This is a genomic window from Escherichia sp. E14V7, from assembly GCF_004212225.1.
Lineage (GTDB): Bacteria > Pseudomonadota > Gammaproteobacteria > Enterobacterales > Enterobacteriaceae > Escherichia.
This window is the reverse complement of record NZ_RHJJ01000005.1, coordinates 173,015-255,695: the sequence shown is the minus strand read 5'-3', so window position 1 is coordinate 255,695 and position 82,681 is coordinate 173,015. Positions and strand designations below refer to the sequence as shown.

The following is an 82,681-nucleotide window of genomic DNA, read 5'->3' as shown; positions in this document are numbered from 1 at the left end:
GGAGTGGCAGCCCCAGGGTTGATAGAAATATCGTCCTGGGGCTTCATCTTTCCAGACCTCAGAGTAAACCTGAAACCGGAAAGCTTCAGGCACCCGCCGTTATCTTACCCTTCCTTAGCAAAATAGCTGTTTATTTATACAGTTAATCCTGTTTCGGACTTCTCACTCCCCATTTGATCAACCGAAGCTGAACCCGTTTTTTTCTGCATGCCTCAATCGTCAAAATTCTTCGCCGCCAGCCAGCTATGACGCAACTGGTCACATTGCAAAAGTAGCCAAATTGCTTCAGTCACAATCAGTTCACCATCACCAAAGAAAGAAACATTCCAGAACTTCCGCATCTCGCCCAGCCGCTCCGACTTCTATACTGAATAGAAAACGCCAACATAAGAGAAACCTATGCCATTACCCGATTTTCATGTTTCTGAACCTTTTACCCTCGGTATTGAACTGGAAATGCAGGTGGTTAATCCGCCGGGCTATGACTTAAGCCAGGACTCTTCAATGCTGATTGACGCGGTTAAAAATAAGATCACGGCCGGAGAGGTAAAGCACGATATCACCGAAAGTATGCTGGAGCTGGCGACGGATGTTTGCCGTGATATCAACCAGGCTGCCGGGCAATTTTCAGCGATGCAGAAAGTCGTATTGCAGGCAGCCGCAGACCATCATCTGGAAATTTGCGGCGGTGGCACGCACCCGTTTCAGAAATGGCAGCGTCAGGAGGTATGCGATAACGAACGCTATCAACGAACGCTGGAAAACTTTGGCTATCTCATCCAGCAGGCGACCGTTTTTGGTCAGCATGTCCATGTTGGCTGCGCCAGTGGCGATGACGCCATTTATTTGCTGCACGGCCTGTCACGGTTTGTGCCACACTTCATCGCCCTTTCCGCCGCGTCGCCATATATGCAGGGAACGGATACGCGTTTTGCCTCCTCACGGCCCAATATTTTTTCCGCCTTTCCCGATAATGGCCCGATGCCGTGGGTCAGTAACTGGCAACAATTTGAAGCCCTGTTTCGCTGCCTGAGTTACACCACGATGATCGACAGCATTAAAGATCTGCACTGGGATATTCGCCCCAGTCCTCATTTTGGCACGGTGGAGGTTCGGGTGATGGATACCCCGTTAACCCTTAGCCACGCGGTAAATATGGCGGGATTAATTCAGGCCACCGCCCACTGGTTACTGACGGAACGCTCGTTTAAACATCAGGAGAAAGATTACCTGCTGTATAAATTCAACCGTTTCCAGGCCTGTCGCTATGGGCTGGAAGGCGTCATTACCGATCCGCACACTGGCGATCGTCGACCGCTAACGGAAGACACCTTGCGATTACTGGAAAAAATCGCCCCTTCTGCACATAAAATTGGCGCATCGAGCGCAATTGAAGCACTGCATCGCCAGGTCGTCAGCGGTCTGAATGAAGCGCAGCTGATGCGCGATTTCGTCGCCGATGGCGGCTCGCTGATTGGGCTGGTGAAAAAGCATTGTGAGATCTGGGCCGGTGACTAAGTCGGGAATTGCCTTACAGAAGAATATCCCTGACAATGGTGTTTTAACTTACATTTAACAATGTTATGAAACACCCTTTAGAAACCTTGACCACCGCAGCAGGCATCTTGCTGATGGCTTTCCTCTCTTGCCTGCTGCTGCCCGCCCCCGCACTGGGGCTGACGCTGGCACAAAAACTGGTGACCACGTTCCATTTGATGGATCTTAGCCAGCTTTACACTTTATTGTTTTGCCTGTGGTTTTTAGTGCTGGGCGCTATTGAGTATTTTGTTCTGCGCTTTATCTGGCGACGCTGGTTCTCGCTGGCGGATTAAACGTCGATTATCGCCGTACTTCGCGGCATACTTTGCTTATTCTCCTTCGCCTAAAGGAACGTTTATGGATAAGCAATCACTGCACGAAACGGCGAAACGCCTGGCCCTTGAGTTACCCTTTGTCGAGCTTTGCTGGCCTTTTGGCCCGGAGTTCGATGTGTTTAAAATTGGCGGCAAGATTTTTATATTGTCGTCAGAACTGCGCGGCGTCCCCTTTATCAATCTGAAGTCCGATCCACAAAAATCCCTGTTAAATCAGCAAATATACCCAAGCATTAAGCCAGGGTATCACATGAATAAAAAGCACTGGATTTCGGTGTATCCCGGCGAAGAAATCTCCGAAGCGTTACTTTGCGATCTGATCAACGATTCGTGGAATCTGGTGGTTGATGGCTTAGCTAAACGCGATCAAAAAAGGCTGCGCCCTGGCTAAAGTGGAAATCTATAGCGCATTTTTCTCGCTTACCATTTCTCGTTGAACCTTGTAATCTGCTGGCACGCAAAATTACTTACACATGGAGTCTTTATGGATATCATTTCTGTCGCCTTAAAGCGTCATTCCACTAAGGCATTTGATGCCAGCAAAAAACTTACCCCGGAACAGGCCGAGCAGATTAAAACCCTGCTGCAATACAGCCCATCCAGCACCAACTCCCAGCCGTGGCATTTTATTGTTGCCAGCACGGAAGAAGGTAAAGCGCGTGTTGCCAAATCCGCTGCCGGTAATTACGTGTTCAACGAGCGTAAAATGCTTGATGCCTCGCACGTCGTGGTGTTCTGTGCAAAAACTGCGATGGACGATGCCTGGCTGAAGCTGGTTGTTGACCAGGAAGATGCCGATGGCCGCTTTGCCACGCCGGAAGCGAAAGCCGCGAACGATAAAGGTCGCAAGTTCTTCGCCGATATGCACCGTAAAGATCTGCATGATGATGCAGAGTGGATGGCAAAACAGGTTTATCTCAACGTCGGTAACTTCCTGCTCGGCGTTGCAGCGCTGGGTCTGGACGCGGTACCCATCGAAGGTTTTGACGCCGCCATCCTCGATGAAGAATTTGGTCTGAAAGAGAAAGGCTATACCAGTCTGGTGGTTGTTCCTGTAGGTCATCACAGCGTTGAAGATTTTAACGCGACGCTGCCGAAATCTCGTCTGCCGCAAAGTATCACCTTAACCGAAGTGTAATTATCCTGACAGCCGGGACCCTATCCCGGCTCAGATTGCTGACAAAGTGCGCTTTGTTTATGCCGGATGCGGCGTGACCGCCTTATCCTGCCTACAAGTTCGTGCCAATTCATTCAAGGTAGGCATGATAAGCGTAGCGCATCAGGCAATTTTATATTTGCCATCAGCCCTCGCAGGAAATTCTCCCATCAGATTCTCCTGATTTGCATAACCCTGTTTCTGCCGTCATCATAGGCCGCTGTTGTATAAAGGAGACGTTATGCAGGATTTAATATCCCAGGTTGAAGATTTAGCGGGTATTGAGTTTGATCACACCACCTCGATGGTAATGATTTTCGGTATTATTTTTCTGACCGCCGTTGTAGTGCATATTATTTTGCACTGGGTGGTACTACGTACCTTCGAAAAACGTGCCATCGCCAGCTCACGGCTGTGGCTGCAAATCATTACCCAGAATAAACTCTTCCACCGTTTAGCTTTTACCCTGCAGGGGATTATCGTCAATATTCAGGCGGTATTCTGGCTGCAAAAAGGCACCGAAGCGGCTGATATTCTGACCACCTGCGCGCAGTTGTGGATCATGATGTATGCGCTGCTTTCTGTCTTCTCTCTGCTGGATGTTATTTTGAATCTGGCACAGAAATTCCCGGCGGCAAAACAGTTGCCGTTAAAAGGGATATTTCAGGGGATTAAACTGATCGGCGCGATTCTGGTCGGCATTTTGATGATCTCACTGCTGATTGGTCAGTCGCCAGCAATTCTGATCAGTGGTCTTGGCGCGATGGCCGCCGTGCTGATGTTGGTGTTTAAAGATCCGATTCTTGGTCTGGTTGCAGGTATTCAGCTTTCCGCAAACGATATGCTGAAACTGGGCGACTGGCTGGAAATGCCAAAATACGGCGCGGATGGCGCGGTGATCGATATCGGCTTAACCACCGTCAAAGTGCGCAACTGGGACAATACTATTACCACTATTCCCACCTGGTCGCTGGTATCTGACTCCTTTAAAAACTGGAGCGGGATGTCAGCCTCTGGCGGGCGGCGTATTAAGCGCAGTATCAGTATTGATGTCACCAGTATTCGTTTTCTTGATGAAACTGAAATGCAGCGGCTGAATAAAGCGCATCTGTTAAAGCCTTATTTAACCAGTCGCCATCAGGAAATTAATGAGTGGAACCGCCTGCAAGGTTCTACGGAGTCAGTATTAAACCTGCGCCGAATGACCAATGTTGGAACCTTTCGTGCCTATCTGAATGAATATCTGCGCAATCATCCGCGGATTCGCAAAGATATGACCTTAATGGTACGCCAGTTAGCTCCGGGCGATAACGGTTTACCGCTTGAGATCTACGCATTTACTAATACCGTGGTGTGGCTGGAATATGAAAGCATTCAGGCTGATATATTCGACCACATATTTGCGATCGTCGAAGAGTTTGGTCTGCGACTTCATCAGTCGCCAACCAGCAATGATATTCGCTCCCTGGCAGAAGCATTTAAGCAGTAATTAAAAAACCGCTCTCATCGAATGGATGAGAGCGGCTTCAGATTGTTGTCATCGTGTTGTCGGATGCAGCGTGAATGCCTTATCCAACCTGCACTATTATTTCGCTTTCCGACGCAGCGTTTTAAACGCCACAAACAGGAATACAATCCACACCGGCAGCAGAATTGCCGACAAGCGCATATCATCCATCGTGCACATCAGCAGCAAAATCATGCCGAGGAAGGCAATGCAGAGATAGTTGCCGAACGGATAAAGCAGCGCCTTAAACTGTGTTTCACGCCCCTGACGTCGCATCGCTGCACGAAAACGCAGATGTGCCAGGCAGATCATAATCCAGTTCAACAGCAGCGTTGCCACCACCAGCGCCATCAGCAGACCAAACGCTTTTTGCGGCAGCAGATAGTTGATTAACACCACCAGCGAAGTGATCGCTCCGGAAAGCATCAGCGAGTTGATCGGCACGCCGCGATGGCTAACACGGGTAAGAAACTTCGGCGCATTCCCCTGCACAGAAAGACCAAACAGCATTCGGCTGTTAGAATAAACCCCGCTGTTGTACACCGATAATGATGCCACCAGAATAACGAAGTTCAGCGCAGAAGCCACCACGTTGCTGTCGAGATTATGGAAAATCATCACAAACGGGCTACTGTTGGATTTCACTTCCACCCACGGATAGAGTGCCAGTAAAACCACCAGTGAACCGATATAAAACAGCAGGATGCGATACACCACCTGATTCACTGCTTTAGGGATGCTTTTTTCCGGATCGCGTGCTTCAGCGGCAGTAATCCCAATCAGCTCCAGACCGCCGAAGGAGAACATAATCACCGCCAGCGACAAAATCAGCCCATTCCAGCCGGTGGCAAAAAAACCACCGTAGCGCCAGAGGTTATCGATACTGGCTTTCTCGCCGCCGTGACCAGAAAACAGCAGCCACAGGCCAAAGCCGATCATACCGATAATCGCCAGCACTTTAATCAGCGCAAACCAGAACTCGGTTTCGCCATATAAGCGCACGTTCACCAGGTTAACGGCGTTGATGATAATAAAGAAGGCGGCAGCCCAAATCCACGTTGGAACATCCGGGAACCAGTACTGCATATAGATGCCCGCAGCGGTCAGCTCTGCCATTCCCACCAGCACGAACATCACCCAGTAGTTCCAGCCAGAGAGGAAGCCCGCAAACGGTCCCCAGTATTTATAGGCAAAGTGGGCAAATGAACCGGATACCGGCTCTTCGACCACCATCTCGCCGAGCTGGCGCATAATCAGGAAAGCGATGATCCCGGCGACGCCGTAGCCCAGCAATACAGCCGGACCCGCCATCTGAATCGCCGGGCCAATGCCAAGAAACAGACCAGTACCAATTGCGCCACCCAGCGCAATCAGTTGAATATGACGGTTATGTAATCCGCGATGAAGCGTCGGCTCTTGATTCGACGCAGTATCTTCCGATACGGTTGACGCGTTTTTCACGCCTTTCCCCTGTGTGTCTTTTTTGTTGAGGGGCACCTTTTAACATTTAGTGCCCATCGTCGCAAGACACAATCCACACGGTTAAACGGGGTATCCTGCTTTTATTTCCGTACCCGACGTCGGTGCAGCCACATCAGCTTATACGCTGCCGGGATAATAAACAGCGACAGCAAAGGTGCGGTGATCATGCCGCCAATCATCGGCGCGGCGATGCGACTCATCACCTCTGAACCTGCTCCCGTTCCCCACAGAATCGGCAGCAGACCAGCGATAATCACCGCCACCGTCATCGCTTTCGGGCGCACGCGCAGGACCGCGCCGTGATATAACGCCTCATCCAGCTTCTGCTCGCTGAATGTTTGCGGATTATTCAACGACGGCTCGGCCTCTATGGCGTGACGTAAATACATCAGCATCACCACGCCAAATTCGGCGGCGACCCCGGCAAGGGCGATAAATCCAGTACCCGTTGCCACGGAAAGATGAAAGCCCATCCACCACAGCAACCAGATGCCGCCCACCAGTGCAAACGGTACGCTGCTGATAATCAGCAACGCTTCGCCCACGCGACGGAACGCCAGGTACAACAGCACGAAGATGATCATCAGCGTCATCGGCACCATGAGTTTCAGCTTATGGTTGGCGCGCTCCAGCAACTCGAACTGCCCGGAAAACGCCACGCTGGTGCCTGGTTTCAACTGCACTTTCTCAGCAATCGCTTTTTGCAGATCGTGAACCACCGACACCATGTCACGATCGCGGGCATCGATATAAATCCAGCTCGTCGGGCGCGCATTCTCGGTTTTCAGCATCGACGGTCCGGTAGAGACTTTAACGTCGGCTACGTCTGCCAGGGTAATTTGCTGCTTCATCGGCGTCAGGATCGGTAGCTGGCGCAGCGCCTGCGGACTATCGCGCCAGCTTTGCGGATAACGCAGATTAATTGGATAACGGGCAATCCCTTCCACCGTTTCGCCAACCATCGCCCCGCCCACCGCAGAGGTCACAAACAACTGCACATCCGCCACCGTCATACCGTAACGCGCGGCTTTTTCACGGTTAATCTCAACGTTGATATAGCGCCCACCTTCCAGACGCTCGGCAAGGGCAGAAGCCACGCCTGGCACCGTTCGCGCCACGTCTTCAATTTGCTCTGCCATCGCGTCGATATCCGCCAGCACAGTGCCGGAAACTTTAATGCCGATGGGGCTTTTAATGCCAGTTGAGAGCATATCGATACGGTTACGAATTGGCGGCACCCACAGATTCGCCAGCCCCGGCAGACGCACGGTGTTATCCAGCTCTTCGATGATTTTGTCCATCGTCATGCCAGGCCGCCACTGATCCTGCGGCTTAAGCTGGATGGTCGTTTCTACCATCTCCAGTGGAGCAGAATCGGTGGCGGTTTCCGCTTTCCCGGTTTTGCCAAATACCCGCGCCACTTCAGGTACGCTCATAATTAGCTTGTCGGTTTTTTGCAGCATACTCGCCGCCTCTGCTGCGGAAATCCCCGGCAGCGTCGATGGCATATACAACAAGTCGCCTTCATTGATCTGCGGTAAAAATTCCCCGCCAACTTTATTGAGCGGCCAGAGAACCGTCAGCACCGAAAGCGCCGCCACCAGCAGCGTGGTTTTCGGCCTGTGCAGTACTTTCAGCAACAGCGGATGATAAACACGAATCAAAAAGCGATTGAGCGGGTTACTGCTTTCTGGCGGAATTTTGCCACGGATCCAGTAACCCATCAGGATAGGGATCACTACGATCGCCAACAGAGCCGCACCCGCCATCGCATAGGTTTTAGTGAACGCCAGCGGGCCAAACAGACGCCCTTCCTGCCCTTCCAGGGTGAAGATCGGGATAAACGACAGCGTGATAATCAGCAGACTGATAAACAGCGCCGGACCCACTTCAACAGACGCATCGGTGATCACCTGCCAGCGCGTTTTATTATCCAGCGTGGCGTCAGGATGCTGGTGCTGCCACTCTTCCAGCCGTTTATGCGCATTCTCGATCATGACGATAGCAGCATCGACCATCGCCCCGACGGCAATCGCAATGCCGCCCAGCGACATAATATTGGCGTTCAGTCCCTGGAAGTGCATGACAATAAAAGCAATACACAACCCCAGCGGCAACGAAATAATCGCCACCAGCGCCGAGCGCACATGCCAGAGAAACAGCGCGCAGACTACCGCCACCACAATAAACTCTTCCAGCAACTTGCCGCTGAGGTTGTCAATGGCGCGGTCAATGAGCTGACTGCGATCGTATGTTGTAACTATCTCCACGCCTTCCGGCAGACTGCTTTTCAGCGTTTCCAGTTTGTCCTTCACGGCGGCGATCACTTCACGGGCGTTTTTGCCGGAACGCAGGATCACCACCCCGCCCGCCACTTCGCCTTCGCCGTTCAGTTCGGCAATGCCCCGGCGCATCTCCGGGCCAACCTGGACCTTCGCAACATCACGCAGATAAACGGGCACGCCATTTTCACTGGCTTTTAAAACGATGTGATTAAAGTCGTCGAGCGTTTGCAGATAGCCGCTGGCGCGCACCATATATTCCGCTTCCGCCAGTTCGATCGACGAACCGCCCGCTTCCTGGTTTGAAACATCCAGCGCGCTTTTTACTTCGGCGAGACTGATGCCATACTGCGCCAGGCGCTGAGGATCGATAACCACCTGATACTCTTTCACCACACCGCCCACCGACGCCACTTCCGCAACGTCAGGGATGGTTTTTAGCTCATATTTGAGAAACCAGTCCTGCAATGAGCGTAAATCGGCCAGATCGTGCTTACCGCTGCGATCCACCAGTGCATATTCATAGATCCAGCCAACACCCGTGGCATCTGGCCCCAGCTCGGCGCTGACTCCCGCAGGCAGTTTACCCTGTACCTGGTTGAGGTACTCCAGCACCCGCGAGCGCGCCCAGTACGGATCGGTGCCATCTTCGAAAATGACATACACATAAGAGTCGCCAAACTGCGAGAAACCGCGCACAGTCTTCGCGCCAGGCACCGACAACATGGTGGTGGTTAGCGGATAAGTCACCTGATTTTCAACGATTTGCGGTGCCTGACCGGGATAGCTGGTTTTAATAATCACCTGCACATCGGAGAGATCCGGCAGCGCATCCACTGGCGTGTTAATGATAGTCCAGGTACCCCAGATACTTAGAAACAACGCGCCCATCAGCACCAGAAAACGGTTCGCCACCGAGCGACGAATAATCCATTCAATCATTGGTTATTCCCTCAATGCGCATGGGTAGCACTTTCAGAGCGCATCCGCTCCAGTGCGCCAGAAATATTGGCTTCGGAATCAATCAGGAACAGGCCGCTGGAAACCACCTTTTCACCTTCCGCCAGACCAGAGCGTAACGCGGTGACGCCTTGCGATGCCTGGAAAACAGCAACGCGTTTCGGTACAAAGCGCCCGTCGGCATCAACGGTAATCACCCGCTGTTCGCTGCCGGTATCAATCAGCGCTTGTGACGGAATGAGCAGCATCGGTTCGCTGGCGGTATTGAGTTGCAACCAGGCGTTCATGCCCGGTTTTAGCGCCTCGTCGGCGTTGTCGACTTCCAGACGCAGCTGCAGCGTGCGGGTCGCGGCATCCACGCCGGGTAGCAGCGTCCATTTGCGGATGGTGAGTGTTTTATCCGGTCGTGCCGGAACGGTGAGCGTAAACTGCGAGGCATCTTTCACCAGCCAGGCGATAGACTCCGGGATCGCAGCAGTGACCCACACCGGGTCCATACCCTGAATTTTCGCTACCACGTTATCTTTGGCGATATTCATTCCCGCGCGCAGATCAAACGCGGTGATCACGCCATCAATGGGTGCTTTGAGCGTAAAGCGAGTCTGGATTTTTTGCGTGGCGATCAGGCGGCGAATATCCACCTCCGGCATTCCCGCCAGTCGCAGCCGCTCAAGAATGCCTTCAGTCTGGGTCGCCGTACCGCCAGTTTCGCGCAGCAGTAAATACTCACTCTGCGCTTCCACCCAGTCAGGAATGGTCAGGTCGAGAAGCGGTGTGCCCTTTTGTACTTTATCGCCCACGGTAAGCGGATAAACCTTATCGATAAACCCGGCAGCGCGAGCCTGCACAATGGCATACTGATACTCGTTGTAACTGACATTCGCCGGGAAACTCTGGGCAAAAGTCAGCGGTCCGCGCGTGACGGTAGCCGTTTTCACCCCCAGATTCTGCGTCTGAGTCGGGTCAATGCGCACACCAGACGCAGAACTCTCTTCATCGGCATATTTCGGCACCAGATCCATATCCATAAACGGCGATTTACCTGGTTTATCGAACCGCGTATTGGGATACATCGGGTCGTACCAGAATAAGACTTTACGTTCTGCGGTCGGCGTTTTTTCTGCGGGCGGTTCAGCCTTTGCAAACCAGGTAAAACCTGCCGCAGAAATAATACCGCCCGCGATCATGCTACCGATAATAAGCGCGATTTTTTTCATCTCATTAAACCTGGGTTACTGGCTGACTTTAATATCCTGTAATAAAGAAAGGTTGCCCTGCTGGACAAAATTAAACGCCACTTTGTCGCCGGTTTTAATTTCACTCATTTTCGTCTGCGGGGTGATGGTAAAGCGCATGGTCATCTCCGGCCAGTTCACGGCAGCAATCGGATCGTGATGGATGGTGATTTTTTTGCTTTCCAGATCAACACCTTTTACCACGCCAGTGGCGCTAATAACCTGTGGTTGTGCTTCGCTCATGGTTTCATGATGATGTTCGTTAGCCTGGGCATTAAAGCCAATAACGGTAAACAGACTGAACATTGCGACTTGCAGTGCTTTTTTCATTTATTCTCTCCTGGAGTTAAAAATTACTACTGCCAACCGCCACCAAGTGCGGTATATAAAGAAATTTCGTTAACCTGACGGGCATAATTCAGGTCGAGTAAAGTTTGTCGGGTTGCAAATAAAGAACGCTCGGCATCCAGCACTTCCAGATAACTTACTGCGCCGTGCTGATATAATGCCCGCGCCCGTTGCAAAGTAATTTGCAGCGACGCCAGATAACGCTGCTGGGCGCTGATTTGATCATTCAGGCTTTGACGTAATGCCAGCGCATCTGCCACATCTTTAAAGGCGTTCTGGATTTTCTGTTCATAATTCACCACCGACTGCTGCTGGCGAATTTCGGCGATATCCAGATTGGCCTGGTTGCGTCCGGCATTAAAAATGGGGATCTCAATTTTAGGAATAAAATTCCACATCCCGCTGCTGGCGTTAAATAATGACGACAGATCGCTGCTGGCGGTTGATATTCCGCTGGTCAGGCTTATAGATGGGAAAAATGCCGCACGCGCAGCACCAATATTGGCATTAGCCGCCATTAACGCGTGTTCAGCTTCCATAATATCCGGGCGCTGCAATAAGATTTGCGACGACAAGCCCGCCGGTAATTTAACGCTTTGCAGGCTGTCGCTGTTTACTGTCTGCGCTTGCGGCAGCTTGCCGTAGCTTCCCAATAACAGTTGCAATGCATTATTCGCCTGCGCCAGTTCCCCCTGACGTTTAGCGATGTCGCTGCGGGTACTTTCTATCACTCCGCGAGCCTGTTCCAGCGCCAGAACATTGCTGCTACCGGTCAACAGTTGTTTTTCGACAAACGCATATGACTGCTGATAATTACGCAGCGTTTCTTCGGCTATTTGCAATTGCGCATACGCCAGCTGTTGATTGAAATAGCTTTGCGCGACATTAGAAACCAGCAGAATATGCACCGCGCGCTGAGCTTCCTCAGTGGCTAAATAATTTTGGCGCTCGGCTTCGCTCATGTTCTTTAAGCGCCCGAAAAAATCGAGATCAAAGCTGGCGTTAAGGCCAGTCGAGAACTCCCGCGTCGTGGCTGAATCGCCTTTAAGATTGCCGCTCCAGCTGCCGCTGCCCTCGCCATTGAGCTGTGGATAGCGGTCAGCATCGGTCAGACGATATTGCGCCCGCGCTTCCTGCACTTTCAGCGTCGCCATGCGCAAATCCCGGTTATTCACCAGCGCCTCGCTAATCAGCGTCTTCACCTGATTATCAACAAAAAAGGTGCGCCAGCCCGCGTTCTGGTAGTTATCCGCTGCGTTAACCAGGCCGTTCTGGCTGAGTGAGAACTGCTGCGGCACGGGCATTGCTGGACGCTGATAATCCGGTGCCAGTGAACAGCCAGTTAGCGCAAGGGCCACACAAAATGGCAGAAGTTTACAAGGAGACATAGGCTCATAATTTCTGGTAATTTTATGTCGCCAACTTTACTCGCCAGGCTCTGATTTTCCGGTGACAGGAAAATGACAAAATTGTCATTTTGCCAATAAGCGATTGCCATCTGATCCCGCTACTCTAGAATTGCCCGGGCAACATGCGGAGGAAATATGAAACTGTTGATTGTCGAAGATGAAAAGAAAACCGGAGAATACTTGACCAAAGGGTTAACCGAAGCCGGTTTTGTGGTCGATTTGGCCGACAACGGGCTGAATGGCTACCATCTGGCGATGACCGGTGATTATGACCTGATAATCCTCGATATTATGCTGCCGGACGTGAACGGCTGGGATATCGTGCGCATGTTGCGTTCCGCCAATAAGGGGATGCCGATTCTGTTGCTTACCGCGCTTGGCACCATTGAACATCGCGTCAAGGGGCTGGAGTTGGGGGCGGATGACTATCTGGTGAAGCCGTTCGCGTTTGCTGAACTGCTGGCGCGGGTGCGCACTCTACTGCGGCGCGGGGCGGCGGTAATTATCGAAAGTCAGTTTCAGGTTGCCGATTTGATGGTCGATCTCGTCAGCCGCAAAGTCACCCGCAGCGGCACGCGCATCACTCTGACCAGTAAAGAATTTACTCTGCTGGAGTTTTTCCTCCGCCATCAGGGCGAAGTGCTGCCCCGCTCGCTTATCGCCTCGCAGGTATGGGACATGAATTTTGACAGCGATACCAACGCCATTGATGTGGCGGTGAAGCGGCTGCGCGGCAAAATCGACAACGACTTTGAACCAAAGCTGATTCAAACCGTGCGCGGCGTAGGCTATATGCTTGAGGTGCCGGATGGCCAGTAAGCCGTTTCAGCGCCCATTTTCACTGGCAACCCGCCTGACCTTTTTTATCAGCCTTGCCACCATCGCGGCGTTTTTCGCCTTTGCCTGGATCATGATCCACTCGGTAAAAGTGCATTTTGCCGAGCAGGATATTAATGATTTAAAAGAGATTAGCGCTACCCTTGAACGGGTACTTAATCACCCTGACGAAACGCAAGCCCGACGCTTAATGACGCTGGAAGATATCGTCAGTGGTTATTCCAACATATTGATTTCCCTGGCAGATAGCCACGGTAAAACGGTGTATCACTCCCCCGGTGCGCCGGATATCCGCGAATTTGCTCGTGACGCAATACCCGATACAGATGCCCAAGGTGGCGAAGTGTTTCTCCTCTCCGGCCCGACGATTATGATGCCGGGCCACGGTCACGGGCATATGGAACACAGCAACTGGCGGATGATTAGCTTGCCGGTTGGCCCGCTGGTGGACGGCAAACCGATTTATACGCTCTACATCGCGCTTTCGATCGATTTTCATCTTCATTACATAAATGATTTGATGAATAAACTTATTATGACCGCATCGATCATCAGCATCCTGATCGTCTTTATCGTGCTGTTGGCGGTACATAAAGGTCACGCGCCGATCCGCAGCGTCAGCCGTCAAATCCAGAATATCACCTCGAAAGATCTCGACGTTCGCCTTGACCCGCAGACCGTGCCCATTGAGCTGGAACAGTTGGTACTGTCGTTCAACCATATGATCGAGCGTATTGAGGATGTCTTTACCCGCCAGTCCAATTTCTCAGCGGATATCGCTCACGAAATTCGCACGCCGATTACCAATCTCATCACGCAAACCGAAATCGCCCTCAGCCAGTCTCGCAGCCAGAAGGAGCTGGAAGATGTGCTCTACTCTAATCTCGAAGAGCTGACGCGAATGGCGAAAATGGTCAGCGATATGCTGTTTCTCGCTCAGGCCGATAACAACCAGCTAATCCCCGAAAAGAAAATGCTCAACCTGGTGGATGAAGTCGGCAAAGTGTTCGATTTTTTCGAGGCGTTAGCAGAAGATCGCGGCGTGGAGTTGCGGTTTGTTGGCGACAAGTGTCAGGTTGCGGGCGATCCGCTGATGCTGCGTCGGGCGTTAAGCAACCTGCTTTCTAACGCCCTGCGTTATACGCCCGCCGGGGAGGCAATTGTAGTGCGCTGCCAGACGGTCGATCGCCAGGTGCAAGTTATCGTCGAAAACCCCGGTACGCCCATTGCGCCCGAACACTTACCGAGATTGTTTGACCGTTTCTACCGCGTTGACCCTTCCCGCCAGCGAAAAGGTGAAGGTAGCGGCATTGGTCTCGCGATAGTGAAATCGATTGTTGTCGCGCATAAAGGCACGGTTGCAGTAACGTCAGATGCGCGGGGGACAAGGTTTGTTATCACATTACCCGCTTAATCATTCAGCAAATGGCAGCTTTTATAACCAGTGTAAAAATAACGTGCCGCAATAATCCTACCTATTAATGATAAAAAGCTGTCACGATTCATAAAAAACCTTAATATACGCCACCCTAAACATAACCAGCGTTAATGTAAGGTTTTTGTGTGGACTGGCTTCTTGATGTTTTTGCTACCTGGCTCTACGGCTTAAAAGTAATCGCGATAACGTTAGCGGTCATAATGTTCATCAGCGGGCTGGACGATTTTTTCATTGATGTCGTCTACTGGGTACGCCGCATTAAGCGCAAGTTGAGTGTTTATCGCCGCTACCCGCGAATGAGTTACCGCGAACTGTATAAACCAGATGAAAAACCGTTAGCGATTATGGTTCCGGCGTGGAACGAGACGGGCGTCATCGGCAATATGGCCGAACTGGCGGCAACCACGCTCGACTACGAAAACTATCATATCTTTGTTGGCACTTACCCCAACGACCCTGATACCCAGCGTGATGTTGACGAAGTGTGCGCTCGCTTCCCGAACGTGCATAAGGTGGTCTGCGCGCGTCCTGGCCCCACCAGCAAAGCAGACTGTCTGAACAATGTGCTGGATGCCATTACCCAGTTTGAACGTAGCGCCAATTTCGCCTTTGCTGGTTTTATCCTGCATGATGCTGAAGACGTGATTTCGCCAATGGAATTGCGACTGTTCAATTATCTGGTTGAGCGTAAAGATCTGATTCAGATCCCGGTGTATCCGTTCGAACGCGAATGGACGCACTTCACCAGCATGACCTATATCGATGAGTTTTCAGAACTGCATGGCAAAGATGTTCCGGTGCGTGAAGCTCTCGCCGGACAGGTGCCTAGCGCAGGCGTCGGCACCTGCTTTAGCCGCCGCGCCGTGACCGCACTATTGGCCGACGGTGACGGTATCGCTTTCGACGTGCAGAGTCTTACTGAAGATTACGACATTGGTTTCCGCCTGAAAGAGAAAGGTATGACGGAAATTTTTGTCCGTTTTCCGGTGGTGGACGAAGCCAAAGAACGCGAGCAGCGTAAATTTTTACAGCACGCGCGGACATCAAACATGATCTGCGTGCGCGAATATTTCCCCGATACCTTTTCGACTGCGGTTCGGCAAAAGTCTCGTTGGATCATCGGCATTGTTTTCCAGGGTTTTAAAACCCACAAATGGACCTCCAGCCTGACGCTGAACTACTTTCTCTGGCGCGACCGCAAAGGGGCAATCAGTAACTTTGTCAGCTTCCTCGCGATGCTGGTAATGATCCAGCTTTTGCTGTTGCTGGCGTATGAAAGCTTGTGGCCTGATGCCTGGCATTTCCTTTCTATCTTCAGCGGCAGTGCATGGTTTATGACCCTGCTGTGGCTAAACTTTGGCTTGATGGTTAACCGCATTGTGCAGCGGGTGATTTTTGTCACCGGCTACTACGGTTTGACACAGGGCCTGCTTTCCATCCTGCGTCTGTTCTGGGGCAACCTGATTAACTTCATGGCCAACTGGCGAGCGTTAAAACAGGTACTTCAACACGGCGATCCACGTCGCGTCGCGTGGGATAAAACAACGCATGACTTCCCCAGCGTGACTGGCGATACCCGTTCGTTGCGCCCGTTAGGTCAAATTCTGCTGGAAAATCAGGTCATCACCGAAGAGCAACTCGATACAGCACTGCGTAATCGTGTCGAAGGTTTACGTCTCGGCGGTTCGATGCTAATGCAAGGATTGATCAGCGCCGAACAACTGGCGCAAGCGCTGGCTGAACAAAACGGCGTGGCGTGGGAATCCATCGATGCCTGGCAGATCCCTTCTTCGCTGATTGCCGAAATGCCGGCCTCTGTGGCGCTACATTATGCGGTACTGCCGCTGCGTCTGGAAAATGATGAGTTAATTGTCGGTAGTGAAGACGGTATTGACCCGGTTTCTCTGGCGGCGCTGGCGCGTAAGGTCGGACGGAAAGTACGTTACGTCATTGTTCTGCGTGGACAAATTGTCACTGGATTACGTCACTGGTATGCACGTCGGCGCGGCCACGATCCACGGGCAATGTTGTACAATGCGGTTCAGCATCAGTGGCTCACGGAACAGCAGGCCGGTGAAATCTGGCGGCAATATGTGCCGCATCAGTTCCTGTTCGCCGAAATACTGACCACGCTCGGTCATATTAATCGTTCAGCCATTAACGTTTTGTTATTACGCCATGAACGCAGTTCTCTGCCGCTCGGCAAGTTTTTGGTCACCGAAGGCGTTATCAGCCAGGAAACGCTGGATCGCGTACTGTCAATTCAACGCGAATTACAAGTTTCGATGCAATCATTATTACTCAAAGCAGGTTTAACCACCGAACAGGTTGCGCAACTGGAGTCCGAAAATGAAGGAGAATAACCTTAATCGCGTCATCGGATGGTCTGGTTTACTGCTGACGTCCTTATTGAGTACCAGCGCACTCGCAGACAATATCGGCACCAGCGCAGAAGAGCTGGGGCTTAGCGACTATCGCCATTTTGTTATTTATCCCCGTCTCGATAAGGCGCTGAAGGCACAGAAAAATAACGACAAAGCAACCGCCATCCGCGAATTTGAATATATTCATCAGCAGGTGCCGGATAATATTCCGTTGACGTTATATCTGGCGGAGGCTTATCGCCATTTTGGTCATGATGACCGCGCGCGATTATTGCTTGAGGATCAACTGAAACGTCACCCTGGAGATGCCCGACTTGCGCGCAGTCTGGCGGCAATTCCAGTTGAAGTGAAAAGCGTTACGACTGTTGAAGAGTTGCTCGCCCAGCAAAAAGCGTGCGAGGCTGCGCCGACCCTGCGTTGTCGCAGCGAAGTCGGGCAGAATGCCCTGCGGCTGGCACAATTACCTGTTGCCAGAGCACAACTGAACGATGCGACGTTTGCTGCATCGCCGGAAGGAAAAACGTTGCGAACCGATCTGCTGCAACGAGCAATCTACCTGAAACAATGGTCGCAGGCAGATACGCTATACAATGAAGCACGCCAGCAGAACACATTAAGCGCGGCAGAGCGCCGTCAGTGGTTTGACGTGCTTCTTGCCGGCCAGCTGGATGATCGGATCCTTGCTCTGCAATCAGTGGGGATCTTCACCGATCCACAGTCGTACATTACTTACGCGACTGCGCTGGCTTATCGTGGCGAAAAAGCACGCCTCCAGCGTTATCTCGCTGAAAATACGCCGCTATTTACCACGGACACACAAGAGAAAAGCTGGCTCTATCTGTTATCGAAATACAGCGCCAACCCCATTCAGGCGTTGGCGAATTATACGGTAGAGTTTGCCGATAACCGCCAGTATGTTGTTGGCGTAACGCTACCGGTGCTGTTAAAAGAAGGTCAGTACGACGCGGCGCAAAGACTGCTCGCTACCCTCCCCGCCGATGAAATGCTTGAAGAGCGTTATGCCGTTAGCGTAGCGACCCGTAACAAGGCTGAAGCCCTGCGTCTGGCACGATTGTTGTATCAGCGAGAACCGGCAAATCTTACGCGTCTGGATCAACTGACCTGGCAACTGATGCAGAACGAGCAGTCACGCGAAGCTGCCGATTTATTGCTGCAACGCTATCCCTTCCAGGGTGATGCGACCGTCAGCCAGACTTTAATGACACGGCTGGCTTCTCTGCTGGAAAGTCATCCTTACCTGGCGACGCCTGCAAAAGTGGCGATTTTATCGAAACCCTTGCCGCTGGCGGCGCAACGTCAGTGGCAAAGCCAGTTGCCGGGTATTGCAGATAATTGCCCGGCAATCGTTCGCTTGCTGGGCGATATGTCGCCTTCCTACGATGCCGCCGCCTGGAACCGTCTGGCAAAGTGTTATCGGGACACGCTACCCGGCGTGGCGTTATATGCATGGCTTCAGGCGGAAAAAAGGCAACCGAACGCCTGGCAACATCGCGCCGTGGCTTATCAGGCTTACCAGGTGGAAGATTACAGCACCGCCCTGGCAGCCTGGGAGAAAATCAGCCTTCACGAAATGAGCAATGAGGATCTGCTCGCCGCCGCCAACACCGCTCAGGCGGCAGGAAATGGCGCGGCTCGCGATCGCTGGCTTCAACAGGCAGAACAACGTGGGCTGGGAAACAATGCCCAATACTGGTGGCTGCATGCGCAACGTTATATTCCAGCGCAGCCAGAACTCGCGCTAAACGATCTCACTCGCTCAATTAACATTGCGCCTTCTGCCAACGCTTACGTCGCGCGGGCAACGATTTACCGCCAACGTCATAATGTCTCAGCGGCAGTGAGCGATCTGCGCGCCGCGCTTGAACTGGAGCCCAATAACAGCAACACCCAGGCGGCGCTCGGCTACGCCCTGTGGGATAGCGGTGATATCGCGCAGTCGCGGGAAATGCTGGAACAGGCGCATAAAGGACTACCGGACGATCCGGCACTGATCCGACAACTGGCCTACGTGAATCAACGTCTGGATGATATGCCTGCGACGCAGCACTACGCCCGGCTGGTGATTGATGACATTGATAATCAGGCGCTGATAACCCCATTGACGCCAGAACAAAATCAACAACGCTTCAATTTCCGCCGTTTGCATGAGGAGGTCGGTCGCCGCTGGACGTTCAGTTTCGATTCTTCTATCGGCTTGCGTTCCGGCGCAATGAGTACCGCTAACAATAATGTCGGCGGCGCAGCGCCTGGGAAAAGCTATCGTAGCTACGGACAACTGGAAGCCGAGTACCGCATCGGACGCAATATGCTGCTGGAAGGCGACCTGCTCTCAGTTTATAGCCGCGTCTTTGCCGATACCGGAGAAAACGGGGTGATGATGCCGGTGAAAAATCCGATGTCCGGCACCGGATTGCGCTGGAAGCCGCTGCGCGATCAGATCTTTTTCCTCGCCGTTGAACAGCAGTTCCCACTAAACGGGCAAAATGGCGCCTCCGACACCATGCTACGTGCCAGCGCCTCGTTCTTTAACGGCGGAAAATACAGCGATGAGTGGCACCCGAACGGTCCTGGCTGGTTTGCGCAAAATCTGTATCTCGATGCGGCGCAATATTTTCGTCAGGATATTCAGGCGTGGACGGCAGATTATCGAGTGAGCTGGCATCAGAAGGTAGCGAACGGGCAGACTATTGAACCTTACGCTCACGTACAGGGTAACGGCTATCGGGATAAAGGTACTCAGGGCGCGCAGGTGGGCGGCGTCGGCGTACGCTGGAATATCTGGACCGGCGAGACGCACTACGACGCCTGGCCGCACAAAGTCAGTCTCGGCGTCGAATATCAACATACCTTTAAGGCGATTAATCAACGTACAGGGGAGCGCAACAACGCGTTTCTCACCATTGGAGTGCACTGGTAAATGCGTAAGTTAATTTTCGTATTGCTGACACTTTTGTTGGTCAGTCCTTTTTCCTTTGCGATGAAAGGTATTATCTGGCAGCCACAAAATCGCGATAGTCAGGTCACCGACGCCCAGTGGCGTGGGCTGATGAGTCAGTTGCATTTGCAAGGATTCGACACCCTGATTATGCAATGGACCCGTTACGGCGATGCGTTCACCCAGCCAGAACAGCGGGCATTATTGTTTAAGCGTGCCGCAGCTGCGCAACAAGCTGGCCTGAAGCTGATTGTTGGTTTGAATGCCGATCCGGAATTTTTTCTGCATCAGAAGCAGTCATCTGCGGCGCTGGAGAGCTATCTTAATCGCCTGCTGGTCGCTGATCTCCAGCAGGCCAGATTATGGAGCGCCGCACCCGGCGTTACGCCGGATGGCTGGTATATCAGCGCAGAAATTGACGACCTGAACTGGCGCAGCGAAGCCGCTCGCCAGCCATTGCTGAAGTGGTTAAACAACTCACAACGGCTGATCAGTGATGTTTCGGCAAAACCGGTTTATATCAGTAGCTTTTTCGCCGGAAACATGTCGCCCGATGGCTATCGGCAACTGCTGGAACAAGTGAAATCTACTGGCATCCACGTCTGGGTACAGGATGGTAGCGGTGTCGATAAACTTACTGCCGAACAGCGTGAGCGTTATCTGCAGGCCAGTGCCGATTGCCAAACTTTCTCCCCCGCCAGCGGCGTTGTTTATGAACTGTTTGTCGCCGGTAAAGGTAAAACCTTTGAAGCAAAACCAAAACCGGATGCAGAAATTGCTTCGCTGTTAGCGAAACGTTCCTCCTGCGGCAAAGACGTGCTTTATTTCTCCCTGCGCTATTTGCCTGTCGCTCACGGCATTCTTGAGTATTAATGATTTAAGGGAGCAACTTTGCTTGCTCCTTTCCTTTTCACTTTCCTGGTCAGAATCCTGTAAATATTAATTGGACACAAATAATCAGTGTAGCCACTACTCAGAGGCATTATATAATCATATTCATGCCACCATATAACTATTAAATAAGAACAATTATTCATCAGTTGCATTAATATCAGCTTATTCTTTTACACAGGAATAAAACCTTTTATTTAATAAACAAAGAGAGTTAATGATGAGTAAAATTACAGGCGTTTTAGTTGACAACCATATCTATGATATTAAAAATGATATGAAGGGTGGTTACAATTTTCCTAATAGCCTGTTCCCAGGCGCCACCTTCAAGATGGTCATTGATAATGACCCGGTTAATAATGACAAGGTAAAATGGAGCTGTAGCACTGATGCAGACAATGATGTTCTGGCGGTCAGTCAGGATGGCACAGTAACTTTTCCTGGCGTTGACGAAAAGTGTATTGGGAAGATTTTTGCTATTTTCGCCACTGATAAATCGACGAACAAATCTGCCGGTATTTATATTTTTACTGTGAGACGTTTTTTCAAATACAGCATTGAAACTTATAAGTCAGTTAAAGATATTTTACCGTGGATTGAAAAAATGAGCGGAGAATTTCCTGAAGCGCATGATATTGATAGTTACGATTATAATGATCATAATTCAGGACATATTATCAAGCGAGAAGTTAACGCAGGACTTTACCAGGAATGGGGCAATGTAGCTAATAGTGGATGGAACACAAATAGTGAGGGTGCAGGTATTTGTAGAATTTACGCTTTGAATAAAGAAAGTAATACTTATTATTGGCTGGAAAATGAAGGGGTCAGACAGGAATTGAGCGGGGGTTTCCCCGCTCAGGCAGTTGCATCCTACGGTGAATCCATCGACTGATTGTGTTTTTTGTCCACTATCATTTGCATTATTGTAGCGTAAAAAAGCAGCCCGTATAAACATACGGGCTGATGCATTTTATTAAACTCGAACGAAACTATTTTTAATGTGGTGCACTTCGTGACAACAAATTAATCACCAACACTCCGGCACAAATCAACATCATGCCGATAATGGCTGGCAGGTCCAGTCGTTGGCCGAAAAATCCCCAGGAAAGTAAACTAATCAGGACGATACCGACGCCTGACCAGATAGCATAAGCAATCCCTGTAGGAATATAAGCCAGCGTCTGAGCTAATAACCAGAATGATGCACAGTAACAAATAATTGTACCAACAGAGGGCCATAACCGTGTAAAACCCTCTGAAAACTTCATTAAGGTTGTACCAATGACCTCTGCAAGTATTGCACCACCAAGATAAATATAAGGGTTCATAGCATATTCTTTCCTGTTAATACCGAAGAGAATTGTACTACAGTTTGAACCTAACTCATCAGTTTCCTCCTGGTGCATTCATTGATGTTCTTCATCAGTGCTTCAGGAAATGGGCGGATGAGAATCCATAGAAATGGTGCGTAGATATGCTCACCTTGCGCCGAATCATTTGACGGAGCAGGCGAGGAAAACAGACGACATTTTGGTAATGACGCCTCAAAGATGTTCCATTTCTGAAATTATGGGGAAATAAAGAAGGCGTAACTGATTGAATTGTAATGGCGCGCCCTGCAGGATTCGAACCTGCGGCCCACGACTTAGAAGGTCGTTGCTCTATCCAACTGAGCTAAGGGCGCATTACACCGCGAGATGCTGTAATCGCGTGAATTATACGGTCAACCCTTGCTGAGTCAATGGCTTTTGAACCGGTTGCTGAACAAGTGTACGGCGGTGTCTATTTATCTCACCATGAAAGCAAGGAAACACATATCCTCCCTCAGTCTGGAACAGGTAAACCTGTTTTCATTGATAAAGAGTACTATTTTCTTACGTTACGAAAAATTGTGCGTTTATATGAGCCGGGTAACTATCAAACCAGCAACGCGCTGTTGCCAAAAAAAACAGCGGATTACAGATAGTCCAGAAAACGAAACCTGACAGCGCGCCCCGCTTCTGACAAAATAGGCGCATCCCCTTCGACCTACGTAACAGATGGAATCCTCTCTCTGATGGCAGCAAAGATTATAGATGGTAAAACGATTGCGCAGCAGGTGCGCTCTGAGGTTGCTCAAAAAGTTCAGGCGCGTATTGCAGCCGGACTGCGGGCGCCAGGACTGGCCGTTGTGCTGGTGGGTAGCAACCCTGCATCGCAAATTTATGTCGCAAGCAAACGCAAAGCTTGCGAAGAGGTGGGATTCATCTCCCGCTCATACGACCTTCCGGAAACCACCAGCGAAGCAGAGCTGCTGGAGCTTATCGATGTACTGAATGCCGACAACACCATCGATGGCATTCTGGTACAACTGCCATTACCGGCGGGTATTGATAACGTCAAAGTGCTGGAACGTATTCACCCGGACAAAGACGTGGACGGTTTCCATCCTTACAACGTCGGTCGTCTGTGCCAGCGTGCTCCGCGTCTGCGTCCTTGCACCCCGCGCGGTATCGTCACGCTGCTTGAGCGTTACAACATTGATACCTTCGGCCTCAACGCCGTGGTGATTGGCGCATCGAATATCGTTGGCCGCCCGATGAGCATGGAACTGCTGTTGGCAGGTTGCACCACCACCGTGACTCACCGCTTCACTAAAAATCTGCGTCATCATGTAGAAAATGCCGATCTGTTGATCGTTGCCGTCGGTAAGCCAGGCTTTATTCCTGGTGACTGGATCAAAGAAGGCGCAATTGTGATTGATGTCGGCATCAACCGTCTGGAAAATGGCAAAGTTGTGGGCGACGTCGTGTTTGAAGACGCGGCTAAACGCGCCTCATACATTACGCCTGTTCCGGGCGGCGTTGGCCCGATGACGGTTGCCACGCTGATTGAAAACACGCTACAGGCGTGCGTTGAATATCATGATCCACAGGGTGAGTAACATGGCGACATTTTCTTTAGGTAAACATCCGCACGTTGAGCTGTGCGACTTGCTGAAACTGGAAGGCTGGAGCGAAAGCGGCGCGCAGGCGAAAATCGCGATTGCCGAAGGCCAGGTAAAAGTCGACGGTGCGGTTGAAACGCGCAAACGCTGCAAAATCGTCGCCGGTCAGACAGTGAGTTTTGCAGGTCACAGCGTACAGGTTGTTGCCTGATCCCTTTCCCGGCCTGTATCAACAGGCCGGTTCTCTTTTCAGACCTTTGCCCTCTTCGTCGCTTTCATACATGCTGATAGCGTCGACATTTTGCTGAAGCGATCATCATGCCAACCGTTATTACCCACGCCGCCGTTCCCCTTTGTATTGGTTTAGGGTTGGGTTCGAAAGTCATCCCGCCGCGTCTGTTATTTGCCGGAATCATCCTGGCGATGCTGCCCGATGCCGACGTATTGTCGTTTAAATTTGGCGTTGCTTACGGCAATGTTTTTGGTCATCGCGGGTTTACCCATTCGCTGGTGTTTGCGTTTGTTGTCCCGCTGTTATGCGTACTGATTGGGCGTCGATGGTTCAGGGCTGGGCTGATTCGCTGCTGGCTGTTTTTAACCGTCTCATTGCTATCGCACAGCTTGCTGGATTCGGTAACCACTGGCGGTAAAGGCGTTGGCTGGCTGTGGCCGTGGTCAGATGAACGCTTTTTCGCGCCCTGGCAGGTGATTAAAGTCGCGCCGTTTGCGTTGTCTCGTTACACCACGCCGAACGGGCATCAGGTGATAATTTCTGAATTGATGTGGGTATGGTTGCCGGGGATGCTACTGATGGGAATGTTGTGGTGGCGCAGACGATAACCGGATGCGAAAACTCGCATCCGGCAATAGCGCAATTACTTACGACGCCAGGTGGTCCCTTGCGGGCCATCTTCCAGCACGATCCCCATCTCGTTAAGATGGTCACGCGCCGCATCTGCCGCCGCCCAATCTTTCGCTTTGCGGGCATCCAGACGTTGTTGAATTAACGCTTCAATCTCAGCCACTTCACTGTCGTCTGCCTGCGCGCCGCTTTGCAGGAACGCTTCCGGTTCTTGCTCCAGCAGGCCCAATACAGCGGAAAGTTTACGCAGGTGAGACGCCATTGCATTCGCCGCTGCCATATCTTCTGCTTTCAGACGGTTTACTTCACGCGCCATATCAAACAGTACGGAATAGGCTTCCGGGGTGTTGAAATCATCGTCCATCGCTTCAATAAAGCGCGCTTCAAACGCTTCGCCACCGGCAGGCGCAACGGTTTTATCTGTGCCGCGCAGCGCAGTGTAGAGACGCTCCAGCGCCGCACGCGCCTGCTTCAGGTTCTCTTCGCTGTAGTTCAACTGACTGCGATAGTGACCCGACATCAGGAAGTAACGCACAGTTTCCGCATCGTAGTATTTCAGCACATCACGCACGGTGAAGAAGTTACCCAGCGATTTAGACATCTTCTCGCGGTCAACCATCACCATCCCGGAGTGCATCCAGTAGTTCACATACTGCCCATCATGGGCACAGGTGGACTGAGCGATTTCGTTCTCGTGGTGCGGGAACATCAGATCTGAACCGCCGCCGTGGATATCAAAGTGGTTACCCAGCTGCTTGCAGTTCATTGCCGAACATTCAATGTGCCAGCCTGGACGGCCCGCGCCCCACGGAGACGGCCAGCTCGGTTCGCCCTCTTTCGACATCTTCCACAGAACGAAGTCCATCGGGTTGCGTTTGTCGTCGACCACGTCAACGCGCGCGCCTGCCTGCAGCTGGTCGAGATCCTGACGCGACAGCACGCCATAAGTCGGATCGGTCGGGACGTCGAACATCACGTCGCCGTTGTCCGCCACATAAGCGTGACCTTTGGCGATCAGTTGTTCAGTGAGTTCAATAATTTCTGCGATATGGTGCGTCGCGCGCGGCTCCATATCCGGGCGTAGAATGTTCAAAGCATCAAAATCTTTGTGCATTTCGGCGATCATGCGATCCACCAGCGCTACAAAGCTTTCGCCATTTTCATTGGCGCGTTTGATGATTTTGTCGTCGATATCGGTAATGTTGCGCACATACTTCAGCTTATAGCCGAGGAAACGCAGATAGCGCGCAACCACGTCAAAAGCAACAAAGGTACGCCCGTGACCGATATGACAGAGATCGTAAACGGTGATTCCACACACGTACATGCCGACTTCCCCGGCGTGAATAGGCTTAAATTCCTCTTTTTGGCGTGTCAGAGTATTGAAGATTTTTAGCATCGAAGATTCCGTTTAGACATGTGTGGGTAATTGAGTTGCGTATAATACCCATATTTCCCGCGCGAATCAGCATACATTGCGAGATGATCCGATCGTGCGGTTATGCTATAACACCACCCTATATATGACCCGAACAGGGTTGAAGCACCAATCAAACGGAACAGGATGCAAAAATGGTTACTTTCCACACCAATCACGGCGATATTGTCATCAAAACTTTTGACGATAAAGCACCTGAAACAGTTAAAAACTTCCTGGACTACTGCCGCGAAGGTTTTTACAACAACACCATTTTCCACCGTGTTATCAACGGTTTTATGATTCAGGGCGGCGGTTTTGAGCCGGGCATGAAACAAAAAACCACCAAAGAGCCGATCAAAAACGAAGCCAACAACGGTCTGAAAAACACTCGTGGTACGCTGGCAATGGCCCGTACTCAGGCTCCGCACTCTGCAACTGCCCAGTTCTTCATCAACGTGGTTGATAACGACTTCCTGAACTTCTCTGGCGAAAGCCTGCAAGGTTGGGGCTACTGCGTGTTTGCTGAAGTGGTTGAAGGCATGGACGTGGTAGACAAAATCAAAGGTGTTGCAACCGGTCGTAGCGGTATGCACCAGGACGTGCCAAAAGAAGACGTTATCATTGAAAGCGTGACCGTTAGCGAGTAATCGTGGCGACACTCTTTATTGCAGATCTTCATCTCTGCGTGGAAGAACCGGCGATCACCGCCGGTTTTCTGCGTTTTTTAGCGGGAGAAGCCCGCAACGCCGACGCGCTGTATATTCTTGGCGATCTGTTTGAAGCCTGGATTGGCGACGACGATCCCAGCCCGTTTCATCGCCAGATGGCCGCAGCGATCAAAGCGGTGTCCGATTCCGGCGTTCCCTGTTATTTCATTCATGGCAACCGTGATTTTCTGCTCGGCAAACGCTTTGCCCGTGAAAGTGGCATGACGTTATTGCCGGAAGAGAAGGTGCTCGAACTTTATGGTCGTCGGGTATTGATTATGCATGGCGACACGCTGTGCACCGATGATGCGGGTTATCAGGCTTTTCGCGCCAAAGTCCACAAACCCTGGCTGCAAACGCTATTCCTCGCCCTGCCGTTGTTTGTGCGCAAACGTATTGCCGCGCGAATGCGCGCGAACAGCAAAGAAGCCAACAGCAGTAAATCGCTGGCGGTCATGGACGTTAACCAAAACGCGGTGGTCAGTGCGATGGAAAAACATCAGGTGCAATGGCTGATCCACGGGCATACCCATCGCCCGGCGGTCCATGAACTTATCGCCAATCAGCAACCTGCTTTCCGCGTCGTGCTGGGTGCCTGGCATACCGAAGGTTCGATGGTGAAAGTCACGGCGGATGACGTTGAGTTGATTCATTTTCCGTTTTAAATACCCGCGACTTTGCTGATTCCACAGCTACGCAACCGTTTTCCTTGCTCTCTTTCCGTGCTATTCTCTGTACCCTCTAAAGCCGAGAGTTGTGCACCACAGGAGTTTTAAGACGCATGTCTTCCCGCAATAATCCGGCGCGTGTCGCCATCGTGATGGGGTCCAAAAGCGACTGGGCTACCATGCAGTTCGCCGCCGAAATCTTCGAAATCCTGAATGTCCCGCACCACGTTGAAGTGGTTTCTGCTCACCGCACCCCCGATAAACTGTTCAGCTTCGCCGAAAGCGCCGAAGAGAACGGTTATCAGGTGATTATTGCGGGCGCAGGCGGCGCAGCGCACCTGCCAGGCATGATTGCCGCCAAAACGCTAGTGCCAGTGCTGGGCGTGCCAGTACAGAGCGCCGCACTGAGCGGTGTCGATAGCCTCTACTCCATCGTACAAATGCCGCGCGGCATTCCGGTGGGTACGCTGGCGATTGGTAAAGCTGGCGCGGCAAACGCGGCATTACTGGCAGCACAAATTCTTGCAACTCACGATAAAGAACTGCACCAGCGTCTGAATGACTGGCGCAAAGCACAAACTGATGAAGTGCAGGAAAACCCGGACCCGCGAGGTGCGGCATGAAACAGGTTTGCGTCCTCGGTAACGGGCAGTTAGGCCGAATGCTGCGCCAGGCGGGCGAACCGTTAGGCATTGCTGTCTGGCCGGTCGGGCTGGACGCTGAACCGGCGGCGGTGCCTTTTCAACAAAGCGTGATTACCGCTGAGATCGAACGCTGGCCGGAAACCGCATTAACCCGCGAGCTGGCGCGCCATCCGGCCTTTGTGAACCGCGATGTGTTCCCGATTATTGCCGACCGTCTGACCCAGAAGCAGCTTTTCGACAAGCTCCACCTGCCGACCGCGCCGTGGCAGTTACTTGCCGATCGCAGCGAGTGGCCTGCGGTGTTTGAGCGTTTAGGTGAACTGGCGATTGTTAAGCGTCGCACTGGTGGCTATGACGGTCGCGGTCAATGGCGTTTACGCGCCGATGAAACCGAACAGTTACCGGCTGAATGTTACGGTGAATGTATTGTCGAGCAAGGCATTAACTTCTCTGGCGAAGTATCGCTGGTTGGCGCGCGCGGCTTTGATGGCAGCACCGTGTTTTATCCGCTGACGCATAACCTGCATCAGGACGGTATTTTGCGCACAAGCGTCGCTTTCCCGCAGGCCAACGCACAGCTGCAGGCGCAAGCCGAAGAGATGCTGTCGGCGATTATGCAGGAGCTGGGCTATGTGGGCGTGATGGCGATGGAGTGTTTTGTCACCCCGCAAGGTCTGCTGATCAACGAACTGGCTCCGCGTGTGCATAACAGCGGTCACTGGACACAAAACGGTGCCAGCATCAGCCAGTTTGAGCTGCATCTGCGGGCGATTACCGATCTGCCGTTACCGCAACCGGTAGTGAATAGTCCGTCGGTGATGATCAACCTGATTGGTAGCGATGTGAATTATGACTGGCTGAAACTGCCGCTGGTGCATCTGCACTGGTACGACAAAGAAGTCCGTCCGGGGCGTAAAGTGGGGCATCTGAATTTGACCGACAGCGATACATCGCGTCTGACCGCGACGCTGGAAGCCTTAATCCCGCTGCTGCCACCGGAGTATGCCAGCGGCGTGATGTGGGCGCAGAGTAAGTTCAGTTAACCTGGTGCTCATTTGATTGCCGGATGCGGCGTAAACGCCTTATCCAACCTACCGATCCGGTACCCATTGTAGGCCTGATAAGACGCGTCAAGCGTCGCATCAGGCACAAATGTCTAATGCCTACGACTACAGCGAAATACAGGTCCCCGCTTCGCCCGCCAGCGTCTCTTCAATTCGCGATAACGCCCCAATCCACGCGGGTTTACCACGGCTTCTGACATAACCACTCACCGCCGTCACCTTCGGCCCCATCGAACCATCGGCTTTGGCAAATGGCGCTAACTCATCCGGTGTGGCACGGCGAATGGCGCGTTGCTGCGGCGTTCCCCAGTTTTCATATACCGCATCAGCATCGGTGAGGATCACCAGTCCATCTGCATTAATCTGCTCGGCGAGCAACGCAGCGGCGAGATCTTTATCAATCACTGCTTCACTCCCTGCTCCGTCATCCGTCACAGGCACACCGCCGCCGCCACTGCAAATCACCACATGCCCCTCTTTGAGCAACAGCTCGATGGCTTCGCTGTCGAGAATTTTACGCGGTTGCGGAGACGCCACCACCCGGCGTAAATATTTACCATCACGTTTCATCTGCCAGCCGTAAGCCGCTTCCAGCGACTCTTGTTCTTCTGGCTGATAAATCGGACCAATAAATTTCTCTGGCTGCAAAAATGCCGGATCATCAGGCGAAACTTCAATGCGCGTCAGCACCGTCGTGACAGGCGGCATCTGCGGCTGTGCGCTCAAACTCTGCACCAGCATATAGCCAATCATCCCCTGGCTTTCCGCCACCAGCACATCCAGCGGATACGGTTCTACCTCTTTCCACGCCAGATTCTGCAATGCCAGCAGCCCCACCTGCGGCCCGTTGCCGTGAACAATCGCCAGCCGATAAGAACGGGCCAGGCGCGCCAGCGCGGGTACAGCACTGGCGATATTGCGATATTGATTTTCTGCCGTCAGCGCCTCGCCGCGCTGGAGTAAGGCGTTGCCCCCAAGAGCTACAACCAGTGTTTTCATGGTGTTCCTTGTAATAATTGTTGACCAAGCCAGAACCCCAGCAGCGTATCTGCCCCTGACGTGTGCCCCAGCGCCAGCAGCGAATCAATCGCAACAGCGGTACGTTTCGGGCAACTCAGGGCATGAACAAAGTGCAGGAGTGGCGAGGCGAAATATCCTTGCGCGGCATAACGTAAATAACTGACGCTCACCGCTGTGGTAACGAGTTGAAGATTGTCGGAACAGGCAAAAAACGGGCGACCGGAGCGCGCATCTAAAGCGCCATAATACCAGGCCGCCAGCAGCATTCCGCTCAGCGTGTCATCATGACTTGGCGTTAATCCGGGACCTTTACCCAGCCAGTGCCGCCAGTCGGTCTTAACGCCATTGAGAGCGGCCTGAAAACAGTGACGAAACTGGCGTAATTCAGCGGGAAGCGGATCGCTTGCCGCCATCGCCAGCGGTCCGAAAAGCCCGGTTTCCTCCGCGCGTTGCATCCATGTAGCTGCAAGCGGTTGAGGATGCGCAGGCGGCGTTATACGCAGCAAACAATAACGCTGTGGCTGTTTAACCGTGAAACGCCCGAGGCGAATCCCTTGTGCCACAACCTGTGGTCGTTCATTGCCGCATAATCCACAACATAACGCATCGAATTGCGCGCGGCGAAGCACCCATCCTCCGGGGCCGAAACCACTTCCCTGACGATGCAGCGTTAACAGTTCGCCGCTTTCCGTCATCAGGTTAATCGCACGCCGCCACACTCCCGCTAACCGCCAGGACTGGCGATAATTCGGTGCGCTATGGCTGGCAAGCAGAGGATGGATGATCGTCATTGCGCGTTCCTCAACCAATCCCCATACTTTCAGCCAGTGCTTCCAGCGCCTGTTCAAAGCACGCCAGCGGTGCCCGCACGGTGCCTGCGCCAATCTGCCCGATCCCCGCCTCTTTATGGGCGATTCCGGTATTGATGAGTGGCGTAATGCCGGTTTCTACCACGCGACGAATATCCAGCCCCAGGCACGCGCCCTGGAAATCCCAGCCGGGGATCTGCAACTGCATATTGCGCTCAAGGAAGATTTCCGCCATCTCTTCAGAAACTGTTCTGGCAGCTTCCATGCCACCCGCACCGACAAAGCGCGTTACGCCAGGTGCGGCGATCATTGCGGCGCCTCCGATACCAAAGGTTTCGGTAATCGCGCTATCGCCCATATCCGGGTTCGCCTGCTCCTGCGAAAATCCGGTGAAAAACAGACCTTGTGGAGTGTTTACAGGCGCAGTAAACCAGCGGTCGCCCAGCCCGCTTACCCGAATCCCGAACATATTGCCGTTGCGGGTCATCGCCGTAACGATACTGCCCGCACGAATCATCGCACCTGCATCCATCGCCGCCTTGCAGTAAGCCATCGCGAGGTTGAGGAAGAACTGATCGGTCACGCTGAGGAAATCCATCACTTCCGCGATGTGCTGTTTATCATGATCGAGGCGAGCAATTTGTGAGGCCAGCGCGCGCATTAACAGTGCTGAGGAAGCAATATTGCGTTGATGGAACTCATCGCCCATCGTAATGCCCTGCGCCATCATCGCGGTGAGATCGATACCGCGCTCCATGCGCCCCAGCGCCGCGCTTAATACTGGCATTAACACATCGCGCATCCAGCGATGGCGAGTCAGGACATCTTCGCCGTAAGCGCCAAAACGCATCACTTTGCCGATACCTTCGTTGAGGTTGCAGTACGCCCGGTTGCCGTCGGTCACGTTCTCGACCACCAGCATCGGCATACTGGCAGAAGTAATGCCGCCCATTGGCCCGACGGCATTCACATGGTGACAAGGAATGAAGTTCACTTCCCCCTGCTCCAGCATCGCCAGTGCCTGCGCTTCCTCTTTCGCCCAGCCTTCAAACAGACACGCGCCCACGCATGCCCCTTTCATTGGCCCGGTCATCTCCTGCCAGCGCATCGGCGGCCCGGCGTGAAGCAGTGTTTTTCCCTGATTTAACGCGCTAATGAGAGAAGAAGCCGGTTGCACATCCAGCCAGTGTGGACGAGCGCGACGAATTTGTTCGATAACCGCAGCATTGGCTTGCGCCACTGATGTAAACATGGGAACCCCTTATTGCAAACGTTCTAATAAACGAGCCAGTTTTTTATTGCCGCCAGCGACTGGCGCCCATTGGTAATGCACTACCGATTTACTGGCGCTTTGTAGCTCCAGCGCAAAGCTGCGTAATCCGATGTTAATCACGGCGACGTTTTCCAGTAATGACGGTATGTGTTGCTGAGTGGCAGGCGAAAGCGGACGAATCAGTGCCGCCGCCAGCAAGGTGGCTTCCGGCAGCGAACTGACTACTGCGATCCCCGCATCTTCCAGCGTGGCGATTTGCTGCGAGCGGCATTGCGGGTCACGTTCGGTACCTGTCACCGTGGCAATGGCATACAGTGGTTGATTGTCTGAACGCGCGGCACAGGCTTTTTGCCAGGCGCTCACCAGCGAGGCGGCAGGATCGGCGGTCGCGCCGAAGCCAATCACCACATCAAGCAGCAACACGTGCACTTGCGGTTTAGCGCCGAGATCGGCAATTAACAGGTTGCGTAAGGTCGGGTCGATCATCGGATGGGGACGCCCGACGGTGTAAAAATCATCGCCCAGGTCGAGGATCTGATGTCCGTCGGCGTCCAGCATCATGCCATGTTGATGGGTATCGTCGGCTTCCACGCCAAGGTGTCCGGCAAGTAATCCCGCCGCTTCAGCAGCCAGCGTACCGCCGGTATACAAACCGCAAATAAATCCGCTGCTGACAGGCGCTATCGCGTTACGTCGCGCAGTGACGCGTGAAAGCAGACAAGCCAGGCGTGCGGCCTCATCCAGCGAGGAGGCAAACCAGACATTCTCGTCGCGGGCCACCGCCGGGGTATAACCTAAAAACAGCGCCACCGTCGGTTTGCCGGTTGCTTTGATGGCATTAACAATTTTCAGACGCACAGCTTCGGCAGGTGGTTTTGAAACAAATGCCAGCACTTCGCTTTTCTCGTCTGCACTGAGCATTTCCAGCGCCATCAGCGCACTGATGCCGCCCACTTCACGGCTGAGATCGCGCCCGCCAAGGCCAATCGCGTGAGTAATTCCCTCCCCTGCCAGCGCAATCTGCGAACACAGTTCCTGAATCCCGGTACCGGAAGCGCCAATGACGCCAATGTTGCCTTCCGGCATCACGTTAGCAAAAGCCAGCGGCGTGGCGGCAATCATTGATGTACCGCAGTCCGGCCCCATTACCAGCAGGCCTTTTTCCCGCGCGCGGGTTTTAAGTTGGATTTCATCTTCCAGCGTGACGTTATCGGAGAACATCATCACGTTGAGGTTGCGATCCAGCGCCTGGTTCGCCAGCTCCGCCGCATACTCGCCAGCCACTGAAATCAGCGCCAGATTGGCATCGGGTAATTTCTGACAGGCGCTGTCCCAGCGACGCACCTGCGTCAACGCCTGGCTGCTGCCTGAACCCTGCGCCAGTTGTTTTAACGCCTCTTCAAGCTGCTGCATAATCGCCTGCGCGATCCCCGCATCCGTCGCTTCGCTACGAATTGCCACGCAAATATCGTTCGGCGTGGCGTGATTAAAATCGTCATGCCAGAAACCTGTGGTATCTAATAACGCTTTATTGGCGGGCGTACCCATCATTACGGAAACATCATCAACATTTTCTGATTCGCTGAGTTTTCGTGAAATAATCATTAAACTGACCGAATCCTGAAAACACCCTTTTTTAATAAAGGCGTGGATCATAACAACTCCTTAAAAATTGCACCCATGGCAATTGCACGAGCAGTGTTAATGTGGCGATTACGGTATCGATGACAACGAGTAAATAAGGTGATGAATATCACACAGGGATTATTAACAAAAGAATTCAAATAACCGCCAGGCTATTACGCGTTATTTTTTAATAAGCGTGGTTGTTTTAAAAACCAGGTTAAAAGCGAGCGGATTATCAAATAAATTCTAACTATATTTTTTTGCCTGTCTGGATCACATAATCCAGATATTTTCCCTGTATGTTAATTGCAGTCATGCTTCACACCGTCGTTAAAAAGGAAGACAGATGAAAATCAGTCGGGAAACACTCCACCAGCTAATTGAGAATAAACTCTGCCAGGCTGGGTTAAAACGTGAGCACGCTGCAACCGTGGCTGAAGTATTGGTTTATGCCGATGCCAGAGGGATCCATTCTCATGGCGCGGTACGCGTTGAATACTACGCCGAACGCATTTCAAAAGGCGGCACCAACCGCGAACCGGAGTTTCGTCTTGAAGAAACCGGGCCATGTTCGGCAATTTTACATGCCGATAATGCCGCCGGGCAGGTCGCGGCGAAAATGGGTATGGAACATGCCATCAAAACCGCCCAGCAAAATGGCGTTGCGGTGGTCGGCATCAGCCGGATGGGTCACAGCGGCGCAATCTCTTATTTTGTGCAGCAGGCAGCTCGCGCCGGATTAATTGGCATTTCGATGTGCCAGTCCGATCCAATGGTGGTGCCGTTTGGCGGCGCGGAAATTTACTACGGTACTAACCCACTGGCCTTTGCCGCACCGGGAGAAGGCGACGAGATCCTTACCTTTGATATGGCGACTACCGTACAGGCATGGGGAAAAGTGCTCGACGCCCGCTCGCGTAATATGTCTATCCCGGACACCTGGGCGGTCGATAAAAACGGTGCACCAACAACCGATCCGTTCGCGGTACATGCTCTGCTCCCCGCCGCTGGGCCGAAAGGGTATGGCCTGATGATGATGATTGACGTCCTCTCAGGCGTGTTACTCGGCTTACCGTTCGGGCGACAAGTTAGTTCGATGTATGACGATTTACACGCCGGGCGTAATTTGGGGCAATTACATTTAGTTATTAACCCGAACTTTTTCTCCTCCAGCGAATTATTCCGTCAACATCTTAGCCAGACCATGCGCGAATTAAATGCCATTACCCCCGCGCCCGGTTTTAATCAGGTTTATTATCCCGGACAGGATCAGGATATTAAACAACGCAAAGCCGCCGTCGAAGGCATCGAAATTGTTGATGATATTTACCAATATTTAATTTCCGACGCGCTTTATAACACGTCATACGAAACGAAAAATCCCTTTGCGCAATAATTATTGAGACAGGACTTTCTTATGATTACACATTTTCGTCAAGCCATAGAAGAAACGCTGCCCTGGCTTTCCTCTTTTGGCACTGACCCAACGGGTGGAATGACCCGTTTACTTTATTCGCCGGAATGGCTGGAAACCCAGCAGCAATTTAAAAAAAGAATGGCCGCAAGTGGGCTGGAAACGCGTTTCGATAAAGTGGGGAATTTATACGGTCGCCTGAGTGGCACCGAATATCCACAGGAAGTGATTCTGAGCGGTTCGCATATCGATACCGTAGTTAACGGCGGTAATCTCGACGGGCAATTCGGCGCGCTGGCGGCGTGGCTGGCAATTGACTGGCTGAAAACGCAATACGGTGCCCCGCTGCGTACGGTCGAAGTGGTGGCGATGGCGGAAGAAGAAGGCAGCCGCTTCCCGTATGTCTTCTGGGGCAGTAAAAATATCTTTGGGCTGGCGAATCCTGACGACGTGCGGAATATCTGTGATGCCAAAGGAAATAGTTTTGTCGATGCGATGAAGGCTTGCGGATTTACTCTGCCGAACGCCCCACTAACTCCACGCCAGGTTATTAAAGCTTTTGTTGAATTGCATATTGAACAGGGCTGTGTGCTGGAAAGTAATGGGCAGTCAATTGGCGTGGTGAATGCAATTGTCGGGCAACGTCGCTATACGGTGACGCTGAACGGTGAATCAAACCATGCAGGCACCACGCCGATGGGCTATCGTCGTGATACGGTTTACGCTTTCAGTCGCATTTGCCATCAGTCGGTCGAAAAAGCGAAAAAGATGGGCGACCCGCTGGTGCTGACTTTTGGCAAAGTAGAGCCGCGCCCGAATACGGTGAATGTGGTGCCGGGGAAAACCACGTTCACCATTGATTGTCGTCATACCGACGCCGCCATGCTGCGCGATTTCACCCAACAGTTAGAAAACGACATGCGGGCGATTTGCGATGAAATGGACATTGGTATTGATATCGATTTATGGATGGACGAAGAACCCGTGCCGATGAATAAGGAGCTGGTCGCCACCCTGACAAAATTGTGTGAAAGCGAAAAACTGAATTACCGGGTGATGCACAGTGGTGCCGGGCACGACGCGCAAATTTTCGCGCCTCGCGTACCAACCTGCATGATTTTCATTCCCAGCATTAACGGGATCAGCCATAACCCGGCGGAACGCACCAATATTACCGACCTTGCCGAAGGGGTCAAAACGTTGGCACTCATGCTTTATCAACTTGCCTGGCAGAAATAAGGGGTCATAAATGGGATATTTAAATAACGTCACCGGTTACCGCGATGATTTACTGGCTAACCGTGCAATTGTGAAACATGGTAATTTCGCGCTGTTAACGCCAGATGGCCTGGTAAAAAATATTATTCCGGGCTTTGAAAATTGTGACGCGACAATCCTCTCCACGCCAAAGCTGGGAGCCTCTTTTGTTGATTATCTGGTCACACTGCATCAAAACGGCGGCAACCAACAGGGCTTCGGTGGCGAAGGAATTGAAACCTTCCTGTATGTGATCTCTGGAAATATCACTGCCAAAGCCGAAGGAAAAACATTTGCCTTAAGCGAAGGTGGCTATCTTTATTGCCCGCCAGGCTCCTTAATGACGTTTGTTAACGCCCAGGCCGAAGATAGCCAAATCTTTTTATATAAGCGTCGCTATGTTCCGGTAGAAGGTCATGCGCCGTGGCTGGTTTCTGGCAATGCCAGCGAACCGGAACGCATTCATTATGAAGGCATGGACGATGTTATTCTGCTGGATTTCCTGCCCAAAGAGTTAGGTTTTGATATGAACATGCATATCCTCTCTTTTGCGCCAGGTGCCAGCCACGGTTATATCGAAACACACGTTCAGGAACACGGTGCCTATATTCTTTCCGGTCAGGGGGTTTATAACCTCGACAATAACTGGATCCCGGTGAAAAAAGGCGATTACATCTTTATGGGCGCTTATTCCTTACAGGCCGGTTATGGCGTAGGGCGTGGTGAAGCGTTTAGTTATATTTATTCGAAAGATTGCAACCGCGACGTTGAGATTTAAGTAATACCACTCTCGCTGATATTTTTATTTTAGCTATGTTGGATTTCGCCACGGTTTATACCGTGGCTTTTTTTGTAACATTGCCTGATGCGCTTCGCTTATCAGGCCTACATGATAATTTCCGGGATGGATCCGGCATACACAACACGCACGTTGTCAGCAATCTGAAGCAGATGCGATATAAACCGCATCCGCTCTAATGGTAAGAATCAGAGTTTAATTCCCTGACCTATTTTAATGGCGCAGGCAATATTTCGCGCGCTGTGGAAGAGATTGGTTTCACCGCTGGTTAGCACTTCGGCTAAAGGTGCCAGACGTGGCAAAATGCTGAATACCGCATCAATGCCGTACTGGTGCACCACTTCCACGCCATCACCCAATACGCCAGCAATTCCAATCACCGGTACATTAAACTGCTTCGCCACCGACGCAACACCCAGCGGCGCTTTACCGCCTGCCGTTTGCGAGTCGATGCGCCCTTCCCCGGTAATCACCAGTGCTGCGCCCTGCACTGCCTGCGCAAGATTGACCGCATTCAACACAATCTCAATACCCGGTTTAATATCCGCATTGAGAAATACCGCCGCCGCAATACCCATACCGCCCGCCGCGCCGCCGCCCGCCATCTGGCAGACGTTGATTTCAGTTTGCCGTTGTAAAACACGGGCGTAATTTTGCAGCCCCTGCTCCAGCTCTTCGACCATTTCCGGCGTTGCCCCTTTTTGCGGGCCAAACACCGCCGCCGCGCCGCGTGCCCCTACCAGCGGGTTATCAACGTCACATGCTACTTCAATATGGCAATTCGCCAGACGCGGATCGCATTCCTCCATCTCAATGCTAGCCACGCGTGCTAAATTGCCGCCGTTAGCCGCCAGCACCTGACCAGCGGCATCAAGGAAACGCACACCGAGTGCCTGCGCCATGCCCATACCGCCGTCGACCGTCGCACTGCCACCAATGCCGAGAATAATATGGCGAATGCCGTTATCCAGCGCATGACGAATTAACTCCCCCGTACCAAAACTGGAGGCCAGCAACGGATTACGCTTTTCAGGCGCGACCAGCATCAGGCCGCTTGCCGCCGCCATCTCAATCACCGCCGTTTTCCCGTCGCCGGTAAGGCCATAAAAAGCATTCACTGTTTCGCCCATCGGCCCACAGACTTCAAGCGTCACGATGTTACCGCCAGTCGCAGCAACCATCGCATCCACCGTGCCTTCGCCGCCATCCGCTATCGGCAAACAGATATAGTGCGCATCGGGAAAGAGGGTCGAAAACCCGGCTTTAATTGCCTGACAACATTTTTCTGCACTTAAGCTCTCTTTAAAAGAGTCTGGCGCAATGACAATCTTCATTATCAATCCTTTTTCAACAAATTATTCGATGCGTTCCCACGGAATAAGGTTATCCATGAGAACAGCCAGTAATATCCCGACCAGTAAGCCGTTACTGAGCAGAGGACGCAGCGTTAATGGAAGGTCTTGCAGATACACAGGCGGTAATGCCATTAAAAATATGCCGACAAATAACGGCAATGCGAGTCGATAAATATTGCGAGCGGTAAACGTTATTTGCTGGCTAAACACCAGCGCCGAAAAGAGTAAAGGCAGATAAGAAACCAGCATGACCGCGCTACTCACCGGTAAGGGAATACTGCAAAACAGTCGCGTGAGTGCCGGAACCAGCGCCACCAGCAGGCAAATAACGCTGCCATAAATAAATGAACGCCGCGTGTAATCACCAGTCTGGGTTAATAAACCAATGGATGAAACAAACGGTGAGAATGGAATTACTGCCAGCGGCACGGTTATCAGTGTCATAAATCCGGTCGCCACAAAGCTGCGACGATAACGCGTATTCCCCGCACCCTGCTGCGGATAAAAAACATCCGTGCCACGAATCGCACCGTAGGTATTGCTGATATTTACCAGACCTGTAATCACCGCCGTCAGAATAATCCCCAGCGACAAAGCACCGCCACTGCCGAGCGGGAACCACTGCCAGTGCAACTCACCGGAGAGCGAATGCGAAGAAGGAAAGCAAAAGTACCACAACAACCAGCCGGTTATGGTGCCAACCAGCAGGCCGTAACGGGCAAAACGTTGCGGCAGGAAGATAATCATCCCCAGTACCAGGCACATCACCGCCACCGAGAGCGCGAACGGCGGTAACTGAATCTTAAAATTCGGGTCGGCTATGCCAAACGGCAGCCCGAGCATACCTTTGAAAAAGATAGTGGTCAGCTGCGCGCCCAGCATCAACATAAACAAGACCATCACCGACGGCGTAAATAACCGCGCCAGGCGATGACCTAATCCGCTAAAACCAATCAACATCGTCAGCACGCCAGAGAGCGCAATTCCCACCGCCAGGCTGGTAGCGATATCGTTGATCGGTGTCCCGCGCGAGGCTTCGCCGAGAGTAATCGTGAGGATGGTTCCCCACCACAGGCCACCTGGCCCTTCCATAATAGCGCGACGATGACCGAAGAATGCCTGAGCGAAGCAGGCCAGCGCGGTTGCGAGAAAAGCATATTGCGTGAGCGTAAGCAGGCTACTTTGCGGCAACTGAAAAGCAGAAAGTAGCGTAGGAGGAACCACAACCGTGTTGCAAAAAATAAAGAAAAACCACTGAAATCCTGATAACAGGCTTTCGCGGCTCACTGCAAAATTGAACATAAACACACCTTAACCGAAGAATGCCCGCCGCAAGGACGGGCATTGCAGGGGCCAGATTACTGCTGATGTTTAAGGATAAATTGACCTTTCGGCGCAACAGGGAAGCCCTGTTCGATGTCGTAAATCACATCACCACGTAAGAGGGTTTTCGTGATACGCGCGCCAATGGTACGGCCAACATACGGGCTGACTTTGTGGCGATATTCCAGATCGTCATTGGTAAGAACATAGCTGCTATTCGGCTGAATGAAGACGAAGTCGGCATCTTTTCCTGGGGCGATACGGCCTTTTTGCTGCAGACCGAAAATATCTGCTGCGTTAGTCGCCATTAATTTGCCGAACATTTCCAGAGACATACCGCGTTTCTGTACCGCTTCATCGAACATCACGTCCATGCAGCTTTGCAGACCGGCGATACCGCCCCATGCTTTCATGATGTTGCCCGCTTTCATTTCCGGCGGGCATGGAGAGTGGTCGGAAACCAGGCAGTCGATTTCACCGTTAAACAGTTTTTCCCACATGCCTTTCTGGTTTTCCAGATCGCGGATCGGCGGAGAACACTTCGCCAGGGTGCCAATTTCTTCGAACTGATCGGTATCCAGCACAAAGTAATGCGGGCAGGATTCACAGGTAACGTCCTGACCTTCCTGACGTGCACGAGTGACTTCCTCAACACCTTCCGGGCTGCTGACGTGGCAAACGTGCAGACGGCAACCAGCAACTTTCGCCAGGTACAGTACGCGGCGAATCGCTTCCACTTCGGTAAATACCGGACGCGAAGCCACATAGTCATGAGCAGTTACGCGACCTTCACGCTTCGCTTCGTCACCCAGTTCGTCACAGATCAGCGCGTTTTCGCAGTGCACCAGCACCGGCTGACCCAGTTCGCCCAGCTTCTGCGCGCCTTTGAAGAACTGCCAGTCGTTTACATCACGGAAGTCGTTGTCGATACCGCGATCGCCACAGGTCGCAACGAAGCATTTGAAGCCGACAACGCCCACTTCATCCAGCTCATGCAGACGGTCGATGTTGTAAGACACCAGGCCACCGAGTTGTGCCGCATCGATAGTCAGCTTGCCTTTAGCAGCATCGAACTTCAGTTCAATAGAAGCGCGGTCAACCGTTGCAGGCAGCTGGTTGAGCGGCATTTCGATCATGGTGGTGATACCGCCTTTTGCCGCTGCGCGAGTACCAGTTTCATAACCTTCCCAGTGGCTACGGCCCGGTTCAGAAATATGGGTGTGCGCATCGACCATGCCCGGAGAAACCACCAGGCCAGACGCATCCATAACTTCTTTTGCATCGCCCAGATCCTGACCGATAGCGGCAATTTTTCCGCCTTTAATGGCGATATCTACAACGCGAGCTTCGTTTTCTAAAATGACGGTGCCGTTTTTAATAATTAAATCAAAAGACATAACAAACTCCTTGTAAAATACAGATTGGTTTTTCTAACTCAATTTTGAATATCGGGATTAATTAACCTGTGACTTTTTGTTCTCCTGTTTTTTCGACTGCTGTGCGTTTTTTTAATAAAGCGTAGGCCGCAAAGGCGACGATAACGCCGACAAACCATGAAACACGCGATAACGGTTCCATGACCGGAATAAATTTACCGCCGAGAGATAAAATAACCGCTACCAGAGTTACTGAGAACGCCGTGAGATTAAATCCGTTATCGTAATATTTGAAATCACCTGAAGCGGTATACAGTTCATCAAGATTAATTTGTCCGCGCATCACCACAAAATAATGCGCCATCATGACACCAATTACCGGACCCAGCATTCCACCGATAATATCGAGGAACAGATAAATACTGTCCTGATTTTCCATTAATTTCCACGGGCAGATCAGCAAACTGATAATACTGGCAATCAGTACGCCGGTTTTATAGGTCAGTTTCGTTGGTGCAATAGCGGCAATCTGATAACCGGCTGGAATAATATTACCGGTGGCGTTAGTGGAAATGGTCGTCATCAGAATAACCAGTACCGCAAAGAACGAGGCGAACAAGCTGTCCCAACGTTGAACAATATCCAGCACGTTCCAGGTATCAGCGCCGTAATGAATACTGGCGCCAGCAATAATACTTACCCCGGCGACCGCAAACAGAATATAGGCCACCACTAATCCCAGCGTTTGCCCCAGCGCCTGCTCACGGAAAGAGTGGGCGTTTTGCGTAAAGTCAGATGCACTCACCGCCGGTGCCGCCCAGACCGCAACCACCGCGTTTATCACCACCAGGAACAGGAAGCCACCGTTTTCTGCTTTCTGCACTCCACTGGGGATGTAGTCGAGGATTGGACCGATCCCAACCAGCGAAATCGCCCAAATCGCCATGCCGCCGAAAACGATATAGATGCACGGGTTAAGAATGGCGGTGAATTTATTTAAAACTTTGCCGCCGCCAAAACCAATACCAACGTTAACCAGCCAGAAGAGTAAGAAAGTGATTAAGCCCGGTAGAGAAAGGCCTAACAGAGTGAAATCACCACCGAGAGTTAAAAATCCCGGCCAGATTTTGCCAATCAGAATCAAGCAGGCCAGTGACCCCGCGTAACATTGCAGGCCAAACCACATAATGGCAGCAATACCGCCTCTTAATAATCCGGGAAACAGTGCGCCACGTACGCCATAAGAAGCACGCAGGATCATGGCAAACGGTACGCCGTATTTACTGCCCGCAGCACCGTTTAATACCATTACCGCGGCAATGAAAAAGGCGCTGAGGATAATTGCCAGCATAATACTAAAGGTAGACAAGCCGAGAATAAAAAAGCCGCCGACCATCACATAATTGGGAACGTTATGAACCGAACCCATCCATAAGGTAAAATAGTTAAATGTTTTCCAGGTCCGCTGGCTTTGCGTTTTCGGCAATAGATCTTCGCTATAGCCGCGTTGCTGGAATAGTTTTCTCTGATGTTCCATAAATCCCTCTTAATTTCACGTATCGAATAACGTTGTTTTAATCTAGCTATGAGGAACAAATAAAAATATTATTTTTAATACTGAAGCAACGTCGTTGGCTGCTTTCTTTTTTTAATATTGCTGGCCGATTCATTTGCTGATATCGGCCATTTTTATTGCGGGCATCAGGCCAGTTTATGATTCGCCATTAATTCCAGCGCCTGCACTAACGCAGAGTGATCCAACTGGCTGCCACCGTTTGCCGCACAGGTATTAAATAGCTCCTGGCAGGTCGCGGTGTTTGGCAGGTTCAGCGCCAGTGCTTTCGCACTTTGCAGTGCCAGGTTGAGATCTTTCTGGTGCAGAGCGATTTTGAAGCCCGGATTAAAGGTGCGTTTAATCATGCGCTCACCGTGAACTTCCAGAATACGTGAGGAAGCAAAGCCGCCCATCAGCGCCTGGCGCACACGTACCGGGTCCGCACCGGCTTTTGAAGCAAACAGCAGGGCTTCAGAAACCGCTTCAATATTGAGCGCCACGATAATCTGGTTTGCCACTTTGCAGGTTTGACCGTCGCCGTTACCACCCACGAGGGTGATATTTTTACCGAGCAGTTCAAACAGCGGTTTCACGCGTTCAAATACCGCTTCGTCACCGCCAACCATAATTGACAACGTCCCTTCACGCGCGCCGATTTCACCGCCGGAGACTGGCGCATCGAGATAATCGCCACCCAGTTCATTCACCTGACGAGCGAAACGTTTAGTTTCAATCGGTGAAATGGAGCTCATATCAACAATGGTCTTGCCCTTCAGCGCGGCTTTGGTACAACCATTTTCACCAAACAGAACTTCTTCAACGTGCGGCGTATCCGGCACCATTATAAAAATGATGTCGGCAGCGTCCGTTACCTGGCGCGCGGTGTCGACATTAACAGCACCGAGTGACAGTAATTCATCAGCAACCGGTCCAATGGTCGTGACATGTAATTGATGACCGGCACGCGCCAGATTAATGGCCATCGGAGTACCCATAATGCCTAAGCCAATAAATCCCAGTTTCATAATTAACCTCTTTTTAAATGTCGCTATTCCTGAATCTAGACAACACGATCCCCTGCCGACTTAGCGGCCTAAAAAAGCATTGCCTGAACAGCGTTACGTTTTAACGGTACGGATCCATCCAGCGTAAACCAGCTTCCGTGGTGGTTTGAGGTTTATATTCACACCCAACCCAACCGTTGTAGTCAGAATTTTCAATTACCGTAAAGAGATATTCGTAATTAATTTCTCCGGTCCCTGGTTCGCCGCGATGTGGATTATCGGCAATTTGCAGGTGACCAATTTTATCGGCCCATTGGGTCATGGTGTTGGTTAATTCACCTTCCATCCGCTGCATGTGATAAATGTCATACTGAATTTTCAAATTGCAGCAACCAACATCATCAATCAATTTCAGCGCCTGCCGAGTTCCGGTGAGATGGAAACCAGGAATATCAAAATGGTTAATAGGTTCAATCAGTAATAAAATATCTTCTTTCATCAGCATATTCGCGGCATAACGTAGGTTTTCTACAAGCGTTGCGTGAATCTGTTCACTGCTGAAACCTGCCGGTGTTTTACCGACCAGACAGTTAATTTTTTTATTACCCAACACACGGGCATAACGAATCGCTGCTGCTACGCCATCACGAAACTCGTCTTCACGGCCAGGAATACAGGCAATACCCCGCTCGCCTGCCGCCCAGTCACCCGCCGGTAAATTGTGCAGCGTATGCTCGAGTTTATTACTCGCCAGTACCTGTTTTAATTCTTCAATGTCGTAGTCATAAGGAAACATAAATTCAACACCGCGAAAACCACACTGCGCGGCTTTCTCAAAACGGGCGAGAAAATCATATTCACCAAATAACATCGATAAATTAGCAGAGAAACGTAACATTATTTATCTCCCTTATTCATAGTGCATGAAGCAGGTTTCAGTCGGCGCGTCCGCTGCGCTATCAGCGATATCTTCAAATTCCATGACGTTATCCAGTTCACTGCCCATCGAAATATTGGTTACACGTTCAAGCATAATTTCCACCACCACCGGGACACGGTACTGCGCCATTAAGGCTTTCGCCTGTTCAAAGGCTGGAGCAATATCTTCCGGTTTGAAAACGCGAATAGCTTTACAACCTAAACCCTCCGCGACTTTCACGTGGTCAACGCCATAACCGTTCACATCACTGGAGTTAATATTTTCGAACGCGAGCTGTACGCAGTAATCCATATCAAATGCGCGTTGCGACTGGCGAATCAGACCGAGATAGGCGTTATTGACCAGCACATGGATGTACGGAATGTTGAACTGTGCGCCAACGGCTAATTCTTCAATCAGGAACTGGAAGTCGAAGTCACCGGAAATCGCCACCACATTGCGCTCTGGATCAGCAGCACACACGCCCAGCGCCGCCGGAATGGTCCAGCCCAGCGGGCCTGCCTGACCACAGTTGATCCAGTGACGGTCTTTAAAGACATGCAGCATTTGCGCCGCAGCGATTTGTGACAGGCCGATGGTGGTGACATAGCAAACATCACGTCCAAAGGCTTTGTTCATCTCTTCATACACGCGCTGTGGTTTCACTGGCACGTTGTCGAAGTGAGTTTTACGCAACAAAGTACGTTTGCGCTGCTGGCACTCAGCAACCCACTCTTTACGGCATGGCAGACGACCTGCTTTTTGCATCTCCTGCGCCACTTCAACCAGCAGCGTCAGCGCCGCTTTGGCGTCGGAGACAATGCCGAGATCCGGACACAGCACGCGGCCAATTTGCGTCGGTTCAATATCGATATGAACGATTTTGCGCCCTTCGGTGTATTTCTCTACCGAACCGGTATGACGGTTGGCAAAACGGTTACCGATACCAAACACCATGTCCGACGCCAGCAACGTTGCGTTACCGTAACGATGCGCGGTTTGCAGACCCACCATCCCGGCCATCAGTTCGTGATCGTCCGGGATACAGCCCCAGCCCATCAGCGTTGGGATCACCGGGACGCTGGTCAGTTCGGCAAACTGTTGTAACAGCGCCGCGGCATCGGCGTTGATTACCCCGCCCCCGGCAACAATCACCGGACGTTCGGCCTGAATTAACATTTCTACCGCTTTTTCGATCTGCGTACGGCTGGCAGCAGGTTTGTAGGCCGGCAGCGGTTCGTACATGTCAGGATCAAACTCGATTTCCGCAACCTGAACGTCGAACGGTAAATCCACCAGTACCGGACCCGGACGACCAGAACGCATCAGGTGAAATGCCTGTTGCAGCACACGAGGCACCAGCGCCGCTTCACGTACTGTAACCGCCATTTTACTGACCGGCTTGGCGATAGATTCGATATCTACGGCCTGAAAATCTTCTTTATGCAGACGGGCTCTCGGAGCCTGGCCGGTAATGCACAGAATAGGAATGGAATCAGCAGAAGCAGAATAGAGCGCGGTGATCATGTCAGTACCCGCCGGACCTGAAGTCCCCAGACAAACGCCGATATTCCCAGCCGTTGCGCGGGTATAGCCTTCCGCCATGTGCGACGCACCTTCCACGTGACGCGCCAGAATGTGACGAATACCGCCGTGCTTACGCATCGCTGAGTAGAACGGATTGATTGCAGCTCCCGGAACGCCGAAGGCGGTGGTGATACCTTCTTTCTCCAGCACATACATTGCCGCGTCAACGGCTCTCATTTTTGCCATTTTATTCCTACCTCTATTAATTGGAAAAATTTTCCAACTTTCAAATTTTGTCAAAAAAACCCGCTCCGCAGAGCGGGATGCGACAGACACTATGGATGAGCTTTCAGTCCCAACGCCGTGCTGATATCGCGGGCGGTGTCTCTGACCAGCTCACCCTGACTGACAAAACGATCTTCTGTCAGTCTTGATGAAGGCCCGGAGATGGAGATAGCGGCAACAACACTACCTACATCATCGTAAATTGCTGAAGCTATGCAATTCAGGCCTACAACATGCTCTTCTTTATCTACGGTATAGCCCAGTTCACGCGCTTGTTCCAGGTCCTTCAGCAAGGTGGGCATATCCACAAGCGTCGTTGGCGTAAACTGCTGCAAACCGGTTTGCAGGATGATGCTCATCAGCTCCTCTTCCGCCAGCGGATAAAGCAGCGCCTTGCCCGCACCGGAAGCATGTAGCGGTAGACGACTGCCCAGCGGCGCACACATCCTGACCATCGATTTACACTCTAACTGACCAATTAATACCGCTTCATTGCCGTTACGAATCGCGACATTGACCGTCTCGCCGGAAAGCAGCATCAGGCGGCGCATAAATGGCCCGGCGACGGAGAGGACATCACGGTTATGGATGTACGCCGCGCCGACGTTAAAGACACCTAATCCTATATGCCACCAGCCTAACTGACTGTCCTGATAGACAAAATCCGCTGCCTGTAAAACCTTTAACAGGCGAAAGGTCGTCGAGAGCGGCAAATCCAGATTGAGAGAAATATCGCTAACCGACGAACTTCCTCCACTTTTTTCCAGATATTGCAGAATCGCAATTCCCCGCTCTAACGCCTGTGCGCCCTTCTGTGCCACAGGCTCCGCCTGTCCTGGCCTGCCGCGCCGTCTAACTTCCGTCATACCTACGTTAACTCCGACCTACAAGTGAGCATAAACAATGAACAATTAGTTTATCTTATGCAAGTCGGTTGCAGGCGTCACGCAAAACAGAGCTCCTGTTCAGGAATACTTTCAACATCACAGTTGTCACTGCCGCCGCGATCGATGGTCAGAAAATCGGTGACGCGCTGCCAGGCGAAAAGCGGGTGATGCCAGACGTTACGATGATAATTCACCCCCTGCTCACCGTTGGTGATAAACGCCCGCAGCGTTGACAGGTCTGGTTTATCGTCACCTGACGCCACGACCACTACAAACACTTCACCTTTCATCGGGATAAAGGCCTGAGTACCCAGCGGATGACGTTCGAGTTCGTGGATGGTCAGCGGCAGATTCGCCGGTTGCGCGCGGTTAATGCTGATAAGCGTACGGTCTTGCTCAAGAATCTCAACCAGCGCCAAATCGTGATAGCGCTCCACCAGGCCATTGTTAATATGGAAAAAATCCCGTTGCTGCGTTTCGATAACGTCGCCATAAGCACAGAAGGCTTCCTGACTTAACGGTAATACCTGAAGTTTCATCTTTTTGTCCTTGTAACATAATTCCGTTCAACCAGCGCCGACCGGTCAGCTTGGTTTCAATAACAGGCAATCTAAAACCTAAAGAGAACAACATCAACACAAAAGTTGGAATATTTTTCCAAAACTAGATTTAGCCCACAAATCACGCAGGGTTATCATGTGAAAATACAGGTAAATCAAAGGACAGGAAAATCACGCAACCTGCGGATTTAAAAGGGGATACCTGAAGATGTTTGATCCAGAAACTTTGCGGACTTTCATTGCTGTTGCCGAAACGGGAAGTTTTTCAAAAGCGGCAGAACGATTATGTAAAACCACGGCGACCATCAGTTATCGCATTAAGCTTCTGGAAGAGAATACCGGAGTGGCGCTGTTTTTCCGCACGACTCGTAGCGTGACGTTGACGGCGGCTGGCGAGCATCTACTTTGTCAGGCCAGAGACTGGCTGAGCTGGCTGGAAAGTATGCCCAGCGAGTTACAACAGGTGAATGATGGCGTGGAACGCCAGGTGAATATCGTCATCAACAACCTGCTCTATAACCCCCAGGCCGTTGCCCAATTGCTGGCGTGGCTGAATGAACGTTACCCGTTTACCCAGTTTCACATCTCCCGACAAATCTATATGGGCGTCTGGGATTCGCTACTTTACGAAGGTTTTTCACTGGCCATCGGCGTCACGGGAACCGAAGCACTGGCAAATACTTTTAGCCTTGATCCCTTAGGTTCGGTGCAATGGCGCTTTGTCATGGCGGCAGATCATCCACTGGCGAAGGTTGAAGAGCCGCTAACAGAAGCGCAGTTGCGGCGCTTTCCTGCGGTCAATATTGAAGACAGCGCCCGCACCTTAACCAAACGCGTCGCCTGGCGTTTGCCGGGGCAAAAGGAGATTATTGTTCCTGATATGGAAACGAAAATCGCCGCCCATCTGGCGGGCGTTGGCATTGGTTTTTTGCCAAAATCACTTTGCCAGTCGATGATTGATAGTCAACAACTGGTCAGCCGGGTCATTCCAACGATGCGCCCGCCTTCGCCATTGAGTCTGGCATGGCGTAAATTTGGCAGCGGCAAAGCGGTGGAAGATATTGTGGCCTTGTTTACCCAGCGCAGGTCGGAAATCAGTGGATTTTTAGAAATTTTCGGCAACTCACACAGTTAAAAATCAAGTTTCCTTGCGCGTTGGCGCGTAAAATAGCGCGCAAGCTGATTTGAGGTTCACTTTTTACTATGCAAGAGAGACACACGGAACAGGACTATCGTGCCCTGCTGATTGCTGATACGCCCATTATTGATGTTCGCGCCCCCATCGAGTTTGAGCAAGGCGCAATGCCCGCCGCTATCAATCTGCCGTTAATGAATAATGATGAACGCGCCGCCGTTGGCACCTGCTATAAACAGCAAGGGTCTGACGCGGCGCTGGCGCTGGGGCATAAACTGGTGGCGGGTGAAATTCGTCAGCAGCGCATGGACGCCTGGCGGGCAGCGTGTCTGCAAAATCCGCAAGGTATTCTCTGCTGCGCCCGTGGCGGTCAACGTTCACATATTGTGCAACGCTGGCTGCATGAAGCGGGGATTGATTATCCGCTGGTGGAAGGCGGTTATAAGGCTCTGCGCCAGACCGCGATTCAGGCGACCATTGAACTGGCACAAAAACCGATAGTGCTGATTGGCGGTTGTACCGGCAGCGGCAAAACGCTGTTAGTGCAACAACAGCCGAACGGTGTTGATCTGGAAGGGCTGGCGCGCCATCGCGGTTCTGCTTTTGGTCGCACATTGCAGCCGCAACTTAGTCAGGCGAGTTTTGAAAACCTGCTGGCTGCCGAAATGCTAAAAACCGACGCCCGTCAGGAGCTGCGCCTGTGGGTGCTGGAAGATGAAAGCCGGATGATCGGTTCGAATCACCTGCCGGAATGCCTGCGCGAGCGAATGACTCAGGCGGCGATTGCGGTGGTAGAAGATCCGTTTGAGATCCGTCTTGAGCGCCTGAACGAAGAATATTTCTTGCGTATGCATCATGATTTTACCCATGCTTATGGCGACGAACAGGGCTGGCAGGAGTATTGCGAATACCTGCATCACGGACTTTCGGCGATTAAGCGTCGGCTGGGGCTACAGCGCTATAACGAACTGGCTGCAAGGCTGGATGCGGCGCTGACAACGCAACTCACCACCGGCAGCACCGACGGTCATCTGGCCTGGCTGGTCCCGTTACTTGAAGAATATTACGACCCGATGTATCGCTATCAGCTTGAGAAAAAAGCGGAAAAAGTTGTCTTTCGCGGTGAATGGGCGGAAGTGGCGGAATGGGTTAAGACGCAGTGATGGGCGGTATTCTGAAACGGCGATTGTCGTGAGAACAGAATGGTTGCACCAGAATACAGATATAAAAAAACCGACATGACAGTCGGTTTTTTTATTTTTTCCGCCCAAGACTTGGTGGTTCCGGGCAGAAATGAAACAGTCCTCATCTAGCAAGTGAATTATAAGTCAGGATGCCTACATATTCAAACAGCTATGTTGGCGATACAATCCCGACGCTAGTAGCAAGACTGCCGGATGCGGCGTAAACGCCTTATCCGGCCTACACAATCTTGCAAAATCAATATATTGCACGCTCTTCGTAGGCCAGATAAGACTTTGCGCATCAGGCAATCTAACGCCTGTCATTACCCCGCAAACTGCCTGAACAGCGCCTTACCCTTAACCAGTCTCGCGCCCAGCCAGCCGCCGCAAAGCGACAGCAGCAGTGCACCGCTGCACGGCAGCACAATCCACAATCGCCAGTCTGGCTCCCACGGGAAATCAAACACTTTCGCCTGCAACACTGCCAGCGCCGTTTCCGCACCAATTGCGGCTACCAGGCCGGAAACAAACCCAAGCATGGCGAACTCACACCACAATGTCGTGCGCAGCAGTTTTTTCCCCGCACCGAGTGTGCGCCACACCACCAGCTCCTGATGACGCTGACGCATTCCCACCTGCACCTGTGCCAGCAACAGCAACATACCGCAGGCGGTGACCAGCACCACCATCACTTCCAGCGCCCGACTTACCTGCTCCAGCACCTGACCGACCTGTTTTAAAATCGCGCCAATATCTAACAGGCTAATGGTCGGGAACTGGCGGTTGAGTTGCGTCAACATGCCGTTGCCATTCTCCCAGCGGAAACTGGTAAGCCAGCTCTGCGGCTGCCCGTCCAATGCCCCTTCCGGGAAAATAAAATAGAAATTAGGCCGCAGACTTTCCCAGTCCACTTTGCGCAGACTGGTCACTTTAGCGCGGAACTCCTGGGTATCGCCCATAAAAGTCACGGTATCCCCGAGGGCAACGTTTAAGCGTTTCGCCAGTCCCTCTTCCATCGACACTTCATCGGCTTTTGGCGGCCAGTTACCGGCGACAATCGGATTATGATCGGGCCGCGTATTTTGCCAGGTAAGATTGAGTTCGCGATTAAGCGCCTCATCTTCATTGCCTTCTGTCGGCTTGTCGTTAATCGCCGTCAGCCGCGCACGCACCACTGGATAAAACGATTCCGGGACTATGTGATGTTCCGCGAGGAACGCTTTTAGCGGCGTAACCTGTTCTGTGGCGATGTTGATTAAAAAGTAGTTAGGACTTTCTGGCGGTAGCTGCTGTTGCCAGCGATCGAGCAGATCGCCACGCAACACCAGCAACAGTGCCAGCAGCATAAAGGAGAGCGAAAATGCCGAAAGCTGGCTTAACGTTGACCACGGCTGACGTAACAGGCGGCTAACCGCCAGGCGCAGAGGTAGCGATTTCAGCGTCATGCGGCGAAGTACATTCAGCAGCATCCAGCCCAGAACACCGCACAGCAAAGCCAGTACTACCGCGCCCGCCAGCACCGCCCAGAGCAGCATACTGCCCCCCATTAATCCGGCGAGCAGCAGCACAACCACCACACTGACAATCGGCAGATAAAACTTCAGCGGCCAGACGTTCGCTACCACATCATTACGTAATACGCGTAAAGGCTGCGTTGCCAGCAACAAGCGGTATGGTCGTAGCCCCACCAGCAGCGAGATGACCGTCATGGTGCCCAGCGCCCATAGCCATGGCCAGAGGCTGGCTGGCGGTAGTGCAGCAGGCAGAACGGGCTTGAGCAGCACCATCAACACGTTTTCGAACAACAGGCCTATCGCCCCACCGGTAATGGCTGAAAGCGCCAGCACCATCAGCCACTGACCGACGATTAGCTTACGCAGTTGCGCTCGCCCTGCCCCCAGCGTTTTGAGGATCGCCACCAGATCGTAGCGGCTGCGACAGTAATGATTCATCGCCACCGCCACCGCCGCCACTGCCAGCAGCAAGGTCAGAAGCGCCGAAAGCAGCAGGAACTGTTGCGAGCGTTCCATTGAGCGCCCCAGCGCGCCTTCGTCCTGTTCCAGACCGTACCAGCGTTGTTCGGGTTTAAGCTGGGGTAACAACCATTTCTCATAGCCGTCGAGCTGGTTCTCGTTGCCGCCGAATTTATAGCGCCAGGTGACCCGACTTCCCGGCTGCACGGCTCCGGTTTTATCGACATCCGCCAGATTCATCATCAGGCGCGGAGCCATCTGGAAGGGGTTAAAACCGGAATCCGGTTCCTGAATCACTTCTCCGGCAATCCGCAAGGTGGCATCGCCCACGTCAATGGTGTCGCCCGTTTTCAGGTTAAGCAGTGCCATCAGGCGTGGGGCCAGCAATACGCTGCCCGCCTGCGGTTTCAGGCCTGGGGGATTAGTTTGCAGATCGCCATACATCGGGTAGATATCATCCACCGCTTTGACATTCGCCAGCTGCGGTGTGTCGCCCGCAAAGGTCATCGTGGCGAAAGTCAGCTGCTTGCCAACTTTCAGGCCGCGCTTTTGAGCTTCCTCCAGCCACGCTTGTGGCACTTCGCGCGAACTGCGCAACGCCCGATCGCCCGCCATAAACTCACGGCTTTGCTGGCTTAAACCTTTCTCCATGCGATCGCTGATATTACCCAGCGCCAGCACGCAGGCCACCGCAAGGCTTAGCGCCAGCCAGACAATTAATAGCGACGGCGAGCGCCATTCGCGCCAGAACCAACGTGCAATCATGCTTCCTCCTGCAACTGCCCGTTCACCAGCCGTAAGCAGCGGTCGCAGCGTGCCGCCAGTTGCAGGTCGTGGGTCACCATAATCAACGTGGTGCCATGTTCACGGTTGAGGGAAAACAGCAGGTCGGCAATTTTATCGCCCGTCTGGCGGTCAAGGTTGCCGGTAGGTTCATCAGCAAATAGCACATCTGGCCGACCGTTAAAGGCACGCGCCAGCGCCACACGTTGCTGTTCGCCGCCGGAAAGCTGTGCCGGAAGATGATCAAGTCGTTTGCCCAGCCCTAACTGTTCGAGCAATGCTTTCGCCCCGTTACGACTTTCCGCGCTACTCTCACCGCGCAGCAGCGCCGGAAGCTCGACGTTTTCCAGCGCGTTAAGGGTCGGAATTAACATAAATGACTGAAAAACAAAGCCTACGTGCTTCGCGCGCAATTTTGCCCGCGCTTCTTCGTCCATATTATGTAGCGGTTGTCCCACCAGACTCACTTCGCCACTGCTGCCGTCATCCAGCCCGGCGAGGATCGCCAGCAAGGTTGACTTACCCGATCCCGACTCGCCCACCAGCGCGATGGTCTCGCCACGTTTGACAACCAGCTCAACTCCGGTGAGGATGGAGAGTTCATGCTCCCCCTGACCGACGGACTTCTTAAGATGATGAACTTCAACAATGTTTTCCGCTGGCATTTGCCCTTCCTGTTCCTGGTCCTGTTAACCTTCCGTGCCGCCGCAGCGGACACGTTATTGATTCTGGGTGATAGCCTGAGCGCCGGGTATCGAATGTCTGCCAGCGCGGCCTGGCCTGCCTTGTTGAATGATAAGTGGCAGAGTAAAACGTCGGTAGTTAATGCCAGCATCAGCGGCGACACCTCGCAACAAGGGCTGGCGCGCCTTCCGGCTCTGCTGAAACAGCATCAGCCGCGCTGGGTGCTGGTTGAACTGGGCGGCAATGACGGTTTGCGTGGTTTTCAGCCACAACAAACCGAGCAAACGCTGCGCCAGATTTTGCAGGATGTCAAAGCCGCCAACGCTGAACCATTGTTAATGCAAATACGTCTGCCTGCAAACTATGGTCGCCGTTATAATGAAGCCTTTAGCGCCATTTACCCCAAACTCGCCAAAGAGTTTGATGTTCCGCTGCTGCCCTTTTTTATGGAAGAGGTCTACCTCAAGCCACAATGGATGCAGGATGACGGTATTCATCCCAACCGCGACGCCCAGCCGTTTATTGCCGACTGGATGGCGAAGCAGTTGCAGCCTTTAGTAAATCATGACTTATAAAGCAACGGAGATCCTGACAGGTAAAGTTATGCAAAAATCGGTCTTAATTACCGGATGTTCCAGTGGAATTGGTCTGGAAAGCGCGCTCGAATTAAAACGCCAGGGTTTTCATGTGCTGGCAGGTTGCCGGAAACCGGATGATGTTGAGCGTATGAACAGCATGGGATTTACCGGCGTGTTGATCGATCTGGATTCGCCAGAAAGTGTTGATCGCGCAGCCGACGAAGTGATCGCCCTGACCGATAATTGTCTGTATGGGATCTTTAACAATGCCGGATTCGGCATGTATGGCCCCCTTTCCACCATCAGCCGTGCGCAGATGGAACAGCAGTTTTCCGCCAACTTTTTCGGCGCACACCAGCTCACCATGCGCCTGTTACCCGCGATGTTGCCGCACGGTGAAGGGCGTATTGTGATGACCTCATCGGTGATGGGATTAATCTCCACACCGGGTCGTGGCGCTTACGCGGCCAGTAAATATGCGCTGGAGGCGTGGTCAGACGCACTGCGCATGGAGCTGCGCCACAGCGGAATTAAAGTCAGCCTGATCGAACCTGGTCCCATTCGTACTCGCTTCACCGACAACGTCAACCAGACGCAAAGTGATAAACCAGTCGAAAATCCTGGCATCGCCGCCCGCTTTACGTTGGGACCGGAAGCGGTGGTCGACAAAGTGCGCCATGCTTTTATTAGCGAGAAGCCGAAGATGCGCTATCCGGTAACGCTGGTGACCTGGGCAGTAATGGTGCTTAAGCGCCTGCTGCCGGGGCGCGTGATGGACAAAATATTGCAGGGGTGAGTTGAAGCGCGCGCTTAAGCCCCCATGTCAAAGAAAATATCGACAACAGAGAGCGACTCCATGTCCGTAGAAAATATTGTCAACATTAACGAATCTAACCTGCAACAGGTTCTTGAACAGTCAATGACCACACCTGTGCTGTTCTATTTTTGGTCTGAACGTAGCCAGCACTGTTTGCAGTTAACCCCAATTCTGGAAAGCCTCGCGGCGCAGTACAACGGGCAATTTATTCTGGCGAAGCTGGACTGCGACGCGGAGCAGATGATTGCCGCCCAGTTTGGTCTGCGCGCGATTCCGACCGTGTATCTGTTCCAGAACGGGCAACCGGTAGACGGCTTCCAGGGGCCGCAACCGGAAGAAGCGATCCGCGCCCTGCTGGATAAAGTGCTGCCGCGCGAAGAAGAGCTGAAAGCGCAGCAGGCGATGCAACTGATGCAGGAAGGCAATTACACCGACGCCCTGCCATTGCTGAAAGACGCCTGGCAGTTGTCGAATCAGAACGGGGAAATCGGCCTGCTGCTGGCAGAAACGCTGATTGCGCTGAACCGTTCTGAAGATGCAGAAGCGGTGCTGAAAACCATTCCGTTGCAGGATCAGGACACCCGCTACCAGGGGCTGGTGGCGCAAATCGAACTGCTGAAGCAGGCGGCAGATACGCCGGAAATTCAGCAGCTGCAACAGCAGGTGGCAGAGAATCCAGAAGATGCCGCACTGGCGACGCAACTGGCGCTGCAACTGCATCAGGTTGGGCGCAATGAAGAGGCGCTGGAGTTACTGTTTGGGCATCTGCGTAAAGATCTCACCGCCGCAGACGGTCAGACGCGTAAAACGTTCCAGGAGATCCTCGCTGCGCTGGGTACGGGGGATGCACTGGCGTCGAAGTATCGCCGCCAGCTGTATGCGTTGTTGTATTGATTTTCCGTTGAAATGCGATGCTGTGCAGGTTTGCAGGCCTGATAAGACGCCAGCGTCGCATCAGGCATCGTCACATAACCGCCGGATGCGGCGTAAACGCCTTATCCGACCTACGATTCGGGCGCAGATTTCCAGGCATGATAAGACGCACCCGCGTCGCATCCGGCATCACATTATTTCTTCTTCAATTGCGTCACCACCAACTGGTGGCGCGAATTGTAAAATTTACGATAGGTTAAATAACAGGCAATAATGGTCGACAGGCTGGCGGTTGAGAGCAACATAAAGGTCACCATAATCTGATATTTAATCGCCTTCACCGGATCAATCCCGGCAAATATCAGCCCGGACATCATTCCCGGTAAACTCACTAAGCCAACCGTTTTTGCTGAATCGACCGTCGGAATTAAAGCCGCGCGAATACTGTCGCGAATCAATATCGCTGAAGCCTGTTTTGGTGTCGCACCAAGACTCAATTTCTCCTGAATCTGTTGCTGTTCGCTGATAAACCGCTGCCCGAGATTGTTGTAACACAACCCAACCGCCACCATCGCGTTACCGGCAATCATCCCGGCGATAGGGATCACCTGCATCGGGATAAATTCAATCGACCCTGAGAGAATCAGCACCGCCAGGGTAATTCCCGCCCCGACCGTAATGGCAATAAACGATGAGATAAAAGCTTTAGCAATATATTTACTGCGCTTTTGCGCATTCCACGCCGCATTAAAGCAGATAAATAACACCATCAATAATGTCAGGCTGGCATCATCAACGCTGAAAATATACTTCAGCACATAGCCGACAATAATCAGCTGAATTATCGCGCGCCCCACACTCCAGAGAATATCTTTCTCCAGCGCCAGTTTTTCTTTATGGCTAATTAAGATTGCGACAATCACCAGCATTAATGCCAGTGCCAGTGACTCGTTGGTAATATTATGCGTGTTCATAGCGTGCTTCCTGCATTTCTCCGGCATGCGGTTGCAGTGTAATCACCTTATCCGCATGATTAATTTCGTCTTTATCGTGCGTCACCCACAACACCGCAATATTTTGCTCACGTACATAGCGGTGGAGCATCTCATTGACGTTGCGTTTGTTGCTTTCATCCAGCGCACTGGTGATTTCGTCGAGCAATAAAACCTTCGGCATAAATTGTAGGTTACGAATCAATGAGATGCGTTGTTTTTCACCACCAGATAGCTCGGCGATATTTTTCGTCAAAATGGTGTCCGGCAAGGAGAAACGTTCGAGAAAATCGAGAAAAATGGCCGGGTCAGGCTGCTGGTTACGGATCTGCCAGGGAAAGATCAGGTTATCGTAGACCGTGTCGCCAAACAGAGCCGGCGTCTGGGCGCAGTAAGAAACTTGTTGGCGATAGGTTTCTGGCTTTAGTGTGCTGACATCCTCACCTTCAAACAGTAACGTTCCGCTGGTCGAGCTGATTAATGAAGCAACTATTTTTAGTAGCGTACTTTTGCCGCAGCCGGAAGGGCCGGTAATTAACTTAAATTCGCCAGCACGCAGCGAAAAATTGATGTTATTTAGAATCTTCGTATCGCCCGCCTGATATCCAACATTTTGCAGTTGGAGCAAAAGACTATTTTCCTGCATTGCCCATCCCTTTTCTGATTTTTACTAAAAACAGTTTATCCTCCGCAAGAATAAGGGGGAACTCTCTTTCAGTAATCAGGTATAATTTGTTTAATCAAGCAGCAATTTTGCTCTTTATGGACGGTACAACAGGAGGTTTTTCCGATGCTTATTTTTATCCCGATTCTCATTTTTGTCGCGCTGGTCATTGTTGGCGCGGGCGTCAAAATCGTTCCGCAGGGCTATCAGTGGACGGTAGAACGATTTGGTCGTTATACCAAAACGTTACAGCCGGGGCTAAGTCTGGTGGTGCCGTTTATGGACCGCATTGGTCGTAAGATCAATATGATGGAGCAAGTGCTCGACATCCCATCCCAGGAAGTTATCTCGAAAGATAACGCCAACGTCACTATCGACGCCGTTTGCTTTATCCAGGTGATTGATGCCCCGCGCGCGGCTTATGAAGTCAGCAATCTGGAACTGGCAATCATCAACCTGACCATGACCAACATCCGTACCGTTCTGGGTTCGATGGAACTCGATGAAATGCTCTCTCAGCGCGACAGCATTAACTCGCGTCTGCTGCATATTGTCGATGAAGCCACTAATCCGTGGGGGATAAAAGTCACCCGTATTGAAATTCGCGATGTGCGCCCACCGGCTGAGCTTATCTCTTCGATGAACGCGCAGATGAAAGCGGAACGTACCAAACGCGCTTACATCCTTGAAGCGGAAGGGATCCGTCAGGCGGAAATCCTCAAAGCCGAAGGTGAAAAACAGTCACAAATCCTGAAAGCGGAAGGCGAACGTCAGTCGGCATTCTTACAGGCCGAAGCGCGTGAACGTTCTGCCGAAGCGGAAGCCCGCGCAACCCAAATGGTGTCTGAAGCCATTGCTTCTGGTGACATTCAGGCGGTGAATTACTTCGTGGCGCAGAAATACACCGAAGCGTTACAGCAGATTGGTTCCTCCAGTAACAGCAAAGTGGTGATGATGCCATTAGACGCCAGCAGCCTGATGGGATCGATTGCCGGGATTGCTGAACTGGTGAAAGACAGCGCGAACGAGCGAAATAAATCATGATCGAGATGATAGCTATCCATCCGCATATTTTTTGGCTGAGTCTCGGCGGTCTGCTGCTGGCAGCCGAGATGCTGGGCGGCAATGGTTATCTACTGTGGAGCGGTGTCGCGGCGGTGATTACTGGCCTGGTGGTCTGGCTGCTGCCGCTGGGTTGGGAGTGGCAAGGGGTGATGTTTGCCGTCCTGACGCTGCTCGCCGCCTGGCTGTGGTGGAAATGGCTGGCACGAGGCGTGCGCGAACAAAAGCACAGTGACAGTCATTTAAACCAGCGCGGACAGCAATTGATCGGCAGACGATTTGTGCTGGAATCACCGTTAGTCAACGGGCGCGGTCATATGCGCGTCGGCGACAGTTCATGGCCCGTCAGCGCCAGCGAGGATCTCGGTGCAGGTACGCATGTTGAGGTGATTGCGATTGAAGGGATAACGCTGATCATCCGTGCGATCATCGCCTGATGCGACGCTGACGCGTCTTATCAGGCCTACAAAACTGTGCCCGAACCGTAGGCCGGATAAGGCGTTTACGCCGCATCCGGCGGTTATGCGCCGATGCCTGATGCGACGCGGGCGCGTCTTATCATGCCTGGAAAACGGCACTCAACCGTAGGCCGGATAAGGCGTTTACGCCGCATCCGGCGGTTATGCACCGATGCCTGATGCGACGCTGACGCGTCTTATCATGCCTGGAAGTCTGTGCCCGAACGTAGGCCGGATAAGGCGTTTACGCCGCATCCGGCGGTTATGCGTCGGTGCCTGATGCGACGCGGGCGCGTCTTATCATGCCTGGAAAACTGCACTCAACCGTAGGCCGGATAAGGCGTTTACGCCGCATCCGGCGGTTATGCGCCGATGCCTGATGCGACGCGGACGCGTCTTATCATGCCTGGAAGTCTGCGCCCGAACGTAGGCCGGATAAGGCGTTTACGCCGCATCCGGCGGTTATGCACCGATGCCTGATGCGACGCGGGCGCGTCTTATCATGCCTGGAAGTCTGTGCCCGAACGTAGGCCGGATAAGGCGTTTACGCCGCATCCGGCAGTTATGCGTCGGTGCCTGATGCGACGCGGGCGCGTCTTATCATGCCTGGAAGTCTGCGCCCGAATCGTAGGCCGCCTCCGCCATATTAACTGGCATTGGCAAATTACTCGTCACTACCTTTATTCATGTTTTTTTGGTCTTCATCCGGATAGTGTTTTTTTAGATATTCCAGGACGTTTTTATTGACCTTGTGTTGGGTATACACCCACCCTTTCCAGTAATCAGGCTGGTCCAGGTAAACTTCTGGCGGAATGGTGAAATCAGAAAGCGTTAACCATTCGGCTAACAGATCGGGGTTTCTCTTCTGGATCAACTGCAACAGCATGATCAGCGACATGGCAGAGGCAGGAGCCGTACTATCGCCGCTTAAATACTTCCACACCGTAGAGCGATTCGAACGAAAAAGGATGGGGAGCAGCGCCCTGTCCAGATTCATTTCATTAAAAATCTTCTCAAATTCATTCATTTAATTTTCCTGCCTGGCGTAAACCTCTTAAAAATTGAGATTTATCAAAGAAACGCATTCTAGCACACATCAGGAACCGCTTCACGTTTAGCCCAGAAACAACATTTATTTCGCTTATCAAAACAAGTCTTTACTCTTTTTTACATTGAAAGAGCACAAAATGATTTTCAATTTTATTTATATAAGAAACATTTTTTGTTTCCTATAGGTGATGTTTACGCTTACACAAGACAAAAACGCGCTTTACATCACACAAATGGCGGCGTAGATTTCGATTAAATCGCAACGCAAATTAATTCTTATAACAACGTTATACGTTGCTTATAGAAACAAATATGTGACTTACTTTGAACGAGAAAAAATGCATGAAAACTGTAAAGCTGTCTTTACTGGCTGTCGTTGTTGCTACCGCGGTAAGTCCATCTGCGTTTGCAGGTGATACTGTTGAGGCAGCAGCGACAGAATTAGCGGCAATCCAGCCAGGAATGTCGCAAATGGAAATTGATCAGAAAATTGGTCGATTTTTAGAAAGGACAGGAAATAGCGCAGCCGCACAAAATTACCTGATTGCGCATGATTACAAAACTACAACGCCTCAGGAAGATACAACAGCTTCTCCCGTACAGCCCACCAGTACGCTGAACCCGATAACCAATCAAGCGCAGATCGACCGCGACAACGGGCAGGATACTGCCATTCAGAACGCGCAGCACACTGCCAACTGGGCATCGCTGAAAGCCGATGATGCGCATCATGCCATTATGGTGGCGCAGACGGATATTGATGCCAATAAAGCCGCCATCACCAACACTCGCAATGATGTCTCCGCCGTACAGTCAGACGTCAGCACCATAAAAGGCGATGTCGCACATGCCCAGTCAACGGCTGACCATGCCAACGCTAACGCCAACACCGCACTGATGAACGGCCTCAAACTTTCCGCTGCCGTGACGGAAAATAAAAATAATATCGAACAGAACAGCAACGATATTGCTGACCAGCAGCAACAGCTCGACGAAACCCAGAAAACCGTTGCTGCCACCGGTGATGTACAGACTGCCGCCCGATATCAGGGCATGATTGACGCCAGACAGACAGCCGCTACCAACGCGCAGCAGGAACAAGCAGACACCCAGCAGCAACAAATTACCGATCAGCAGAAGCAAATCGACGCGACGCAAAAAACGGTTTCTGCACTTGGCGATGCCCAGACCAGCGCACATTATCAGCAGATGGTTAACGCCAGACTGACCGCACAAAATGATGCGAATGCGCGTATTGCAGCAGAACAAAAACAGAAAATTGATACCCTTGCGACTAACCAGGCAACTCAACAACATATCGATAGCGTGCAGTACGGGGAGCAAATTCAGCGTCTGGCGCAAGACTCAACGCAAACGCATGAACAAATTGACAGCCTGACACAAGACGCAACCCAAACGCATCAGCAGTTAAGCAACACGCAAAAACGAGTAGCGGATAACAGCCAGCAAATTAACACGCTCAATAACAATTTCAGTTCGCTGAAAAACGAAGTTGAAGATAACCGTAAAGATGCTAATGCGGGGATCGCGTCAGCCATTGCCATTGCCTCACAGCCGCAGGTGAAAACCGGTGATTTAATGATGGTGTCAGCGGGAGCAGGAACGTTCAACGGTGAATCTGCGGTGTCTGTCGGAACATCTTTTAATGCTGGAATTCATACGGTAATTAAAGCGGGAGTCTCAGCGGATACACAATCTGATTTCGGCGCAGGTGTCGGCGTGGGATATTCGTTCTAATTTTAATAGCAATTTCTTATTCGCAATTTTCCGCACATTATTTAAGGTTAACAATGATGAATAGCACCATTAAATCGTTTTCCCTGCTGGCGGTTATATTACTGGCTGGCTGTAGTTCACCCACTTCCCGCATCGCAGATTGCCAGGCGCAGGGCGTCAGTCATGACACCTGTTATCTCGCAGAACAACAGCGTCAGGCGGCTATTTTAAGTGCATCCGAGGCACAGGCATTTAAAAATGCAGAAGCCGCACAACATGCCCAGGCCGCTAAAAAATCCATTTATAAAGGATTTGGCGTCACTTTCAGAATGAGCAGTAAAAACTTTGCTTATCTCAATGATTCACTATGTGCCATAGATGAAGATAATACCGATGCTACGGTTTATCAGTCGGGTCTGTATAACGTCATTGTTTATCATCACACAGGAAAAGTCGCCTTAATGAAAGAAGGCCAGTTTGTGGGCTATTTAAAATGAAGGAGCAAAAGAAAATGGCCCTGACGCATATTATGATTATCGGTGCGTTTATTTTTGCCTTCTTGCAAGTAGCATTATTAGCCTCCCTGGTGCACGCTGTGAATGTTAACAACGAAATCCAGGAAGGCTTATTTCAGTCGGGGCGCATTATGGTAGAAAGTTTGCAGCATATTCTTTCGGTGCAAACAGGGATTAACTGATTTTCACCCCACCCGATGATGACAGCAGCCGGAGAGATTTTCGATAATCGGGCAGTCGGCGCTGTCATCGCCGGGGCAGGCATTCGCCAATGCCAGTAGCTGGTTGCGCATGGCTTGCAGTTCTTCGATATGTCGCTCGATCTCCGCCACCTTCTCCAGCGTGCGCCGTTTTACGTCGGCACTGTGCCGCTGCGGGTCGTTAAACAGATTCACCAGTTCGCCGCTTTCTTCCAGGTTAAAGCCCACCTGGCGTGCCTGGCGCAGTAAGGTCAGTTCGTTGAGATGCTGCTGCGTGTAGGTGCGATAACCGTTTTCGCTGCGCATCGGCGGTGTCACCAGTCCCTTCTCTTCATAGAAGCGAATGGCTTTGCTGGTCAGGCCGGTAATTTTTGCCACATCGCTAATGTTCATCGTTCGCGCAACGCCTCCTGTGCTTTGTTAAAGGGTTTCAACAGATAATCCAGCACGCTTTTTTTACCCGTGCGGATATCGACCGTCGCCACCATACCGGGAAATATCGGAAACTGCTGTTTATGTTTATTTTCCAGATGGTTGCTGAAGGTGCGAATGTACACCCGATAGTAATAAACATCGCGCCGTACTTCATCCTGAATGGTGTCCGGTGAAATCACCGCAACTTCTCCTGGTAAGCCGCCGTAGATGGAGTAATCGTAAGCGGTTATTTTCACCAGTGATTTTTGCCCCGGATGGATAAACGCCACATCGCGCGGGGAGATTTTTGCCTCAATCAGCAGTTGTTCATCCAGCGGCACGATGGTCATCAGTTTACCACCGGGGGCAATGACGCCGCCAACCGTGGTGACGTCAATGTCCTGAACAATGCCTCGTACCGGCGCAGTAAAGTTGAGCCTGGTGAGGGAATCTTCCCGCCCACGTATCACCGAACGCTGGGTTTCCACTTCCGCATTGGCTTTCGCTAACTCTTCGCGCGCCTGAACGTAATATTGTGTACGCACGTCACTGAGTTTGTTTTCCAGTTCATTGGCCTGACGTTGCAGGCGCAGCACTTCGACGCTGCTCGCTGCCCCCTGTTTCACCAGCGGCTGGGTCATCGCCAGTTCACGGTTGACCAGACTAATCCCCTGCGTCAGCCCGGCGGTGGCTTTGTTCAACCCGTCGCGGCGAGTGTTGTACAACGCCGTTTCCGACTCGATAAGTTCGGGGAATTTATTCAGTTCGTCGGGGAACACCAGCGGTTTATTGCTCACTTCCGCCCGCAGCCGCGCCGAGGTCGCCAGCGCCGCGTACAGGCGTGACATCGCTTCCTGGACATCGGATTCGGTTTTGGTGCGGTTAAGCTGCGCCAGCGGCTGGCCTTGCTCAACAATATCGCCCACTTTCACGTCGAGATGATACAAAATCCCGCCTTCCAGCGACTGCACCACCTGTTCGCGCCCGGAAGGTTCTACCGTGCCGCTGCCGGTGGTCACTTCATCAAGCTGGAAATACCACGCCCAGCCGAGAAAACAGAGCAGCATGACGACGGTCACACGTACCGCCAGCGCCGAACGCGGCAGGCGGGGTTCAGTCAGGCCACGGTTATATTGCAGTTGTCCGTTCATGCAGCAGACCCCTTATTCTTCTCCTGCAACACCACCCGTCGCGCCGTGGGTTCGCCCTGTTCACGCAAAATGGCCTCTTTCGCGCCATCCATCACAATCCGCCCCTGATCCATCACGATAATGCGGTCCACCAGTTGCAGCATCGCCGTGCGGTGAGTGGCGATGACCAGCGTGCGATGTCCAATCCACTGTTTCAGTTGTTCGATTAAATGCGCTTCCGCCATTTCATCCAGCGAGGCGCTGGGTTCGTCAAGCAGGACAATATTGGGTTGAGAGATAAGTAGCCGCGCCAACAGCAGCGTTTGCCGCTGACCGCCAGAAAGACCAAATCCCCCTTCCTGAATCATGTAGTTGAGGCCGTTTTTCTGCTTCTGTACAAAGGGCAGCGCCCCGCTGAGGGTTAACGCGCGTTCGATATCTTCATCGCTGGCTTCCGGCATCCCCATCGTCAGGTTTTCCCGCAGCGAGCCGAAGAACAGTCGTCCGGTCTGGCTGAGTAGCCCCATGTCGCGGCGCAGATCCGCCGGATCAAGTTGCCCGATGCTGATGTTATCCAGCAACACCAGCCCCTGCTGGGCGATACGCATTCCGGCGAGCATTTGCAGTAGCGTCGATTTACCCGCGCCGTTGCGCCCGAGAATGGCGATTTTCTCTCCGGCCTGAATGTTGAGTTTGCCAATCGCCACATCGGCAATCTTCTCTTCTTCGTCGTAATAAAACACCGCGTTGCTGAACTGATAATTACCGTGCAGCACCGCTTTATGCACCAGTTTGCCGTGCTCCGGCTGATCCACCGGGCGCTTCATCAGTTCATCAAGGCCGTTACGCGCCACTTTTGCCTGCTGCCAGCGCGAGAGTACGCCGGATATCTGCGACAGCGGCGCGATGGTGCGCGAAGCCAGGATCGTCGTCCCGACCAGTGCACCGGTGGTCATGTCGCCGTTCATCACCATAAAGCAGCCCACCAACAGCACCACCACGTAGACGATGGATTGCACTTCCTGGGTCCAGGTGAGCAGCAGCCCGGTGAGAAAGCGTTGCTTCATGCTGATGGACGAGGCTACGTCGTTGGTGTGATTCCACTGATTCTGAAAACGCTGCTCGGCGCGCAGCAGTTTAATGTCTTCAATCGACTGCACCGCTTCCACAAGCGTAGCGTTGCGTACCGCTGACTCGCGCATCCCTTCGTTCGCCAGCCGCGCCAGCGGGCGTTGCACCAGCAGGCCGGGGATCACTAATAAAGGCAGCGCCAGCAAAACAACCAGCACCAGCCAGCCGCCAATCATCCACAGAATAAAGACAAACAGCAGGAAGAACGGCAGGTCCGCCACCGCGCCGATGGTGGTGGAAGTAATAAGCTCCCGCACCGATTCCAGTTCGCGGATCTGCGAGATAAACGATCCGGTGGATTTCGAGCGCACGTTATTTTTCAGCCGTAATGCGTGACCAAACACGCGGTCCGAAATACGCAGATCCGCCCGTTTGCCAATCATATCCGAGAGGTGCGTGCGCACCATGCGCATACAAAACTCAAACAGGATCGCCATCATCACCCCGGCGAACAGCACCCACAGCGTCGGGTACGATTGCGCCGGAACCACCCGATCGTAAACCTGCATCGAGAAAATCATCGCCGCCAGCGCCAGCACGTTCGCCACCAGCGAGGCCAGCATAATGTCGCCATAGCGCCGCCAGTCTTTCAGCGACAGACTCCAGAACCAGTTCGCCTGATACGGGCGAATGTAGTCATCTACCCGCGCGTCAGGAATGGCGCTGAGCGGGCGCAGTAGCGCCAGTTCGACGATTTTATCTTCAACATCCGCGACGTTAAGCGTGGTTTCCAGCCCTTCGTCACCACTGAACTGAATGCTGATATTGTCGTGGTTATCGCGGCGAGTAATCACACCGACCTGCTGATTATCAAACACCGCGATCAACGGCAGCCGCCACGGGTTAAGCGAGTCAGCGGAGAACTCCACCAGCCGCAGCCCCATCCCCAGTTGCCGCGCCATGTCGGTGAGCAACTCTTCCCGCTTACTGTCGCGCTCCCAGTTGACGGTTGCGCGCACGTTCTCCTGAGAAAAATCGAGGCGGTAATAACGCGCCACGGCGATCATCGCCTCCAGCCAGGCTTCCACGGACTGGGCATTTTTTTTCATTATTTACACCACCATCAACTGATGATTCGCCAGCAATGTGGCGAGGTCGGTATGCACGCCCGTCAGCGTGACCACGTTAGTTGCCGCAAAAGTGCCGCCCGTGCCGTCGCGGTCGATCTGCACGATGGTGTCGCTGCCGCTCTGGGTGACTTTGACAAAATCACCGATGTTTCCGGCCTGCGCATCCAGCGTCGCCACGCCGTTGACGTAGCTGGCTTTGCCATTACCGGTATAGCCGCTGCCCTGTAACAGCTCGCGGATATCAATGCGATCGGTGTCGGCGGTGCCTTCCCATGTGCCTACCGTAAAGCCATTCACCACGTCCGAGCCATTGCCGCCAGTGGCATCGCTGGCGTTGAGCAGTTTATAGAGCAAGGTGTCATGGCCCCCGTTGCCGATGTTGATGGTGTCGTTACCCCCGCGACCCTCCAGTTGGTTATCGCCCGTGCTGCCGGTCAGGGTATCGTTAAAATTAGATCCGGAAATGCCTTCGATATTGGTAAATGTCGAGGTGTTAAAGCCGGTGGCCTGTGCGGCAGTGCTGCTTAAGTTAGCGGTCACGCCCACCGTTGAAAGACGGAAATCAACCACGTCCATCCCGCCATTCGCCAGCCACGTTCCGGTGCCGGAGCTGTACACCCAGCCGCCGGAGCCATCGTAAGTATCGGTGCCTGCGGTGGCGAAGAAGGTATCGTTATAGCCGGTGCCAACGAACTTGCCGTTGTTGCTTGCGGTGCCTGCTTCGGCGCTGAGATCGTAAGCGTGAGTGGCATCGGTGGCCTGTAAGCCACCCCAGGTGGTGTTTACCGTCTGGTCGATATTGCTGGCGGTGGTGCCGGTGGATTTGATCAGCACCGCGTTGTAGGTTTCCCCGGCATTCAGCCCGTAGAAATTGACCAGCGCCGAGGTGTCGTTAACCCCCATCCCCGACTGCGGGTTAATGATTTGCGTGGCGACCAGCACACCCGCCGAGTTGTAAAGTTTTACGGTATTGCCGTAATAGACGTTAATGCCGTTGGGATCGGTGATACGCAGGTGCAGCGAGGTGCCGTAGCTCACCGTGTTGGTGTTGCGAATCAGGAATACGCTGCCCGACTGTTTGGTCACCAGTACATCCACCGCGCCGTCCCAGTCGTAGTCCATTGCCGCCACGCCGCTGGTGGTGCCACTCTGGCTGCCGCCGAGTACCGACTGCGTCCAGTTGCTGGCCCCGCCAACGTTGGTGTAAAGGTAGGACTGTCCGGTCTGGGCGATACGGGCGATATCCATCAGGCCGTCGTGGTTCCAGTCTACCGCCAGGCTAAACTGGCTGGCGTAGGTCGTCGCCGTTGCCCCCACCGCCACCGGATTCCCTAACACGCCGTTGGTATTGAATAACAGGGAACCGTAGTTAGCTCTTCCCTGGCTGGCGGGCAGGAAGAGATCCATATCGCCGTCGCCATCAAAATCGGCCCAGGTCATGGAGACAGATGTCGAGTTACCACCGCTGCCTGCAACGCTGAGGAAGGTATTGATGGTGTTTTGTCCCCAGACAAACGTGCCGTTACCCTGGCTGATGAGCGAAGACAACGTGTAATAGTTGTTCAGGTTGAAGGTGTGCTGAACCAGGTCTACCCTGCCGTCATTATTCAGATCGACGCCGGAACCTTCGTTAAGGGAAAGATAGCCGTTTACTACCCCGCCGACCGTGGCGCTTCCTCCGTTGTTGGCGGTGGTGGAGTTGCCTACCAGAGTGCCTGCGTTATTCCACAAGAAGGTGTTGGAGTCCGGCCCGCCTGCGTCGCCAATCCAGAAATCGAGATAGCCGTCGCCCTCTTTATCAAACGCCACAATCGAGCCATACCACGTCAGCGTGCCGACGTTCACCTGAATGGCGCTGGAAAAGGTGCCGTCGCCGTTATTGGTAAAGCCGTTGATATAGCCCGTGCCGTAGTCATCACGGGTGATAAACAGATCGCCCGTACCGTTACGATCGTAATCGGCAATGGAACTGGTGGCGTAGTTGTTGCCGCTTTGCACCAGCGTCAGTGCGGTCTTCGACCAGGTGAGCGGATCGGTTGATTGCATAATTTGCTGGTTAGCCAGCACCGTCCACATCCCGTGGTTGTCGAGGCCGTAGGTCAGCCCCCAGGCGGTCGTTTTATTGGCAGTTGTCCAGGCGGGCGTGTAATCAATCGCCGCGTTAACCGTCACCGTGCCATTGCTGACGTTAGCGGTGTTGCCGTTGCCCGCCGAGCTTTTTACCTGCGCGGTCACGTTATAGGCGGTCGCGGACGCCGCCAGCACATCGGTATCCGGCAGTTGCACATACCAGGTGTTGTGCGCCGGATCGACTACCACCGCACCGCCCGGCTGCGAGGTGTAGGTTTTGCCATTGATGACCACTTCGACATACTGCCCGCTGGCGAGCGCGGCAGTGATCACCCCGCTGATAATCGGCGTGGTATCGCGCGTGGTCTGGCTGGTGATTTGCGCCAACGTGGTCGGAATAGAGGTATCGACCGTCAGGATAAAATCGCTGGAGGAGGTGATATTTCCTGCCAGATCCACTACCCGCGCGCTGTAGGTGTACGCGCCGCTGACCAGCCCGCTGTCGCTGTAGGTCCAGTTCAACGCGCCGACCATCGTCACCGCGCCTAACAGCAGACCGTTACGGTAGAGGTAAACCACTTCGCCGCTGGCCAGCGGACCGGAGAGCACGCCGTTCAGCAGTGGCGTAGTGTCGTCGGTGGCCTGCGAACTGCTTAACGTCCCCTGACGCTGCCCGACATCATCGGTATACGACACAATAGTTGGCGTGGCGGTGGGGTTAATCGTATCGACCACCACCGTTTTCGACACCACCGGGCCGGTGTTCCCCGCCAGATCCAGCACCCGAACCTGATAAACGTAGCTGCCATCGGTCAGCGTGCGGCTGTCAGTGTAAGTCCACTGCGTACCGTTGGTGGTGAGGGTGGTCCAGGTCGCACCGCCATCAAGGCTAATCTGCGCCACTTCGCCGCTGGCAAGCCCCGCCCCCAGCGAACCGGTCAGCGTGAGCGTGGTATCGCTGGTGATAAAGTCGGTGGACGAACTCCCCGTGTCGGTGCTGATGCTGGCAATGGTGAGCACCTGCGCCGGGTTAACGGTGTCGATCTGCGCCGTCTGGCTGCCGGTTGCGCCGACGTTACCCGCCAGATCGACCACCCGCACCTGCCAGGTTGTCGTGCCGTTAGTCAACGTGCGCCCATCAGCGTATGTCCAGTTCAGGCCGTCTGCCGCCAGCGTCACATTCACCCATGTAGCGCCGTTGTCGGTGCTGATTTGCGCGAACTCATTAGCCCCTAGCGCCGCGCCCAGTACGCCGCGCACGGTCAGCGAGGTGTCGCTGGTAATAAAATCGCTGCTGCTGGCTCCGGTGTCGTCACTGATACCGGTAATGGTGATGCTTTTCGCCGCTTCCGGACTGGTGGTATCGACCACCACGTTTTGCGTCGCGGTCTGCCCGACGTTCCCCGCCAGATCCACCACCCGCACCGTGTAGTTCCAGGTGCCGTCGGTCAGTGTGCGACCATCGGCATAGCTCCAGCTGGTGCCGATAACGGTTAACGTGGTCCAGGTAATCCCGCCGTCGAGGCTGATTTGCGCTCGTTCATCAGCGGCCAGCGCCGCACCGAGCGTACCGCGCACGGTCAGCGTGGTGTCGCGAGTAACAAAATCGCTGCTGCTTAACCCTGTGTCATCGCTGATGCCCGCAATGGCGATGGTTTTGCTCGCCAGCGGCGCGGTGGTGTCAACGGTGACAATCTGGCTGGCGGTCGCACCGATATTTCCGGCGGTGTCGATCACCCGCACCTGATAGTTGTAGTTACCGTCGGCCAGCGTGCGTCCGTCAAGGTACGTCCAGGTCAAACCGCTTACCGAAAGATTCTGCCAGGTGGTGCCGCCATCAATGCTGATTTGCGCGAACTCACCGGCAGAAAGCGCCGCACCCAGCGTGCCGCTCACCGCAAGCGTCGTGTCGCTGGTGACAAAATCGTTAGTAATCAATCCAGTATCAGTGGTGATCGCGCTGATGGCGATGGTTTTTACTGCTGGATCTGGCGCGATGGTGTCGATCACCACATTCTGGCTGTCGGTCGCGCCAACGTTGCCCGCTGCGTCAATCACCCGCACCTGATAGAGATAGTTGCCATCGGTCAGCGTGCGGCTGTCGTTATAGCGCCAGGTCGTGCCGGTAACGGTAAGCGTGGTCCAGGTTACGCCGCCGTCGATACTGATTTGCGCCGTCTCGTTACTGGCAAGCGCGGCGGTGAGCGAGCCGTTGACCACCACCGGGCTGACGCTGGTGATAAAGTCGCTGGCGCTAAGGCCAGTGTCGGCTTGCAGGGAATCGATATTAATGCCCATCGCCGGGGCGCTGAGATCGACAGTAATGGTGTGATTGCTGCTGCCGGAATTGCCAATGGCGTTGCTCACCGAGGCGTTAATCACGTAGGCGTTGCCGTCCGCCAGCGCAGTGACATCGGCGCTACCGAGGGTGTAGCTCCAGCTACCGCCCGTCTGCACCGTGGTGGTATAGGTTTTGCCGTTTAAGGTCAGAGTCAGCGTCTGACCAACTGGCGCGGTGGTGGTGCCGCTGATCACCAGCGACGAGCCGTGTTCTGCCGCGTTCACCACATCGTCGCCCGCAAAGGTGTTGATGGTGACGGTGGGCACGTCGCCGTTCAACGTCACGCCACGGCTGGCGCTACCGGGGTTTCCGGCCTGATCGCTGACCGTCGCGCTGATGGTGTAGCTGCCGTCGCTTAATCCGGCAAACTGCTGCGCCGGAATAAACACCGACCAGCTTCCGCCGCTGCCAACCGTTGCAGTCCAGCTCTGACCGTTAAAGGTGACCGTCACCGTCTGGCCCACTTCGGCGGTGGTGGTGCCGCTGATGGTCTGCCCGGCAAGCTGTTCGGCGTTGTTGATAATATCGTCACCCGCCACGGTGGCGATGGTGACCGTTGGCGCAACGGTATCGACGGTCAGGGCGTGCGTGGTTTGACCGGGGTTACCGGCGCGATCGTTCACGCTGGCGGTGATGGTCTGCGCGCCCTGCCCGAGCGATGCCAGATCCGCCGCAGGCACGTTAAGCGCCCAGGTGCCATTGGCGGCAACCGTGGTGGTGTAGGTTTTGCCGCCAAAGGTGACGGTGACCGTCTGCCCCACTTCTGCGCTGGTCGAGCCGTTAAGGGTTAACGGCTGCTGTTGTTCGGCGGCGTTGAGTCTGTCGTCCGTCGAAACGGTGTTAATGCTGATAATCGGCGCAGTGAGATCCACCGCCACACTGCGCGAAGCCGTAGCGCTGTTTCCGGCGCTGTCCTGCGCGGAGGCGCTAACCGTGTAGCTGGTGCCATCCGCCAGTGCCGCGACGTCCGCCGCAGGCACGTTTACACTCCAGCTCCCGTTGCTCTGAATGGTGGCGCTGTAGCCTTTGCCGTTAAGCAACACGGTCACTACTGTACCTGCGGCAAAGTTCGTTCCGGTGCCGCTCAGGGTCAGCGCACTGTCTGCTTCGGCGGCGTTAATAAGGTTATCGCCGCTGATGGTGCTGACTGAGAGCGATACCGCCGCCGTGTTCACCTGCACGTTGTGGGTCTGTGTGCTGCTGTTGCCTGCGCTATCGGTGATGGTGGCGCTGATGGTCACCGTGCCGTCCGCAAGGCCGGAAATCACGCTGGCAGGCACGCCGACGCTCCAGTTGCCGCTGGCATCGGTGCTGGTAACGTACTGCTGCCCGGCGATAGTCACCACCAGGCGGTCGCCCGCTACCGCGCCCGTGGCGGTGCCGCTGATAATCTGTGCCTGGTTATGTTCGACGTTGTTAATCACATCATCGCCCGCCACGGTGTTAAAACTGATCACTGGCGCGGTGGTATCGACGGTCACGCCTTTGCTGGCGCTGCCAGGGTTACCCGCCAAATCGCTGACCGTGGCGGTGAGCGTGTAGCCATTATTGGCAAGCGCGGTTAAGTCGCTGGCGGGCAGCGTTAAGCTCCAGCTACCGTCCGCCTGCACCGTAGTCTGGTAGTTAGTGCCGTTAAGCGTGACGGTGAGCGTCTGCCCCGTTTCCGCCGTGCTGGTGCCGGAAACCGTTACGCCCGCCGCCGCTTCGCTGGCGTTGACGATGTTATCGCTGGCAATAGTGTTGATGGTCACCGTTGGCGCGGCGCTATCGACGCTGTATTCGTGCGTTGCCGTGGCGCTGTTGCCGTTGACGTTAGTCACCCGCACCTGGGCGCTGGCATCGCCGTCACGCAGGGCCGCCATATCCGCCGCCGGAACGGTGGTGCTCCAGCTACCGTTAGCCGCCACCGTGGTGGTGTAGGTTTTGCCACCAAAGGTAATGGAAACTGTTTGCCCCGCTTCGACGCCGGACGTGCTGCCGGAGAGCGTTAGCGCCGCGCCTTTTTCGGCGGCGTTAATCACATCATCGCTGGTGATGCTGTTTATGCTGACGGCGACGGCGGTGAGATCAACGGTCAGCGGATGGGTAATGCTGGTTTGCGTTCCGGCACTGTTCGCGCCGCTAACGGTAATATTCAGCGTTCCCGCAGGCCAGTTACTGACATCCGCCGCCGGAACGCCGACGCTCCAGCTGCCGTTCGCCAGCACCGTCGCGGCGTAAGTTTGGTTATTAATCACCACCGTCAACGCCGTACCTGCGGCAAAACCGGAACTGCTGCCAGTAATCACCTGCGCCTGAGCGTGTTCGATGATATTGACCACATCGTCGCCCGCGACGGTATCCACCCGCAGGCCAGGCAGACTGGCATCGATGGTGATATCGCGCGTGCCGCTGCCGGTGTTGCCAACGGCGTTGGTCACCGAGGCGTTAACGGTTAACTCACCGTTCCCCAGCGCCTGCCAGTCAGCGGCTGGTACGCTCACATTCCAGCTTAAATCAGCCTGGACGGTGGCGGTGTAAGTTTTACCGCCCAGTTCAACGGTGACGGTGCTGCCCGCCGCCGCCCCGGTTACCTGACCGCTGATGGTTTGTGCGCTGCCTGCTTCGGCGGCGTTGATAATATCGTCCGTCGCCACCGGATTAATGGTAACGCCCGGCAGCGCGGTATTGACCTGCACGTTATGGCTGGCGGTACTGCTGTTACCCTGGGCGTTGGTGACGCTCGCCGTGACGCTGTAGGTGGCTTCGCCCAGCGCACTGACCGCCGAGGCGGGAACGGTGACGCTCCAGTTGCCGGAGGCGTCGGTGGTGGCGCTGTAGTTTTGTCCGTTCAGCGTGACGGTGATCGCCGTACCCGCAGGCTGATCGCTGGTGCCGGAAAGCGCCAGATCAGATCCTTTTTCCGTCGCGTTGATCACATCATCGCCCGCGATGGTGTTGATGCTAATCACTGGCGCGCTGAGGCTGACGGTCACGGTGCGGCTGGCGTCGTCGCTGTTACCCGCCCGATCGCTGACGCTGGCGGTGATCGTCTGTGCGCCGCTACCCAGCGCCGTAACATCCGCCGCCGGTACACCGACGCTCCAGTTACCGGAGGCATCCAGGGTGGTGGTGTAGGTTTTGCCGTTGAGCACAACGCTCACCACATCGCCCGCTTCCCCGCCCGTGCTGGTGCCGGAAATCACCAGCGCCTGCGTGTGTTCGGCGTCGTTGATGATGTCATCGCCTGCGACGGTGTTAATGGTAAGAACCGGCGCGGTGGTGTCTACCGCCAGATTATGGCTGGCGCTGCCGGGGTTGCCCGCTTTGTCGTTGACCGTGGCGCTGACGGTGTAATTGCTTGCGGTCAGCGCACCTAAGGCTGAGGTGGGAACGCTGACGCTCCAGCTACCGTCCGCCTGCACATTACCGCTGTAGGTTGCGCCATTAAGGGTGACGGTGACCGTCTGCCCGGTTTCGGCGGTGCTGGTGCCGCTGAGGGTAAGCGGATTTCCCGCCTCTGTGGCGTTAAGGATATCGTCGCTGGCGATGGTGTTTATGGTGAGCGTCGGTGCGCTGGCATCAACGCTATACGCATGGGTCGCCGAGGCACTGTTACCGCTCGCGCTGCTGACGCTGGCCTGCACGTTCGCCGCGCCGTCTGGCAGAGTTGCCAGATCTGCCGCCGGAACCGTTACGCTCCAGCTTCCGTTGGCGGCGACGCTTGCGGTGTAGGTTTTGCCGCCAAAGGTGACGGTAACGGTTTGCCCGCTTTCAATCCCGCTGGTGCTGCCAGAAAGGGTCAGGTCGGTGCCTTTTTCGGCGGCGTTAATCACGTCGTCGCTGGCAACGGTGTTGATGCTGATTGCCACCGCCGTTAAATCGACGGTGAACGGATGGCTGACGCTGACCGGATTTCCGGCGCTGCTCTGTCCTGCCACGTCAACGGTTAACGGCCCCGCAGGCCAGGCGCTGACGTTTGCCGCCGGAATGCCGACACTCCAGCTCCCATCCGCCTGTACCGTGGCGGCATAGGCCACACCGTTGATGGTGACCGTCAGCGCTGCACCTGCATTCAGGCCGCTACTGCCGCCAGTGATTACCAGCGCCTGCCCGTGTTCGATACTGTTGACGATATCATCGCCTGCCACCGTATCCACCCGCAGACCTGGCAGGTTGGCATCAATGGTGATATCCCGCGTACCGCTGCCCGTATTGCCATTCGCGTTGGTCACCGAGGCGTTAATGGTCAAATCGCCATTGCCCAGCGCCTGGAGATCGGCTGCCGGAACGCTGACGCTCCAGCTTAAGTTGCCCTGTACCGTGGTGGTGTAAGTGTTGCCGCCCAGCGTGACGGTAACCGTATCGCCCGCGGCGGCACGAGTGACCACCCCGCTGATGGTTTGATCGGCCCCGGCTTCGGCGGCGTTGATAATATCGTCACCCGCCACAGTATTGATGGTGACGCCCGGCAGGCCGCTGTCGACCAGCAAATTCGCCTGGTTGCTGGCGGTGTTACCCGCCGCACTGGTGGCACTGGCGCTGACGATATAGTTGGCCTGACCTAAAGCCGCCAGATCGCTGACAGGCACGGTTAAGGTCCAGTTGCCCGCCGCGTCGGTGGTGGCGCTGTAGTTGTGACCGTTGAGCGTGACGGTAACCTGTGCGCCTGTCGCCAGCCCCGTACTGCTACCGCTAATGGTCAACGGCTGGCCTTTTTCATCGGCGTTCAGGACGTTATCGCCGCTGATGGCGTTAAAGGTAATTGACGGCAGGCCAGTATTGACCGTCACCTGATGCGTGGCGCTGCCGCTGTTTCCGGCGGCATCGGTGACGCTGGCGTTAATGGTGACCGTGCCGTTCGCCAGTGCCGAGACGACGCTTGCCGGAACGCCGACGCTCCAGTTACCGCTGGCGTCCAGCACGGTGGTGAAGGTATTGGTGCCGATAGTCACCGTCACGGTGCTGCCGGTTGCCGCACCTGTGGCGGAGCCGCTGATAATCTGCGCCTGGGCGTGTTCCGTCGCGTTGATCACATCATCGCCCGCCACCGTGTTGATGGTGACGACCGGAACGGAAGTATCCACCGTCAGGTTGTGATTAACCGAGGCCGGGTTTCCGGCTTTGTCGCTCACCGCCGCGCTAACGGTGTAGTTGCTGGCGGTCAGCGCGCTTAAGTCGGCTGGCGGCACGCTGACGCTCCAGCTGCCGTCCGTCTGTACAGTGCCGGTATAGTTTGCGCCATTGAGCGTGACGGTCACCGTCTGCCCCGCTTCCGCCGTGCTGCTGCCGTTGATGGTCAGCGCCGTACCCGCTTCGGTAGCGTTAAGAATATCGTCGCCCGCGATAGTGTTGATGGTCACCGTTGGCGCGCTGGCATCGACGCTGTAAGCGTGGGTCGTGGTGGCGCTGTTGCCGTTAACATTGCTGACGCTGGCCTGTGCGCTGGCATCACCATCACGCAGGGCTGCCATATCCGCCGCCGGAACCGTGGTACTCCAGGAACCATTCGCCGCGACGCTTGCGCTATATGTTTTGCCGCCAAAGGTCACGGTGACCGTTTGTCCGACTTCGACACCAGAAGTGCTACCGGAGAGCATTAACGCCGCGCCTTTTTCGGCGGCGTTAATCACATCATCGGCGGTAATGGCGTTGATGCTGACCGCCACCGCCGAGAGATCAACCGTCACCGGATGCGTAACGCTGACCGGGTTTCCGGCGGTGGTGTTGCCGCTCGCCGTAATTGTGACCGTCCCCGCAGGCCAAGCGCTGACATCCACCGCCGGAACGCCGACGCTCCAGGTGCCATCCGCCAGCACCGCCGCAACATAGGTTTGCCCGTTGATGGTCAGCGTGACGTTGCTGCCCGCCGCCAGACCGGAACTACTGCCGGTAATCACCAGCGCCTGCCCGTGCTCGATGATATTGACCACGTCATCGCCCGCCACGGTATCGACCCGCAGACCAGGGAGATTCGCGTCTATGGTGATTTCACGCGTGCCATTTCCGGTATTGCCTACGCTGTTCGTCACCGAAGCCGAAATGGTCAGTTCGCCGTTGCCCAGCGCCTGTAAAGCGGCTGCCGGAACATTGACGCTCCAGCTTAAATTCGCCTGCACCGTGGCGGTGTAAGTCGCCCCGCCGAGCGTGACGGTTACCGTGTCGCCTGCCGCCGCGCCCGTTACCTGCCCGCTGATGGTCTGGCCCGCGCCCGCTTCGGCAGCGTTAATAATATCGTCGCTCGCCACAACGTTAATGGTGACGCCCGGCAGCGCGGTATTGACCTGCACATTATGGCTGGCAGAACCGCTGTTGCCATCAACATCGGTTGCGGCGGCGGTTACGGTGTAAGTGGCTTCACCGAGCGTACCAACCGCCGACGCCGGAACGGTCACGCTCCAGTTACCGGAAGCATCGGCTGTGGTGGTGTAATTTTGCCCGTTGAGCGTCACGGTTACCTGCGTACCCGCAGGCTGGTTGCTGGTGCCGGAAATCGCCAGATCCGCGCCTTTCTCCGTGGCGTTGATGATGTCGTCGACGGCGATGGTGTTAATGCCGAGTACCGGAGCGCCGAGCGCCACGGTGACGGTGTGCGAGGCCGTGCCGCTGTTACCTGCGGAGTCGGTGACCGTGGCGGTAATGGTCACATCGCCCTGCGCCAGCGCGGAAATCACGCTGGCAGGCACGCCGATGCTCCAGTTGCCGTTGGCGTCCAGCACGGTGGTGTAGGTGGTCGTGCCAATCGTCACGGAAACCGTGTTACCCGTCGTCGCGCCCGTTGCCGAGCCGCTGATAATCTGCGCCTGAGCATGTTCCGTGGCGTTGATGATGTCATCGCCCGCTACCGTGTTGATGGTGACGACTGGGGCAACGAGATCTACCGTCAGATTATGCGTTGCCGAGGCCGGATTTCCGGCTTTGTCACTGACCGCCGCGCTCACCGTATAGGGGCTGGCGGTGAGGTTGGCTAAATCGCCAGTTGGTACGCTGACGCTCCAGCTACCGTCAGCCTGTACGTTCCCGCTGTAACTGACGCCGTTTAGCGTCACGGTCACCGTCTGCCCGGCTTCTGCCGTACTGGCGCCGCTGATGGTCAGCGCCGTTCCGGCTTCAGCGGCATTAAGAATATCGTCCGAGGCGATGGTGTTGATAGTAACGGATGGCGAGGTGGCATCAACGCTGTAAGCATGTGTTGCCTGGGCGATGTTGCCAGCTACGTTGCTGACGCTGGCTTGTACGTTTGCTGCGCCGTCCGGCAAGGTTGCGAGATCGGCGGCTGGGATCGTCAGCCCCCAGGTATTATCCGCGGCAACCGTGGTGGTGTAGCTTTTGCCGCCGAAAATAACGGTGATGGTCTGCCCCGCTTCCACGCCGGAGGTGGTGCCGGAGAGCTGCAAATCAGAGCCTTTCTCGGTGGCGTTAATGACATCGTCGCCGGAAAGGGTATTGATGGTGATAGCGACGGCAGCGAGATCGACCGTAACTGGATGGCTGATGCTGGTTGTGGTTCCAGCAGTATTAGTGCCAGAGACGGCAATATTAACCGTCCCCGCAGGCCAGTTTGCGACATCTCCCGCCGGAACGCCGACGCTCCAGCTGCCATCGGCGAGTACCGTTGCGCCGTAGGTGACGTTGTTGATTTCCACTGTCAGTGGCGTTCCCACCGCCAGTCCGGTACTGCTGCCGGTTACCACCAGCGCCTGACCGTGCTCGATAATATTGACCACATCATCGCCTGCTACGGTATCGACGCGCAGACCTGGCAGGTTGGCGTCTATCACGATGTCGTGTGTGGCGGTGCCGGTATTGCCTGTGGTGTTGGTGACCGAGGCGGTGATGGTCAGTTCACCGTTGCCCAGCGCTTGCAAAACGTTCGCAGGCACGCTGACGCTCCAGCTTAAATCTGGCTGCACGGTGGCGGTATATTGATTGCCGCCAATGATGACCGTCACCGTGTTCCCCGCAGCCGCCGTTCCCGTCACCTGACCGCTGATGGTCTGCGCCACAGCGATTTCAGCGGCGTTGATAATGTCATCGCCTGCCACGGTATTAATGATTACCCCAGGCAGGAGCGATTCGACATTCACCGTATGGGTGGTGCTGCCGCTGTTGCCCGCGCTGTCGGTGGCGCTGGCGCTAATCTGGTACACCGCCTCGCCCAGCGCGCCGACCGCCGAAGCAGGCACGGTAACGCTCCAGTTGCCGGAACCGTCTGTGGTGGCACTGTACGCCAGGCCGTTTAACATCACGGTGACCGTAGTGCCTGTCGCCAGGCCGCTGGAGCCACCGCTGATGGTCAGATCCTGAGTTTTCTCCGCATTATTAATAATGTCATCGCCGGAGACGGTGTTGATGGTCAGCGTCGGGCCGCTGAGATCAACGGTCACATCATGAGTCGTGCTGTCGCTGTTGCCCGCGCGATCGCTCAGGCTGGCGGTGATGGTCTGGCTGCCGGTTGCCAGCGCCGTGACATCCGCCGCCGGAATGCCCACGCTCCAGTTACCGGAGGCATCCAGCGTGGTGGTGTAGTTTTTACCGTTCAGCGTGACGGTCACCACATCGCCGGGTTCCGCGCCCGTGCTTGTTCCGCTGACGACCAGCGCCTGACCGTGTTCGATGGCGTTGATAATGTCATCGCTCGCGACGGTATTAATGGTGAGATCCGGCGCGGTAACGTCCACCGCCAGCGCGTGGTCGGCGCTTGCCGGGTTACCTGCTTTGTCGCTTACCGTGGCGGTCACGGTATAGCTACTGGCGGTTAATCCGCTTAAATCCGTTGCCGGAACATTCACGCTCCAGGTGCCATCCGCCTGGACGGTGGTCTGGTACGTGTTGTTATTGAGCGTAACGGTCAGCGTCTGCCCGGCCTGCGCCGTGGTGGTGCCGCTGATGGTGATCCCCGCGCCCGCTTCGCTCACATTAAGAATATCGTCGCTGGCGATGGTGTTGATGGTCACAAGCGGCGCGGTGGCATCGACGCTGTACGCGCGATCCGCCAGGGCGTTATTGCCGTTAATGTTGCTGACGCTTGCCTGCACGTTGCCCGCGCCGTCCGGCAGCGCAGCGAGATCGGCAGGCGGTACATTCACCGTCCAGCTACCGTTGGCTTCCACGGTGGTAGTGTAATTTTTGCCGCCAAAGGTGACGGTCACCGTCTGCCCAGCTTCCACACCGCTGGTACTGCCGCTCACTACTAGCGTTTCGCCTTTTTCGACGGCGTTGATCACATCATCGCCAGAGAGTGTGTTAATGGTGATGGCGACCGCCGCCAGATCGACGGTAACCGAATGGGTAATGGTGGAGGTTGTTCCGGCGCTGTTAGTGCCGCTTACCGTAATATCGACCGTACCCGCAGGCCAGTTGCTGACGTCTGCCGCCGGAACGCCGAGGTTCCATGTGCCGTCGGCTAGCACCGTCGCGCCATAAGTCACATTGTTGATAACGACGGTTAACGCCGTTCCCGCCGTTAATCCGCTGCTGCTCCCGGTGATCACCAGCGCCTGATTGTGCTCAATGCTGTTAATAACATCATCACCCGCTACGGTATCGACACGCAGGCCAGGCAGATTGGCGTCGATTGTGATGTCCCGCGAGCCGCTGCCCGTGTTGCCCACGCCATTGGTGACCGAGGCGTTAACCGTCAGAGAACCGTTACCCAGCGCCTGAATATCCGCTGCCGGAACGTCCACACTCCAGCTTAAATTAGCCTGCACCGTGGTGGTGTAGGTGTTGCCACCCAGCGTAACGGTGACCGTATCCCCCGCCGCGGCACCCGTGACCTGGCCGCTGATGGTTTGCGCATTGCCCGATTCGGCAGCGTTAATAATATCGTCAGTCGCCACCGCGTTAATGGTGACAGCAGGCAAGGCGCTGTTGACCTGCACATTATGGCTGGCGGAATTGCTGTTACCTGCCGTATCAGTGACGTTTGCGGTTACCGTGTAGTTGGCCTCACCCAATGCACTGACCGCCGAGGCTGGCACCGTGGCACTCCAGTTGCCGGAAGCATCTGTGGTGGCGGTATAATTTTGCCCGTTCAGCGTCACCGTAATGGTGGTGCCTGCGGGCTGATTACTGGTGCCCGTAATTTGCAGATCCACGCCTTTTTCCGTGGCGTTAATCACGTCATCCGTAGCAATGGTGTTGATGCCAATAGTTGGTAAGGTGAGATTTACGGTAACTGTGCGGCTGGCGTCATCGCTATTACCCGCGATATCCGTAATGGTGGCAGTAATGGTTTGCGGGCCGCTGCCTAGCGCGGTGACATCTGCCGCCGGAACGCCGACGCTCCAGTTGCCGGAAGCGTCCAGCGTGGTGGTGTAGGTTTTACTGTTTAGCGTGACGGTGATGACATCGCCCGCTTCGCCGCCAGTGCTGGAGCCGGAGATCACCAGCGCCTGTCCGTGTTCGGTAGCGTTAATAATGTCATCGCCGGAGACGGTGTTGATTGTCAGCACCGGAACACTGAGATCCACCGCCAGCCCGTGAGTCGCGGTCGCCGGGTTACCCGCTTTGTCGTTTACCGAGGCGCTGACCGTGTACGGGCTGGCGGTCAGATTGCCGAGATCTGCCGTCGGCACGCTGACGCTCCAGCTGCCGTCCGCCTGGACGGTGCCGCTGTAAGTCACGCCATTAAGCGTGACTGTTACCGTCTGCCCCGCTTCGGCGCTACTGCTGCCGCTGATGGTTAACGGATTGCCCGCCTCGGCGGCGTTAAGAATATCGTCGGTGGCGATGGTGTTAATGGCAAGCGTCGGGGCTGTGGCATCGACGCTATAATCGTGCGTCGCCGAAGCCGTGTTGCCGTTAATATTGCTGACGCTGGCCTGTACCGTGGCGTCACCGTCGCGTAATGCGCTGAGATCGGCGGCAGGCACGGTGGTTGTCCAGCTACCATCGCCCGCTACGGTGGCGGTGTAGGTTTTACCGCCAAAGGTGACGGTGACGGTTTGCCCCGCTTCAACGCCGGAAGTGCTGCCGGAAAGGGTTAAATCTGCCCCTTTTTCGGCGGCGTTAATCACATCGTCGCCGGAAACGGCGTTAATGGAAATAGCCACCGCCGCCAGATCGACGGTGACCGGATGGGTGATAGTGACCGGGTTTCCGGCGCTACTGGCGCCTGAAACCATGATATTCACCGTCCCCGCAGGCCAGTTGCCCACATCTGCCGCCGGAACACCAACGCTCCACGTGCCATCGGCTAATACCGTCGCAGCGTAAGTGACCGTGTTAATCACCACCGTCAGTGCCGCGCCCGCCGCCAGCCCGCTGCTGCTACCAGAAATCACCAGCGCCTGACCATGCTCGATGCTATTGACCACATCATCGCCCGCCACGGTATCAACGCGCAGACCTGGCAGGTTGGCATCGATAGTTATATCGCGCGAACCGCTGCCGGTATTGCCAACGCCGTTGGTCACCGAGGCGTTAACCGTGAGGTCGCCATTACCGATGGCCTGAATATCCGCTGCCGGAACGTCCACGCTCCAGCTTAAATTGCCCTGCACGGTAGCGGTGTAGGTTTTCCCGCCAAGCGTTACGGTGACGATATCGCCCACCGCCGCGCCCGTCACCTGCCCGCTGATGGTCTGCGCCACGCCCGATTCGGCGGCGTTAATAATATCGTCACTCGCTACCGGATTAATGGTGACGCCCGGCAGCGCGGTATTCACCTGCACGTTATGGCTGGCGGAATTGCTGTTGCCTGCGCTGTCGGTGACGTTCGCCGTCACCGTGTAGCTGGCTTCGCCCAGCGCACCGACGGCGGAGGCTGGCACCGTGGTGCTCCAGTTGCCTGCG

General features: G+C 53.9%; 62 protein-coding genes, 1 tRNA gene and 1 pseudogene (1 of these 64 only partly in view). 33 read left to right on the top strand and 31 right to left on the bottom strand.

From position 1 onward, the window contains the following. Positions 1-212: 212 nt before the first annotated feature. On the bottom strand, positions 213-341 hold the full coding sequence (locus tag D9741_RS23770) for a hypothetical protein (protein WP_276319954.1): 129 nt from the start codon (positions 339-341) through the stop codon (positions 213-215). Between the two features lie 58 nt (positions 342-399). On the opposite strand from D9741_RS23770, the gene D9741_RS06970 reads away from it, so the two are divergent. From D9741_RS06970 to ybdG, 5 genes are all read left to right on the top strand, one after another. After that, complete coding sequence (locus D9741_RS06970; RefSeq protein ID WP_130215599.1) at positions 400-1,518, top strand: YbdK family carboxylate-amine ligase; 1,119 nt, start codon at positions 400-402, stop codon at positions 1,516-1,518. Between the two features lie 65 nt (positions 1,519-1,583). Then, the gene (locus D9741_RS06965; RefSeq protein ID WP_000682524.1) at positions 1,584-1,832 is read left to right on the top strand and encodes a DUF1158 domain-containing protein; all 249 of its coding nucleotides are present in this window, start codon (positions 1,584-1,586) and stop codon (positions 1,830-1,832) included. 64 nt (positions 1,833-1,896) lie between these two features. Next, the gene (locus D9741_RS06960) at positions 1,897-2,265 is read left to right on the top strand and encodes an MmcQ/YjbR family DNA-binding protein (RefSeq protein ID WP_130215597.1); all 369 of its coding nucleotides are present in this window, start codon (positions 1,897-1,899) and stop codon (positions 2,263-2,265) included. 93 nt (positions 2,266-2,358) lie between these two features. After that, a complete protein-coding gene (gene nfsB, locus D9741_RS06955) occupies positions 2,359-3,012 on the top strand; it encodes an oxygen-insensitive NAD(P)H nitroreductase (protein ID WP_130206403.1) in 654 nt (217 codons plus the stop codon). Between the two features lie 259 nt (positions 3,013-3,271). Then, positions 3,272-4,519: a mechanosensitive ion channel YbdG gene (ybdG, locus tag D9741_RS06950; RefSeq protein WP_130215595.1), complete on the top strand. Its 1,248-nt coding sequence runs from the start codon at positions 3,272-3,274 to the stop codon at positions 4,517-4,519. 96 nt (positions 4,520-4,615) lie between these two features. Here the strand turns inward: ybdG and pheP are convergent, their stop codons facing one another. The 5 genes from pheP to cusC form a co-directional block, all read right to left on the bottom strand. Further along, positions 4,616-5,998, bottom strand: a complete 1,383-nt coding sequence (gene pheP, locus D9741_RS06945) for a phenylalanine transporter (RefSeq protein ID WP_064529014.1) — start codon at positions 5,996-5,998, stop codon at positions 4,616-4,618. Between the two features lie 101 nt (positions 5,999-6,099). Continuing rightward, the gene (cusA, locus tag D9741_RS06940; protein WP_130215593.1) at positions 6,100-9,243 is read right to left on the bottom strand and encodes a Cu(+)/Ag(+) efflux RND transporter permease subunit CusA; all 3,144 of its coding nucleotides are present in this window, start codon (positions 9,241-9,243) and stop codon (positions 6,100-6,102) included. An 11-nt stretch (positions 9,244-9,254) separates the two neighbouring features. Further along, entirely contained in the window at positions 9,255-10,478 is a 1,224-nt protein-coding gene (gene cusB, locus D9741_RS06935; RefSeq protein ID WP_130215591.1) for a Cu(+)/Ag(+) efflux RND transporter periplasmic adaptor subunit CusB, read from the bottom strand. 15 nt (positions 10,479-10,493) lie between these two features. Next, on the bottom strand, positions 10,494-10,826 hold the full coding sequence (gene cusF / locus D9741_RS06930) for a Cu(+)/Ag(+) efflux RND transporter periplasmic metallochaperone CusF (RefSeq protein ID WP_000709873.1): 333 nt from the start codon (positions 10,824-10,826) through the stop codon (positions 10,494-10,496). Between the two features lie 26 nt (positions 10,827-10,852). Next, the gene (cusC, locus tag D9741_RS06925; protein WP_130215589.1) at positions 10,853-12,232 is read right to left on the bottom strand and encodes a Cu(+)/Ag(+) efflux RND transporter outer membrane channel CusC; all 1,380 of its coding nucleotides are present in this window, start codon (positions 12,230-12,232) and stop codon (positions 10,853-10,855) included. A gap of 156 nt (positions 12,233-12,388) precedes the next feature. Here cusC and cusR point away from each other — a divergent pair, with 156 nt between their 5' ends. The 6 genes from cusR to D9741_RS06895 all read left to right on the top strand — a co-directional run bounded on the left by cusR (position 12,389) and on the right by D9741_RS06895 (position 21,654). Continuing rightward, a complete protein-coding gene (cusR, locus tag D9741_RS06920) occupies positions 12,389-13,072 on the top strand; it encodes a copper response regulator transcription factor CusR (RefSeq protein ID WP_000770953.1) in 684 nt (227 codons plus the stop codon). Next, complete coding sequence (cusS, locus tag D9741_RS06915; protein ID WP_130215587.1) at positions 13,062-14,504, top strand: Cu(+)/Ag(+) sensor histidine kinase CusS; 1,443 nt, start codon at positions 13,062-13,064, stop codon at positions 14,502-14,504. Before cusR ends, cusS begins: the two co-directional genes overlap by 11 nt. A gap of 149 nt (positions 14,505-14,653) precedes the next feature. Next, positions 14,654-16,891 (top strand): cyclic di-3',5'-guanylate-activated glycosyltransferase NrfB, encoded by a 2,238-nt coding sequence (gene nrfB, locus D9741_RS06910; protein WP_130215585.1) that lies wholly within the window; start codon positions 14,654-14,656, stop codon positions 16,889-16,891. Beyond that, on the top strand, positions 16,878-19,850 hold the full coding sequence (gene nfrA / locus D9741_RS06905) for a bacteriophage adsorption protein NfrA (RefSeq protein ID WP_130215583.1): 2,973 nt from the start codon (positions 16,878-16,880) through the stop codon (positions 19,848-19,850). The genes nrfB and nfrA overlap by 14 nt, the downstream gene beginning before the upstream one ends. After that, complete coding sequence (locus D9741_RS06900; protein WP_130215581.1) at positions 19,851-20,741, top strand: DUF4434 family protein; 891 nt, start codon at positions 19,851-19,853, stop codon at positions 20,739-20,741. It abuts the gene before it with no gap. A 235-nt stretch (positions 20,742-20,976) separates the two neighbouring features. Then, positions 20,977-21,654: a hypothetical protein gene (locus D9741_RS06895; RefSeq protein ID WP_130215579.1), complete on the top strand. Its 678-nt coding sequence runs from the start codon at positions 20,977-20,979 to the stop codon at positions 21,652-21,654. Positions 21,655-21,757: 103 nt separating this feature from the next. Here the strand turns inward: D9741_RS06895 and emrE are convergent, their stop codons facing one another. Beyond that, entirely contained in the window at positions 21,758-22,090 is a 333-nt protein-coding gene (gene emrE, locus D9741_RS06890; protein ID WP_001070440.1) for a multidrug efflux SMR transporter EmrE, read from the bottom strand. A gap of 94 nt (positions 22,091-22,184) precedes the next feature. On the opposite strand from emrE, the pseudogene D9741_RS06885 reads away from it, so the two are divergent. Then, positions 22,185-22,343: pseudogene (locus tag D9741_RS06885) on the top strand (integrase); the annotation flags it as partial. Positions 22,344-22,369: 26 nt separating this feature from the next. Here D9741_RS06885 and D9741_RS06880 read toward each other — a convergent pair. Next, a tRNA-Arg gene (locus D9741_RS06880) sits at positions 22,370-22,446 on the bottom strand. Positions 22,447-22,503: 57 nt separating this feature from the next. Here D9741_RS06880 and D9741_RS06875 point away from each other — a divergent pair. From D9741_RS06875 to D9741_RS06860, 4 genes are all read left to right on the top strand, one after another. Beyond that, a complete protein-coding gene (locus D9741_RS06875) occupies positions 22,504-22,728 on the top strand; it encodes a hypothetical protein (RefSeq protein ID WP_130215577.1) in 225 nt (74 codons plus the stop codon). Positions 22,729-22,818: 90 nt separating this feature from the next. After that, on the top strand, positions 22,819-23,685 hold the full coding sequence (gene folD, locus D9741_RS06870) for a bifunctional methylenetetrahydrofolate dehydrogenase/methenyltetrahydrofolate cyclohydrolase FolD (RefSeq protein WP_064529024.1): 867 nt from the start codon (positions 22,819-22,821) through the stop codon (positions 23,683-23,685). 1 nt (position 23,686) lies between these two features. Then, a complete protein-coding gene (gene ybcJ / locus D9741_RS06865; RefSeq protein ID WP_000190288.1) occupies positions 23,687-23,899 on the top strand; it encodes a ribosome-associated protein YbcJ in 213 nt (70 codons plus the stop codon). A gap of 107 nt (positions 23,900-24,006) precedes the next feature. Continuing rightward, the gene (locus D9741_RS06860; RefSeq protein ID WP_130215575.1) at positions 24,007-24,528 is read left to right on the top strand and encodes a metal-dependent hydrolase; all 522 of its coding nucleotides are present in this window, start codon (positions 24,007-24,009) and stop codon (positions 24,526-24,528) included. A 35-nt stretch (positions 24,529-24,563) separates the two neighbouring features. On the opposite strand, the gene cysS is transcribed toward D9741_RS06860, so the two are convergent. Beyond that, entirely contained in the window at positions 24,564-25,949 is a 1,386-nt protein-coding gene (cysS, locus tag D9741_RS06855; protein WP_089587726.1) for a cysteine--tRNA ligase, read from the bottom strand. 173 nt (positions 25,950-26,122) lie between these two features. Here cysS and ppiB point away from each other — a divergent pair, with 173 nt between their 5' ends. The 4 genes from ppiB (at position 26,123) to purK (ending at position 29,032) form a co-directional block, all read left to right on the top strand. Beyond that, a complete protein-coding gene (ppiB, locus tag D9741_RS06850; RefSeq protein WP_059225529.1) occupies positions 26,123-26,617 on the top strand; it encodes a peptidylprolyl isomerase B in 495 nt (164 codons plus the stop codon). Positions 26,618-26,619: 2 nt separating this feature from the next. Then, on the top strand, positions 26,620-27,342 hold the full coding sequence (gene lpxH, locus D9741_RS06845) for a UDP-2,3-diacylglucosamine diphosphatase (RefSeq protein WP_130215573.1): 723 nt from the start codon (positions 26,620-26,622) through the stop codon (positions 27,340-27,342). Between the two features lie 116 nt (positions 27,343-27,458). Further along, complete coding sequence (gene purE / locus D9741_RS06840) at positions 27,459-27,968, top strand: 5-(carboxyamino)imidazole ribonucleotide mutase (protein ID WP_130215571.1); 510 nt, start codon at positions 27,459-27,461, stop codon at positions 27,966-27,968. Next, positions 27,965-29,032, top strand: coding sequence for a 5-(carboxyamino)imidazole ribonucleotide synthase (gene purK / locus D9741_RS06835; protein WP_130215569.1), 1,068 nt, complete (start codon positions 27,965-27,967; stop codon positions 29,030-29,032). Before purE ends, purK begins: the two co-directional genes overlap by 4 nt. 126 nt (positions 29,033-29,158) lie before the next feature. On the opposite strand, the gene D9741_RS06830 is transcribed toward purK, so the two are convergent. From D9741_RS06830 to D9741_RS06815, 4 genes are read right to left on the bottom strand one after another with little or no spacing between them, the layout of a single operon-like run. Continuing rightward, positions 29,159-30,052, bottom strand: a complete 894-nt coding sequence (locus D9741_RS06830) for a carbamate kinase (protein ID WP_130215567.1) — start codon at positions 30,050-30,052, stop codon at positions 29,159-29,161. Further along, positions 30,049-30,864: a DUF2877 domain-containing protein gene (locus D9741_RS06825; protein ID WP_130215565.1), complete on the bottom strand. Its 816-nt coding sequence runs from the start codon at positions 30,862-30,864 to the stop codon at positions 30,049-30,051. Before D9741_RS06825 ends, D9741_RS06830 begins: the two co-directional genes overlap by 4 nt. Positions 30,865-30,874: 10 nt before the next feature. Beyond that, positions 30,875-32,134, bottom strand: coding sequence for a DUF1116 domain-containing protein (locus D9741_RS06820; RefSeq protein ID WP_130215563.1), 1,260 nt, complete (start codon positions 32,132-32,134; stop codon positions 30,875-30,877). Between the two features lie 9 nt (positions 32,135-32,143). After that, positions 32,144-33,811 carry an acyl-CoA synthetase FdrA gene (locus tag D9741_RS06815; RefSeq protein WP_130215561.1) on the bottom strand — a complete coding sequence of 556 codons (1,668 nt, stop codon included), beginning with the start codon at positions 33,809-33,811 and terminating at the stop codon, positions 32,144-32,146. A 316-nt stretch (positions 33,812-34,127) separates the two neighbouring features. On the opposite strand from D9741_RS06815, the gene allD reads away from it, so the two are divergent. The 3 genes from allD to allE are packed head-to-tail and all read left to right on the top strand — an operon-like array spanning position 34,128 to position 37,230. Further along, positions 34,128-35,177, top strand: coding sequence for an ureidoglycolate dehydrogenase (gene allD, locus D9741_RS06810; RefSeq protein ID WP_000703912.1), 1,050 nt, complete (start codon positions 34,128-34,130; stop codon positions 35,175-35,177). 21 nt (positions 35,178-35,198) lie between these two features. Then, positions 35,199-36,434: an allantoate deiminase gene (gene allC, locus D9741_RS06805; protein WP_130215559.1), complete on the top strand. Its 1,236-nt coding sequence runs from the start codon at positions 35,199-35,201 to the stop codon at positions 36,432-36,434. Positions 36,435-36,444: 10 nt separating this feature from the next. After that, positions 36,445-37,230 carry a (S)-ureidoglycine aminohydrolase gene (allE, locus tag D9741_RS06800; RefSeq protein ID WP_130215557.1) on the top strand — a complete coding sequence of 262 codons (786 nt, stop codon included), beginning with the start codon at positions 36,445-36,447 and terminating at the stop codon, positions 37,228-37,230. A gap of 209 nt (positions 37,231-37,439) precedes the next feature. On the opposite strand, the gene glxK is transcribed toward allE, so the two are convergent. The 9 genes from glxK to allA all read right to left on the bottom strand — a co-directional run bounded on the left by glxK (position 37,440) and on the right by allA (position 48,021). Beyond that, positions 37,440-38,585: a glycerate 3-kinase gene (gene glxK / locus D9741_RS06795; RefSeq protein ID WP_130215555.1), complete on the bottom strand. Its 1,146-nt coding sequence runs from the start codon at positions 38,583-38,585 to the stop codon at positions 37,440-37,442. Between the two features lie 21 nt (positions 38,586-38,606). Further along, positions 38,607-39,908, bottom strand: coding sequence for a uracil/xanthine transporter (locus D9741_RS06790; protein WP_130215553.1), 1,302 nt, complete (start codon positions 39,906-39,908; stop codon positions 38,607-38,609). 56 nt (positions 39,909-39,964) lie between these two features. After that, complete coding sequence (gene allB, locus D9741_RS06785) at positions 39,965-41,326, bottom strand: allantoinase AllB (protein WP_130215551.1); 1,362 nt, start codon at positions 41,324-41,326, stop codon at positions 39,965-39,967. 61 nt (positions 41,327-41,387) lie between these two features. After that, entirely contained in the window at positions 41,388-42,842 is a 1,455-nt protein-coding gene (locus tag D9741_RS06780) for a putative allantoin permease (RefSeq protein WP_130215549.1), read from the bottom strand. 164 nt (positions 42,843-43,006) lie between these two features. Then, the gene (gene glxR / locus D9741_RS06775; protein WP_130215547.1) at positions 43,007-43,885 is read right to left on the bottom strand and encodes a 2-hydroxy-3-oxopropionate reductase; all 879 of its coding nucleotides are present in this window, start codon (positions 43,883-43,885) and stop codon (positions 43,007-43,009) included. A gap of 100 nt (positions 43,886-43,985) precedes the next feature. After that, on the bottom strand, positions 43,986-44,762 hold the full coding sequence (hyi, locus tag D9741_RS06770) for a hydroxypyruvate isomerase (RefSeq protein WP_130215545.1): 777 nt from the start codon (positions 44,760-44,762) through the stop codon (positions 43,986-43,988). A gap of 12 nt (positions 44,763-44,774) precedes the next feature. Beyond that, a complete protein-coding gene (gene gcl, locus D9741_RS06765) occupies positions 44,775-46,556 on the bottom strand; it encodes a glyoxylate carboligase (protein ID WP_130215543.1) in 1,782 nt (593 codons plus the stop codon). 89 nt (positions 46,557-46,645) lie between these two features. Beyond that, complete coding sequence (gene allR / locus D9741_RS06760; RefSeq protein WP_000141275.1) at positions 46,646-47,461, bottom strand: HTH-type transcriptional repressor AllR; 816 nt, start codon at positions 47,459-47,461, stop codon at positions 46,646-46,648. 77 nt (positions 47,462-47,538) lie between these two features. Next, positions 47,539-48,021, bottom strand: a complete 483-nt coding sequence (allA, locus tag D9741_RS06755; protein ID WP_130206359.1) for an ureidoglycolate lyase — start codon at positions 48,019-48,021, stop codon at positions 47,539-47,541. Positions 48,022-48,250: 229 nt separating this feature from the next. On the opposite strand from allA, the gene allS reads away from it, so the two are divergent. Both allS and mnmH read left to right on the top strand, forming a co-directional pair. After that, complete coding sequence (allS, locus tag D9741_RS06750; RefSeq protein ID WP_130215541.1) at positions 48,251-49,177, top strand: HTH-type transcriptional activator AllS; 927 nt, start codon at positions 48,251-48,253, stop codon at positions 49,175-49,177. Positions 49,178-49,245: 68 nt separating this feature from the next. Continuing rightward, complete coding sequence (mnmH, locus tag D9741_RS06745) at positions 49,246-50,340, top strand: tRNA 2-selenouridine(34) synthase MnmH (RefSeq protein ID WP_001157981.1); 1,095 nt, start codon at positions 49,246-49,248, stop codon at positions 50,338-50,340. A gap of 344 nt (positions 50,341-50,684) precedes the next feature. On the opposite strand, the gene ybbP is transcribed toward mnmH, so the two are convergent. Together ybbP and ybbA are read right to left on the bottom strand one after the other, a co-directional pair. After that, a complete protein-coding gene (gene ybbP / locus D9741_RS06740) occupies positions 50,685-53,099 on the bottom strand; it encodes a putative ABC transporter permease subunit YbbP (protein ID WP_130215539.1) in 2,415 nt (804 codons plus the stop codon). Then, positions 53,096-53,782 carry a putative ABC transporter ATP-binding protein YbbA gene (ybbA, locus tag D9741_RS06735; RefSeq protein WP_001110573.1) on the bottom strand — a complete coding sequence of 229 codons (687 nt, stop codon included), beginning with the start codon at positions 53,780-53,782 and terminating at the stop codon, positions 53,096-53,098. The genes ybbP and ybbA overlap by 4 nt, the downstream gene beginning before the upstream one ends. Here ybbA and tesA point away from each other — a divergent pair. The 3 genes from tesA to cnoX are packed head-to-tail and all read left to right on the top strand — an operon-like array spanning position 53,753 to position 56,090. Beyond that, a complete protein-coding gene (tesA, locus tag D9741_RS06730; RefSeq protein WP_165383440.1) occupies positions 53,753-54,376 on the top strand; it encodes a multifunctional acyl-CoA thioesterase I/protease I/lysophospholipase L1 in 624 nt (207 codons plus the stop codon). The two genes, ybbA and tesA, sit on opposite strands and share 30 nt — an antisense overlap. Beyond that, on the top strand, positions 54,366-55,175 hold the full coding sequence (gene ybbO / locus D9741_RS06725) for an NADP(+)-dependent aldehyde reductase (protein WP_130215535.1): 810 nt from the start codon (positions 54,366-54,368) through the stop codon (positions 55,173-55,175). Before tesA ends, ybbO begins: the two co-directional genes overlap by 11 nt. A 60-nt stretch (positions 55,176-55,235) precedes the next feature. Continuing rightward, positions 55,236-56,090 carry a chaperedoxin gene (gene cnoX / locus D9741_RS06720; protein ID WP_001295322.1) on the top strand — a complete coding sequence of 285 codons (855 nt, stop codon included), beginning with the start codon at positions 55,236-55,238 and terminating at the stop codon, positions 56,088-56,090. A gap of 173 nt (positions 56,091-56,263) precedes the next feature. Here the strand turns inward: cnoX and fetB are convergent, their stop codons facing one another. Next, positions 56,264-57,043 (bottom strand): iron export ABC transporter permease subunit FetB, encoded by a 780-nt coding sequence (gene fetB, locus D9741_RS06715; RefSeq protein ID WP_130215533.1) that lies wholly within the window; start codon positions 57,041-57,043, stop codon positions 56,264-56,266. Further along, the gene (gene fetA, locus D9741_RS06710; RefSeq protein ID WP_130215531.1) at positions 57,030-57,707 is read right to left on the bottom strand and encodes an iron ABC transporter ATP-binding protein FetA; all 678 of its coding nucleotides are present in this window, start codon (positions 57,705-57,707) and stop codon (positions 57,030-57,032) included. The genes fetB and fetA overlap by 14 nt, the downstream gene beginning before the upstream one ends. 144 nt (positions 57,708-57,851) lie before the next feature. Between fetA and D9741_RS06705 the strand changes: the two genes are divergently transcribed. Beyond that, positions 57,852-58,769 carry an SPFH domain-containing protein gene (locus tag D9741_RS06705; RefSeq protein WP_000904498.1) on the top strand — a complete coding sequence of 306 codons (918 nt, stop codon included), beginning with the start codon at positions 57,852-57,854 and terminating at the stop codon, positions 58,767-58,769. Further along, positions 58,766-59,224 carry an NfeD family protein gene (locus D9741_RS06700; protein ID WP_130215529.1) on the top strand — a complete coding sequence of 153 codons (459 nt, stop codon included), beginning with the start codon at positions 58,766-58,768 and terminating at the stop codon, positions 59,222-59,224. Before D9741_RS06705 ends, D9741_RS06700 begins: the two co-directional genes overlap by 4 nt. Before the next feature lie 685 nt (positions 59,225-59,909). On the opposite strand, the gene D9741_RS06695 is transcribed toward D9741_RS06700, so the two are convergent. Then, positions 59,910-60,272: a hypothetical protein gene (locus D9741_RS06695; RefSeq protein ID WP_001001643.1), complete on the bottom strand. Its 363-nt coding sequence runs from the start codon at positions 60,270-60,272 to the stop codon at positions 59,910-59,912. Positions 60,273-61,003: 731 nt separating this feature from the next. Here D9741_RS06695 and D9741_RS06690 point away from each other — a divergent pair. Genes D9741_RS06690 through D9741_RS06680 form a run of 3 tightly spaced genes read left to right on the top strand, consistent with a single transcriptional unit; the run spans position 61,004 to position 62,729 of the window. Next, entirely contained in the window at positions 61,004-62,053 is a 1,050-nt protein-coding gene (locus D9741_RS06690) for a YadA-like family protein (RefSeq protein ID WP_240725553.1), read from the top strand. Positions 62,054-62,106: 53 nt separating this feature from the next. Next, on the top strand, positions 62,107-62,529 hold the full coding sequence (locus D9741_RS06685) for a hypothetical protein (RefSeq protein ID WP_130215525.1): 423 nt from the start codon (positions 62,107-62,109) through the stop codon (positions 62,527-62,529). Next, positions 62,526-62,729: a hypothetical protein gene (locus D9741_RS06680; RefSeq protein ID WP_130215523.1), complete on the top strand. Its 204-nt coding sequence runs from the start codon at positions 62,526-62,528 to the stop codon at positions 62,727-62,729. Before D9741_RS06685 ends, D9741_RS06680 begins: the two co-directional genes overlap by 4 nt. A gap of 3 nt (positions 62,730-62,732) precedes the next feature. Here D9741_RS06680 and cueR read toward each other — a convergent pair whose 3' ends face one another. The 4 genes in view from cueR to D9741_RS06660 are tightly spaced (at most 3 nt apart) and all read right to left on the bottom strand, a layout consistent with a single transcriptional unit that may run on beyond the window. Beyond that, positions 62,733-63,140, bottom strand: coding sequence for a Cu(I)-responsive transcriptional regulator (gene cueR, locus D9741_RS06675; RefSeq protein WP_130215521.1), 408 nt, complete (start codon positions 63,138-63,140; stop codon positions 62,733-62,735). Continuing rightward, a complete protein-coding gene (locus D9741_RS06670; protein ID WP_130215519.1) occupies positions 63,137-64,312 on the bottom strand; it encodes an HlyD family type I secretion periplasmic adaptor subunit in 1,176 nt (391 codons plus the stop codon). The genes cueR and D9741_RS06670 overlap by 4 nt, the downstream gene beginning before the upstream one ends. After that, positions 64,309-66,471 (bottom strand): type I secretion system permease/ATPase, encoded by a 2,163-nt coding sequence (locus D9741_RS06665; RefSeq protein WP_130215517.1) that lies wholly within the window; start codon positions 66,469-66,471, stop codon positions 64,309-64,311. Before D9741_RS06665 ends, D9741_RS06670 begins: the two co-directional genes overlap by 4 nt. 3 nt (positions 66,472-66,474) lie before the next feature. Further along, a protein-coding gene (locus D9741_RS06660; RefSeq protein WP_130215515.1) for an Ig-like domain-containing protein crosses the window boundary here: on the bottom strand, positions 66,475-82,681 show its 3' portion. It continues 5,462 nt past the right edge of the window; 16,207 of the gene's 21,669 nt are visible here — the last part of the coding sequence; its start codon lies off the right edge, out of view; the stop codon is at positions 66,475-66,477.

What these genes read in the sequence shown, in the direction of transcription:
- D9741_RS06895 (WP_130215579.1), top strand. Translation starts at nt 20,977, where the DNA reads ATGATGAGTAAAATTACAGGCGTTTTAGTTGACAACCATATCTATGAT.
- cnoX (WP_001295322.1), top strand. Translation starts at nt 55,236, where the DNA reads ATGTCCGTAGAAAATATTGTCAACATTAACGAATCTAACCTGCAACAG.
- ybdG (WP_130215595.1), top strand. Translation starts at nt 3,272, where the DNA reads ATGCAGGATTTAATATCCCAGGTTGAAGATTTAGCGGGTATTGAGTTT.
- D9741_RS06860 (WP_130215575.1), top strand. Translation starts at nt 24,007, where the DNA reads ATGCCAACCGTTATTACCCACGCCGCCGTTCCCCTTTGTATTGGTTTA.
- glxK (WP_130215555.1), bottom strand. Translation starts at nt 38,585, where the DNA reads ATGAAGATTGTCATTGCGCCAGACTCTTTTAAAGAGAGCTTAAGTGCA.
- allS (WP_130215541.1), top strand. Translation starts at nt 48,251, where the DNA reads ATGTTTGATCCAGAAACTTTGCGGACTTTCATTGCTGTTGCCGAAACG.
- fetA (WP_130215531.1), bottom strand. Translation starts at nt 57,707, where the DNA reads ATGCAGGAAAATAGTCTTTTGCTCCAACTGCAAAATGTTGGATATCAG.
- cusF (WP_000709873.1), bottom strand. Translation starts at nt 10,826, where the DNA reads ATGAAAAAAGCACTGCAAGTCGCAATGTTCAGTCTGTTTACCGTTATT.
- D9741_RS06970 (WP_130215599.1), top strand. Translation starts at nt 400, where the DNA reads ATGCCATTACCCGATTTTCATGTTTCTGAACCTTTTACCCTCGGTATT.
- D9741_RS23770 (WP_276319954.1), bottom strand. Translation starts at nt 341, where the DNA reads ATGCGGAAGTTCTGGAATGTTTCTTTCTTTGGTGATGGTGAACTGATT.
- tesA (WP_165383440.1), top strand. Translation starts at nt 53,753, where the DNA reads ATGAACTTCAACAATGTTTTCCGCTGGCATTTGCCCTTCCTGTTCCTG.
- cysS (WP_089587726.1), bottom strand. Translation starts at nt 25,949, where the DNA reads ATGCTAAAAATCTTCAATACTCTGACACGCCAAAAAGAGGAATTTAAG.
- ybbP (WP_130215539.1), bottom strand. Translation starts at nt 53,099, where the DNA reads ATGATTGCACGTTGGTTCTGGCGCGAATGGCGCTCGCCGTCGCTATTA.
- ybbA (WP_001110573.1), bottom strand. Translation starts at nt 53,782, where the DNA reads ATGCCAGCGGAAAACATTGTTGAAGTTCATCATCTTAAGAAGTCCGTC.
- cusC (WP_130215589.1), bottom strand. Translation starts at nt 12,232, where the DNA reads ATGTCTCCTTGTAAACTTCTGCCATTTTGTGTGGCCCTTGCGCTAACT.
- hyi (WP_130215545.1), bottom strand. Translation starts at nt 44,762, where the DNA reads ATGTTACGTTTCTCTGCTAATTTATCGATGTTATTTGGTGAATATGAT.
- D9741_RS06780 (WP_130215549.1), bottom strand. Translation starts at nt 42,842, where the DNA reads ATGGAACATCAGAGAAAACTATTCCAGCAACGCGGCTATAGCGAAGAT.
- ybcJ (WP_000190288.1), top strand. Translation starts at nt 23,687, where the DNA reads ATGGCGACATTTTCTTTAGGTAAACATCCGCACGTTGAGCTGTGCGAC.
- D9741_RS06680 (WP_130215523.1), top strand. Translation starts at nt 62,526, where the DNA reads ATGAAGGAGCAAAAGAAAATGGCCCTGACGCATATTATGATTATCGGT.
- cusR (WP_000770953.1), top strand. Translation starts at nt 12,389, where the DNA reads ATGAAACTGTTGATTGTCGAAGATGAAAAGAAAACCGGAGAATACTTG.
- ppiB (WP_059225529.1), top strand. Translation starts at nt 26,123, where the DNA reads ATGGTTACTTTCCACACCAATCACGGCGATATTGTCATCAAAACTTTT.
- allE (WP_130215557.1), top strand. Translation starts at nt 36,445, where the DNA reads ATGGGATATTTAAATAACGTCACCGGTTACCGCGATGATTTACTGGCT.
- D9741_RS06700 (WP_130215529.1), top strand. Translation starts at nt 58,766, where the DNA reads ATGATCGAGATGATAGCTATCCATCCGCATATTTTTTGGCTGAGTCTC.
- D9741_RS06695 (WP_001001643.1), bottom strand. Translation starts at nt 60,272, where the DNA reads ATGAATGAATTTGAGAAGATTTTTAATGAAATGAATCTGGACAGGGCG.
- D9741_RS06670 (WP_130215519.1), bottom strand. Translation starts at nt 64,312, where the DNA reads ATGAACGGACAACTGCAATATAACCGTGGCCTGACTGAACCCCGCCTG.
- D9741_RS06875 (WP_130215577.1), top strand. Translation starts at nt 22,504, where the DNA reads ATGGCTTTTGAACCGGTTGCTGAACAAGTGTACGGCGGTGTCTATTTA.
- allB (WP_130215551.1), bottom strand. Translation starts at nt 41,326, where the DNA reads ATGTCTTTTGATTTAATTATTAAAAACGGCACCGTCATTTTAGAAAAC.
- purE (WP_130215571.1), top strand. Translation starts at nt 27,459, where the DNA reads ATGTCTTCCCGCAATAATCCGGCGCGTGTCGCCATCGTGATGGGGTCC.
- D9741_RS06815 (WP_130215561.1), bottom strand. Translation starts at nt 33,811, where the DNA reads ATGATCCACGCCTTTATTAAAAAAGGGTGTTTTCAGGATTCGGTCAGT.
- allD (WP_000703912.1), top strand. Translation starts at nt 34,128, where the DNA reads ATGAAAATCAGTCGGGAAACACTCCACCAGCTAATTGAGAATAAACTC.
- cusB (WP_130215591.1), bottom strand. Translation starts at nt 10,478, where the DNA reads ATGAAAAAAATCGCGCTTATTATCGGTAGCATGATCGCGGGCGGTATT.
- D9741_RS06820 (WP_130215563.1), bottom strand. Translation starts at nt 32,134, where the DNA reads ATGTTTACATCAGTGGCGCAAGCCAATGCTGCGGTTATCGAACAAATT.
- D9741_RS06825 (WP_130215565.1), bottom strand. Translation starts at nt 30,864, where the DNA reads ATGACGATCATCCATCCTCTGCTTGCCAGCCATAGCGCACCGAATTAT.
- nfrA (WP_130215583.1), top strand. Translation starts at nt 16,878, where the DNA reads ATGAAGGAGAATAACCTTAATCGCGTCATCGGATGGTCTGGTTTACTG.
- cueR (WP_130215521.1), bottom strand. Translation starts at nt 63,140, where the DNA reads ATGAACATTAGCGATGTGGCAAAAATTACCGGCCTGACCAGCAAAGCC.
- folD (WP_064529024.1), top strand. Translation starts at nt 22,819, where the DNA reads ATGGCAGCAAAGATTATAGATGGTAAAACGATTGCGCAGCAGGTGCGC.
- D9741_RS06705 (WP_000904498.1), top strand. Translation starts at nt 57,852, where the DNA reads ATGCTTATTTTTATCCCGATTCTCATTTTTGTCGCGCTGGTCATTGTT.
- D9741_RS06830 (WP_130215567.1), bottom strand. Translation starts at nt 30,052, where the DNA reads ATGAAAACACTGGTTGTAGCTCTTGGGGGCAACGCCTTACTCCAGCGC.
- ybbO (WP_130215535.1), top strand. Translation starts at nt 54,366, where the DNA reads ATGACTTATAAAGCAACGGAGATCCTGACAGGTAAAGTTATGCAAAAA.
- cusA (WP_130215593.1), bottom strand. Translation starts at nt 9,243, where the DNA reads ATGATTGAATGGATTATTCGTCGCTCGGTGGCGAACCGTTTTCTGGTG.
- nfsB (WP_130206403.1), top strand. Translation starts at nt 2,359, where the DNA reads ATGGATATCATTTCTGTCGCCTTAAAGCGTCATTCCACTAAGGCATTT.
- D9741_RS06965 (WP_000682524.1), top strand. Translation starts at nt 1,584, where the DNA reads ATGAAACACCCTTTAGAAACCTTGACCACCGCAGCAGGCATCTTGCTG.
- cusS (WP_130215587.1), top strand. Translation starts at nt 13,062, where the DNA reads ATGGCCAGTAAGCCGTTTCAGCGCCCATTTTCACTGGCAACCCGCCTG.
- allA (WP_130206359.1), bottom strand. Translation starts at nt 48,021, where the DNA reads ATGAAACTTCAGGTATTACCGTTAAGTCAGGAAGCCTTCTGTGCTTAT.
- emrE (WP_001070440.1), bottom strand. Translation starts at nt 22,090, where the DNA reads ATGAACCCTTATATTTATCTTGGTGGTGCAATACTTGCAGAGGTCATT.
- D9741_RS06665 (WP_130215517.1), bottom strand. Translation starts at nt 66,471, where the DNA reads ATGAAAAAAAATGCCCAGTCCGTGGAAGCCTGGCTGGAGGCGATGATC.
- fetB (WP_130215533.1), bottom strand. Translation starts at nt 57,043, where the DNA reads ATGAACACGCATAATATTACCAACGAGTCACTGGCACTGGCATTAATG.
- D9741_RS06685 (WP_130215525.1), top strand. Translation starts at nt 62,107, where the DNA reads ATGATGAATAGCACCATTAAATCGTTTTCCCTGCTGGCGGTTATATTA.
- purK (WP_130215569.1), top strand. Translation starts at nt 27,965, where the DNA reads ATGAAACAGGTTTGCGTCCTCGGTAACGGGCAGTTAGGCCGAATGCTG.
- glxR (WP_130215547.1), bottom strand. Translation starts at nt 43,885, where the DNA reads ATGAAACTGGGATTTATTGGCTTAGGCATTATGGGTACTCCGATGGCC.
- gcl (WP_130215543.1), bottom strand. Translation starts at nt 46,556, where the DNA reads ATGGCAAAAATGAGAGCCGTTGACGCGGCAATGTATGTGCTGGAGAAA.
- mnmH (WP_001157981.1), top strand. Translation starts at nt 49,246, where the DNA reads ATGCAAGAGAGACACACGGAACAGGACTATCGTGCCCTGCTGATTGCT.
- D9741_RS06960 (WP_130215597.1), top strand. Translation starts at nt 1,897, where the DNA reads ATGGATAAGCAATCACTGCACGAAACGGCGAAACGCCTGGCCCTTGAG.
- allR (WP_000141275.1), bottom strand. Translation starts at nt 47,461, where the DNA reads ATGACGGAAGTTAGACGGCGCGGCAGGCCAGGACAGGCGGAGCCTGTG.
- D9741_RS06900 (WP_130215581.1), top strand. Translation starts at nt 19,851, where the DNA reads ATGCGTAAGTTAATTTTCGTATTGCTGACACTTTTGTTGGTCAGTCCT.
- allC (WP_130215559.1), top strand. Translation starts at nt 35,199, where the DNA reads ATGATTACACATTTTCGTCAAGCCATAGAAGAAACGCTGCCCTGGCTT.
- D9741_RS06790 (WP_130215553.1), bottom strand. Translation starts at nt 39,908, where the DNA reads ATGTTCAATTTTGCAGTGAGCCGCGAAAGCCTGTTATCAGGATTTCAG.